We start from the raw sequence: 103,260 nt of genomic DNA on the forward strand, positions 1-103,260 counted from the left end.
CGTCGAGCGTGGCTTCATACTCGCGGAGATGCTGCTCCCACGCGGCCAGCCGGGCCTGGTCTCGCTGATGGGCGTCGGTCGCGCCGGCCAGCGCGGCCAGGTGTTGCTCGACCTCGGCGGCCCTGGCCAGGTGCGTGGCTTCGGACTCGACGAGCGATTGCCGTCGAGCGTCGAGCGCGAGTTCATGCTCGCGGAGATGCTGCTCCCACGCGGCCAGCCGCGTCTGTTCCCTCTGCTGCGCGTCGGTCGTTTCGGCCAGAACGCTGCGACCTTGCTCGATTTCGGCGACCTGCTGCTCGTGTGCCTCTTCGCGTGCGGCGATCACTTGTTGCCGATTGCCGAGGGCCTCCTCCCAGTTGGTCAACTGTTGGGCCCGTTCGGCGACGGCCTGCAGCCGCGAGTGCCATTCATTGGCGCTGTATTCGAGTTCGCGTTGACGGGTCGTCAGCGTCGCTTCGCGCGCTTCGAGTTCGGCCTGCCGCTGTTGCAGCGTGGTGTCCTGGGCGACGAACGCGGCCTGCTGTGCGGCCGAATACCACTCGGCCCGTTGCGTGTCGAGTTCGGCACGCAACGCTCCCAGCGTCTGGTCGCGTGCGGCAAGCGACTGGTCCCAGCCCTGCAGTTGTTCCTGCCGGGCACGCAGCTCCGCTTCCCAGCGGCCAAGACTTGCCGTCTGTTCTTGTTCGCGCTGGGCGAGTTGTGCTTCCCTTTCGGACGCCGATTGTTGGCGCGCGGCACATTGTTCCTGCTCGCTGTCCAGCCACGCAGCGCGACCGTTCAGCTCTTCGGCTCGTCCGTTCAGCGCTGCATCACGCCCGTTCAGCTCTGCATCGCGAGCCTGCAATTGCTCTGCCTGCTCGGCGAGCCGCTGCCGTGCGGCCGCTTGTTCGGCCTGTTCGTGCTCGAGCGATTCGCGCTGGGCTTGCAGGCTGCGGAGCAGCGCGCCGATTTCGAGTTGCCGCCCGGCGAGGTCCGCCTCTTGCGCGGCGAGCGCTTGTTCCTGATCGTGCAGCGATTGGGCCACTTCATCGGCCTGGGACATCTGCTCGACGGCCTGCCGGCATTGCTGTTCGAGCTCGTGTTGGCGCAACTCGAGGGCCACACGCCGCCGGTTCAGTTCGGCCTCGCTGGCGCTGAGCGCGTCGCTGCGATCGGCCAGCTCTTGCGACAGCGCCTGACGCTGGGCTTGAGCCTGTTCCCATTGCGTGCGGAATTCACTTTCTCGCCGGAACAGCTCTGCTTCGCGGGCCGCGAGGGCCACGGTTTGCTCATGAATTTGCCCGGCCAGCACGCGCTCGCGCTCGGCAATCTCGGCCCGCCGCGCCGCGAGTTGTTCGAGCAACTCGGGCGTCGCGTCCACGCGCGGCACTTCGGTCTGCTCGGCGGCTAGCTCGCGCAGATCGGTCTCGGCTTGGATCAGGCGCAACTGCAGGTCGTCGAATTGCTGCCGGGTGCGTCGCAAGGCGGCGATCGTCCGCCGCAGACGGCGGCGCCCCAGGCGAATGGCGCCCCGCAGGATCTCGATGCGATCGGCGTCGTTGTCCGTGGCGGCAGGCAGCGTGACGCTTGGCGGCCCTGCTGCGCTCAGGGATGCGGGCGCTTCGTTGCGCGACGTCGGCGCTGCGCAAGCCGACACGCCCGGTCGATCATCTTCCACAACTTGCAGTGCCACGGTCCCGAGGTCGAGCCGATCGCCCACCAGCAATCGCTCGCAAGTGAACCTTAGACCGTTCAACAACGCCGGCTCGGCCAGCGTGCGCACGACCGTGTGCATGGCGCCGCGCAAAACCAGGCAGTGGGCCGGGGCGATTTCCGGCTGGGCCAGCCGTACGCTGGCCGTGGTGCCCGAGCCCAGCACGTGACGTGCACCTTCGAGGCGGACGAATTCGCCATCGCGTGGGCCGCCGCAAATCTGCAGGACGAGCGTTCCCGGCGCGTGCCCGAGCAAGGGACCCCCGGCACCGACCAATTGCTGTACAACCATGGAAGTCAACCTGGAAGTCGAGGTGGGGTGATCGAGCGCGCAGGCAAGGCGCGCCGACACGGTGGGCAGGCAAGCTGTTTCGTGCACGGTAGATGCCGCTGCTGGCATATAGGTCGCCCCCTGGGCGGTGTCAAAAGATCAAGCGCCCCAGGCCGAATTCCCCGTAAGATTGATACCGCTGACCGGCCGCCACCCGCCAAGTGGCGACGAACCCGCTGCCTGGCACGTCGCAAAGGGGCGATCCGCCAGCGGATGGGGGCAGTACCGGCAGGGCACTCCGGATTCGTTACGCGAGGTGTTTGCGGGCATGCAATGGCGTCGCTGGCAGATCGGACGTGGGAAGCCAAGCGCCGAGCGCGAGTCGGGCGACGTCGCGGCCGTGCTGAGCTGCGATTGCGGAGCACGCTGGACTTGCCAGCGCGAACGACGGGGGCGGGTCGAGCGGTGTCCGCGCTGTGGCGTGGAGCAGTTCCTGCTGGCGGCGAGTCCGCTGCCGCCTGCCCTGCCTACTCGCAAACAAGCGGCCATCGATTGGGAGCCGCAGTCGCCTCATGCCGCCAAGGCAGAATCCCCTGGACGCGCCGAGCCATCGACGGGGCCTGCCTCGAAGCTGGCGCAGCAGCCTCAGGATCACGCACCTGCGCCGGCCGAGCGGCCCGATGCGGGACAATCGGATGCCGGTTCCAGGCGACCTATCGAAGAACATTGGGTCGAGGACGATGCCACGGCCCGCGCGCGCTGGTCTGTTTGGTCGGTTCGATTGATCGCCGCGGCGCTGGCGGTGCTCGTCGGTCTGACGGCCTGGCTGAGCTGGGAGGGGTATCGCCGCAGGACGGCCGCAGCCGTCTTGGAACAGGCCACAACGCGAGGCACTGCGGCGCTCGTCGAGGGGGATTATCTGCAGGCGGCCGCCGAACTCGAGCGCGCTGCCAAGGCTGCGGCAGCCCTGCCGGGCGACAGTGCTGCCGAGCGCCGGGCCACGCAGCTCTATCTCGAAGCCCAGGCCTGGTCGCGGCTCGCGGCGACCGATCTGGGTGATTTTTGGCTGTCGCGCGCTCAGCCCGACGCTGCGGCAAATCAGGCCGCCTGGCCGGACGAATTCCAGCGATTATTTGCCGGTCGCGTGGTCGTGTTCGATGCCTGGCTGCGACGCGAGTACGATCCCGACGCTGCCCAAAGGCTGGCAGCGCCCGCTGATCGGCCATTGTTGCAAATGGACTGGGCCACGTTGGGGCCCAGTGCGCGACTGCAAGTCACTCTCTCTGACGATCCTTGTTTCGCTGCTGTGCGACCGGGGCAGCCGCAACGGTTCATCTTCGCGGTCAAGCTGGCCGGGCTGCGGCGCAGGGAAGAGGTTTGGACCGCCGACACGGTGCCTGGGTCCGCTGTGCTCCTCACGCAGCCCGAGCCGCTTGTGCGCTGCGGGCTACCGCTCGACGAAGACTTGCGTGCGCAGCTTGCGGAACAATTCAAGCGCGAGGCGGGTTCATGAGCACTTGCCGGCCAACGAAGGTCCTGTTCGGCTGCGCGGTGGTCTTGGCGATGGCCGTCGCGAATGCGGCCGGTGAAACGCTCGACGTGACCGAATACGAGCCGCGGATGGAGCAACTGCAGGGCCTGCGCACCACCGTCGTCGGGCGTTTCGCCTCGATGGCCGGTAACCGCATCAAGCTGGTCGGGTCGGCAATCGATTTCCGCTTGAGCGAGACGGCCCGTCCCCCGCGGCCGGGTACGAAAAATGTCGAGCTTACCGGCGCGGCCGCGCGCGAAGGCGGGCGATGGGTGTTCGTCGTGGCCGTGGCCGAAGCAGTGCCGAGCGACGTCGAGCAATTCGACGAGCGCCGCCGGGCGATCGCCGAGCGCGATTTTGGCCAACTCTATGCTTTGAGCCGCTGGGCACGCACCCAGGCGCGGCGGTACGACGACGCCGAACTCCGCAGCCGTGCGGTCAGCGCCTTTCGCGAGGCTTTCGCTTGGGAAGAAACCGCCCTGATCGACCGCGGTGACGGCCAAGGTCTTCTGGAGCTTGCCGACCGCGGGCGCGAGCTGGGTCTCGATCAGGAGACAGTCTTGCGACTGACGCATCTTGCCTTATGGACCGAACGCCGACGGCTGGAAGCTGCGGCCAATTGGCCGGCGTTGGCCACCCTCGCGGAAACAACGTCTCAACGCCTGCCCGGAGCGGCCGATCGCAGCCTGCGGCTCGACCAGACGACTCGAGAACGCTACCTGGCTGACCCGCAGGCCGAGTTCTTGGCCCAGCCTGCCCTGCGGCCGGCCTTGGCCCGGGCTTTCTGGGCCGATCTCCAGGCAGCCGTGTTGCGGCATGCCGCGTCCAGCGGAACTGCGCCGGGCAAATTGGCCATGCAGGCGGCCGAACAGCTACCTGAGTTTCCCGAACTTGCCCGGGAATTCCACCTGGCCGATTTGCGGCAACAGGCCGCGACTGCGTCGGCGCTTACGCGGGGAAAAATGCTCGCGCTGGGCGAGGAATTCGAACGGCTTGGCGAAGCCGCCGATCACCGCCAGCTTGCCACGAATTGGCTGGCAGCGCAACGTGCCCACCTGCCGCAAGGCGATGCCGAAGCGCGGCTGGCGCTGGCCGACGACTATCGGCACCTGCTTGACGATGTGGAGACCGCGGCGGCCCTCTACCTCGAGGCGCTGGAGTTGGTACCGAGCCTGGAGGAGGCCGCTTCGCAATTGCGCAGTCTCGGCTACGAAAAGCTGGCCGGCGGCTGGCAGCGGACAGCCGAGTTGCGGGCAAGTCTCGTCGAGGCCGAGCGTCGCCGGCGTGTGGGGGGGATCGCCCCGGGCGACCTGGAGACGGCCGTGATTGCCCGCTTACGGCGGCCCGACCGAGTGGCCCGCACGGTCACCGCGGCGGCGGTGTTTGAGCAGTGGATCTACGACGGGCCGCCTGCGCTTTACGTGTACCTCCGCCGACTTCCTGGCGGCCGTGAAGCGGCAGTGGTCTCGATCACTGCGCCGGACGCGCCAGCATCCGGCGATTGAGTCCCGGCGGACGCGGACCGGGGGGTGCCAGCAGGCAATCCGCGAGCTAGCGGCAGTACTTGCCGGTGTAACCGGAAAAGTCTGCACAATCGTTTCGATCTTGACGATGATTCGTTAGCACCGGCACCCCCGCCGGGACGAGGCTGGTACGACTTCCTCTGAGCGCACGGAACAAGTGTCCGGGCGGGGGATGGCCTGGCCAAGGCGTGGGGAGCAGCCGCGAAGAGTTCTACGCAAACTCTTTTGCGGTTGTTGGTTGCGACGCGAAAGCGCGAAAACCGAGTTGGCCTTGACAAATCGGAGAATCGCGCGATCCGTCGGGCAGGGCGTGCGTACTATATTTTGTTTGCCGCTTATCCGGACGGCGGAGGCGAGCAAGGGCAAAGGGAATCGAGGCACAAGGAGAAGGGTTCGAGCCAGGCGTGTGCGAAGGGGGGATCACCTTCAGCCGCTTGAGACGTCGAATCTACTGAGGTGAGGCACACATGGCACGCAAAGACGCAATGCTGGCGATGCGCCAGATCCTGATTCGCAGGCGCGATGCCCTGCGCCAGGCCCTGGCGGGCGACTTGAGCCTGCTCAAGGAGCTCCGTAGTCAGACTTCCGGCGACATGGTCGACGCCGCGCTCGACTCGGCCCAAGACGAGATCAGCTCGCAATTGGCCGAAGTCGAAAGCCGCGAACTGGCCAACATCGAAAACGCCCTGGAGCGGATGCGCGCAGGCCAATATGGAACCTGCGAGGGCTGCGGCTGCAAGATTCCCGTGGCGCGGCTCAATGCCTTGCCCTACGCCACGTTGTGCATCAATTGCCAACGCGAATTCGAGCGTACCGGTGGCTCGGGCGGTCAGGACCACGATTGGGGCCGGATTCTCGACACCGGCGCCGATAACGACCTGACCATCAACGACATCGAGATCGACGTCCAGTAGTCATCCTTGGCCAAGTCCGGGCGCGTGGTGCTCGACGACCACGCGCCTCGGCAAGGCCGGGCGGACGCGCTCGCGGCCGGTCCATCAGGATTCGTCCCGACGCGGCGTGCGCTTCGTAGCCAGGGCTTTTTCGAGCCGGGCGCTTGCAATCCAAGGATGGGTCTCTAGCGTGGTATTTCAGGCGGCCGGCGCTCGTAAGGCGCTGTCGTGCCGGCTGAATTGCCTGCGGAGAATCTGCAAGGGACAACTTCTCATGGCGCGTGCCTCGACCTTTCTCGTTGCCACCGGGGGCACTTTGATCGGGCTCTGCCTTGGCCTGTTCCTGGCCCCGCTGATCGTTTCCACGGCCGGTGCCCAGATCACGTTTGCCGGCCTCGACGAGAATGACGATCCGCAACAACGGGCGCAGTTGTACGCGGCCCTCGAACGCGACAGCGCCCACTTGGCACAAGAGCAGCAGGTCCTCAAGCGCGTCGCCAAGCTGGTGGCCCCGACGGTTGTCCATATCGAGGCCCATAAGACCGACCGCCTGTCGCGCCGGCCGGGCGAGGCCGACATCGAAGAGGCCGGCTCGGGCGTGATGGTCAACTTCGATGAGAAGTTCTACGTGCTCACCAACCGGCACGTCGTCCGCGATACCTCGACCGGCCGGATCGACATCAACCTGGCCGACGGCCGTCAGCTCCATCCGCTGCGGGTCCTCGAAGATCCCGATACGGACGTGGCCGTGTTGCCCGTCGCCGGGAGCGATCTGGTGTCGGCCAAGTTGGGTGACAGCAACCAATTGGAAATCGGCGACTTCGTCCTGGCCGTGGGCAGCCCGTTTGGGCTGAGCCATTCGGTCACCTACGGCATCATCAGCGCCAAGGGGCGCCGCGACTTGGAACTGGGCGACGAAGGCGTACGGCTGCAAGACTTCCTGCAAACCGACGCGGCGATCAACCCGGGCAACAGCGGTGGACCGCTGATCAACTTGCGCGGCGAGGTGATCGGCATCAACACAGCCATCGCCAGCAATTCGGGCGGCAACGAGGGGATTGGCTTCAGCATTCCCATCAACATGGTCCACCGCGTGGCCGCGCAGCTCATCGAGCACGGTACCGTGGCCAAGGCCTTCCTCGGGGTCAATCTCGAGGCCAAGTTCAACGCCGAGATGGCGGCCCGGTTGGGCCTGCCGCGGCGCCAGGGCGCGCTGATCACCTCGATCACGGCCAACTCGCCAGCGGCCGAGGCGCACTTGCAGCCCGACGACGTGGTGCTCGCCTTCGACGGCGTGCGCGTCGAAGACGGCGATCACCTGATCAACATGGTGAATCTGTGCGAAGTCGGCCGTACAGTGCCGCTGGTGGTCTTCCGCCAAAAGCAGACGCTCACCGTCAATGTCACGGTCGGCAACCGACGGACGTTCTTGCCGGCGACCCCGTAAGACGCACGCTGCCGATCTCGGGTCCTGCCCGAGGAATCGGGACCCCATTCTCGGGGAGCACCTGCCCCAATTCGGGGTAAACGGTCATCATCCACGGCCGGCGACCGATCAGTCGGCCGTAGCGCGGCAGGCCTGCATGATTCCGGCGACAATCCGCTCCGCCACTTGGGCCGCGTCGCAACCGGTCACGGCCGTCACGCGCGGTCCCGCGGCTGGCGGAGATCGCCGGTCGAAAATCGAAGCTCCGCGGGCGACACTTCCGGCCGTCTCGATCTCGACGGGATAGGCAGCCGATTCGAACAGCTCCGACTCGAGCAGCGCAACCAGGGCCACGGCATCGTGCAACTGGATGCTCTCCATGCCCAATTCCTGGCGAAAGGCTCGAAAGGCGAATGGCAGCAACTTGGCCATGAGCGTTGCCACCCGGCTGGGGATCGCCGTGGATTTTTCCATCAGGTCCATGCCGAAGGTGACGTCGCCGGACACGTCGACCGGGACCACCGTACGCGTCATGGTCGATTTCAGCACCAACTGGGCCGCCGAGGGATCGCAATAGAAATTGAACTCGGCTGCCGGGGTCACGTTGCCGGGGCCGGACAAGGTTCCGCCGAGAATCACGATCTGGTGAATCATGTCGGCCAATTCCGGGTCGCGCTGCAGCGCCCGCGCAACGTTGGTCAGCGGCCCCATCGCGACGATGCTCACGTCGCCCGGTGCCGCGCGGATCTCGTCGCAAATCACCTTCTCGGAGCGATGCCGGTGGTGCAATTCGGCCACCTGGAAATGTGCATTGCCCAACCCGTCGCTGCCGTGGAGGTGCCGGGCGTCGGCCGGCGAGCCCAGGTCGGGTTCACTGGCGGCGCCGATCCGCGGCCAGCGGGGTGGGTCGATTTGCTCGATCAGCGCCTGCACGTTGCGCGTGGCCTGTTCGGCAGCCACATTGCCGGCAACAGCCGTGACCGCCACCACATCGAGCCGGGGGTCGCACAGCGCCATGGCCAAGGCCACGGCGTCATCAATGCCCGGATCCACGTCCAAAATGACTTTGCGAACCACGCGCGGCTCCATCCCATCGACCCGGCAGCACGTACATCTGCCTCTAACAGAATGATAGGGCGCGCCGCGCGGCGCCTCAAGCGCGGTCCTGGGGCTCTTCGCCCCGGCGTCAGCCGCACGCAGCCTTCGATCGTTGGCAGTGGGCGTTTAGAATGTCGCAGTGAGCAGGCAGCGAACTGCGCATTTCCCGGAGAAGCCAGGTGCTCGAAACCATCATCGGACGGATCGCCGGCGGTGAAGACCTCTCGGCCGAGGAGATGGGCTCGACGATCGAATTGATCATGCAGGGACAGTGCCAGGAACAAGAAATTGGCCTGTTTCTGACCGGGCTGCGGATGAAGGGAGAAGCGACCAGCGAAATCGCCGGCGCTGCCGCGGCTCTGCGGCGTTTCATGACGCCGATCCGCAGCACCCGGCCCGGGCTGCTGGACACATGCGGCACGGGCGGCGATGGGCTGGGGACCTTCAACATCAGCACGGCGGCTGCGCTCGTCGCCGCGGCCGCCGGCGTATCGGTCGCCAAGCATGGCAACCGCAGCGCCAGCGGACGGACCGGTTCGGCCGAGGTGCTGCGCGAATTGGGTGTGAACATCGAGGCCACGCTGCCGGTCGTCGAGGCGTCGCTCGACGCGCTGGGCATCTGCTTTTGCTTTGCCCCGCTCTATCACGGATCGATGCGGCACGTGGCCGAGGTCCGCCGCAAGCTCGGCTTTCCGACGATCTTCAACTTCCTGGGTCCGTTGGCCAACCCGGCCGGCGCTCCGTATCAACTCGTGGGCGTGGGCATGGGCGATTTTCGCCGGGCCGTGGCCGAGGCCCTGGCGATGCTCGGCACGCGCAGGGCCGCGGTGGTGCATGGCGAGGACGGCCTCGACGAGGTCTCCATCGGCGGACCGACGTTGGTCACGCGCGTCGGCGGCGTGCCCGAAGACATGGTCTGGACACCGGCCACCTTCGGTCTCGCGCAGGGCGAGCTTGCCCCCCTGCTCGTCGCCGGGCCGACCGAGAGCGCGGCGCTCATTCGCCGCGTCCTGGCGGGCGAACCGGGGGCTCCACGCGATATTGTCGTGGCCAATGCCGCCGCGGCGCTCTGGGTCGCCGAACAGGAAAGCGATCTGAGCACCGCGGCCGCGAGGGCCGTCGAAGCGATCGACCGCGGCGCCGCCCGCGATCTGCTCGCACGGCTGGGCGAATTCACGCATCGCCTGGCCAGCTAGCATGCTGCCGTGGGCCGGCGGGAATCCGCCTTGGTCGCAGGACTGCGGGGGGACTAGAATTTTCACCCACCCAGTGCGCAAGGCCGCGCGCTGTCCGATTTTGCCGCCAGGATGCCTGCATGGACGCCCCTCACAGCGCGACGGCCCGCGAGTCGCTGCTTGCGAGACCCTACGAAGCGCTGACGCGCTTCGTCGTCACGTATCCGTATTTCGTCCTGGCCGTGGCCCTGTTGTTGGGCGGGCTGTCCATCTACCTCACCTGCACTCGGCTCGCCTATCACACGAGCCGCCTCGATCTGATCAATCAGGACAGCGAGTTTTACAGCCTGTGGTTCGAATACATCCGCGAGTTTGGCGAGGACGACGACGCGGTGATCGTCGTCGAGGGCCCGAATCGCGACCGGGTCATCACCGCGCTGGACGAAATCAACGCCTTTCTCGCCCGCCACACGCAGTTGTTTCGCCAGGTGCTGCACGACGTCGACCTGGGCAAGATTCGGGCCAAGGGGTTGCACTACGTCTCGCCGTCCGACCTGCAAGGGATCGATCAGTTCTTGACCTCGATCGATCCGGTACTGGGCGGAGATTGGAATCGCTTGAGTCTCGTCCAGCGGGCGGGCGAATTGCAGGCCCGGCTGGCATATCTGCGAGGGCAGCCCGAATCACCCGCGTCGAAGGCGACGCTGCGCGAGATCGAGGAGCTGGCCGCGCGGCTCGAGGCGACACTCGCCGGGCGACCTTGGACCGGGTCGCCCTGGGGCGCCACCCCCGACTCGTTGGCCACGCTGAGCGAGCTGTCGCGTAATCACCTGTTGATGCAGGACGGACAGTTGGGCCTGATTCTGTTGCGCCTCGGCGAGACGGACGAGAACAACTTCGTTCCCGGCAACGAAGCCGTCGACACGCTGCGCGCGATGGCCACGGCCATCACGGCCCGGCACCCGGATATCAAGGTCGGCTTCACCGGGCTGCCGATCATGGAAAATGACGAGATGAAGGCCAGTCAGAATTCGATGACCTGGGCCAGCATCGTCTCGATGGGCGGCGTCTTGTGCTTGTTCATCGCCGGTTTCGGCGGTGTACGTCATGCCATCCTGGCCAACCTCGTGTTGTTGCTGGGCATGGCCTGGTCGTTCGGCTACGTCACGCTGTTCGTCGGCCACTTGAACATCCTGAGCGTCTCGTTCACGGTGACGCTGATCGGCATCGGGATCGACTACGGCGTGCATTTCGTCTCGCGGTATCTGCAGATCCGCGCGCAGCACGTGCCCTGCGCCGAGGCGCTCGTCGCAACCGGGCGCGCGATCAGCCCCGCGATTACCACCGGCGCGGTGACCACGGCGGCCGCGTTCTACTGTGCCGGTTTCACCTCGTTCGTGGGCATTGCCGAATTGGGCATCGTCGCCGGCGGCGGGATCTTGCTGTGTGCCGTGGCGATGCTGGTCGTGTTGCCGGCCGTGATCGTGATTTACGAGGGTAACTCGCGCAACTTCACGCCGCCGCAGCCGTTGGCGGTCAACTCCTGGATCAATATCCCGTTGGCGCGGCCGCGGACGACGCTGGGCCTGGCGCTCACTTGCACGGCCTTGATGTGCATCGGCATGCCTAAGCTGTGGTACGACAACAACCTGCTCAACATGCAGGCCGACGGCGTGGAAAGCGTCGAGCTCGAAAAGCGCTTGTTGAACGAGTGTCAACAGAGCTCGTGGTATGCCCTCTCGCTGGCCGACAGCCGCGCAGAACTGCTGGAGCGCAAGGAAAAGTTCCTGCAGTTGGCCTCGGTCGAGCGCACCGAAGATATCGTCACCCTGGTGCCCGAGGGCGACGCCGAAAGGTCGCCGGCGATTCGCCGCATCGGCGCGCGCTTGACCGAACTGCCCGAACGGCCGCCGCTCGTCGCGGTCGATCGTCCCGAGATGATCGGACAATTGCTGGGCGCGCTGCAACAGACGCTCGTCACCGTGGCTCCCGGCTCGCCTGCCCTGGGCCATCTGGAACAGGCCCGCGTCGAATTGCGGCGTTTGTCCCTGGCCGATTGCTACGCGCGCATCGCCCGGTATCAGCAACAGGCGGCCGGCGATCTCTTGAGCCGGTTGCATGCCCTCGCGTCGATGGCCGATCCCGAGCCGCCGAAATTCGAAGACCTGCCCGAGCCGTTGGTCAGCCGGTTCGTGGGCCATCATGGCCGCCACCTGTTGAAAATCTATGGCCGGGGCAATATCTGGGACGTCCATGCGCTCGAGCGATTCGTCCACGAGGTCCGCTCGGTCGATCCGCGCGTCACGGGCAATCCGCTCCAGGCTTACGAGGCGACGCACGAAATGCGCCGCAGCTTTGAACAGGCGGGCCTTTACGCCTCGCTGATCGTTGTGGTCGTGGTGTGGCTCGACTTCCGCAGCGTTTGGGCATCGCTGTTGGCGCTCACACCTTTGATCCTCGGCGTGGGACAGATGTTCGGCCTGATGGGCTGGCTCAACATTCCACTCAACCCGGCCAACCTGATCGCGCTGCCGCTGATCCTCGGGATCGGCATCGACTACGGCGTGCATATCGTGCACGAGTACCGCGAGCAGACGGGGCCTTACTCGATGTGCGCCAGTACGGCCGTGGCCCTGCTGGTCGACTCGCTCACCACGATCGTGGGGTTTGGCAGCATGATGATTGCCACACATCAGGGCCTGGTGAGCCTGGGACGGATTCTCACGATTGGCGTGACGTGTTGCTTGGTGACCAGCGTGCTGGTCTTGCCGGCGGGATTGCGGCTGTTGAGCCGGGGCAAGGGCACGGCAGCTCCGGAGCCGCCGGACGCGACTCCGCACGGGCCGGTCGCCAACGCGCGCGGCGAGCGGCGCCGCGTTGACCCGGCGCATCCGACCGCGGCGCCGCATGCTCCCCGTCCTGCGCCGGCCTGGGGTGAGAAAAAGTCGCCGCTGCGCTGACGGTCGCCGCCCCCCTCGTGCCGCGCTAGAATTGGGTGAGCTTAGCATCGTGTTCCCCAATTCCCCCCCGGGCGATAATGTCGGCCGACCCTTTCGAGATCGAAGTCTTCTTTGACGGCGGTTGCCCTTTGTGCCGCCGCGAGATCGACCTGCTGCGGTGCCGAGACCGGGGCCAGCGCATCCGGTTCACCGACCTCGAGACGCTCGATCCGGCAGCCGCGAATCTGGGCAAATCGTCCGCGGAACTTATGGCCCGGATGCATGCACGCCTGCCCGACGGCAGTTGGGTCGAAGGGGTCGAGGTCTTTCGCCGGATGTATTCCGCGGTGGGGTTCCGGCGGTTGGTCGCGCTCAGCCGGCTGCCGGTCGTGTCGCCCCTACTCGCCGCGGCCTATGCGGTTTTCGCGCGAAATCGCCTGCGCTTGACCGGCCGCTGCACCACCGCAAGCTGCAGCGCCGACGCCTCGCGGCGCCTGCACCCGGCACCGCCTTCCGGCCCTAGGGGGTGATGCGGTAAACTGGGTGAACATCGTTTCGCCCAGCAAACTCGCGCCTGCAGGATTCCATTTCCATGGCCAAACCGCATCGTGTGCTCAAGAAATCCAATAAGGGCTCTCGTCCCGCCAACAGCAAGGCTCGTCGACTGAAGCGTCGCGACTTGCGCACCTGAGCGCCGCACTATGGCGCGGCCAGGGATCGCGGAATCGTCACTTGGCGGCTCGCTCGGCTAGTTCCCGATCGATTGGAATCATTGCGCGCTGGAGGGAACATCGGTGACCGCACGCGACCTGTTGTTGGATCGCTCGGCGTATGACCTGAGCCGTGTCGTCGCGGGGATCGACGAGATTCGCCGCTACATCCCCCAACGCGACATGATGGAGCAGTTGACGGCCATCGTGCACATTGACGAGGAGCGCAAGTTGATCGTGGGCTACAAGGACGTGGGCCACGATGAGTTCTGGGTGGCCGGGCATTTCCCCGGCGCGGCGGTTATGCCGGGCGTCGTGATGTGCGAAGCGGCCGCCCAGTTGGCGTCCTACTTCTGCTCGCGCTTCAAGCTCATGGGAGGCAAGATCCTGGGGCTGGCCGGCCTGGACGAGGTACGGATTCGCGGGCCGGTACAACCTGGCGATCGCATGGTGATCGTGGCCGCGGCCGAACGCATCCGGCCGAACGTGTTGCTCGTCTGCCGGTTCCAGTGCTTTGTTGATGAACAGCTTGTCGCCGAGGGCGTGATTCGCGGGGCGGCGCTTCCCGACGAGATCGAGGATCGATTTCGCGCAGCCATGGGTGCCGACTAAAGCCGCGAGGCCGCAAACTCCATGCTCTTTCCGCTGCGCGACGAGAATCCCTCGAGCAGTACGCCCTATGTGACGTTTGGCCTGGTGGCCATAAACGCGCTGGTGCTGCTCTATGTTTCGTTGCAGCCGCAGGAAGCGCAACAGCGGATCGTCTACGAATACGGATTCGTTCCGGCGCGGATTTCGGCGCTGGAAGCGGACAAACCGATCGTCCTGCGTCCGCATCCGGCCGAGAACCTGCGGCGGCTGATGCGCCGGGAACAATTGATCGCTCCCCAACGACTCGACGTCAGCCGGGGCGACGTGTTGCTCTCACTGCTGACGTGCATGTTCCTGCACGGCGGCCTGGCGCACCTGGTCGGCAATATGTGGTTCTTGTGGATCTTCGGCAACAATATCGAAGACCGCCTGGGCCACGTGCTGTTTCTGCTCTTCTATCTCGCGGGCGGTCTGGCCGCGACCTTTTGCCATTGGGCAACGGGACCGGAAAGCGTGATGCCGGTGATCGGGGCCAGCGGCGCGGTGGCCGCGGTGCTCGGGGCCTACGCCGTGACGTATCCTTTTGCCCAGATCCGGACGCTCTTGTTCCTGGTCATCTTCTTCACGGTCATCGATCTGCCTGCGCTGGCGGTGCTCGGACTCTGGTTCTTGGGCCAATTGCTCGAGGCACGCCGCGCGCTGGGCATGGATCTGAACGGCGGCGTGGCCTGGTGGGCGCACGTCGGCGGTTTTGCGGCGGGGGCGCTGGCCATGGGGATCTTCAACTTCATCGCCGGGCCGGCCGAGCGTCATTCCTGGGACGCCTGGTCGAACGACGCTGACTATCGCTGAGCCGCGCTGGCACACGGAAAATTGCAGTCGATGGGTCGTCGTACGCTTCGCAAGATCAGTCCCGAACTGAACCTGGCGCCATACTTGCGCCGGCTCTCAGAGTTCGTGCCCCCGCGGCGCACGGCCGATGACGAGCCGGCCCTGGTGGTGCGGCAGCCCGCCTGGGACCAGGCCGCGCTCTTCGGGCGACTGGCCCCGTTGGAGATCGAGGTCGGCAGCGGCAAGGGGTTGTTCCTGCGGAACGCGGCGGCAGCCTGTCCGGATCACGATTTCCTCGGCGTCGAAATCGCCTATCGCTATGCCGAATACACGGCCGCCGGACTGGCGCGCGCCGGGCTGACGAATGCCCGCATTGTCGCGGGCGACGCCCAGCGGCTGTTCGCCGAGGCCTTGCCCGACGACCTGGCGGCCGCCGTACACGTCTATTTTCCCGATCCGTGGTGGAAAAAGCGGCACCGCAAACGCCGCGTGATGAACGAAGAATTCTTGAGGCAAATCGAACGTGTGCTCCGCCCGGGCGGCGAGCTGCACTTTTGGACCGACGTCGAGGAATATTTCGCGGTCACGCTGGCCCTGATCGGCGAAACGGTGCGTCTTGCAGGCCCGCTCGAAGTTCCTGAAAGCCCGGCCGTGCACGACCTCGATTACCGTACGCATTTCGAGCGGCGGATGCGGCAACACGGCCAGCCGATCTACCGCAGCCTGTTCCGCAAGGCGTCGGCCTGAAGGTGCCTGTTCCGCTAGGCCTTGGCCTGGCGGGCCCGCCGAAGCACCTCCGGTCCGCCAACCGCGGCGACCTGTCGCGGGTCCACCCCTCCTTGCTCCAGGGGCGCTATACTAAAGGCCTCCTTCCTTCTGGCGAGGTCGCGCGATGGACTCGATCGACTGGTTGCTCGGTAGCGGCATCCCCTACATCACCTATGCGGTGCCGGTATTCTTCCTGCTGATTCTGGTCGAAATCGTCTTCGGCTATCGCGAGCATCGCGAGCTGTACCGGTTGAACGATTCGATCAACGACCTGAGTTGCGGCATCATTCAGCAGATCATCGGTATCTTCACCAAGACGGCCTTCTTCGTCGGCTATCTTTGGCTCTATGAGCATTGTCGGTTGCTCGAGATTGCCGAGTGGCCGATTGCCGCCAAATGGGCCGCGGCCGTGGGATTGTTTCTCGGCGTCGATTTGGCCTATTACTGGTTCCACCGCATCGCCCACGAGATGAACGCGCCCTGGGCGACGCACGTCGTGCATCATCAAAGCGAAGAGTACAACTTGTCGGTCGCCCTGCGCCAGGGCACTTTTCAGGACGTATTCTCCTGGGCCTTCTACACGCCGCTGGTGATCATCGGCTTTCCGCCCCTATGGCTGTTGGCGATGAAGTCGTTCGACACGCTGTACCAGTTCTGGATTCACACCCGGGCCATCGGCCGCATGGGCCCCTTGGAATGGGTGTTCAACACCCCTTCGCATCACCGCGTGCACCATGCTCGCAATCCGAAATATCTCGACAAGAACTATGCCGGTACCCTGATCATCTGGGACCGGATGTTCGGGACCTTCGTGCCCGAGGAAGAAGAGCCCGTTTACGGACTGACCAAGCCGCTCAATAGTTGGAACCCGATCTGGGCCAACTTGCACATCTGGTACGAACTGTGTCGCGATGCCTGGCTGGCCCCGCACTGGCGCGACAAGTTGCGCATCTGGTTCATGCCGCCGGGCTGGCGCCCCGAAGGATTGCCCGAGAATCCCCCCGGCGCTTTTGTCACCCGCGAAACCGTGATCAAGTTCGACACGACGATCCCGCGCGGTTTGGCCGCCTATGTGACCGTGCAATTCACCGCGACGCTGTGCGTGGCGGTGGCGCTGATGGTCGTTGCGCCGCGCGGTGTGCTCTCGTTGGGCATGACTGTGGGACTGACGCTGTGGGTGCTGCTGGCGTTGGCCAATTGCGGGGCCATTTACGAACGCCGGCGCTGGGCCCTGGCTTCGGAACTCGCGCGGCTGGCCCTGGCGGCGGGGTTGTCGTTCGCCTGGGCCGTGGGCGCCGTCGATCCCCCAATGGGCGATCTGCCCGCTTGGTTGCTGGTGGCGGCGGGCACCTTCTTTGCCGCATCGATCGTCGTGTTCCTGTCGCAGACCCGGGAATTGACCGGCCGGGTGACCTACCGCGGCGGTCGCGCTCCTTGCGTGCTGCCGGCGCCCGAGCCGGGAGCGATCCGCGGGGCGCCCGCGCAATTCTTGCCGGACGCTAGCGGCAAAGAAGGCGTGCTGGCCTGAGCTGCAAGCAGGTCGCCCCGAGCGCCGGCGCGTGCGGCGATTTTACGTAAGTCGTCTGCGTGCAACGACTCGCCTGCCGGTGCGCTGCCCCAGGCCAGGAATGCGGCACGCCCCTGGCATGGTGTTTGCCAATCCGCGGTACGCACGGCCCTGCATTTGGCTGCCTGGAATCACTCCGGAGTGCCCCTGGGATGGAATTCTCTCCAATTACCGCGGCGACATTGATCGATCTCGGCGCCTCGCGCCCGCCCGAGCCGGGTGCGAGCACGGCGACGCTCGACACGGCGGTTGGCGCGCCGGCGGGGCCTCCCAGCAACACGAGCGACACGTTCCGGGAAATCCTCGGGCACTATGACATCACGCACATCACGCCGCGTGAGTTCACCGAGATGATTCAGAAGTTGCACGCGGCCGGCGTCATCGACGACGCGCAGTTCCGCGAGCTATCGCTGGTACGGCTCGATCTCGACGCGGCCGGCGTCGACCCCGAGGAACCGGTCGACCTGCTGGAACTGCATGCCGACCAGATGAACGAACAGCAACGCGAACTGAGCCGGCTGAACGAGCGCGCCAAGCGCAACCCGGGCGTGACGGTCGAAGCGACCCAGGCCCTGGCGACATTGCAGACGCGCATGGCCTGGCTGCAGAAATTTGCCCGCGTGCAAAGCGGCGTCGAACCGCAGGGGATCGATCTGGTCGCCTGAAGGACGGGCCGTAGGCTACCAGTTGCTTGGATCGACCTGCTGGGCCACGCCATCGTCGGCCAGGTCCGCGTCGACCATTTCCGGCGCCCAGGCGCCGCCGCCAGGGGCCTCGGCCGGGTCGATCTCGTAGGTGCGCGCGGCGCCCGTCGTAGTCGATTGCGCTTGGGCCAGGGAATACAGCTCCTGACCGCACGGCGTGGGGTAGTTGCCCGTGATGCAGGCCTGGCACAGTTGATCGCTGTCGAAGCCGATCGCCCGGGCAATCGATTCGACCGGCAGATAACGGAGCGAATCGGCGCCGAGCTGCCGCGCCATGCGAACCTGCGCCTCGGCGGTCAGCTTGCCGTCGGGCAGGAATTGCGGGGCGAACAACTCGCTGATCCGCGACATGTCGATGCCGTAAAAGCATGGTGCCACGATCGGCGGACACGCGACGCGGACGTGGATTTCGCGGGCGCGGCCCAGCGAACGGATGCGGTCGATCAACACCTTCATCGTCGTCGAGCGCACGATCGAGTCTTCGACCAGCAACACGCGCTTGCCCTCGAGCACCTCGCGCAGCGGCGTGTATTTCAACTGGGCCTTGCTCGTCCGGCTGCTCGAGCCTTCGATAAACGTCCGGCCCGTATAACGATTGCGAATCAGGCCTTCGAGCGAAGGTACCTTAAGCCGATAGGCCATCGCGTCGGCCGCGGCCTTGCTCGTGTCGGGCACCGGGACGACGATCGTATCGTCGTCGATCTGTACGTCTTCCAAATCGGCCAACTCTTCGCCGAGCGCCTTGCGCGAGAGATAGACCCCGCGGCCGTCCATCGTGCTGGCCACGTTGGCAAAGTAGATCCATTCAAAGAAGCAATGCGCCCGCCGGGGGCTCGCACAGTATTGCTCGACGGCGAAACGCCCGTCGCTGATGGTGATGCATTGGCCCGGCCGGAGCGAATGGATGCTTTCGGCGGCGAAGCCCAGATTCAACAGGGCGACGCTCTCGCTCGCGGCGGCGAACAGCGACCCCTCCTTGGCATAGCACAACGGCCGCAGCCCGAGCGGATCGCGCATCACGAGCATTTCGCCCACGGCGTTGATCAGCACCAGACAATAGGCCCCGTCGAACTGCGAGGAAAGTTCTTTGCAGACGTCGACCAGCGACGGGCGACGGTCGCCGACGTACTGGTGGCCGATCGCGTGCAGGATGATCTCGGTGTCGGTGTCGCGGGCCAGGAAGTTGTCGCCGTTGGCCAATAACTGCGACTTGAGCTGGCCGTAGTTGGCCAATTGGCCGTTAAAGGCGAAGCTGAACCACTTTTGCTTTTGCAGGTGGTGCCGTTCGAACGGCTGGGCGTAGCTCAAGTCTTCGGCGCCGCAGGTGGCGTAGCGCACGTGCCCGATGGCGGCCCGGCCGGCAAAACGCTCCATCAGGCTCTCGAACTTGGGCCGATGGTTCATGCGAAAGACCTCGCTGACGTTGCCGAGGTCTTTGTAGTGGGCGATCAACTGTCGCCGCTGCGGATTGTAGGTGCTCATCCCGGCCGAGAGCTGGCCGCGATTTTGGATGTCCAGCAACATCCGGGGGATCAGCCGGCTGATCTCCTCGGGACCTTGCGCCGGACACAACGGACTGGTCTCGCCGCCGGGAAGGTGATAGACGGCGACGATTCCACACTCGTGATGCAGTTCGCTCATCGTAAGCCGTCTGCCGTCCGCGGGGGCGTCCGAAATGCCCAGCGTTAAAGCGTCGTCCCACCGCGCGACCACGGACCCGGCCCGCGCGACGGCCTGCGCAACTACTCAAGGCCGGCCTGCTTATTTTAAGCGCGCGGGGCCTCGATCACAACCAAGCGAGTCACAGCGAGATTTGCACGGGGTTTGGTCTGCAATGCAGGACGCGGCCCCTGTGCAGGCAGAGTTGACCAACGTCGGAGAATCGGGCTGCCAGTGACGTCTTGCGCCACCCTCCCCTTGGTCCCCCGGGTCGAGCGGCGGTATTCTGAGGCGGAATTCCGTTCCCGCGTCTCGAGAAGTTTGCCGTGACTGCAAGTTTGCGCGCCGAGCTCGCTCGTACGGCCGACGTCATCGTCGTCAAGGTCGGCACGCGCGTACTGACCACCCCCCAGGGCATGTTGGACGAACAGCGCGTCGCCGCCCTGGCGGGTGAATTGAATGAACTCGTCGATGGCGGCCGCAAAGTGGCGCTGGTCAGTTCGGGCGCGGTAGGTGCCGGGATGGGGCAACTAGGGCTGGCGCGGCGCCCGCAATTGCTCCCCCAGCTTCAGGCGGTCGCCGCCGTGGGACAATGCTATCTCGTTCAAGCCTACGAGCGCAGTTTCCGCGCCCACGGGCGGCATGCGGCCCAAATCCTCCTGACGGCAGAGGACCTTGACGAGCGGACGCGCTATTTGAACGTGCGCAATACGCTGCATGCCCTGCTCGATTTTGGCGCGGTGCCGATCATCAACGAAAACGACACGGTGAGCGTCGAAGAGCTGCAGACGACGTTTGGAGACAATGACCGGCTCGCCGCGCTGGTGACCAACCTGCTGAGAGCGCCGTTGCTCGTGTTGCTCTCCGACGTCGAGGGCCTGTACGACGGCGACCCCGCGGAAGCAAGTTCGAAGGTCATTCCCACGGTCGCGACCGTCGATGACTCAATCTGGAACCTTGTGCGCGACCGGGTCACCGGGCTCAGCAAGGGAGGCATGGCCAGCAAGCTGCGCGCGGCGCGGATCTGCACCGCCGCGGGCGAAAACGTCATCATCGCCAGTGGTCGCCACCCTGGCGCTTTGGCACGGATTGCCCGCGGCGAGGAAGTCGGGACCCTGTTCACCGCTCAGGGCAACTCGATCGGTGCCCGGAAGCGCTGGATCGGGTTCACGGTCCAGCCGCGCGGCTACCTGGTGCTCGATGCCGGGGCGCGGCGCGCGATCGCGGAGCAAGGCCGCAGCTTGTTGGCCATCGGCGTGGTCGACGTGTCCGGCGAGTTCGCCAAGGGAGACGTCGTCGCGCTGCGCGACGGCGCCGGGCAGGAATTCGCTCGCGGGCTCAGCAACTACACGGCCGAGGAGCTGCGCCGCATCAAGGGCCTGCGCACCGAGCAGATCGCCGTTGCCTTGGGGCGCTGTCCGTACGAGGAAGTCGTCCACCGCGACAATCTCCTGGTAACAGGTTGATGGCTCCTGGTGACCGGTTGAGGGTCGTCACCGGGTGGTTTATTCCCGCTGAGAACGCGTGCTGCCGGCGAGACGGTTCATGATCCTGCCCCTGCCTTCGCCGCCTTGGTATCAGCCATTCGACGGGCGACCGTTCAAGCTGAGCCTGGCGACCCGGCCGCTCGAGCTGGTCGACTGGATCGAAATCGACACCGCCACGCCGGACCAACTGCGGCTGCGCCGCCAATTGCTCGAAACCGAACGCCAACGGTGTTTCGTCGCTTTGCCCGGTTCCGAAGAGCCTGCGCAGGAGCTGCTGGAAATGCTGGCGAAACACCTGGCCGAGTTGTTTCCCGGCTGGTTTACGCTCGTGGCGGATCGGCTGCACGATCATTTGACCGACACGGTTCACGACCTGGCCCGGGCCGACGAGCATCCGCTGGCGACGTCGGCGCGCCTCGTCGGCGAAGACCTGTGCCTGATGCGCCCCGATCCGGCGGGCTATCGGCTCGACGCGGCAGTCGTGTGTTTTCCGTCGCGCTGGCGCGTGTGGGAAAAGCTGGGCGCCACGCTGCGCGAGATCCACGCACCGGTGCCGTATTACGACCCGCAGGTCGCCGAGCCGTCGGATCGTTTGCTCGAGGCACTCAAGGTCGAAAAGCCCGTGTGGCGGCTGAACTGGAGTCTGCATGACAGCGACGTCTTGTTTCAGCCGACGGCGCACCCGCCGCTGAATCCCGCGCTGGGCCCTGACAATGCGCTGGCTTCGCTGTGGCTGCGCGTCGAGCGGCAGACCTTGCGGCGATTGCCACGAACGGGCTGGGTGCTGTTCACGATCCGCACCCATTTGCGCCGCCTCGACGAAGTGTGTACGACGGCCGACATTGCCGGACAGCTTGCGGCCACGCTTCGCGGACTGCCGCCGGAAACCCGGGCCTACAAGAGCTACGGGCCGATCCTGGCGCCGCTCCTGGCGGCGCTCGACCGCCGCTCGAAAGCCGGCGAAGATTCCTGAGCATCCCGGGGGACAACCTGATGCGCACGCAGTCGCTGGGCATCCTCGTGGTGGGCTTGCTGCTCACCGTCGCGACGACGGCCGGCGCGTATGCCGGCTGGCTCGGCCAGCGCAGCGACTACCTGGGTCACTTTCTCGCAGGCTGCGGCGGAACATTAGGCGTGGCAGTACTGGCGCTGCTGGCCATTTCCGGTGAGATCCAGCGCCGGGCCGGCGCCACGGTCGTGCTGTTGGCGGTGCTCGCCTGCGTCGCGTTAGGAGGTGTTTTCGAATCGACGTTGTATCGCCTGGCCAAGTTCGACGAGGTCGACTTTTGCAATCAAAGTCTCGGCGCGGTGGTCGCGGGCGCAATCGCTCAGGCCGTCGCGCGGCGCGGATTGCTGACGCGAATGGCCAGCGTCGTGCTGCTCGCGCTGGCCGCGGCGCTCTTGTTCGGAGGGTATCACTTTGCGTTTCTATGAACGCGTGGCGATCCTGACGCTGGCGCGGCTGGCGGGAATTCTGGCCTGCACCAACCTGTGGGTCACTGCGGCCCGGTCGACGATTCCCTTGGCGTTGGCGACTCAGTTGCTGAACTCCGAGGTACGACACGAGAAGCACCCGGGCCAGGACGACGTCTGTCTGTGGATGCTCGCGGATCGGCGAGTGCTGCACGTCGACCAAGAGGTCTTTGCCGCCGTCCCCCGCTGGGGAGATCGACTGGAAAAGCAGCCCTGGGAACGCGTCCTGAAGGCCGACGGACGGGTGATTCTGCTGGCCTGGTCCGCCGATTTTCGCGGCATGGGGCGCGTGATGCCCGTCGTGTTGGTGGTGATCGCCGCCTGGCTTGCCTGGGGTATTTCCGAGGCGGGCCGCGCAGCTTCCCCTGCGGCCGACTCGTCGCGGCCTCTGAATCGAGTACAATGACACTTCGCGCACGTTTCGTTTGCCCGAGGGCTCGGTCGCAGGGGACGTCGCGTCGGAGGCGGGTAATTCATGGAATCGGCGAGTACGACCCCGGCTGCCACGCCAGCATCCCAGGCGGCAGCATCCCAGGCGGCAGGGGCACAGGTGCCTGGCGCTGGCGGCCCCCAAACGCCCGCTGCCCCATCGGCGGCACCGCGGCGCCGCGCTCCGACGGGGCCCCGTCCACCGCGCGTCGCCTTGGGGCTGGGCATCGTGTGCGCTTTTTTGCCGCCGTTCATCTATGGCCTGATGATCGCTGCGAGTGTGTTGACGGTGCCTTGGTGGGCGGCCGTCACCATTTCGCTGGGTGCCGTGTTGTTGTTGGTCGCCACGATCCAGTGGTTCAACGTCTGGCGCGCCGCGTTGTTCGTGCTGGGCGCCGCACTGGCCGCGGCAACCTGGATGTACATCCTTTCGTGGAGCCAATTGCCGGCCTACAACGGTCCGTTGAAGGTTGGCGAGCCGTTCCCCGCGTTCTACGCTTTGCGGGCCAACGGTACGAAGCTGACGCAGGAGGTGCTCAAGGGGGGCGAGGGCAGTCACCTGATCGTGTTATTCCGCGGGCGGTGGTGCGCCTACTGCATGGCGCAGTTGGCCGATCTCGACGCCAGCCACCGCAGTTTTGACCTGCGACACGTGCACGTAATCGCCGCCTCGATCGAAGGCGGCGCGGAGACATTGCAGACGCAGGCCGATTTTCCGAACCTGGAAATCGTCAGCGACGCGGCTCGAAAACTCATCGATGCGACCGGCACGTTGCATCCCGGTGGGGCGCCCAACGGTAGCGACACCGCCGCGCCGACGATGGTGCTGATCGATCAGCAAGGCGTCGTGCGCTGGATCTTTCGGCCGACGCGCTACCTCGCGCGCCCGAGCAGCGAAGAAGTCTGCGCGGCGATCGACGAAGTTCTGCCCCAGGTGTGGTGAAGCGGCCGCAATGCGCAGCCGCGACGGCGCTGCTACGCTGGGCGACACGGCGCGGGACAACCGTGATCGGCCTCTAGCGGCCCGCGCACTTGACGCACCGGCCCTTGAGCAGCACCTCGGTGATCTGGTCAATCACGCGGGGCGCACGCTGTGGCTCGACCGACACGCTTGCCTTCTCCAGGCACTTCAATTCGCCGCACGTCGTGCAGAGAAAGTGCGGGTGCGTGTTTTCGTGTTGATGGCCGGCGCGGCGGAGTTCGAACCGCCAGAGGTGGTCGCCCAGCTCGGTCCGGCTAACCAGACCCGCCTCGGCCAGGTCGATCAAGTTGCGATAGACGGTCGTCTTGTCGTAGCCCTCGGGCACCAGGTGCTCGGCCAGTTCGGCATGCGTTTGCGGGCGGGCTGCGGCCTGCAGCCGGCGCAGCACGGCCAGCCGCCCATTGGTGCAGCGCAGTCCCGCCGCGCGGATCTCCGCTCGGAAATCGACCGCCTCGTCGCTACCACCGCGCTTCGCCATACAGGCGAATTTAGCCGAGAAACGCCCTGGCCACCATGTGCGGAGCTGCACGGGGCAACGGCTCAGGCCACCGGCGCTCAGACGCTTGGGCCACAAAGCAGCGACTGCCGGGCAAGGGACAAACGCCGGCTTACTTGCCGGTGACCCACTCGGCGCGAGCCGGCGAATTCGGGGCGTCGGCGAGTTCGAGCCGGAGCGGCGTGGTGCGCTGGCTGGCGTCGACCGCCAGGCAGACGATGTGCCGCCCGGCGGGCAAGTCGAGGTCGTTCTCGGTCGCCAAGGCCTGCTTGTTGCTGTCGAGCCAGAAGGTGATGCCCGTCGTGTCGCCGGCCAGCAGACGCACGGGCCCCGCGGTCGTCACTTCAATCTCGGCCCGCACGTAGGCCGTCGGCGGGCGCTCGGCGCGGACCCGCAGCGCCGGCAAATCTTCCACGGGCAGCGTGCCGTCGACGCGGCTGTAGACGGAACGCCAAACGAGATCAGGATGTGCCTGCGCGGCGAGGTCGCCGCTGGCATAGCGGATCATCTGCGCCATCGCGGGGGTGTTTTCGACCGCTTGCCAGCGCCGCGCGACGCGTGCCTTGTCGGCCGTATAGGGACCGACCTTGCCCAACTCGGACAGGAATCGAACCAGATCAACGAGCTCGGCACGGGTAAGAGTGTCGACCAGGCCGACGGGCATGATCGATCCGCCGGGGGTCTTTTCGTCGATCGATTCGAGCGGAATCACGACTTCCTTGTCCTCGGCGTCGCGCAGGATCAACTCGGTGTCGGTTTGCCGCGCCGGGACTCCCGAAAACACCTGCCCGTCGGTCGTGCTGACCACGAGCGAATGATAGTTCTCCTTGACGGCCTTTGTCGGCACCAGGATCGACTCGACCAGGTAATCGATCTGCGCGCTGCCGCCGATGCTCACCAGGTCCGGCCCGACACGGCCGCCCGCGCCGGCGATCGCGTGGCACTTCAGGCAGGCCGTCTCCTGACGGCGAAAGATCTGCTCACCCCGGGCCGCGTCACCTTGCGTCTTGACCACCTCGACCAGTTCGGCGAGTTGCTCGGGCGACAGCGCCACGGGGCCTGCGCCCAACCCTCCGGCCCGATTGAGCGCCTCGATCAGCTCGGGCAGCTCGCGACCGGCGCTGCGCACGACGCGCAAGGCCAGCTTGGCCGTGTCCGGGGGCAATTGTTGTTCGGTCAACGCGGCCAACAGGGCCTTGGTTCCCTCGTTGCGGCGCACGAACACATTCAACAAGGTCGCGAGGTCGACATTGCCTGCGGCCGATTGCAGCAGTTGCACGGCCAAGGTCGCCGCGCGGCCAGGATCGAGCGCGGCGATACCGACCACGGCGGCGGTCTGCACCTCGGCGGCACGCTGGCCATCGACCAGCGCGGCCAGCGCATCGACGCTGGCTTGCCCGCCGAGCGCGACGAGTCCTTCGATGGCCGCTTGACGCGAACTCGGCGGCAGTGCCGTATCGCCCGCCGCGACCAGTTCGGCCAGTTGCGAGCGCGCGGCCTCCAAACGCCATTGCCCGGCCAAACGCAGGGCCGCGGCTCGCAGTCCCTCGTCCGAGGTCGCAAACAGCGCCGTCAGGCCCGACAAATCACCGCTGGGCTGCAGTTGACGTTGGGCCGAAGCCTTCGACAGAGCCGCCAGCAACGGCAGCGCCTTGCCGGGCTCGCTGGCCGCCGACTTCAACACCAGGTCGAGCAAACGGCGCAACTGATCGGTGCCACCCTGCGTGCCGATCAGATCGAGCACGCTGGCCTGGCGCGCTTCGGAAACGGCGCCTCGCTCGAGCAAGCCGAGCAGCGGTTCGACGACCTCGGCCGTGGCCACGGCCGTGAGGGCGAATTCGAAGTGCGCCGGTTGTTCGGCGAGGTGCAGGCGGCCGGCCTGCAGTTCGGGCAGCCAGACGGGCGCCAGGTCGCGAGAAGTGGCCCACAAGGCATAGTCGAGGAACCGGTCCATCGGTGCGTCGAGCGCGTTCAAGGCCAGCTCGATGCTGCGCGGATCCGGCACGTGGGCCAGCGCGCGCACCGCCTCGAGCCGCACGCGAGGATGCTCGTCGCCAACGCGCGAGGCCAGCAGCTCCAGCGCGTCGGAGATGCGCGGGTGCCAGTAGCGCAGCACCCGGGTAGCCGCGGCGCGGACGCGCGGATCGCGGGCCGTCAGCAGCGATTGGAGCAAATCGGGCTCCACGACGTCGAGCGATTGATAAGTCCACAGAGCCTCGAGGCGGTGATGTTCGTAATCCTGCGTGGTCGGATCGAGTGCCGCAGACCAGGCCGCCAGTTCGGGTATGACGCTTACGCCGCGCTCCTTGAGCGTGCGCTTGGCGAAATGGCGCGTCCAACTCTCGGGGGCCTGGAGCATCGCCAGCAACTCCGGAGTGCTCGAGGCGGCGAAGTCGATGCGGGGCACCAAGGGCCGTCCCTTGGCCGTCACGCGCCAGATGCGCCCGTGAACGTGGTCGCGGCGCGGATCGCGAAAGTCGACCTCGCCGTGCTGGATGATCGGGTTGTACCAGTCGGCAATGTAGATCGCCCCGTCCGGACCCTGCTTGACGTCGACCGGGCGGAAGGCCACGTTCGTCGAGCGAATCAGCTCGGTTTGCTCGCGCGAGGCGTAGCCTGCGCCATCGTCCGAGACCACGAAGCGGCAGACACGGTTAGCGCGAAAATCGTTGGTAATCAGGCTGCCTTGCCAGTCGTCGGACAGATGCCGGCCGTCGACGATCTCCAAAGCACAGTGCTTCGGGCTGCCAGGATTCAGGCCCGGCAGAATGCGGACCGCGCCGGGCGCGGTGAAATAAGTCGCACCGGGCAACAGGTAGTTGATCCCTTCGCCCCCTGCCCCGTCGGTACCGAACGATTGTCCCCAGCGATCGAACGCGTGGCCCCAGGGATTTACCAGCCCGCGAATGAACACGCCCAGCTCGAGCGTTTCGGGCCGGAAATGCCAGACTCCGCCGCCGTTGAGCCGCCGGACGCCGTGGGGCGTCTCGATGTGGCTGTGAATGTAGATCGACTGGTTGAAGTACAGCATGCCGTCCGGGCCGAAGCGGAGCGTATGCAGGATGTGGTGCGTGTCCTCGGTGCCGAAGCCCGAGAGGACAACGCGCGAGCGATCGGCGCGTCCGTCGCCGTCGGTGTCGCTGAGATGCAGTAGATCGGTGCTGTTGGCCACATAGGCCCCGCCATCGCCGGGCTCAACTCCCGTGGGAATCAGCAGCCCCTCGGCAAACACCTGGGCTTGATCGGAGCGTCCGTCGTGGTCGCGGTCTTCGAGCACTACCACGCGATCGTGCGGGCGCGCACCGGGCAGGATGTGTGGATACGTTTCGCTGCTGGCGATCCAAAGCCGGCCGGCCGCGTCGAAGTTGATCTGAATCGGCTTAGCGATGATCGGATCGGCCGCGTACAGATTGATTTCGAACCCCTCGGGCAGCACGAGCGACGACTGTTCGATCGCCGGGTCGGGATCGGGAATGTCCTTGAGCTGATTCTGGGCGGCGGCCCGGTTGGCCAGCAGGCCGAAGACGATCAGACAAACAAGCGGCCGGCAACTCACTTCTTCACCTCCCGTGTCAGGCGGTAAACGTGCGGCGCGGGGCGCCGCAGCGCGGCAATCTGGGCCTCTTGGGCCGCAACCAAGGCATCGAACTCGGCGACTTCCTTGGCGTTCTGGCCTTGCTCGTGTTTGCGGAAACCGAACAGGTAAGTTTCGTTCTGTGGGCGCCAACGATTGAAGAACAGCTCGTTCTTCTCGCGGATCGCGGCCCGCAGGCGCTCGACGGCCATGAACTCCGGTCCGCTCGTCAACTCGACGCCCGCGGCCCAAGTGGCCGCGTCGGCCACGATCACCTCGCGATCGTCGATCGACAGGCGATAGCGGCCCACGGGCAGGCCGTCGATGGTGAGGGTGCGCGTCGGCGTGGCGAGCGCCGGGCAAGGGCTGCCCTCGGGCGGCGGCGGCGCCGGCAGCACCTCGTCCGACACGCGAAATTCCGCCAGATCGTTGCGCTGGACCTGCATCTCGACTTCGGTGCCCACGCTTTCGACGACCTGCGGCGCGTCGCCCCAATCGAGCGAGACACGCCAATCGAGCGGCGGCAATTCCAGGGCCGACTCGATGGCCTGGGAGCAGCGGTAATAGCCGACGGCGCTGAGATGAAGGCCGTTCTCGGTCAACCGGCAGCCCTGCCCCATGGGCAGGTGATGAAACAGGTCGATCCAGGCGGCGTGCCGCTCACGGGCCACGCCTTCGAGCAGCGCGACGTACTCCTCGAGCCGGGCGTTCTGCGGCGCAGGGTCGGGAAGCGGGCGCCCGACGTCCTCGAGCCTGATCGGCGATACGAGCACCAGGCGGACCTTGGAGCCGGCCAGCATGTCGAGCATCGACTTCAAGCCGGCCTCGAATTGTTCCAACCCCGCCGATCCGGCGTAGGCCTCATTCGCGCCGTAGGCGACGAAAATCACGGTCGGCTTGAGCGACTTGACCAGCTCGCGGAGCCGATTGAAACCTTCCTTCGCCGTGTCGAAGCCGGCGCGGGCGTCGGCCCAGACCGTGTCGCCGCTCCAACCGAGATTGCGAAACACGAAATTCCGATTCGGCCAGCGCAGCGTGAGCCGTGTCTCGTCATAGCCGTAGTACTGGGCTCGTTCGGCAAACGTGCTGCCGACCCAAAGTACGCGGTCATTGTTGACCAGCTCGAACCCCGCGGCGGCGGGCAACTGGGCGCAGGCCAGCACGCAGGCGGCGACGATCGCGAAAGGAGTCTTCATAGATGCGTCCAACTTGTACGGGCGAGGTACGAGATTCTTCGCCGGCGAATTTGCCCCGCAAACCCTCCACCAAGACTGTAATCGCCGCTGCAGCGGCGGTCGAGCGGCCGACGGGGGAGCGTCCCGGCGCACGACAGTCAGCCGGCCCGCGACAAATTGATCCAGGTTTCGGCCACGATCAGGTTGAGCACAAACCCGAGCCACGCGACGGTGTCCCAGGCCTCGACAAAGGGCACCGCCAGCGGCGGCGCCGTGAACAGGGCTAAGAGGATGCGAAACGTGGCAATTCCCAGCCCGATCGCGTAGGCCCGCAACATCCATTCGCGGTGGCTGCGAACGTCGCGCCGGCGGATGCACCGCCAGGCTTCTGCGAGCGCGATGATGAACAGCACGGCGCCCAGCGAAGTGCCTGCCGTGGCGGAGAAACCTCCGAACACCGGCAACACGATCACGAACACCAACGCGCTGCCGACGGCCAGCGCCGAGCCGAACAAGAAGATTCGCCCGCTCCAACGATGCAGCGCCAGCGAACGTCGGCGCAGGCTCGGCGAAAACTGCAGCGGCCCGGTGATGAGAAACAGCAGTCCGCCGGCCAGGTGCACGAGCGTGAGCCAGGGACGCCGGGCGTAGCGCACATTGAATTCGTCCAACGGCTCGACGCTGAGCGAAGTCCCCAGCAGCACCTCGACGACGAAGACACCGCGCAGGACGATGCTGAGCAGCGCGACCAGCGATAAGATCAGGACCAGGGCCGATCCCAACCGCGCGAGCCGTCGGAGCGAAGCCTGTGAGGTCATAGAGTTCGTGGCCGACGCCTGAGACCGAAGCCGCCGGGCGGGCATCGCAAGCCGTGTGGCGGTGACCAGCAAAACGACCCCGTGTGCCCCCCGGCCCGGTGTCACCTTTGGTAGCAAAACGGCCGGCAATTCGCTACGTTTGCTGGACACCTTTGCCGCACCCATCCAGGAAGTGACTATGCGCGGGCCTTGCCGTGGCGAATACGCCGGAATGTTTGCGATCTTGCTTTGCTTCAATGTCATGCCGCGGCCGACGGTGTGCGCGAAAGACCCGTTCGACGTGGCTGCCGCGCGGGCCGTGCTGGCCAAGCTCGATTTACGAAAACTCCAGTCCCCCGCAGGCGCCCAGGTCGAGGCGGCGACGCTAGGCGAGTTGCGCGCGACGGTGCCTTTGGATCTGCGCCGGACCTTCGACTTCTATCGCCGGGCACTGACCGAACAGGGCTGGAAAAAGGCGACCTTCGAAAACGCCGAGCGTGTCGACAAGGAATACGCCCTGCTGTTCATGCAGCGCGAGAGCTGCACGCTGACGCTGTCGGTCTATCCCGACTACGAAAACAAAGCGCGCAGCACGGTCAACGTGCAAAACGCCGGCCCTTTCGCCCCGCAACAGCTTCCACGGCCCAAAGGCACCGAGGTGTTCTACAGCCAGGGCAATACCGTGATGTTGTTGACTACGGCCAAGGTGCCCGAGATGGCCGAGCAATTGCGCGAGCTGTGGACGGCCGCCGGTTGGCGCGAATATGGCAACGGCGGCGCCGCGGCCGAGACGCCGGATTCGTTCCAGACCGATTTTTGTTGCGGCCCCGTCGCGTTGTCGTTGTATATCTCTGTCGCTCCGGCGCAGGGCAATAAGACCTCGATCCAGTACTCGACGCGGATCCTGCAGGCCGAATTGCCCTGGCCCGGCGACGTGGCCCTGGCCACGTTTTCCGACGGCATGGATCGGCTCGAGGCCACGAGCAAGCGCGCCGTCGACGACCTGGCCGCGTTCTATCGCGAGCAGCTCGCCGCTCTCGGCTGGCAACCCAACGCCGCGCTCGACAAGGTGGCCGAGGAATACGCCAACGTGGTGTTCAGTCGCGCGGACGAGGCCGATCGGCATCTGCTGCTGCACCTGGCCAAGGTGGACGAAGGTACCAAGATCGAGATCGAGCCGATCAACGATGCGACGCTGGCCAAGCTGACCAAACCCGACGAGCCGCCGGCGGAAGCCGAAATGCCGGCCGTGGAGCCCGCGCAGATCGTCGCCAGCGCGCGCAGCTTGCCGTTGCCGCCCGGCGCCAAACAGGTGAGCTTCGACGCCGAAGACGAGGAAATTCAATACGTCAGCTCGCTGTCCATTCCGGACCTGGCCGATTTCTACCGCGAGCGTCTCGTGGGCGACGACTGGAAAGAAGACCGCCGCTTTTCGGTCGTTCACGAGAACGCCGCGTCGTTCGAGTTCAAGGGGCCGCGCGAGGCCGAGATCAACTTCATGATGGTCAATACCGGCCTGGGCGAAGGCACGGTGGTGACGCTGTCGACCGAGGGGCTCTCGTACGACGCGCCGGAACAGCCCCTTGCGGCCGATGAGATGCCCGCCGACGAAATGCCCGCCGAAGAGACGACAGACACCCCCGCTGCACCGGAAGAGTTGGAACCCGAGGATATCGACGGTCTACCGATTCCCACGGAACTATCGCAATATGCGCAGGAAAGCTCGCAATTTCGCCGCGTGATCACGGCCACGACCGAGGCGCCCTTGGCGAAGCTCGTCGAGTTCTATCGTCGCCATCTGCCTGCCGCGGGTTGGAAGGAAGTGACCGGGCAGGCCCGCATTGCCGACGATATGGCGCAACTGGTGTTCAGCAAGCAGCAGGACTCGGTGGCGGTGAGCCTGACGGCGTCCGGGGAGGAGACGCAGATCGAGCTTGCCACCCGCTCGCCCGCCGCGGCCAAGAAGGCCGGTGTGCTGCCCAAGCCCGGCAAGGCGCGAGTTATCTTTGCGAATGCCGCGGAAGCGGACGCCAAGGTCGATTTCGGCGGCAGTCCGTTCCCGATCAAGGCGGGCATCGGCTTGGAAAAGCCCGACGGGCCTGCATTCGATGTCGGACCGGGCAATTACACGGTCAAGGTCACGCTGAAGGGCCAGCCGGTGATCACCGAGAAGATCACGCTGGGGGCGGACGAGACCTGGGGTGTACTGATCGGGGAGCAGGGGTTGCTGCCCCTGCGAATCTACTAATCGGCCTTGCCGCACGGTGCCGCCGCTAGTTCGCCTTACTCGCCGGCGCCGTTCTGCCTGGCCTTGGTCAGCAGCTGCTCGGCGCGGCGGAGGGCATCGCGATCACCCATTCGCTGGCAAAGGCTCATAAGACGCTCGAGCACCTGGACGGCCTCGGCGTGGCGACCGTTCGCGAGCAGCGCCTGGCCGAGCGTTTCTTCGATTACCGGCAGCGATTGCTGCGACCGCTGCGACGCGATTTCGGCCCAATGCAAGGCCTCCTCGGCCTCACCGGGTGACGGCGCGCCGGTCAGCAAGATACGGGCCAGCGCCTGCGCCGAATCGTAATAGCTGGGGCCGAACTCCTGGCTGCGCCGCAACGCGTCGATCGCCTTGAGACGATCGCCTCGATCGCGTTCCCAGCACCCCAGCACATACAGCGCCGTGGGATTTCCGGGCATCAGCTCGGCCGCGCGCGGCACGTGTAGATTCATCGCCTCGGGGTCCTGCATCTGCACGGCCAACATGGCCCGGTCGAATTGGGCCTGCGCATAACACGGCGCGGCGGCGAGGGCCTCGTCGAGCAACTGGCACATCGACTCAAAATGGTTTCGCAGCGCGGCCTCGCGCGCCGCGACCCAGCAGGTCAGCGGCGAATCGGGCAGGATGGCCTGCGCGCGGGCCAGCCGTTCGGCCGCCACGTCGGCCTGGCCAACGCTGATCGCGTCGATGGCCTGCTTCAGCAGCGCATAGGCCAGGCCATGCCGATCGGGATGCCCGAACTCATCGAGCGGCTGCAGATCGCCATTCGTGCTCGAACCGGCATAGATGGCCTCGCATCCGAGGTGCGTTTCGCAGATGGCGCTGGCCACCAGGTCCGAGTTGGCCGCTCCCAGGTATAGTCTCACGCTCGGATCGCGCAGCCGGGCCAGGATCGCGGCGGCGTCGAAGGCCAGCGGTTCGTTGCTGCCGATCACGATCGCGTCGTCGCGCACGGCGAGCACGTGGGGAAACACCTCGCAAAACGTGGCAAACGTGCGCCGCGTCGGCGCCCAGGAGCACATCAGCCCCCCGGGTTTTAGACGGGCGCGGCATTGGCGGAAGAACTCGACCGAATACAAATGGCCGCTGTAGGCGCTGCTGGGCCGCGTGGCGTCGGCTTCGATGATGTCGTAGCGCGCGGTTCCATCGGCGACGCCGTTGCGGCCGTCGACGATCTGGAGCTCGACGCGTTTATCGGCCAGGAACTGCCGCAGCTCCGGGTATCTTTCGCGCTCCGCCACGGCACGGACCAACTCGATCTCGGGCGCACAGATCTCGAACACGCGCAGCCGTTCGACCGAGGGTCGGCAGCCGGCACCCCAGGCCGTGGCGCCCGAGCCCAGCCCGATGACGGCGATCTCGCGCGGGTCGGGATGAATCACCGTGGGCAGCACTCCGAGCAACATGTGCCCGCCGTCGCCCAGGGGCCGGCGATAAGGCAGCTCGCTGTGCGATTTGCCGTTGACGAACATGGTCCAGGTGCGCGACGCCGACTCGAACCGCAGCGCGACAATGCCCGAGGCGTCTTCCGCGAACTGCGCCGGGTGCTGCCTGTCGATGCCATGCCAGCGTCGCCAGAGCCCGTCCTGACCGGGCAAGGCCCAAAAACCGATCAGCAGCGCCGTGGCGAGCAGGGCGAACACCTGGCGCGAGCGCTGGATTCGCAGGCCCAGGCCAGCAAACAAGACGCCCAACAGCGTCAGCAAACGCAAGGTGCCTGCCGTACCGCCGGCGTCGAGCGCGACGAGTCCGACGACGAGGCTGCCGGCCGTGCTGCCGGCGATATTGGCTGCCTGCAGCAGCCCGACGTTGCGGCCGCTGGTCTGTTCGTCATCTTGCACGGCCCGTTGCAAAATCGTGAACGACAAGCCCATCAAGAAGGTCGGTACGCCGAGTACGACGAGCGGCAGCACCACGTACAACCGCGCGAGTCGCTGCGCAAAGTCGGGCCCCGAGAGCATGGGATCAGGATTAAAGGGCTCGGTCGACGTCCAATATTGCACGTACCATTCAAGGCCTGCCGTGTGGGCAGGCAAGTAGACGACCGCGCAGATCAAGGCGACCGTGTAGAGCGCCAAGCAGCTTTGGCACAACAGAAACGCCTGCAGCGGGCGCTGGAGCCGCGGCGCATACAACGCTCCCGCGACACTGCCAGTCGACAGACCGATCAAGTAGATGCCCAGCACGGTTCCGAAGGTGAAAGCCGTGCTCTTGACGGCCGTATCGATCAACCGGAACCAGACGATCTCCAGTCCCAGGGCACAAAACCCGCTCGTGGCATAGAGCATGCACCACCAGGCCAGCGGCAAGCGTTCGATCACGCCGGCCGTGCAGGCAGTCCCTGCGGTTTCGTGCACTTGCGTCGCGCTTGTGGCTCTCGAGAACAGCGCGCCCAGGGCCAGGGCCGCGATGCCAGCCAGGAGGTTTAGCGCCATGCCCGCCGAAACGGCGCCCTGGATGCCCCAGAGCCGAATCAGCAGCCAGGGAGTGATGATGGCGCCCGCCGCGGCACCCAGGCCGTTGACGCCGTATAGCAGACCGATTTGCCGGGGGGCCGCCGTGGGGTCGGTCACCATGGCCCGTACCAAGAGCGGCAGCGACATCCCCATCAAGGTCGTCGGCGGCAACAGGGCCAGGAAATGGGCCAGCGCAATACTCCACGACGTCTCGTAGAGCCAGCCGGCGCGCAAGTACAGCACGTCGTAGTAGAGCCAGATGCTCGCGGCGGCGAAGGCGCCGATCCCCAACTCGACGAGGGCAAAGCCTTGGAGGGCGCGGCGGCGCGTGAGCCGTTCGCTGATCAGCCCGCCGGCCAGGCTGCCGATCCCCAGCCCGGCCATGAAGGCCGCCACGATCATCGCCACGCTATAGATGCCCACACCGCTGTGCAGGGCCAGGATTCGCTGCCAGACAAGCTGATAAACCAGGGCCGGCACGCCGCTGGTGAAGAAGACGAGCATCACCAGCCCCAAAGGCACCGCCGGTTCGCGCAAGGCAGCAGGCTTCGTCAGGGCGGGAACGGCCGGCATCCGCGGGTGATCTCGAGTCGCAAGGAGCGCAGCGGGTTAGAGTTCCCTTTCTTAGCCGGGGGCTGCAAATTGTCAAACTCGGGGCCACGGGCGGTCGTCTGGCCGGGCCGTGGAATTCCGCGCCACGGCGGCAGCAAATTTCCCCGCCGCGGCCAGTGCCGGCGAGACGAGCCGGGAGCGAATCGTCCCGGTTTACCTTTCGGACAAGGGCGTCGAGTCTAGTGCGCGGCCATTGCTGGCTCGTCGACACCCGCCAGCCGCTGGGACCGTTGGATCCGTGCGAACTCGCGCGGATTGACCGCCAAGGCGTCGCTGGCCGTCCAAAGTTCATCGCACACGTTCCGCCAGCTCGAAGCAAGGCCGTTCTCCAGCGCACGCTGACGAAGCGTGGCGCGCATTTCCGCATCGTCGCTCAACAGACGCATGGCCGAGGCCAGTTCGTTCGGGGCGTCGATATTCACCACCAGGCCCGAACCGAACGGCAGGATAATCTCTGGTGGCCCGCCGCGATCGGAAACGATGGCCGGCAGCCCCGAGGCCTGCGCCTCGAGCACGGCATTGCCAAACGTGTCGGTCGTGCTCGGAAACACGAACACGTCGCCCGAAGCGTAGGCCCGTGACAGCTCGGCGCCGTAGAGCGGGCCAAGGAAGTGGATCTGCTGCGAGGCGTACGTCGCGCTCAGCTCGCCCTGGGCAGGTCCATCGCCGACCAGCACCAGTTGCGCGTCGTGCCCGCCGGCGAGGTAGTCGCGGAACGACTGGCACAGCCGTTCGAGGTTCTTCTCCGGAGAAATGCGGCCGACGTACAGGAACTTCAGCCCTTCCCCGACTCCGTAGCGCGTCCAGAAACCCAAGTCGCGATGTTCAGGATTGAACACCCGGGTGTCGACTCCGCGCCGCAGCAAGCGCAGCTTGCCGCGCGGAAAGCCATGCTCGATCAGCCATTCCTGGTACCACCGGCTGGGGGCCAGCACGAGGTCCATCTGGCCAAAGAACCAGTGCATGTATTGCCAGGTGAACTTCTCCAACTGCTCGTCCTGCGTGAAGTGCTGAACGTATTGCGGGAAATCGCTGTGATATATGCCGACGATCCGCAGACCCAGTAACCGGCCCGCGGCCAGCGCCGTGAGTCCTAACGGGCCGGGCGTCGAGATGATCACCTCCGAGAACCGCTCGCGCTCGAAGTATTCGATCACTTCGAGAATCGGCGGAATCGCCAGCATCTGCTGGTCGTATTCGGGCACCGCAAAGGCCCGGCCCGGCAAGAAATTGTGCACGCGGATGTCCGTGTCCGGCTCGTCGGTCAGGCAGGTCAACACGGTCAGGTCGAGGTTCGCCTCCTGGGCGTGCTGCGCCACGGTCTGGATGGTGCGGGCCACGCCGTTCATGTCCTGGAACGTGTCGGTGACCCAGGCTTTCTTAGCGCTTTTGCGTTCCAGTGAGGCGGTCGCGGGGAAACTTCGCGCCACGGCCTGCAAGAAGCGCTCGTCTTTGTGCTGCGTGTGAAAGGCCGTGAGATAGGGGGCAATGCTCAGCGCGACGGGGGCCAGCGACGAGAGCGTCTGCAGGCTTTCCATCAGCCGGCCCTGCGCCAGGCAGGTGACAAATCGCTCGAGAAACGCGCAGCCCACCTGCTGGCTGATGCCGTTGGCCAGGTGGAAGATGCGTTGGTCGTCTGCGGCGTTGGGCGGCTGTTGCTGCAGTCCTTGCAACTGCAATTGCTTGGGACCGAACAACTCGGCGAACTCGTCGACCAGGACGCGTTCGATCTGGCTCAATTGTCCCGAGGCCGGCGCGCCGACAAACCAGCCGGCAAAGCTGCGCAGCTTGCTGCTGAAGGCAGAGCCTTGGATGTCCGCGGGCGGGCGCTCGAGCAGCTTGCGAAACAATTCGGCGATCAGCGTGTTCTGCCCCGTGCCGGTATCGAGGAAGCGCGCCTTGTAATAGCTGCTGGCGATTTGATAGAAGCTGTGCGCCAGCCGCAGGCTCGTGCCGGCCGTGCCGCCCATGCGGTGGTCGCCCCGGCGCAGGTGCTCGAGATACTCGGCGACGGTTGGCGCCGGCGGGGTGATGGTCCAGGCGCTGGCCGCGTAGACGCCGCTGTGATCGTCGCTGCCGGCCGTAAAGCTCTTGCGCCAGGGCTCGTTGCCGTGGGGCTCGATCTCGTAGCGATTGGCCAATTGGTCGAGATGTTCGGCCGTGAGACTCGAGAGAATGGCGTTGGAGATTTCGCAGGCCCGCCCGTCGCGCGTGCCGTTGATGCCTTCGAAGCGGTTGAACAACACGAGCAGACGCTCGAGGTGCTCGACCGATAGCCGGTTGTTGACCCGGAACAGCGGATGCGCGACCGAGTAGACGATGTCCTGCTCGATCACGTAGCGGCGAAAGTCGTAGATGTTTTCCCGGAGCGCTTCGATCACTTCGAACTGTTCGGGCGTGATGCCCAGCACAAGGCAGTGGATCTTGCAGCCGTCTTCGGGGAAGTAAGTGGTGACCTCAGTCGACAAGAACACATCAGGCAGATGGGCGATCGACTCGGCACCGGCGATGCAGTTGTGATCCGAGATGGTCACAAACTGCATCCCGCGTTCCTTGGCCCGGTAATACAGGTCGAGCGGCTCGACGAAACTTTCCGGCGCGCCGACGCGGCGCAGAATCCATTCGCTCGGACGGTCGGAATGCTTACTGTGCACATGCACGTCGCAGGTGGCGTCCATCACGTGTGTCACCTCGCAAATGAAGAAACATTCATCGAAGCCATACGCCCACTTCGATTCCGGGGCCGGATGCGAGAGACCGGGTAGCGCAGCTCGAGCAGCACCCGCTGGTCGCGGGGCCAGCGCCTAGCAAATCTGCCCTGGCCAGTTCGGCGTGAAGCGCGGCAGGAACTCGCCGCGATGCAAGAGCTGGTCAGGGAAAGCCGCCCGCAGCCGAACGGATGAAACGCTCGGTGGAAGGATCCGCTGCGGGGGTGGCCAAGACCTGGCGACACCATCAAGGCTCACACGCCATCCGTGGCACGAGGGATGACACGCAATCCGTACGCATTCTGCCCCAACGCTACGCATCGTAGCGGTCGAGCATGAGCGGATTGTCAGAATCAGGCTTTAATCCTGCGAACTCACGAGCGCTGCAGTTGCGTGGCTGAACGCTCGGTTACAGCTCGTCAGCCAGGGCTGTAAGCCAACTGGTCGTGCATCGTGTCGCGCTCGTGATACTCGTCCGCCGTGGGATCGTCGTCCGGTTCGGCGGCGAATTGCTTCCGGCCCGAGCTCGCCACCTCGTGGCGCGCGATGCGAATGCCGCTGGGTGCTTCCACGCCCAGCTTCACGCGGTTGCCTTTGACCTCCAGGACGGTGACCCGGATGTCGTTGTCGATAACGATCGTTTCTCCCTTGCGACGACTCAGGACCAGCATCGAGCGAGCCTCCATTCTTGCCGGGGTGCCCAGGGCCCGGGCCTGCCGTGAATTTGGCCAAGTGGGTTCTCTACGCGTACCAGACCGGGCAGGTTCATGAACCAATCTGAACCCAATCACAAAAATCCGGGAACTTGCCAGCAGCGCCAGCGGCCCGGCGGGCGTCGTTGGGAGGGCGCGGGCCGCACCACTTCAGGGGGAGCATGCGTGCCCCACGACGGTTGTCCTAAGTGCCAAGCTTGACACGCCTTGTGATGCGTTCAACAATGCCGCACAACGCTCAGTTACGCGGTTTTGCTCGGCCTGGCTGTCAATAAACAGCCCAAGATCGCGACAATTTGCCGCTTACTTCGAAGGGACGATTGGCATGTGCAACGTGCTTGGGGGCCGTCGACTCGCCATGTTCTCGTTGGCGCTCGCTGTGCCGGTGTTGCTGGCGCCCGCGCGCGCCGCTGAGCATCTGCCCACGGGAAAATTTTCCGGATTTCAACTCCGCGATTACCGGGGCAAAGAATTCACGGCTGAACAGTTCCGCGACCAGAAGGTGCTCGTGCTCGTGTTCCTGGGCACCGAGTGCCCGTTGGCCAAGCTCTATGCCCCGCGGCTGGCGGCTTTGAACAAAGAGTATGCCCCGCGCGGTGTCGCTTTTGTCGGCATCAGCTCGAACCAGCAGGATTCGGTGACCGAGCTGGGCGCATTTGCTCGGCAGCAAGGCATCGAGTTTCCGATTCTCAAGGATCTCAATAACGTGCTGGCCGATACGTTGGGCGCCCAACGCACCCCGGAAGCGTTCGTGCTCGACGCCGAGCGCAACGTGCGCTACCGCGGCCGGATTGACGATCAATATGGCTTCAGCACCGAGGGACGCATCGGCTATCAGCGCAAGGAGCCGTCGCGCCGCGACCTCGCACAGGCGATCGATGAGCTGCTCGACGGCAAAGAAGTCAGCGTTGCGTCGACCGAGGCGCCGGGCTGCTTGATCGGCCGCGTCCGCGCGCCGCAGGCAGGCAGCTCCGTCACGTACAGCAACAAGATCGCCGCGATCTTCAATCAGAACTGCGTCTTTTGCCATCGCCCCGGCCAGATCGGTCCGTTCTCGTTGACGTCGTACGAAGACGCCGCGGGCTGGGCCGAGATGATCGGCGAAGTGGTCGAAATGCGGCGGATGCCTCCCTGGCACGCCGATCCGGCCGTCGGCCACTGGTCGAACGACGCCCGGCTTAGCGATGAAGATCGCGAGGCCGTGCTGACCTGGGTCAAGAACGGTGCGCCGGCCGGCGATCTGAACGAGGTGCCGGCCCCGCCGCAGTTCACCGAGGGCTGGCAGATCTCCGAGCCGGACCAGGTGATCTGGATGGACGACGAGCCCTACACCGTGCCGGCCGAAGGCGTGGTCGATTACCAACGCTTTTTGATCGACCCGGGCTGGACCGAGGACAAATGGATCGCCGAGATCGAACCGCGCGTCGGCAATCCGTCGGTCGTGCACCACATCGTGATCTACCTGGTGCCGCCGAAGAACCGGGGAGTCAAAGGTGCCGCCGGCCGGCTGCGCAACGACTGGCTCGCGGCCTATGCCCCCGGTTTGCGTCAGGAACGGCTGCCCGAGGGCTATGCCCGATTTTGTCCGGCCGGCTCGCAATTGATCTTCGAGATGCACTACACGCCCAACGGCATCGAGCAGCAGGACCGCAGCTACCTGGGGATCAAGTTCGCCGACCCGAAACAGGTGCGCAAGGAAGTGGCCGTCAAGAACGCCGGCAATTTCACCTTCGAGATTCCGCCGGGCGACCCGAACTACCAGGTCGAGTCGACGTTTACCTTCCGCGAGGATTCCGAGCTCGTCTCGGTGTCGCCGCATATGCACGTCCGCGGCAAGGACTTCTTCTACGAGCTGGTCTATCCCGACGGGAAACGGGAACCGATCCTCAACGTGCCGCTGTACGACTTCGGCTGGCAGACGACCTATATGTTCCCGCAGCCGAAACTCGTGCCCAAGGGCACCGAAATGCACTGCGTGGCGCATTTCGACAACTCGCCAGAAAACCTCAACAATCCCGACCCCACAGCCAAGGTGCGTTGGGGTGAGCAGACGTTCGAAGAGATGATGTTCGGCTGGTTCGAGATGGCCCCGGCCGATCAGGACCTGACCAAGCCGGCCCCGCCGCCGATTTCGCGGGTCAAGCAGTTCGAGAAGCTCGCCGCGGCCGGTGCCTTGAAGGTCGACGATCAACTGCTGCAGGTAGCCGCCCGTTGCCTGGTCGACGAAGAGAACTTCAAGTTCGGCGCCTTCTACCTGGCCGATTTCGTGCCGCAGCTCGACCGCGTCTGCATTACCTACGTCGAAGACGGCAAGCTCCGTGCCCGAGTCGTCGAGGAATTGGGCGACCTGAAAACCACGCTCCGCAGCCGCGGCACGGTGGTCGACGCCAAGGGCCAGGCCCTGGCCGACTGCCTGGCGTCGCAAGACGTGACGGTGTTCAACGACTTGAGCCAGGCGGCCGGCTCGGTCATGCAGCGGATGTCGAGCAAGGGCATGTCATCGAGCATGCACGTGCCCGTCGTGCTCGACGGCGTTCCGTGCACGGTCAATTTCTGGAGCACCGAGCCGGCCGCGTTCCCGGCGGCCGCGGTCAGCTTCCTGAGCGAGTTTGCCCGAGCGATCGAAAAGGCGAACACGGAGCCGGCGAACAAGTAATCCCCGGCTACGCGGACGATTGCCCGATCAACCCGGGGCGGCGATTTCCACGAAGTCGCCGCCCCGGTTGTTTTACCAGCCGGCGTGGCGTATTACGCTTCTGATCAGGCTCGGAAGCTTGCGCCGGCGGCAAGGTTCAATCGCCCGACCCCATAATCCGCGGCAACGCGAGGCTGCAGCGCCATCAATCGTTCTGCCCCGGTTCCTGCGCTAAGAGTTAGAAGCAAGGTAATGAATCGCGTCACATTCTGCTTCGGTAGCTGTATCGCCATAATTGCGATTTGTGGCGTTGGAGCTGCGTCCTTCGCTTCACGCTTTCAGACCGGCACCCAATTGCCGGTCCAGTCGAGCGATCTCCAGAAAGAGCATGTTCAGGCCGAAAGGACATGCTGGGATGCCGAATCAGTGCTCAAGGTCCTGCGGGCACCGAATGCCTTGGAACGTCAGCAAGCCGAGGAGTCGGCTCAATTTGAATACGATCAGCTCGTAGCTGGCCTCATTAAGGTCATTAACGACCAACGGGATCAAGACTTTGACAAGGATCTTTATTTGCGAGCAGTGGCATTGCTTAACGGTCTTGGTGCATCCGCCGCGATTCCTGCTCTCGTTGCCAATGTGGATGTACCGGTGGGGTCTCCATTGGCCACGCGGCTAGATCCGCTTGCGCATTATGCGTGTGCGAGGTCACTCGTCACGTTCAGGGACCTGGCGGCGGATGAAATTGTGTTCTACCTCTGCAATACCCAGGATCCGGTTTATTGCGGCGTGCACGTTTGTAACCGAGTCGCTCGTGCCCAGCCGATATCAGATAAGGCGATTCAGTTGCTGGCATTTGTTCTGACAGAGATTGACGGAAAGGATGAGGCCATTGCACGCCTGGAGCAAGTCCCCGAAACGCCAAATGTGAACCGCGTGTTGGACGATTTGCGGCGTGGGATAGTGTGGACCGACTTGTGATTGGAGGCTGTCCCTGCCGAGAAGGCAGAAAGGGTGCCGGGAATGCTCCGTAGAAAACCCGCCGGCGACGCAGAAAAGGTGACGCAGAAAAGGTGTCAGGAATGCTCCGTAGAAAACCCCGCTGCGTCTGAGAATCATCACGTTCAGCGTGATCGCTCGCAGGCAGAGTTCGCGGCATTGGGAACGATAGCGTCGCGCCCGCAGCGCCGAACCCAGCAGCCGCTTGAGCATACTGTCGACGGTCTCGACCTGCCAGCGTTGCGTGTAGCGCGTGAGATATAACCAGCGTGCCATCCGCCTGCGCCAGAAACCGCTCGGCGGCTTCGCGGTCGGCCGGCCGATCTTCGCGGGAATGAACGTGTTCACGCCGCACTCCTCGCGGGCATACTCATGCACATGCTCGGCATCGTAGCCGGCATCGGCCACGAGTGTGGTGATCGCGACGCGCGACAGGGCGTCGTCGAGCGCGGCGTGGAAGTGCGGCACGTCGGGCGCCGGTCCAAGGCCCGGCACGACGGCGAGGATCAAGTGGCTGCAGCAATCGCAGAGCAGGCCCGCCTTGGGAAACCGCCGATAGGTCGTGTTTTGCCAGGTTTTTCCGCCTTTCGCCCGGCGGCGCACGAAGTAGTCGCTCGCATGATGCGACTCCCAGCCAGTGCCGTCGAGCGCGGCAAGGTGACTGCGCTTGCCCAACTTGCGCTGCTGCCGCGCTTGTCCGAGCGACGCCTCGAGCAACCGTCGCACCGGTCGGATCGACAACAACCGCTCGGCTGCTTTTTGAAACGTCGTGAAGTGCGGGATCGCATGCAACTCGATTGTCGCCGCCAGCTCGGTGCAGTCGCCCAGCAGCGCCGCCAGCTTGCGATAGTCGAGCTGCAAGAACTCCTTGAGCACGAGGCAAGCAAAGAGTTGCGGTTGGGTGAACTTCTTGGGACTAGAGCGATGCGCGTAGGGCGCGAGCGCCGCGCGGCCGATCCGATAGGCCACCGCCAGCACCCGCTTCGGACTCTTGGAAGTCGTACTCATCCAAGCGTGCTACGCACGCCGAGCCGCTAGCGGATGAAGCTATCGGCGGGTTTTCTACGGAGCATGTCAGGAACCTTTTCTGGCGCCGTCGTACTGGCCAATGTGCCGGCGAAGCGTTGTGGTTCGCGCGTGGGCGCGGTTCTGCCCGCGATTTTGAGCGCCGGTCGCCGTGCACTGAATAAAGAGCAGGTTGGGCGAAGTTGCCAGCTCAGCTCGTCGTCGAGCGGCGCTCACTGCTTCCGCATCTCTCTCGTCGCTTGTTTGGCATCGAAGGCGTCTGCGTCGAAGGGGCCGCGCCAGGCCAGGTAATCCTTGTGCTCCTTGTGCTTGGGGTTCGCCAGGGCCGCGAGGTAGTGCTCGAAGCCGTACGGTCCGCCCACGTCTTCGGGCGGACAGGTACGGTCTCCTTCCAAGCAGATCGGGTACTTGACCTTCTTGTCGGCAGGCGGGAAACCCTCGAAGAGGATCTCGTGCACCCAACCGTCGCCGAAGTCGTACTCGTAGATCCAGCGGGCGCGCTTACCGGATTTCGGTACCAGTTGGCTCAGCTTGACCTGCGTGTAATCCTGCCAGTCGAAGTCGGCGGCAAACTCCTCCGGCGGCGGCGGGCCGTATTCTTTCCCGTCGATCGTGAAGCGGTGCAGGTGGTAGTTCCACCAGCCGAATGCGGCCTGGATGTAGTCATGCAGCATGCCGAGCGTGCAATCGGGCACCTGAATCCGTCGCCAGACGGCCGGCCTGGTTACGAGGAGCGTGACTCGAAATTGAAAGATGCCGGATGACCTGGTCGCCGTCATCCGAGGCAGGTCTTGACCGCCGACCTCGTCGCCAACGGAGTCCAACAGCTCGAAGGCCTTTTTCTGCACTGCGGCCAATTGCTTTTTCTCCGGCCCGCATGCGACGAAGACAGCCTGGTCCAGCTCGGCGTGCAGTCGATGGAGTTCCTTGCGGGTGAAGGCGACGACTTGCGGGCCCGCCGGCAGCGTCTCGAGCCGCGTCTTGATCCGCGCGGGCAGCCGCGTGGCGTGAATCAAGGCCGAGCGCTGTTTGTCCGTCAGCTTGATCGGGTACGCGCCGGCTGGCTTCGCGGTTTTCTTGGCCGCCGGCTTGAATTCCAAGGAAACCATCCCCGGATTCTTACCTCGCAAGGTGTCTTGCAGTGCTTGATACAACACCTGCCCCGCCTCGGCCATGCCGGAGACGGTTTTGCCGGGCTTAGTCTGCTTGCGACGCATGGAAGAAGTCCTGTTTTCTGGCCGCGTCTAGTTCTCCAAGGATTCTACCTGGTTGCGTTCAAGTCAGACATAGAGCTGCAAATAGGGTTCTGTTCGCCAGCTTCATCGTATAAAGCAGCGACGGACAAGAGCGCGAGCGTGCTCAAGGACTCGGGGAGCTGGCCCGGCACGCACGCAACCGCCGGCTTTGCCCGTTGGGTGGCGGTGGGGCATACTGCTGATGCGTTTGGATCGTGGCCAGAACGATCTATTCGTCCCACCACGTGAGTCCGCCGCGACGACGGGCCACCGTCCATCCAATCGGGACCGGCGTTGGTTTGCTCGCCCGCGATGATCCCAGAGCGTGAGCGTTTGCATGAGCACCGCGTCACTCGATCCAACGACGACGGCCGCGCGAAGTGGAATGGGGTCCGGAGATTCCATCCCGACCGATGCTCGGCAGGCCAGCGCCGGCGACCGGTTGTATCGGATCGTCTGGCGGTGGCACTTCTATGCCGGCATGATCGTCGCGCCCGTGTTGATCGTGGTGGCTGCCACCGGATCGCTCTACATCTTCAAAGACGAGCTGGAAGCAGTGCTTCACCCGGGCGTTACCCGCGTGGACCCGACGGGCGAGCGGGTGTCCTACGAGCAGCAGTTGGCTGCCGCTCGTGCCGCGGTGCCTGCGAACTATCGCATCGGCCTCGTCCAAGTCTTCACCGATCCCGGCAGGGCCACGGTCCTGGCCATGGCGGGCGACAAGTTTCAATTCGGGTACGTCGATCCCTACCGCGGGCATTACCTGGGCTCGATCGAGCAGGGAGGCTTTTTCGACATCGTGCTCCAGCTGCACCGGCAACTGTTCCTGGGCACCACGGGCCGGATCGTCGTCGAGCTGACCACCTGCTGGACCATCGTCCTGGCGGTGACGGGGATTTATTTGTGGTGGCCGCGAAAGGCGAGCCAGGTGTGGGGCGTGTGGCTCCCGCGATTGCGGCGGAATCCGTACGTCGTGCTGCGAGACCTGCACGCCGTGAGCGGCATCTACCTGGCCCTGATCGCGATCGTGATCTCGCTGACTGGCCTGACTTACACCTTGATCTGGGGCAGCGCACCTCAGTATGCAGCGCAGCGCACCGATGCCTACGAGATGTTCTCGAAGCCGATGCTGTCCCAATGCGCGCCCGAGGCCCAAGACCTGCCGATCGACCGTTTCATCGAGATCGCGCAACAGCGCATGCCCGGCAATAACTTGACCGTCTGGTTTCCGCGCGCACCGAACGCCGTGTACCTGGTCACGGCCAACAACGAGCGCGGCCCGCAGGTCAACCGGATGTTGTTCATCGATCGCGCGTCGGGTGAGGTCTTGGATGACCGCCACAACAGTGAGACCAAGTTCATGTACCAGTTTGGGACGTGGAGCTTCGCGCTGCACGTCGGCACAATCTGGGGGATGCCTTCGAAGGTCTTGTGGTTTGTCACCTGCGTGATCTTGATGGTCTCGCCTGTCACCGGAGTCTGGATGTGGTGGTTGCGCCGTCCCCAGGGCCAAATGGGTCTGCCACGTCGCGTCGATTCCCGGCGCCCACGGTGGCTCGTCGGCACGATCGCAGCGACCAGTCTGCTGTTGCCGGTACTAGGTCTCTCGGTGGTGGCCTTGCTCCTAGGAGAGCAGCTCGTGGCGCGATTTCGAAAGCCATAAAGTGGCCCCGACCGATTAGCAGCCGAGTCAAGAAGCCCGGTCAATTCGCTTCTTCAAGACGTCTTCGCCGGGCGTACGCGGCGCTTTGAGCGAACCGTTGTCCGTGCGAGACGAACCGGCTAACTGGCCTTCAAGTCGTGCGCCGCATGGGCCCGTAGTTGCCAACAGGTCAAATCGCCCGGACGCCGGTCTTTGCCCGTTTGGCGGCGGCGGTGCATACTGCTGGTGCGTTCGCACGGTTGTATCCAGGTTGTTCTTGCCTGCCGCTGCTCGCTGATGACTTCGTCCCGTCAAGCCGCGGCAATTGTCGCCCTGCTGTGTGTCCTGACGGTGGCGGTCTACTACCGCGTAGCGGGACATGAATTCGTCGGTTGGGACGACCCGACCTACGTCCGCGACAATCCGCGGATTCAACAGGGCCTGACGCTGGCGACCATCGGCTGGGCCTTCACGACCGGGTACGCCGGCAACTGGCATCCGCTGACGTGGCTGAGCCACACGGTCGACTGGTCGTTGTTCGGCAATTGGGCACCCGGCCATCACCTGGTGAACGCGGCCCTGCACCTGGTCAACTCGTTGGTGTTGTTCTATGCGCTGTGGTCGCTGCAAGCAGCGGGGCAACCGCGCGAGCCGGCCAGCAAGGGGCGTGGCGAGGCCGCGGCGGCCGTTTCGCCCTGGCCCGCCGGACTGGTCGCCGCGCTGTTTGCCGTGCACCCCTTGCACGTGGAGAGTGTCGCTTGGGTTTCGGAACGCAAGGACACGCTCAGCACGTTGTTCTGGCTGTTGGCCATGTTGGCCTATACCGGTTACGTGCTGCGTCCCGGGCTGGGGCGTTATGCGCTGGTGGCGCTGGCGTTGACGCTGGGGCTGTTGAGCAAACCGATGGTGGTCACGTTGCCGGCCGTCTTGCTGCTGCTCGACTTCTGGCCCCTGGCACGGGACAAGGCTCGCGGCGGGCGTCGCGGCGTGCCGGCGGCGGCCTGGCCGCAATTGGCACGTGAGAAATTGCCGCTCTTGGCACTGGTCGTGATCTCGGCGCTGGCGACCTTGTGGGCCCAAAGCGCGGCGCAGGCCGTGGCCGCGACCGAGCAGGTATCGCTGCTGATGCGGCTGGGCAATGCGTGCCTCAGCTATCTCGCCTACCTCAAGTTTTGCATCTGGCCGGCGGGCCTCGCGTATTTCTATCCGATCGATCAAGCCTCCTGGCAAAGTGCCGGGCAGATGATGCTGGCGGCCGCGGCCGCGCTGTTGTTGGCCGTGATCACGGCCGCGGCCGTGTTCGGGCGGCGCAGGTGCCCCTACTTTTTCGTCGGCTGGTTGTGGTATCTGGGCACGTTGGTGCCGGTCATTGGCTTCGTGCAGGTGGGTTCCCAGGCGATGGCCGATCGCTACACGTATATCCCCTTGATCGGCGTGTTTATCGCGGTGGCTTATGGGCTGGCCGATCTGTTAGCGGCCCGTCCGAACCTGCGCAACCTCGGGGTGGCCGCGGCCGTGGGCTGGGTCTTGGTGCTCAGCGTGCTCGCCTGGCGACAGGTCGGTGTTTGGGCCAACGACGAACGGTTGTTTTCGCACGCGCTGTCCGTGACCGAGCGGAACTACTCGGCCATGAGCAACCTGGCCCAGGTACGGATCAATCAGCAGCGCAAGGACGAGGCCTTGGAACTGCTTCGGCAGGCGCTGGCGATCAACCCGCATTCGGCGCTCATCCATCACCGCCTGGCCATCGCGCTGGGTGAACCGCCGCTCAATCAGTGGGCGGCGGCCAAGGCCGAGTTTGCCCGGGCCATCGAACTGGCGCCGGGCCAGATGGAGAGCCGCCTGGGACTGGCCAAGATCTTGACGATCTTGGGCGAGTTCGAGCCTGCTCTTCGCGAATACGAACTGGTGTCGCAATCGCCCGCACATCGCGCCCAGGCCGAAGCGGAATTGGCCGCGCTGCGGCGACGCATGCAAGTCGCCGCGCAGCTTCTGGCGCAGGCCAAGGCGGCACTTGCCGCGGCCCCGAACGATCCGCAGGCACATTGCCTGCTTGGTCGAGCGTTGCTCACGGCACGGCGCATCGACGAGGCCGATGCGGCATTCCGCGCGGCGCTGAGCCGCGATCCGAAATCGGTGCCCGCCTTCTTGGGTCTGGCCGAGGTGGCCAAGGCGCGAATGCAGCCGTCGGAGGTGATTGCCAACTATCGACGGGCCCTGGAGCTGGCCCCCGGCGAGCCGACGATCACGAATCAACTGGCCTGGCTGTTGGCGACCACGAAGGACGAGTCGCTGCGTCGCGGTCCAGAGGCCCTGACGCTGGCCCAGCAGCTTTGCGCAGGCGCGGGCGGACAGCAGCCCGAGTATCTCGACACGCTGGCCGCCGCCTATGCTGCGGCCGGCGATTTCTCGGCGGCGATCGCCACGATCGACCGGGCGATCGAGCTGGCCACGGCCGCAGGGCATCCGCCGGCGCTGGTCCGGCAGATGCAGACACATCGTCAGTGCTACGTCAATCGCCAGGTGTACGTCGAGTGACAACGCCGATGACGCACACCAAGGCCGCGCACAGTTTGCCCGAGACGAGCCTTTCGTCGGCGACGGCGCCGAGCATACCGGTGTCCGCCTGGTTGGTTGCCTTGGTCCTGGGCTTGCTGACGTTCGTGCTCTATCTGCCGACGCGACACTACGCGTTCGTCACGCTCGACGACCCCTACTACGTCTACGCCAACCCGCACGTTGCTATTGGCTGGACCTCGGACAGCTTGCGCTGGGCGCTGACCGAACCCGTGGCCGCCAACTGGCACCCGCTGACAATGCTGTCGCACATGCTCGACAGCGAGCTCTACGGCGTGGCCAATCCTCCCGCCGGGCATCATCTGACGAATGCCGCGCTGCATGCCGTCAATGCGTCGCTGCTGCTGGTGGCCCTGTTGATGCTGGGCAGCCGGGCGTGGGTGGCGACCGTCGTGGCGGCGGGCTTTGCTTGGCATCCGCTGCGCGTCGAAAGCGTGGCTTGGATCTCCGAGCGCAAGGACCTGCTCGCCGGTATGTTCTGGATCGCGACGCTGGCAGCATACGCCTGGTACGTACGGCGCCCTGGCTGGGGGCGCTACCTGGCCGTCGTCGCCGGGATGGTGCTTGGGCTGTTGAGCAAGCCGATGGTGGTGACACTGCCGTTTGTGTTGCTGCTGCTCGATGTCTGGCCGCTCGGGCGAATGCGCTGGGACGACGTGTTCGACCGCCAAGGGCGGCTGCGCTTCGCGCACAGGGTGCTTGAGAAACTGCCCCTGTTCGCCCTGGCCGCGGCGGGCAGCGTGGTGACGTTTCTCGTGCAACGGTCGCAGGGTGCGGTCGAAGGACTCGACGCGTTTCCGCTGCCGCGCCGCGTGGCGCAGGCCGTGATCGCATATGCCGAGTACCTGGCCATGATGATTCGGCCCGAGGACCTGGCCATCCCCTACCCTACGCCTCAGGCGCTGAACACGGGCGAGTTGGCGCTGTGTGCGGGCGTCGTCGTGCTGATCACCTTGCTGGTCTTGTGGCTGCGCAATCGGCTGCCTTGGCTGTCCGTCGGCTGGCTGTGGTACCTGGGTACCCTGGTACCGGTGATCGGACTGGTCCAAGTGGGTACGCAGTCGATGGCCGATCGCTACACGTACTTGCCGATGATCGGTGTCTTGTGGGCCCTGGCCGAGACGCTCGACCGCAGCATCGCCGGGCGGCGGGGCTTGCGCGTCCTGGCGTCGGTTTGCCTGCTGGCAATGGGCGCGAGCTACTACATCGCCAGCCGCGAGCAGATGACGTACTGGAGCTCGCCGCAGACCTTGTTTGCCCGGGCCTTGTCGGTGACTCGGGACAATGGGGCCGCTCACCTGGGGATGGCGAACGAGCTGGCAGCCGTCGGTGATTTCCGCGCGGCACTTCCCCACTACGAGCGCGGCACCCAGTTGGAGCCGCGCCGTGCCGTCGGCTTCTTCAACTACGGCGTCTCGCTGTGGGAGCGTCGGGAAGCACTCGACCGCGCCGTCGAGCTGTTCAATCGGGCGCAGAAGCTCGGCTACCCCCACGAGCCCATCGACGCGTTGATGGGGGCCGCGTTGGTGGCCCAGGGGCGCGACGAAGCCGCCGCGCCGCGGCTGGCACTGGCCTTGCAAAGCCCCGAGACCGCGCAGTTCCCGGTCGCCGTGGCGGCGACGGGCGTCATGCTCGCAAGAGGGGGCAAGCTGAATGAGGCGATCGCCCTGTACGAAGACTTCCTGCGCGCGAAGTACGATCTGGTGATTGCCGATCGCCTGGCTTGGATTCGGGCGACGAGCACCGACGACACTTTGCGCAACGGCGCCGCCGCGCTGGCCCTGGTTGCCCGTGGCGAAGAAGCACCCGAAGCGGGTAACCCTGAACACCTGGCAGTGCGCGCCGCGGCGCTGGCCGAAAACGGCGAATTGGTCCCGGCGATCGACGTCGCGACCGAGGCGCTGCGCCGCGCGCGGCAGCTCGACGAAGCACAAGCGGCGCCGCGCTGGAAGCACCTGATCGAGCGGCTGCGCGGACAACTCGAGCGCTACGGCAATCGCCAGCCGATGCGGGAATCGCCCGCGCAATGGAGCTTATAGGCGGCCCGCTGTCCTATGAAATACTCGTTGCGCACGCTGGTACTGGTCGTTACGGTCGTGGCCGTGCTGTTGGCGGTGGTCGGGCTGCGCATCAACCAGGAAATGCGCAGAGCACGGCACGAGGCGGCCGTTGCTGACGCCCTGACCACGGCGGGGGCCATCGTGTTGACGCAACGCGCCGGTTGGTCGCTGTTGCGATATGACCAGATCGTCATGGTCGATGTCGGCGATCTGAACTCCGAGCCGTCGCTTGGCAGTTCGGTATGGATGCGGAATGCAATCGCCTTCGGCGATGACGACGTCCGGTTGCTGGCCGACTGCCGGGGGACCGAAATTGTGCGGCTGCGAAACTCGCAAATCACCGACCAGGCCGTAAAGATCCTGGTTCGGCTCCCCGCGCTGATCGAGATCGACTTGGATTCGACCGCCGTGACCGACGCGTGTGTGGACGATCTGGCGCGATTGCCGTTGGGCTGCCGGTTCGTGGGCCTCGGGGCAACGCGCGTTACGGCCGAAGGCCGCGCGCGGTTGCGCCGCTTGCGTCCCGATCTGGAAGTGTTGCCCCGGCCGTAGGGCCCCGGGCTTGTACCGGCGGCGCCGCCCCGGTCGCTCAGCGGCGCGCTTAATCGTCGTGCAGATGCCGCACGATGGACCCTTCGACCATGTAGATGACGTCTTCGGCGATATTCGTGGCCATATCGCCCAGCCGCTCGAGGTGCTTCGTGACCGAGTGCAGCTTCATCAGCGTTTCGGTCTGGTCGGGAGAATCGAGCATCCGCGCCTTGAGCAGGCTGTTGATCGAGCGCCGCAGGGCATCGACTTCGTCGTCGTCGGCGCGGACCTCTTGGGCCAGGTTCACATCCTGGCTGACCAGCGCATCGAGACTGCGGCTGACCATCGATTGCGACCGCGCGGCCAGCTCGCGCATGTCGGTCGGAATCTCGACGGGATCGTGGCGGGCCAGATAAATCACGCGCTTGGCGATGTTCGCCGCCAGGTCGCCCATGCGCTCCAGATCGTTGTTGATCTTGAGGATGGCGACGACGAACCGCAGATCGGCCGCGACGGGCTGGTAGAGCGCCAGCGTCTTGAGGCACTCTTCCTCGACGTCGACCTCCATGTGGTCGATCTCGTCATCGGCATCGATGACGTCCTGGGCCAGTTCGGGGTCGCGCTTCATGATGGCCGTGATCGCCCGGGCGATCGCGCGCTCGACCAACGCACCGACGGAGAGGATCTTTTCCTTGAGGACCTCGATCTGACGTTGCAGGTGTTGCGACATGCCAGTCTTTCCAGCCCGGGGATCGAAAACGGCAAATGGATTCTAGGGCCCGGTGTGAAACCGGTTCCTCCCCAACCTGCTTATGCCTGGATTTGCCCTGGGGGTCAAGAGAAGTGCCGCCGCGCGGGGCTCAACCGAAGCGGCCGGTGATGTAGGCTTCGGTCTGCTTCTGCTGCGGATTGGTGAAGATCTGCTTCGTCGGGCCAAACTCGACGATGCGCCCCTGGTAGAAGAACGCCGTGTCGTCCGAAACCCGCGCGGCCTGCTGCAAATTGTGCGTTACCAGGATGATCGTGTAGCTGCTGCGCAGGTTCGTGATCAGGTCCTCGATCTTGGCCGTGCCGACGGGATCGATCGCCGAACAGGGTTCGTCCATCAGCAGCACCTCGGGCTCGACGGCCACGGCCCGGGCAATGCAGAGACGCTGCTGTTGTCCGCCCGAGAGCGCGGTGCCGTGCTGGTGCAGCTTGCGATTGACTTCGTCCCAGAGGGCCGCCTGCCGCAGCGCGCGCTCGACGCGATCGGTCAGCTCGCTCTTGGGCATGCGCTGGTGCAGCCGCAGGCCATAGGCCACGTTGTCGAAGACCGACATGGGAAACGGCGTCGGCTTCTGAAAAATCATGCCCACGCGCTTGCGCAGCTCGAGCACGTTGGTCGATTGGTCGAGCAGGTTCTTGCCGTCGAGCAGCACTTCGCCGTCGGCCCGCTGCTCGCGGTAAAGCTGGTAGATGCGGTTGTAGACGCGCAAATGCGTCGACTTGCCGCAGCCCGAGGGTCCGATGACCGCCGTGACCCGGTTGGCGGCGATATCGATGTTGTTGTCGAACAGCGCCTGGTGATTGCCATAGTGGAAATTCAACCGCCGCACGGAAATCTTCGGCGGTCCGGTCTCCACGGGGGCATCGCCGGGCAGATTGCGGGCGCGGCGGATCAGTTCGCTGTCTTCGGCCAACATGGTCAATGTCTCGGCTGCAGAAAGTAGCGCGCGACGATGTTCAAACACAATACGGCCGCGGTGATCAACAGCGATGCTCCCCAGGCCATTTGCTGCCAGTCCGGAAAGGGGCTCATCGCGCGATTGTAGATGGTCACCGTCAGGTTTGCAGTCGGACCGCCCAGACCGGTCGGCCAGGCGGAATTGTTCAGCGCGGTAAACAGCAGCGGGGCCGTCTCGCCGCTCACCCGGGCCACGGCCAGGATGATGCCCGTGAGCAGCCCCCCCTTGGCGGCGCGAAACACGATGTCGAGCGTCGTCTTCCACCGCGGTGCGCCCAACGCCAGCGCCGATTCGCGCAGGGCGTCAGGCACCAGCCGGAGCATGTCGTCGGTCGTGCGGGCAATAATCGGCAGCATGATAATGGCCAAGGCTGCAGCGCCCGCAGAGGCCGAAAACTGCTTCATCGGCACGACCAACAGCGTGTAGACGAACACGCCGACGAGAATCGAGGGGGTGCCCATCAGCACATCGCAGGCAAAGCGCACGTACGTGCCCCACCGATTGTGGCGGGCAAACTCGGCCAGGAACACGCCGGCCATCACCCCCAGCGGCACGCCCGTCAGCGTTGCCAGGGCCGTGATGAGCATGGATCCCAGGATGGCATTCCCCATGCCACCGCCTTCGAGCGGGGGGGCGGTTTTCATGGTGAAAAACGCGAGTCCGAACGCGCCGACGCCGCGCCAGAGCACCGTGTAGAGAATCGACGCCAGAAACACCAGCCCGACGATCGCCGCCGCGCTCGACAAGACTTTGACGGCGAAATCGACCCCCTGACGCTGCGCCACGCTGCGCGGTTGGCTCATCGGGCACCTCCCGCCTGACGCAAACCGCGCAGCCAGAGCTGCGCGAGCACCTGGAACACGAGAGTGATGACGAACAGGATCAGGCCCAGCTCGATGAGCACGCTCTGGTGCAGCGAAAACCGCTCCGACTCGGCAAACTCGTTGGCCAACGTCGAGGCGATCGTGTTCCCGGCGTCGAACAGCGAGGCCGACAACTTGTGGTTGCTGCCGATCACGAACGTCACGGCCATCGTTTCGCCAATGGCCCGGCCAAGTCCCAGGAACATCCCGCCCGCGATACCGAGCATGCCGTAGCGCAGGCTGACTTGTGAAGTGACTTCCCAGGTCGTCGCCCCCAGGCCGTAGGCCGATTCCTTCATCACCGGCGGGACGATCCTGAGTACGTCGCGACTGACCGCACAGATGAACGGCAGCACCATCAATGCCAGGATGATCCCGCTGGTGAGGATGCCCAGTCCATGCTTGGGGCCGCTGAAGAGCGGGGTCCAGCCGAACAATTGGTTCAAACCGGGCTGTACATATTCGGCCATCCAGGGAACGAAAACGAAAAAGCCCCACATGCCGAAAATGATGCTGGGGATGGCCGCCAACAGCTCGAGCGCGCCGCCGACAACGCGACTCACGCCTGGCGGCGCGACTTCGACCAGAAAGATGGCCGTCACCAGTCCCAGGGGCGCCGCCAACAGCATCGCGATGGCCGTCGAGGCCAGCGTGCCGTAAATGCTGCTCAAGGCGCCAAATTCTTTATTCACCGGGTCCCAGTCCTGGGAGACGAGAAACGCGGGGCCAAAGTGCGCGATGGCCGGCCAGGCATAGTAGGCCAGCAGCATGAGCATCCCGAGCATCAGCAGCAGAATCAACGCGCCGGAGACGATGGCCAACACTCGGAAAATGAAGTCGCCCGGAGTGTGCGACGTCTCGCCTCGGTTCATGGCCGCGCCTCCGCGGTCGCGGTGCTGGCCGGCGCTGCGGCAGCCTGAGGCATCGCCGCGGGCCAAACTCCGCGCCACGAAGCCCGCACCAGGTCTGCGACGTTTTCGGGCAGCGGGGCATAGTCGAGTTCGCGCGCCAGGTCTGCGCCATGGGCATAGCACCAGTCGAAAAACGCCAGCATGGCCTGGATGCGCTCAGGCTTGTGGCCCTGACGCTGCATGACGATGAACGATGCGCCGGTGATCGGCCAGGTTTGATCGCCCGGCTGGTTGACGAGGATCAGATAGTAGTCCTGGGCGCTGGCCCAATCGGCATGATCGGCCGCCGCTTGAAACGATTCGAGGCTCGGCTGCACGAACTGGCCCGCGGCGTTTTCGAGCTGGGTGGTCGTGAGCCGGGCCAGCTTGGCATAGGCAAACTCGACATACCCGATCGCACCCTGGATGCGGCTGACATACGTGGCGACGCCTTGGTTGCCTTTGCCGGCAATGCCGACGGGCCAGTCGACGCCCTTGCCGGCACCGACGCGCGATTTCCATTTAGCCGAGGCCGCGGCCAGATAGTTCGTGAAGATCCAAGTCGTGCCGCTGGGGTCGGAACGGTAAACCACGGTCACGTCGCGGCTCGGCAACTTGAGGCCGGGGTTCAGTTCGACCAACCGCGGATCGTCCCAGCGGCGGATTTCCCCCAGCAGCAGATCGATGAAGACCTCGGCGTTCAAACACAGCTGGCCGGGAGCAATTCCGTCGAGATTCACCACCGGAACGACGCCGCCCACGACCATCGGAAACTGCAGCAGGTCGGCCTCGGCGAGCTCCTTGGGCTTGAGCGGGGCATCCGACGCGCCGAAGTCGACGGTCCGCGCCTTGGCCTGCGCGATGCCGCCGCCAGAGCCGATCGGTTGGTAGTTGACAGTCACCGGGTTCAGTTCGGCGAACTGGCCGGCCCACTTCGTGTAGATGGGCTCGGGAAAAGTAGCGCCAGCACCGCTCAGTTGGATCGAGGCTTGATCCGCCGTCTGGTTCGAGCCTGCCGCCGTCGGCTCGCACCCTGCCAGGCAGCAGCAAACCAGCGCCAGCCAGCAGGCGGCCCACGCTGAAATGAGTTTGCCGTCCGGCGGTCGCATCGTAAGATCTTGATTTTAAATGGGTTGCGATTTCCAGCTGATCGCGAGCCGTATGGTAGCGATTGATTGTTAGGTTCGTGTTAACGACCGGCTCCCCTGCGGCGAATGTACGCGGCGCTCACGTCGGCAGCCGAATCACAAAGGTGCTGCCCGTACCGGGTTGGCTCTCGACGGTCACCCGGCCGTGGTGTGCGTTGACAATGTGTTTGACGATCGAAAGTCCTAGTCCCGTACCGCCCAGCTTGCGGCTCCGGGCCTTATCGACGCGATAGAAGCGCTCCCAAAGGCGAGGCAGGTGATCGGCCTCGATGCCGCAGCCGCGGTCGGCCACGGCGATGGTGACTTCGCCGTTCCGTTGGTCGGCGCGAATCTGGACCTCGCTCGTCGGGTCGCTGTACTTGATCGCATTGTCGAGCAGATTGACGACGGCCTGCTCGAGCAGTGGTGCGTTCGCCAGCGCCGTCAAGTCGTCGGGACATTGCAGCTTGACCTCGATCGAGCGCTCCGACGCCTTGGTGGCGCAGACGAGCATGGCCGATTCGAGGATCGGCCGTAGCGGGGTCTCGCCGCGGACAATATCTTCGGCCCCCTGTTCGATCTTGGACAAGGACAACAAGTCTTCGATGATCGCGTTGAGACGATCGGCCTGGCGGGCGACGATTTCCAAGAACCGTACCGCGTCTTCCCGGTTGTCGATCGCGCCGTCGAGCAGGGTTTCGACAAACCCTTTGATTGAGGTGATCGGCGTGCGCAATTCGTGCGAGACATTGGCCACGAAATCGCGGCGCAGATTCTCCAGCTTGCGCAGTTGCGTCACGTCATTCAGGACGATGACCGCGCCCACGGCCCCGTTGGCCGCATCGCGCAGAGCTGTACCATGCGCCTGCAGCACGCGTCCTTCTTCGCCGGGCAGTACGACGTCGGTCTCAAGCGGTCGGCGCCCTTGCAAGGCCTCGGCGACGAATTGCCGCAATTCGGCGCTGCGTACGACCTCCTGCAGGCTGCGGCCGGGGCTCTCCCGCAAGTCGCACGACAGCAGCTCCGCCGCGGCGCGATTGAGCGTGATGAGGCGCTGCGCCGGATCGACGGCCAGCACGCCTTCGACCATGCTGGCCAGCATGGCTTGTTGTTCGTGCCCTTGGCGCGAGATCGTGCGAATGCGGTCCTCGAGCTGCGCGGCCATTTGATTGAGCGCCTCGGCGACGTCGGCCAATTCGGCCGTTTGCGGCACGAGCAGTTTGTAATTCAATTCCCCGCGCGCAAATCGCTCGGCACCGCGGCGAATCTCTTCGAGTGGTTGTGCGAATCGCCGGGTGAGATACCAGCACAACGAGGCCGCCAGCAGCAGAATGCCCAGGCCCGCGCCCGCGATGCGCAGTTGCATGTCGCGCACTCCCTGTAGGATGCGCTGCAGCGAGAGACTCGTCCGGACCACGGCGACGGGTTGACCGTCGCGCGTGATGGGAACGGCGCAGTACAGCAGCCGTTCACCTACGGTGGCGCTGAGCCGCGTGGCGGTCCCCTCGCCGGAACCCATGGCCCGTTTGAATTCGGGGCGGTCGGCGTGGTTGGCCATCGTCCGCGGGTCTTGCTGCGTATCGCAGAGCACATCGCCGTTGGGCAAGATCAGCGTGACCCGCGACCGCGTGGCGTCGGCAAACGCCTGGCATGCGGCCTGCAGCCCCGCGCGGTTGTCCGCGGAGAAGCCGGGTGCGAGCTGAGCCCGCAACAACAGGCACTGCGTGTGCAGCTGATTGTTCACCTCGGCCAGGTGAAACTGGTAGAAGCTGTTCGACGCGAACCAGCCTGCCGCCAGCAGCGAGCCGATGGTGACCAGCAGAAACGAGATGAAAAACTGCCAGATCAGCCGTCGGCGTCGCATGCCCTACTCGCGAAAGCGATATCCGACACCGCGGACCGTCTCGATCGTGCGGCCGAAGTCGCCAAGTTTCTTGCGGAGCCCCACGATCTGCACGTCTACCGAACGCTCCGTGACAGGGTAGTCGTTGCCCTTGACGGCGTCGACAATCTGGGACCGCGTAAAGACCCAACCTGGCCGTTGTGCCAGGAAATGCAACAGGCGAAACTCCGACAAGGTCAGTGCGACCGGTTTGCCGGCCAGAATCACCTCGTGCCGGCCCGGGTGGATCGTCAGGCTGCCCGTGCGAATGACCTTGTCGTCGTCTTCGTTCTCGAGCCGCTGGCTGCGCCGGAGCACCGCCTTGATGCGCGCCATGAGCACCCTGGGGCTGAACGGCTTGGTGATGTAGTCGTCGGCGCCCAGTTCCAGCCCGGTCACGACGTCTGCCTCTTCGCCCTTAGCCGTGAGCATGACGATAGGGATGTTCTTGGTCCGCTCGTCGGACTTGAGCATCCGGCACAGCTCCAGCCCGTCGACCCGCGGCAGCAGCAGGTCGAGGATGACCAGGTCCGGCATCTCGGAGCGAACACGTTTCGTGGCATCCTCGCCCGTGTTGAGGCAAGTGACCCGATAGCCTTCCTTGGTGAGGTTGAAGTTCACCAGTTCCAGCAGGTCTTCCTCATCGTCAACGACCAGGATGTGTTCTTTCGTCATGACGGCAGTCTTCACAGAGGTCTCCTTTTCTCGCCTTGGCCCTCCGTGGTAGCAGTGCTGTGTTTGGTTTGTGTTAGTCTTGCATGCGGATTGCCTTTCGCGAAACGGCCGGCGCGCCCCGCGGCTCATGCGGGCAGACCGCCCGACAAGGAACACCGCCGCGCCTCCCCCTTACCGGGCGGGATCGGCGAGCTGGAGCAGCTCGGGCACGTCGAATTCGGCCAGCAAGCCAAAACAAAACAGCTCGGGAAACAGGTCAACGCTCCAGTTGTTCTCGATCACCTGGTGCAGGCTGCCCAGGGCATCCTGGGTAGAGACCTGGGCAAAGCGGTCCGGTGCGCAGGCGGCAGCAACCTGTGCGATCAGGCTTGTACGTGGTCCCTGCGCGACAAGAGCAGGCGCCCGATCGCCGGAGCGGGCCCAGCTTGCCACGGCCGCCAGTTGACTGGCCTGCACGCCCAGGGGTCGCTCGCCCACGCCCGCCACGAGCATCGCGTACAGGAAATCGCGCTGGCTGATCTTCGATTCGCCGAAGTAGAACGGGTCGACGGCGACGACGCGCTGCTTCTCGGAAAGCAGCCGTGCGATCTCCGCGGCGCCAGTCGTTCGCCCGCCGTCGGCGATGAGCAGGGTCGTCCCCTGTACCTCGGCCGGCTTGAACTCGACGACGGGCACGGACCAGTCGCCGATCTTAAGACGCTGGCCAAGGATGGTGATTGTTTCGCCGTTGGTGTGCCAGGCCTCTTCCACTTGGCAAGTTTCCTCGCGGTACCGCGCGAGCTCGCGGAGCCGCTGCCGGCGCTGGTTGGCCGTGCCGGCGGCATTTGTCCGCGGCAGACCCGCGGCCAGTTGCCGGGCCAGCGTGTGAAAGTCCAGATTCTCTTCGGGCAACTCGACTTCCAGCTCTGCCGCTGCTTTGACTTCGGCCTCGCATTCGATCTCAGTGGAGCTGCCGGGTGCGTTGGGGAAGAAGGCATCGAGCAACAAGCGATAGAGCTGCTGCCGGTTGTCGAGCAGAAAGTTGTGAGTGCCGGGATCGTCGTTGACGTGCCAGCGCAACTGTTGCGGCTGGCCATACAGCGCGAAAATGGGTTGGGTCGCATCGAGCAACGGCTGCAGGGCATGATCGGCACGAAAGCAACAGTCGTCCTTCGAATTGAAGGTCAACAGCGTCGGCCGCGGTGCCCGCAAGGCCGTCAGGTGCGTGTAGTCGGCCACCGCTGCCATGTCGCTGGGGGTCTGCTCCGTGTCGCCGAGGTCGGAGACAAACTGCGCGCGGGTCAGAAAGCTCGAATAGCCGGCGACCGGATTGGCCGCCGTGACGCGTTCGTCGAGCGAACTCAAGAAGATGGTTTGCCAGCCGCCCCCGGAGAGACCGGCCATGCCGACGCGCGATGGGTCGGCCTGCGGATGCGCGAGCAATACGTCGAGTCCGCGCTGCATCGCCAGGTAAAAGACGCTCACGGCGCTGGTGCCGCATAGGTCGAGTTGATTGGCCCGGTAATGCAGCCAGTTGTCGCCCCGCAACTGCCCCATGCCCAGCCATTCCACGTTCATGGCGAGCATGCCGCGACGGGCCTGGTTGATGCAGCGCATCTGTTTATAGGGCGCCGACTTGCCTTGCGAGTCGTGGCCGTTGACGTTGAGCACCACCGGCACGCGTCCTGAGAGGTGATCCGGTACGTAGAGTAGCGCCGGAATCCACAACCCGGGCAAGGCTGCGTACCGCAGTTTTTGAATCGTGTAGCCGGGCCCGCCGGGGATCGTCTCGAGCCATTCGACCTGCAAGGGCGCAGCGCGCCAGTCCCGAGCGGCACCGCGGAAAATCACCTGGTCGAGCATCGCCGTGCGCACGCGCTGGGCCTCGGCTTCCCATTCGGCAAGCGTTGCACAGCGCGGCAGCCGCGCCACACGGGCCGTGCAGAACGCCTGCACCTCGGCCAACGGCTGATCGGGGGCCAGAATCGGCCGCGAAAGCGCCGCAGCGATCGCCGGATCGTCGGCGCGAATCGCGGTCGTACCAACCTGTGCAGCGAACAGACCGAGCGTAATCACCGCGCTCGTCAGGCACGTGTGGCGGGAGGAATCGCAGCGGATCATGACGCCGCCTTCACCAGGCTGCCCAGCAACTTTGCGAGGATATTGTCCTGGGGATAGGGGTGCCCGCGATGCTGCCGGAACGCCTCGGCCAAGGCAAAGCCAGCTTCCTGTCCGCGGGCTTCGCTCCAGCGCCGCTGCGATTCGAGATATTCGTCGACGCCGTGCTGCGCCTGCAACCAGGCCCGCTGGCTGTCGTGGCAGGCCAGCATCCGCTGTTTTGTCTCGAAGGTGTTGGAGATGTCGACGTAGAAGTGCGGCCGGACCGGCTGGCCCCAGGTGTCGACGCCTTCGATGGGATCGACGTAATAGAGATAGGGAATTCGCTCGGTCGCCGGCGCGGGGTCCCATTTGCGCGTGGCATAGTTCGGGCAACTGGCGTTGAAGCAGGCGTCGCGCACGAGCCGGCTGGTCGCTTCGTGATCGTCCATGTAATCGACCGGCGGCGCCGTGATGACGACGTCGGGACGTACGCCCCGGATCACCTCCGTCACGCGACGTTTCGATTCGTTGTCGATCACGATGCTCAGATCGCGAAAGTCGAGACACATATATCCGGCGTTGATCAGCTCGGCCGAGGTGAGTGCCTCGCGGCGGCGAATCGTCGAGATTTCCGCCGGACTCTTGTCGCGGCTGCCGCAATCGCCGGCCGTCATCGTCGCGATGACCAGCGTGTGGCCTTGTGCGGCGAGGTGTGCGAGCGTGCCAGCGCACTGAAACTCGACGTCATCCGGGTGCGCATGAATGGCCAGGATGCACAACCGTCGTTTGCCGGCGTGGGCCGAATCGTCGGTCACGAGCTAAGCTCCTTCACGACAGGCTGTTCGCATGTCGCACAACGTCTGCGGCGCCTCGAGCCGATAGCTTTCTGGGCCGCGTTTTGCCATACTCTTTGATTCGCCGCCCTGGCCCCCCGCTCGGCTGGGCCCCAGTATCGATCCCCCCTGTGACCATGGCAAGCACCGCGACTGCGACCCACGCCCCGACTGCCCGCATTGTGCCGGGCACCGCCCTGCCCTGCTACGTATTCGAATCCGACCAGGATCTGGCCCGCTACGTGGCCCAGATGATGGCCGCGGTCATTCGCGAGCGCAACAGCGTCGGACAATTGGCGGTGTTCGGTCTACCGACCGGTTCGACGCCCTTGGGCGTCTACCGGCAGTTGGTCCGCATGCATCGCGACGAGGGGCTCGACCTGGCGGGCGTCGTCACCTTTAACCTCGACGAGTACTTCGGCACACCGCCCGACCAGTTGCAGAGTTACCACCGTTGGATGCACGACAATTTTTTCCGGCACGTCAATATCCGGCCGGAGAACATTCACATTCCCGACGGCATGGTGTCTCAGGACGAGGTTGAAGAGCACTGCCGGCGCTATGAAGAGGCGATCGTCCGCGCCGGCGGGATCGATCTGCAGCTCTTGGGAATCGGCCGTAACGGCCACATCGGTTTCAACGAGCCGTTCAGCGTTCGTGGCAGCCGCACGCGGCTCGCCCGGCTCGACCCGATCACGCGCAAAGACGCCGCGAGCGATTTTTTCAGCGAGGACAACGTCCCGGCGACGGCCATCACGATGGGGATCGGCACGATCTTCGAGGCCCGCAAGGTGGTGCTCATCGCGCTGGGCGAGCATAAAGCGCAGATCGTGCAACAAGCGGCCGAATTGCCGCTTTCGGATCGCGTGCCTGCGAGCTACCTGCGCGAGCATCCCGACGCCATGTTCCTGCTCGATCGGGCAGCCAGCGGCGCGCTGACGGGCGTGGCCACCCCGTGGCTGGCCGGCAACGTCAACTGGACCGACGAGTGGATCAAGAAGGCCGTGCTCTGGCTGGCCGACCGCGTGGGCAAGGCGCTGTTGAAGCTCGACGACAACGATTTCCGTGAGCACAACCTGCACCAGTTGTTGCGTCACCACGGCCCGGCGCAAAAGCTCGCGCATCGCGTGTTTCGCTGGATGATGGATTCGATCGAATATCACCCGGCTGGCCGCGAGCCCAAGCGGGTCATCTGTTTCAGTCCGCACCCCGACGACGACGTGATCAGCATGGGCGGGTGCCTGATCCGGCTGGTCGACGACGGCCACGAAGTGCACGTGGCCTACATGACCAGCGGCAACATCGCCGTGTTCGACCACGACGCCCGCCGTGTGGCCGACCTGGTCACCGAGTACAACCGCATCTTCGGCATCGATCACGAGCGTTCGCAGGAAGTCGAGTCGCGCGTCACCGCGGCACTCGACAGCAAGCGCCCTGGCGAACCCGATTGCGAACACGTGCTCAAGATCAAGGCGCTGATCCGCTGGAGCGAGGCCAAGGCCGGCGCCGTCGTCTGTGGCTGCCGCGAAGAAAACCTGCACTTCCTCGATTTGCCGTTTTATCGTACTGGCACGATCGCCAAGAATCCGGTGGGCGCCGAAGACGTACGGATCATTCGCGAGCTGATTGAACGCGTCGATCCGGACCAGGTGTACGTGGCGGGTGACCTGTCGGACCCGCACGGGACACATCGCGTGTGCGCCGAGGCCATCTTTCTGGCGCTCAGCGAAATCGAGGCCCAGCGCGGTGCGCGGCCCGAGGTCTTGCTGTATCGCGGTGCCTGGCAGGAATGGCCCGCCGACAAGATCGAGCTTGCTTTGCCGCTGAGTCCGAAGGACGTCGAGCGCAAGAAGCACGCCATCTTTCGCCACGAATCGCAAAAAGACTCGGCGCTGTTTCCAGGGCCCGACGATCCGCGCGAATTCTGGCAACGGGCCGTCGACCGCAACCGCCATACGGCCGACGTCTACAATCGGCTGGGCTTGCCGGAGTATTTCGCGATGGAAGGGTTCGTACGCTGGAACGGTCTGCCGCTCTGACCGCCCGGTCGATGCCGTGGCGGACCACGCCGCAAGGAGTTCGTAGCATGATGAGCGACGCGACAGCAGGTGGTTCGAGTGCTCCGACCGACGCCGCGCCCCCGCGCTGGCGGCCGCTCGATCGCGTCGAACGCCGCATCATGGGCGTGCTCATCGAAAAGGCCAAGACTACGCCCGACAGCTATCCGCTGTCGCTCAACGCGCTGGTCACGGGCTGCAATCAGAAGAATAACCGGCACCCGGTGACCAACTACGATGCCGACTCGCTCGAGCCCGCGCTCGAGCGATTACGGGCATCCGGGGCGATCGTGCTGGTCCAGGGCGACGGGCGTGTCTCGAAGTATCGCCACCTGGGCTACGAGTGGTTCGGCGTCAGCAAATTCGAGTTGGCCGTATTGGCCGAACTGCTGCTCCGTGGCCCGCAAACCGAGGGCGAGCTGCGCGGCCGGGCCGATCGCATGGACTCGATTCCCGATCTGGCCGCGCTGCGCCCCGTCGTGCAGGCGCTGAAAGACAAGAAGCTGATCATCGGCCTCTCGCCCGAGGGGCGCGGACACATTCTGACCCACAACTGCTATCCGCCCGAGGAACTCGAAAAGGTCCGTCGCGAAGCGCTGGCGCATGCCCCGGCGCCTGCGGCGGAATCGGCCGAACCGCCAGCGGTCCGCGTTGCCCCGCCCGCGCCGCCTGCAGGGGTCCGCATTTCAGCGCCGGCGCCGCCCCCGGTGCGGCAAAGTCCCGCCGAGGTCGAGCTGTTGCAGGCGGCGATTCGGGAGCTGCAATCGCACGTGGCCGAGCTGCGCACCGAGCTGGGTCAGGTGACGGCGCTGGCCGAGCGCACGGCCGACGAATTGCGTCAGGTCCGTGACGCACTTGGCGCGTAACGAGCGTCTCGGAATCGGCTTCGTGTGAACCTGCTCTGCCATGCGCGGCTGCGGTAGCCTTTTCGGCCGGCGACGGCACGCCAGCAGCGGCGCCGTTCTACAGTGCGGCCGATTGATCCACCGTGCACGTCTGCTCGCAGATGATGCGCCCGATCTCATGGATCAGGAGTCGATTTCCCGCGTCATTGAGATGGCAGTTGTCGTTAAGCAACTCGCTGCCAGGAAGCCTGCGAGGGGAGACCTGTTCAACGATCTGGTGTCCATCAACCAGGCAGATGCCTGCTTCGCGCGCGACGCGGTTGGCGATGTCGTTGATGCGGCGGTTGGCGCGATCGGGCCGTGGGCTTTCCACAAACACCTGCTCGATCAACTCATGGCCGATCCGCAAGTCGCCCGCGGCAATTCGGCGAAGGCCGAGTTCATGCTTGACAAGGAGGTCCGTCGGGCGTTGTTGCAACCAGGCCTCGAGAGCGTTGGTCGACATTCCCTTGACCTGGCTTAGCTCGAACCGGCTACCGTGGACGTATGGGGGCAACAGCACGTTGTACGCCAACGTGGAAAAGATCAGGCGTCGTCTGGCGCGTTGGCACAGCCGGGCAATCTCGCGCAAATGCTCCTCGAATTCACGATAGCGCTGCTGCTTCTCTGCTTCGGAATACGTCTTCTGCTGTGCAAAAAAGTTTTGCGTGCCGGGGTGGACCGCTGGATTGTGCTGCCGTTGCACCCTGTCGGCCACGTACCAGGCGGCCTGCACGACGCGCGAATGACGCACGACGCCACGCAAACCAAAGGGCGGCACCGAGTAACAGCGCGGGTCGGAAAAGCTGGTGAACGTGTTGTGCCCGCAATAGACCACGACGATGTCCGCATCAAGCTCGAGGGCTTCGCGAGCGGCGAGGACCACCCGATCAGAACCGCAGCCGAGCAGACCAAAATTAAGCACTTCGACGGGTTTGCCGGTGGTCCGCCGAATCTGTTCCGCAAGGTCTTCGGCAGTGCCCAACAAGTACACGCTCGATGCGCCGAGCAAGGCCACCCGCGTCGTGCCCGGCGGCTTGATGGCCGGCAGCCGTTGCGGCACGCAAAACGGCGACGGCACAAAGCGCGTTTCGTCGGTAAAGAAGTCGGAGGTCTCGATATACCCTGCGCTCGAGCGCTCGAATACCGGCCGATTCAAATCGTGCGGGTTAAAGCGAAAGCCGCAGATCCGCAACGCCGATTCGCCCCCCACCGCCAACACCGCAACGGGGGTGAGCGCAAACAAGACAAATCTTGCGCGGCTAACTCTGCGACCGGTCATGCCCTGGTGACCCGCAGTGCAGTGCATCAAGTTCTTGCGCAGTCCGCCGTGACGCTGCGGCGGACGAACGAGGTAATTGTAGGGCGAAGGAAATGCCCCTGCCAACTAATTCGCCACAAGCGTCGGTTCGTACACGCTCGCATCAAAATTGGCGAACGGGCTGCGGCCGGGCTCACAGTCGCCAAAGCTGATGCCGAGCGCCCGCGCGGCCAACACGGCCGAATCCTGGGGATCGACTCGGCTCAACCTGCAAACGGCGTCGCGAATCGGCACGCTGCCGATCCGCGGCGGCACGAAACAAATCATTTCGCCGAAGCGGCGATGATGAATCAGACGCACGGCATGCACGCCGAATTGCGTGGCCAACACGCGGTCGAACGTCGTCGGGGGGCCGCCGCGCTGCAAATGGCCCAGCACCACGCAGCGCGTCTCGCGGCCGATGCGCCGCGTGATCTCGCGGGCAACAATCTCACCCACGCCGCCCAGTCGGGCCTGTCCTGCACCGTTGCCTTCCGAGGTGACGAGGCTCCCGTCGGGCAGGTTGGCACCTTCGGCGACGCTGAGCAGCGTGAACCGCTTGCCCTTTTTCTCGCGATCGAGAATCTTTTGGCACACGTAATCGAACGTCCAGGGGATCTCCGGGATCAAGATCACGTCGGCACCGCCCGCCACGCCCGAGTGCAGCGCAATCCAGCCGGCGTGGCGGCCCATGACCTCGAGCACCATCACGCGCTCGTGCGAGGCCGCGGTGGTGTGCATTCGATCGAGCGCGTCGGTGGCGCAGGCCACGGCGCTGTCGAAGCCGAATGTATAGGCCGTGCACAGCAGGTCGTTGTCGATCGTCTTGGGCACGCCGACCACGGGGATGCCGGCGTTGTTGAGTTGCTCGGCAATGCCAAGTGACCCGTCGCCGCCGATGCAAACCAGGCCGGCCAGCGCCAATTGATCGACCGTCAGGGCTACGGCGCGGACCAGCTCAGGATCGAGCTCCTGGCGGTCGTCGACCCCACTGCGGGTGGTGAAACGCCCACGGTTGGTCGAACCGAGAATCGTCCCGCCCTGGTTGAGAATGCCGCTGGTGTTGCGCTCATTGAGCGGGATATACGTGACCGGGTCGACCAGTCCCTCGTAGCCCTTCAAGAAGCCCACCACCTCGTAGCCCAATTGGATGGCGCTTTTCACGGTTCCCCGGATGACTGCGTTCAGTCCGGGGCAGTCGCCGCCGCTGGTGAGGATGCCGATCCGCTTCATGGAGACTTTCCTTGCCAAGGAGTTGACCTCGACTGATGCGCGCCGAGTCGGAGCTGACGTGCCGTTTGCGTCACGGCATGTCACACGACATGCCGCCGGCGGCCCGCAAATACGCATGCATCGCGTATTCCATCACCATTCGATCGGCGCTAAACCGCCAGCCAAGCGTCCGCATGGCATGTTTCATCCGCGCGATCCACGCGACGGGGATGCCGTCTCGGTCGCGGTCGTAATAGAGTGGCAAGACTTGTTGCTCGAGCACGTCGTAGAGATCGTCGCTGTCGCGCGAGTCCTGAATGTCGATGGCGACGTGCGTTTGCCCCTTGCCAATGGCAAAGCCGTTGAGGCCGTCGTAGGCCTCGGCCCACCAGCCGTCGAGCACCGACAGATTCAAGCCACCGTTGAGCACGACCTTCTGCCCGCTCGTGCCCGATGCTTCGAGCGGCCGGCGCGGAGTATTGAGCCAGACGTCAACACCCTGGACGAGATGCCGGCCGACGTTGATGTCGTAGTCTTCGACGAAGACGAACTTGCCGATGAACCGCGGATCGGTCGTCAGTTGGGCGATTTCCCAAAGCAACTGCTTTCCGGGCTCGTCGTGGGGATGTGCCTTGCCGGCGTAGACGAACTGCACCGGACGCTGCGTGCTATTGACCAGCGCCGCCAGGCGGTCGAGCTCGGTCGCCAGCAGCGTGGCACGCTTGTACGTGGCAAACCGCCGGCCGAAACCGACCAGCAGCGTGTCGGGCGAAAGCGCGGCCCGGGCCGCCTCGACTTGTTCGATCGATTGGCCGCGGCGGCTGGCCGTACGGGCACTGCGGCGCCGCACGAAATCGATCAGCCGCAGTTTGAGCACCTGGTGCGTTTCCCAGATTTCTCCGTCGGGAATCGCGTCGATGCCCGCCCAAGTCTCCGCCTGGCCGCAATAGCGATGCCATTTCGTCCCGAGGTGCCGGTCGAACAACTGATGCATCTGCGGGGCCAGCCAGGAGTGGATGTGCACGCCGTTGGTGATGTGGCCGATCGGTACCGTTTCAAGATCGCGTTGCGGCCACAGCACCTGCCACATCCGGCGGCTGACGCGGCCGTGTTCGGCCGAAACGCCGTTGGCTCGCCGCGACATCTTCAGGGCCAGCACCGTCATGCAGAACGGCTCTTGCGGGTTGTCAGAATCGACCCGGCCCAGACGCATCAATTCGTCGTGCGACAAGCCCAGCGAATCGCGCAACGGGCCTAGGTGTTCTTCGATATCTCCCGCCGAGAATCGATCGTGTCCGGCCGGCACCGGCGTGTGCGTGGTGAAGGTCGTGAGTTGTGCCACTTCGCGCGCGGCATCTTCAAAGCTCAATCCCGACTCGCACATCCGGTCGTGCGTCAGTTCGAGCGTGGCAAACGCGCTGTGGCCTTCATTCAGGTGCAACACGCCGGGGCGGATGCCCAGGGCAGTCAGCGCCTTGACGCCGCCAACGCCCAGCAGCAGCTCCTGGCGCAGCCGGCAGCGATGATCGCCGCCGTACAGCCGGGCCGTGACCTCGCGGTCTTCCATCCGGTTGCCTTCGATATCCGAATCGAGCAGCAGCAGCCGGCAGCGTCCCGCGCGCACCTCCCATACCCGCGCCAGCAGGCTGTGCCCGCGCGTGGCGATCGAGATCGTCAGCGGTTCGCCCGTGGCGGTTCTCGCCGGCGTGATCGGCAGCAGCCCGACTTCGACGTCGAGATACTCTTCCTGCTGCCAGCCGTCGCGGTTGAGCCGCTGATTAAAGTAACCCTGGTCGTAAAACAGACCCACCGCCACCAGCGGCACACCCAGATCCGAGGCGCTTTTCAGATGGTCGCCGGCCAGCACGCCCAGGCCGCCCGAATAGATCGGCAGCGACTCGTGCAGGCCGAACTCGGCCGAGAAATAAGCCACGGGCTTGGCCCGTAGCATGCCGACGTGGGTGTCGGCCCAGGTACCCGTTGTGTGCAGGTACTCGTTGAGCCTGCGATAAGCGTAATGAATGCGGCTATGGAGCACGAGTTCGTTGGCGCGTTGTTCCAGGCGCTGGGCCGAGAACTCGGACAGCAGCGCGACCGGATTGTGATCCAACTGGCGCCAGCGAACGGGTTCGAGGTCGCGAAAGATGGCCATAACCTCGGGGTGCCAGGTCCACCAAAGGTTCTGGGCCAAGGTCCAAAGCCGGCCGTACGTCGTCGATTGATCGACGACTTCCCCCGCGGGTGGACCATGGAGCGTGCGAGGCTCGTGAGGTGTGTGGAGTGGTTCAAGATGATTCGTGACGCGCGGGCGCGGCGGCGCAGTCAGTCGTCGTTGCATGTTCTTCCCGGACGGCAGAAAGGCAGGCGACCGCAGCGTGGCCGCCGTGGAGGGGGGAGCGAATTTGCCGCGCAACCGGGCAACCTTGCCCTGTGGCGCGGCAATTCGCCAGCCTTTTCGCCATGAAAAGACCTGCACACGCCGGGGTGCAACCGGCATGCCGCGGTAGCATGAAAGTGGATTAAGGTGGTGCCAAACCGCACGCCCTTAATCGGCCGCGTACCCTTTTTACTGCCGCTTCACTCCGCGGCCCGGGATCTGCGCCGGTTGCAACCGGCCTTCGAGATTGGCGTTCAACTCGGGCGCTGCTGCCGGCTCTGCCGGCGATTCGCTCGACGGCTCTTTACGCAATAGCATGCCGACGATGAACCAGCCGTCATCCACGCTCTTGACGAACGCGCCCGACGGACCCAGATAACGCCGCACCACTTGATAGTCGGGCAGCTTGCTGGCGTCGATTTCGGCCTCGCGCGGCGGAGCGTTCGGCTCTGCATCCGGGGCCAGCAGGGCATTGAGGATCCGGCCCATGCCGGTTTCCGACTCGGGCATCTTGCCGGCCTTGAGCAGTTCGTAGTTGGCCCGCATCTCCTCGTCAGTCCTGGAGAAGACCAGCGCACACCCTCCGTCGGCATGCACCGCGCCCATCTGCGAATAGACCTGTTGGAAGTCGGGTGTTTCGCTGAGCAGCCGTTGGTCGTCTTCGAACTTGGCCAGCACTTTCTCGATCACATCGACGTGGGTGCCCATGAACATGTGACCATGCGCCACGCAGATGGCCGAGTTGGGCAGTGCGAAGTCCTCTTCGGCGTTTTCGCCTTCGGCCATCTCTTCTTCGGCGCCCAGGTCCGCGCCTTCGATTTCCAGTTCGAGTTCGACCGGCGGGGGCACGTCTTCTTCCGGCACGATCTCCCAGATCGTTTGGTCGCGGAACTTGCGTTCCTTGGCCGTCGGATCGGGCCGCATCGACTTGGCGATGGTTTCGGCCAGGGCGTCGGTTTCGCCTTCCTTGATCTCGACGGCAATCACGCGACGCTGGCTCGAGACCGTGACCGGCAGGCGGTAATCCGAAATGATCGACACCCGGCTGCCCAACCGGGCGACGATATCGTGGCGGATATCGACCATTGGGCCGTTTTCGTCCGTCTTGATGCTTTCCAACACGTCTTCGAAGACGCCCTTTTCACCTTCGCCGAACAGCTCGTCGAACATCGTGCTGAACCGCTCGAAGGCGTTCTGGATATCGACGTGCAACGTGGCATAGCTGGCCACGTCGAGCGGAACCCACTTTTGCGGACTCAGTTCGCGTTCGTTGGGCAGGACGGCCATCCGCATGGCCAGCTCGTACGGCTTCGGGGCGTAGACCTTCGTGCGGTGCAGAATTTCGTAGCCCTGCGTGGCCAGATTGACGAAGCCGCCGGCACCGCGGACCGCGGTGAAACCCTGGTTCTTCAGCACCTTGATGATGTCGGTGCTCTTTTGCTTCCGTTCGGGGCGGCCGGCGCGAACGCCGTCGGCGAAACCGAACGGCTCGACGAACCAGCGGACGTGAGGTGCCACTTCGCCCGCTTCCGAGGCACAGGCCTGGTTGACGTGCTGATAGGCTTCGACCGTGCTCAGCGTGTCCTTGGCACCGCCGTCGAGGCGGCCGAGGATGCCCTGGACGACGGCCAGATTGTCGGCGGCGACGAACAGCTCGCCGGCCAGCGAATAGGCCGACTGGCGCTCGTGATCGTCGCCTTCCTGTTTCGGGAAGTCGAGTACGACGATCTGATGATCGCCCACCTTGCGTTCGCTGCGCTTGGCGCCTTGCTCTTCCAGACGCTTGACCAGGTCATCGAGGAACTGGCGGCCGGCGTCGACATTGCCGGTCACATCGGCCAAGAGCGCGACGGCTGGTTGCCCCTGGCCGCTATAGATCATGGCCAGCGCGACTTCGCCGCGGGGCAAGTCTTTGAGATCGCCCCAATGCACACCGAGCTTGGTGTGCGACTTGGTCCACTTGGCTTCGAGCTGCGCTTGCAGATCGTCGACGAACGGCTTCATCACCGGGTCGTTGATCAGCTCGGCCAGCTGAGTTTCGCTCCATTTCTGGGAGAGAGTCTCCCAGTTGCCCACCGACAGGTAGCCGACCGTCGTCTTCGGAAGCAGCTCCTGGCTGGGAGGAGCGGCAGCGGCCGTGCCCGCAAGAGTTACCCAACCGGCACACACAACCGCCAACATGAAGGGACGAAGCACCACAATTCCTCCTGAATGAGTCCGCGTCCTGCTCAGGCGCATCCTCATCGTCGGGCCGTACGAGCGCGGAAGTTTAGCGATTGCATGCGCGCCAGCCGAATCTACGCGGCATGCGCAAAAATCCCGCGGCGCCTGCTGAACTTTATCTGCAGTCACCCACCGCTAGCAACCGCCGCGCGGGGCTCCGTGCAGCTGCCGGGAGCCACCCCACCGAGAAGGGGCCGCACCGGCGGGTCTCCAAAACCGGTCTCTGGCCTGACTTTCGGTCGACCGCGCGCGACTCGACGGAGATAATGGGCGTCGATGAAGAGTTTTTCACGTGAGAGCCTGGTGCATGACGCGGTTCACGGCTATCTGTCGTTTACGGCCAGCACCGATCTGCCGGCCGGCGAGACGGCCGAAGAAGTGCTGATCGACCATCCCTGGGTCCAGCGCCTCCGGCAGATTCACCAGTTACAGACAGCCTGGTGGGTGTTCCCCACGGCCGAGCACACGCGGTTCCAGCACGTCCTGGGGGCCATGCACCTGGCCAGCCGCGCGACGGCCAGCCTGTACGACAGCTTGCGCGAGGTCTGCCCCGATTGTCCGAGCCGGGGATACGTCGAGTGCCTGCTCCGCCTGGCGGCCCTGCTGCACGACGTCGGGCACGGCCCTTTCGGCCATTTTTTCGACACGCATTTCCTGGCGCGGTATGGCATCACCCACGAGACGATCGGCGCCCGGATCATCGTCGACGAGCTGGGCGAGCTGATCCGCGGCGTGCGCCGCACGCCGCAAGCGCAACTTGCCGCGGACGAAGAACTGGATGCCCGCCAGGTTGCCTGTTTGATGACTCGGCCCTCGGCCGATGCCGCCGCCGCAGAGGCTCCGCGCTGGCTGCGACTGCTCCGGAGTCTCTTCTCGGGCCTGTATACGGTCGACAATCTCGATTTCGTGCTCCGCGACGCTTACATGTCGGGCTACAGCGTGCGGGCGTTCGACCTGGAACGGCTGCTGCACTACAGCTTCTTCACGGACGAAGGCCTTGCGATTCACGAGCGCGGACTGTCGTCGCTGGTGCGGTTTCTCGGCGTGCGGGCCGAATTGTTCCGCACGGTGTATTTTCATCGCACGGTGAGGGCCATCGATCTGGGCCTGGCCGACCTGTTTGCCGCCAGCGGCGAGCATCTGTTCCTGGGCAACCCGTTGACGCACCTGGCCGAGTTTCAGCGGCTGACCGAATGGTCGCTGTTGATCGACGTGGGCCGCTGGCGGCAGGCAGACGACCTCGTCTTGCGCGAGCTGGGACGCCAGTGGCAGGATCTGCTGACGCGGCGACTGCGGTGGAAGACGGCTTGCGAACGGACCATCTTTTTCGATCCGCAGCAGTCCGAGCATGCCAGCCTGTTCAGTCGCGATGAGTATGTCGAGCAAGCTGTGCGGCGACTGTTACCGTCGGCGCTGGCCGACCTGCCGTTGCGAGTGGACTTGGCACGGCATGTCCATCGCCCCGGAACGCGCGGGCCCGCCGCCGGTCAGAATTACCTGTACGAGGCGACCACGGGACGAGCCCGGCCGCTGAACGATCACGAGATCTTTCGCCGGCTGCCGATGAGTTGGCGAATTTGCCGGATTTACGCCGAGTCGAATGCCCACGATCGCGAGTTGGCCGCCGCGCTCGATGCCCTGGTCGCCGGGGGCGACAGCGACGATGCGACGAATATGTAACTCGTGCTGTTCGGCCGGCACATTGGTCGGCAGCGAGCGGGCCCTTCGCACGTAAGCTGCGGCCGAGGTTGTCGCCGGGCACTCCCCTGGCCTGATTGAAGCAGCGCGGTTTACCACGATTCGAAGGCCGACGGGTAATGGATCCGGTGTCGATACTTCTTCGGATCGAGTTTGCGCCGGCGATAGGACTCGCCGAGCGCGTCGTAGATGCCGCCCGTGCCGGGGGGGCCCGTATAACGGAAGTCATCGAGCCGGTTGCCGATGTACGCCACGTCGCCGCCGGGGAGATAGCCGGGCGCGCGAGTAACGCTGCTGTAGGCCACGTACACTTCGTCGCGCTCGAAATCGTAGCGAATCACGCGCGGGTCATAACGCAAAGTCGACTGCGGCCGCAGTTGCGCGTAACAGGGGGTGACCCAAGCCAACGACAATGCCAGCGCCGTGGCAGCGCAGAACGCTGCCCGGATAGGACCCAAAAGCATGCCGCTTCTCCCTCGTCGCGCGTTCCGCGGCGAGAAGAGACACAAGCCGCCTGGCGGCCCGATCGCTTCCTTGCGGGACGGCGAAAGAACTGTTCCGGTGTGCAAGACGCTCGCGACAACCAACGCACGTCAAACGTGCGGCGCTCTCCCGTGTCGCGGAGCAGGCCAGACCTTACCAGAGCGCACAAGCTTTCGCTACGAAATGGCGAAATGTTTTACTTGCCGATTCGGGCCGCGCTGGAGCAATCTGTGCAGGCGGCTTAGAATCGAGTTTTCGCGGTCAACGCTCCCTACCTTTGGCGGGAACCATCGCTGGACATGTCCTTGGACCAATATCAAAACCCTCTCAACGAGCGTTATGCCTCGTCGGCGATGAGCGCCCTTTGGAGCCCGCGCCGTAAGTTCACCACCTGGCGCCGCTGCTGGGTGGCGCTGGCCGAAGCCGAGGCCGAGCTGGGGTTGCCGATCAGCGCCGCGCAGCTCGAGCAGTTGCGGAGGCACGTCGACACGGTCGACTTCGACGCGGCCGAGCGCTACGAGCGGAAATTGCGTCACGACGTGATGGCGCACGTGCACGCCTATGGCGACGACTGTCCCGAGGCCCGCGGCGTGATTCACTGGGGCGCGACGAGCTGCTACGTCACCGACAACACCGATCTGATCCTGATCCGCGAATCGCTCGGCCTGGTGCGGCGGCGCCTCGTCCAGGTCATCGACCGTCTGGCGCAGTTTGCCGCGGAGCAGCGCGGGCTCGCTTGCCTAGGCTTCACGCACTTTCAGCCGGCCCAGCCCACGACCGTCGGTAAACGGGCCTGCTTGTGGGCGTATGACCTGGTGCAAGACCTCGTGGAAGTCGAACACCGGCTGGAGCAGCTACGGCTGCGGGGCGTGAAGGGCACGACAGGCACACAGGCCAGCTTTCTGGAGCTGTTCGGCGGCGATCACGCCAAAGTCCGCGAGCTCGAACGCCGTGTCGCCGCGAAGCTCGGTTTTGCCGACGCGTACCCCGTCACTGGCCAGACCTACTCGCGCAAGGTCGATACGCAGATCATCAACACGCTATCCGGCATCGCCCAAAGCGCGCACAAGGCTGCGACCGATTTGCGCTTGCTGCAGGGCCGCAAGGAGCTCGAGGAACCGTTCGAAAAGCACCAGATCGGCTCGTCGGCCATGGCTTACAAGCGCAACCCGATGCGCGCCGAGCGGATCTGTGCGTTGGCGCGGTTCGTGATGAGCCTCGATGCGAGCGCCGCGGCCACGGCTGCCACGCAATGGCTGGAACGCACCCTCGACGACAGCGCCAACCGGCGGCTGACGTTGCCGCAGGCCTTTCTGGGGATCGACGCGTTGCTGTTGCTGTATGCCAATGTGTCGGACGATTTGGTCGTGTACCCACGCGTGATCGCCCGAAACCTGGCGGCCGAGTTGCCCTTCATGGCCACGGAGAACGTGCTCATGGCGGCGGTTGCGCGGGGCGGCGACCGCCAGGATCTGCACGAGCGAATCCGCCAGCACAGCCTCGAAGCAGGCCGGGTGGTTAAGGAGCACGGCGGCGAAAACGATTTGATCGCGCGGCTGCAGGGCGATGCCGCCTTCGCCGGCATCGACTGGAATCAAGCGCTCGACCCGGCGCGCTTTGTCGGCCGCGCGCCGCAGCAGGTCGATGAGTTTATCGCCGAGGAAATCGCGCCGATCCGGAAGCGCTATGCCGACGATTTGGCCGCCGGCGAAGATGCGGAAATCCGCGTCTGAAGCGTGGTGCGCGATTCGACCCGGTGTCAAATCCGGTCCAACCGCCGCGATGGCCGTGCGGGCCGGCTGCAGTCGGCACAGATGCCGCTGATGATCAAGCGATGCCCGAGCACGCGGAAGTTATGCTCGCGAGCCACGGCGTCGCGGAGCGGCTTGATCTCGTCGCTGGAAAACTCGATCAACTTGTCGCACTTTTGGCAGTGCAGGTGATCGTGCTGCGGATAGCCGTAGTCGTGCTCGTAGACGGCGCGGCCGCCGAGGGTCATTTTCCGCAACAGGCCCGCCTCGACCAACTGGGTCAGCGTGCGGTAGACGGTCGGGCGGCTGACCCGATGTCCGGGCACGTTGCGGTTCAGCAATTCGAGGAGGTTGTCGGCGTCGAAGTGCTCGTGATTGCGAAACACCTCTTCGACGATCGTGCGCCGCTCTTGCGTCACGCGCTTACCACGGCTTTGCAGGAACTCCTGAAACCGCTCCAGCGGCGTCAGCGAGACGTGCACCTCGCCGAGCGAAAAGCGGCCGGGCTCCGCGTGCGGGGTTTCGATTACTTGAGTCATGCCGAAGCTCGGCGCCCAGCCGGGACGCACGTCAGTACCAGGTCTACACGGCCCCGCGAGCGAGCCCTTCCCTGCGTATCTATCGTAAGGCAATGCGCAGGCGAAACAAGACGCTTTGGAGTCGGGGCCAGGCCCGTGCGACCTGGTTTCGCCCCGGTTATGAGGAGTTGCACGCCGCGGCGAGGCGCAACCACCGCCGCGGCGCCGCATCCCGGTCTCGCGGCCGGCCGACCATGAGATCAGGCAATCTCGTCGAGCAACCGCGAGACGGCGACGTCGAGCTTGTGATCGTTGGCATAGGTGCCGTTAGCGATCTGCGCCTTGATGGCCGCGACGCGATCGGCGCGGATATCGGGCAGGTCGCGCACGGCATCGACCAACCGGCCGACGTCCGAGAGTTGTAATTCGTCGCTCGGCGAGCTCGAAACCGAGGGCGCAGCGGGAGCCGTGTTTCGCAACGCGTGCGGAGCACTGACCGACTGCGGGCCGTGAACGTGCGATGGGCCGTAGATCTGCATTTCTTCCTCCCCAGGGCCGGGCTCGCGTGACAAGGAATCCATCGACAACGGTTCCTCGATGACGAGCTTTGGGCCGAGTGCTTGGTGGTGACCGGAACGAACGCCGGGTGGACGGGTCGTGATCGTCGTTCGCGCGAGCACCTTGGCGGCTTGTCTCAACGGCTGGCCCGACAGGGCACTGGAGATGTTCGCCGTTGAAACCTCTTCGCCGCAGGCACGCCTCGCCACGAGGGCTGACGACCGTTAGGCCTGACACACGACTTGCCGGCGCCGCGCTCCCTGTCAATCGCAGATCGACCTTGCGGGCACGGAAAGGATCGCACCCGTTTCATCGACCAGGGACGCAACGCGGCTGAAAAAAACCTCCTCGATCGTAGCTTTATGGGTTGCAGGGAACGAACCGCGATGACGTGGCGCGACGACGTTGTCCCGTGTCGGCGCGCGTGGACAAATTGCGACGCCACGACGGGGAAAACCGGCCGATTCGCGCGAAGCGCGCCGGGCGATTCAGGCGGTTGCGTCGAGCCAACACGTGCGACCGCCACCGACTCCTTTCTTCGCGTTGGCGCGATGGACAATTCGCGCGACGCGATCGACTCCTGGCCTGTTGCGCGGGGTCGTGCCGGCCGTGGCCGGTTACGATCCGCGGAGGCGCTGTAACTGTCATACGTGGCCCAGCCGCGACCGGTTCGCGGCAAGGTGGCCCTACGGCCCGCGCCACCCGCCTCGGGGGCCGTCGGGGCCGGGCGGATTGTAGGCCTGCCCCTGGAAAACCAACAAGGGCAGGCAGTCGGACCCGGGGGCCCGGCGGCTTGGGGAACCCTGAGAATTGGCCAGGCTTGCTGGCAGGCCTGGCGCGGTCTGCTGCCATTGCCACCGCCGGCTGCGAAACTTTGCGGCCTGGCGGCGGTTTAGAATGTGTGGCGTGTCTCGAGATCAGGCCTGTTACCCTCCTGCGAGGAGCCCGCAATGGCGTTCATCCGCACCCTTTCTGCCATGATCGTGCTGGCCTGGCTGGGGGCCCCTGCCCTGGCCGATGAGCCGGGCGACGGCGCGCCACCCCAGAATCCACCGGCGCAGCCGGGCGAGGATCCGGCCGCGCTGTTCGCCGAAATGGACACCAATCAAGACGGTTTCGTTTCGCGCGACGAGATTCCCGAGGCCAAGCGGCGGTTGTTTCGCCGCCTGATGACGCAAGGCGACAAGGACGGCGACGAACGCTTGAGTAAGGACGAATTTGTCGCCGGGCTCGAATCGAACCGGCCCGATCGCCCCTTGCCCGACGCCCAGGCCATGCGCGAGCGGCGCCGCCAGGCCGGTGGGCCCCCGGGTGAAGGACAACCGGGGCGCCCCGATCCCGGTCAGCTATTCACATTGGCCGACGCCAACGGCGACGGAGTCGTGACCGAAGACGAACTGCCCGAAGAGCGTCGTGGAATGTTTGCCATGTTGGTGCAGCGCGGCGACCGCGACGGCGACGGCGCGATGAGCCGCGACGAGTTCCTGACGGCGATGCGCGAACTGCGGCCCGGTGGCCCGCCGTCGGGCGACGGTCCGCCGGGACGTCCGGATGGCCCTTCGGGCGATCCCTTGGGCCGCCGGTTGATGGAGGCCCTCGATAGCGACGGCGACCACGCGCTGTCATCGTCGGAGCTTGCCGCCGCCGGCGAAGCGCTGAAGAAGCTCGATCTGGATGGCGATGGAGCAGTCAGCGAACAGGAGCTGCACGGACCGCCAGGCAGACCCGGCCGCCCGGGCGCGGGCGACGGTCCCCCGGGGATCGAGCAGCTCGTGGCGCGGATCATGCAAACCGATAGCGATGGCGACGGCCTGATCTCGGAGAGCGAGTGCCCGCCGCGGCTGCAGCAGGCCTTTGGCCGGCTCGACGCCAACGGCGACGGAGGACTTGACGAAACCGAACTGAAGAACGGTGCCCAGGCGATTGCCCGCTTCATGCAAAAGAAGGGCAAGGACGCCAAGCCGCCGGTCAAGAAGAAAAAGAAGCCGGCCGGCGACACGTCAAATTGAGGTGAAAACGACCGGCCGACCGCGGTCCACTTGCCTGCCCTGCGCGCGAGTGGGCCGTCGGAATTGAATCCCGAAAAACGAGCATCTTGCTCCTACCGCCGACGCTCTTGGCGTGGCGGATTTCCCCGTCCGCGCGGCGCCACAACCCACACCGCCGCGCGGCGGTTTTTTTTTGCGCATCGGACGGCGCTGCTGCCGCTTCCGGCAACCGGCCGCCGTTCGGGTTGCGCGAACCTGAACATCTTTACCGTGTCGAACGTATCAGTCACGTAGAGGGAGTGTGGAGCAGCGATCGGATCGGCAGCCGGGCACGGCCCCAACGCGGGCCCGGGGAGTGGCCGCTCAACGGATCGGGCTCGCCTTCTGCAGAGACGCAGGCCACCACGGAACACGTAAGAGGGGGCCGGACCCATGACGTCCGATCGCAACCGACTGAACTCGCCCACCGATCAAGCCGGTGCGGATGAGCCCGTCTTGCTCGATCAAGAGCATCCCTTTGCCGAGTTCGCCCGCTGGCTCGAGGCACAACTCGTGGCGCTCGAGCTGCGGTACGCCGATCAAATGACTGCCCGCTCGGTTGCCCGGGCCGCTCGTAGCGATCGGCATAGCCGCTTCAAATCACGGTAACGCACGAGGATTGCGTTCGTCCGCTCAGCGCAACAACCAGTCGGCAATGGCGTCGACTCCTGCCCCGGCGGCGAGCTGATCTGCGCTGCCGGCAGCCTCAAACGCGGCCCGGACCTCGGGCAAGTCACGGCCCTGCGGTTCACCGCCGATCCAAAGCTCGTGCGGCGCCGCCAGCGACAAAAGTCCCGGCAGATCGCCGTACTTGACTGCCCCGGGCAGAAACTGGGGTTGATCGATCGACGTCAGCGCGGCAAATCGAAAGCCTTCCGTATCGATCGCCGCGCGGCGAATCTGATCGCCAGAGATGGCCCGGGCCAGCGCCGCATAGGGCGCGGCACCTGCGACGGCCACCAGGTCGATCGTCGCCTCGGGATGCACCTGCCGCGCGCTAGCCACGAGGGTCAAGATGTCGTGCGCGCGTTGGACCACCAACGGGTCGTTATAGCCGAACGTATAGCCGGCGAATCCAGGCTGTCCATTCTTCTGCCGATCCACCAGCCGCGCGACGGCGAGCGGTTGGCCGTCGGCCGAGAACTCGCCTTGGCCGATCAGGTCGACGCCGACCACCGCGCTTCCGCCCGCGATCAGCCGGGTGACCGCCGGCAGCGGTTTGCCGTCGTCGGCAAACAGGCCGGCCTTGCCACGCTCGCTCAGCCAGAACACGAAGCGCTCGCGGTTCCAGTCCTTGGCTGCCAGGGCGATCACCGGTAGCGCGGCACCGTTGCGCTGGTTACGCACCAGGAAGCGATGCAGGTCTGCTCCTTCGTAAGCGTCGGTGCCGAGCGGTTCCAGGTGCACGTCGGAGGGCGCCGGCAGCGGCCCAACGATCGCATGATAGGCCCCGCCCACGACATCTCGGTACCGGGCCAGCGACTCGGCGTCGCGTGGAATCGATTGCCGAAGCTGCTTGTCCGCGGCCTCGGCCATCTGCCGCACGAGCATCCGCTCGAAGGCCGCACCCGCGGGAGGCTTCGGATGCGCTTCATCCCAGACGTGCATTTCGGGGATCGACAGCGGCTGAAAATCCTCCTCGACGATCGGGTCTTCAAACCCCAGGTTCAAATGCTTGTTGAACCAGGAATACATCACCGCCCGGCTGACATAGTTGTAATTGTGCGGGAAGTGCAGCAGCGGTTTCGCCATCACCCGGTCGGGCACACCGAGCACCGCGTACAGCTTTTGCAACTCGGGCAGTCCCTTGGTGGCGATCTCCTTGGTCCAGTCGTCGGCCGCGACCATGCCCAAGGGGCGCGGCGCCGTCAGCGCGGCGATCTCGACGTTGCCGGTACGCACGCGCAGGTAGTCGGCGTTTTCGCAGGTGCAGCCGCCTTGCATGGCGGTTGAGACCATCACCGCCGGAAAGGCCGCTGTGGGGCGATCGTCGATCGCGCAGAGCATAAAGGTTTGCGTGCCGCCGCCGCTGGCGCCCGTCACGCCGATCCGCGTGGCGTCAACGTCCTCGAGCGACGTGAGAAAATCGAGCGCACGCAGCGAATCGTAAGTCTGCAGGCCCATGATCGATTGCAAGCGCAATTCGGCCTGCGGGCTGAAAAAGCCCCAATCGGTGGCCGAGTTCATGCTTTCGCGCGGGCCGGCGCGATGATCGAGTTGCGTGCTGTCGGCATAGCCGATCATGTCGTAATGAAAGACGACACAACCCATCCGCGCCAGCTGCACGCAACGGGCCTGCAACGGATACCGGCCGGCCAATTCGAACCGTTCGGCGCCGTTGACCAGGTCCTGGCGGATTTGCTTTTCGCCGGCGTCGTAAAAGCGCCCATTGGCCCAGTGTCCATGCGGGCACAACACGCCGGGGCGCCGCCCGGTCTTGTGCTTGGGCCGATAGAGATTGCCTGTCACGAAGAAGCCGGGGAGGCTTTCGAAGAAGACCTTTTCAACGGTGTATTCGGGGCGGTCGACGCGCCCGTGAATCGTGGCCCGCAGCGGCGTCGGCTCGGGCAGCGGCCACAACCCTTGCGAGACGAGCAACTGCCGGCGGAGCTCGACGGCGCGTTTCGACCAGGCCTCGGCCGATTCGGGCGGCGCGAAGGGGAAATAGCCGTTGAGCGTCACGAGCGGCTGCAAGCGCCGATCATCGGGCACCTGGCCCTCGGGCAGCACCCGCGGCGGCGCGGCCAGGCACGCCGGCACCAGCGACCCATATGCCAGCATAAGCAGCGCGCAACGAACAACTCGAGCGAACGCGGATCGTGACATGGAAACCTCGGGGAGCAGCATGGCCGCCGTGTGCGGGTCAACGCGGTGCCGAATTGGATGCGGGCAGATTGCGGCACAGTTTAGTCGGCAGCCCGCCGGTTCGCGAGTTAGGCCATTGCCGATTTAAGAAACCTCGCCACCAGCGACGGGGCCGATATCAACACCCCGAACAAGTAAGAGACGATCAGCGAGAAATAGACACCTTCTGGACACCAATCGGCGCGCGTCGCCACCATCCAGCCGAACATGGCCAGGAACGCAAACACCGTAGGCACGGTAATCATCATCGCGGCGGCGTCACGGCGAGCGGCAAACACGATCGGCAAGCCCACGGCCACCGGCAAGACGACGAAGCCAATCTGCACACCGCTAGGCAAGCCGGTCAAGCGGACGACGCCCAACCACACGGCACCGCAGGTCGTCGCGATCAACATGGATGCCAGGGAATACTGCCACCTGCGCGGGCCTTCGACGGACACTCGACGGCAGTGCCACCAGCGCAACCGCAATTCTACGGCCTTCTGCCGAACCAGCCGGGCCAAGTCCCAACACGCCGCGGCGATCAGCGCCGCCAAGGCGAATCTTTGCAGTCCGAGCCTCAGGGATTGATTCTCTGCGTGCGGCAAACCTATGGCTATGGCGGTGCCGGAGGCCATAAGCAAAGCAATTCGGATCACCAGCGCGGCATCGACCAGTCGCCCGACGATTAAGGCGGCGGCCAGCATTCCTGCCACGATCGCCGGGATGGGGAAGCTGCTGTGGGTGTACATCACGACAAACAGGGGCAACACCACGCCGGCAAGATGCACGCTCACGGCGTCTCCCGGCGATCGTCGCCTGGATGCCCAAGCGACGATCAACACCATCAGCGAGCACCACACGTAAACCGGCCAGGTGGCCGTGAAGAATTCTTTTTGCAACAGGAGCATGCCGAGGATCAGCGCGCCGGGCGCGATGGCCAGCAAGTACGCCAAGCTGAACAGCCGCTGCGTGAAGGCCGAGCGCCGGGTTGGATCCGATCGCCCGGCATCCTGCGCCATGAAGGCCGTGAATTCGCTCAAATCCCAGCCGTCGGTCCTGTCCTGCATGACGTCACGCCGCGCTGCGGCAGAGATTGCTCGATGGGAAAGGAACGCCCGTCCCCAAGTATGACCGAACCGCAAGCATGCGAGCAAAGCTTGGCGCCGCAATGAAAACAAGCCCAGGGCGGCACGCCCTGGGCTTGGTTCATGTCGGAAGCGGCCTTGCAAAGACCTCGGGTTCAGGTGCCGAGCCGAGTATTGATTCCTGCCACCATTTCCTCTCCGGCTGGGCTGGGGTCCCTTACAGCGATCCACAGTTCTTCGCAAAAACCGCACCGTCGCCCAGGCCGCTCGCATTCTCGACGCCTGCGCCGTTGACTTACGGGAATACGGCCGATACTTCGATGCTGCCGCAGTTGAGCTTCGCTCAGCCGCGGACCGCACCCGCCCTAACAGATGCTCAAAGGGCGTTCGCAACCAACGTCGAGATGGATGCCGTAGCGGACCGCCAGCCCTCGCTGTTGGGCTTCATGGCCGTCGCCGGAGCAACCACCTTGGCCAGCTTCGTGCCAGGCGTTGGCGAGGCGCTGGACATCGCGACACTGGTCTCACCCAAGTCAACCTCGGGTCAGCGGTCAGTAGCCTTGGCTAGCCTGGCGCTCAATATCGTTACGGGCGGAACAGCGCCAAACGCCGGGGGAGCGGCAGGACGGATTCACGGCAATGCACTGACGTCGCCTCGGATGGCATTTCTCTATCGGCTTGAAGACCTCGAGGGTAATCTGCTCAAGTGGGGTGTGACATAGGACATGGCCAAGAGGTATTCGCAGAGCTTCCTGGAAGGTAGGGCAATGAAAGAAGTTGCGAGTGGGTCACGTCGCGATATGATTCGCATGGAGCGAGGGTTGGTTGAGACTCAGCCCGGACCGTTGAACCTTGAGCGTTGGGCTGGTTCACGATTGGGAGGGCAGCCATGATTTCGCTTGGCTCGCACTTTCGCGGTCCGGAGCTCGATGGTTCGCGCATCGAAGCTTTGTTGCGTGCGACGGGACGGTCGATCTCCAAAGAGCGCGGTCCGTGGGTAGGCACGGACGACTTTGGCCCCTGCGATCCGCAACCGAAATCTGGGGTGTATTTCGAGAAGGGCTCAACCCCGGCAATCAACGTCGTCTTCTACGTGCCCGGCTCACTCGGCGATTTCGATATCCCGAAGATCGAGGCGAGTCGCTTCTCACGCAAACAGAAATTGCTGTTGGTAGCGGTACCGGTGCCGAAAGCAGAGGTGGAATCGGGCGGATCGGTCGAGTTTGTGATCGGCGCGCTGCAGGAAGCCAATCGCATCGCGGCGGAGACGTTCGCCAAAAAGGGGACCGAACCGTTCGATTTGGAGAAGGCAGAGGCGATCGTCGAGAAGGTCAAGCAGACGCTGGTGCATCAGGGGTTCTGATCGACCGACTCGACCGCACCCTCGGCTGTTCACACGTCGGGCAGAAACTGCTCCACCGCGTCCATCGCGCCTAGCCGATCTTGGCCAGGACGCCGGTGAGGACGCAGAAGAAGGTGGCAGGAACGGTGGACTCGGCTGCATCGTAGCCATACCGAGCGAGTGCTGACCCAGGGCCGCTCCTGGCTGCTTGACGATCCACAGGATCCGGTGGCCGTTAGTCGTAAGTTCGGTACCTCGGCGACGAGCGAGGCCCGGGTCTATTCTTCGTTCGGCAAGAAGTTCCAGGCGTTCGACTACGACAACTCGGGCAATCTGACCGCGACGCCGGCGGTCAACACGTTCGGCACCGGCCTCGCCAGCACGTTCGCCTTTGCCGGGCGGCAACTCGACGCCGGCGCGGGGGGCAAAAGAACGCTGACCGCCAGCCGCGGGCGCGCGAGACAGTTCAGGCACGGCCCGTGGCCGGCAAGAGCATGTAGAGAATTGCCGTCGACAAGAACAAAGCCCAGGGCGGATGGCCCTGGGCTGTTCTGATGATCGGAAGCGGCCTTGCAAAGACCTCCCGTTCAGGTGCCGAACTCGGGGCGGCGGCGGGCGAGCTGGTTTTGCAGCCGCTGGACGATCGAGCTGTGCATCTGGCTGACGCGGCTTTCCGAGAGATCGAGCGTCGCGCCGATCTCTTTCATCGTCAGCTCTTCGTAATAGTAGAGGATGATGATCAGCCGCTCGTTGCGGTTCAGGCCCTTGGTGACCAGACGCATCAGGTCGGCCTTTTGGATCCGGCGCGTCGGGTCCTCGCCCTTCTTGTCCTCGAGAATGTCGATTTCGCGGACGTCTTTGTAGCTGTCGGTCTCGTACCACTTCTTGTTCAGGCTGATGAGGTTCACCGCGTTGGCGTCGAGAATCATCTTCTCGAGCTCTTCGACGGAGATGCTCATGTACTCGGCCAATTCGGCCTCGGTGGGCGAACGGCCGCACTTGGCCTCGAGCGACTTCGTGGCTTCGTTCAGCTTGCTGGCCTTCGAGCGGACCAGCCGCGGGACCCAGTCCATGGTCCGCAACTCGTCGAGCATCGCCCCGCGAATGCGCGGCACGCAATAGGTCTCGAATTTGACGCCGCGCGACAGGTCGAACGAGTCGATGGCGTCCATCAGGCCGAACACGCCGGCCGAGATCAAGTCGTCGAGCTCAACACCCTCGGGCAGCCGGGCCCAGATCCGCTCGCCGTTGTACTTGACGAGCGGCAGGTATTGCTCGACGAGCCGATTCCGCAACTCCTGATTATCAGGATCAGCTTTGAAAGCGACCCAAAGCTGCGCAATATCATCAGGAGCGACGGTAGTTGCCATGCTTTCCTCCGTGATGCGACGTGGGGCTCTTCATGAGCCGCGCTCGTGCCGGACGGCGTCTCAGGCGACGCGCCCGGCAGGTTGGTTATGCGTAATTCAGCGCTGGACAGGCGGCCACCGGTTCACGGTGCGCTGTGTCAAGCGGGGCGTTGTTCAGGACGTGACTGGCCGGTTTCCGTGGGTTGGATTTGTGCTTGCACGATGGCGCGGACGGAATCGTTGACGGCCATTTCCGCGACGCTGCCCAGCAGGAATCCCGCCGTGGCGGCAATCGTCATGGCCAGCGCGGCCGTCGCACAGGTTGCCTCGACACCGCTGCCCATGAGTGCGGCGCGAAACACGACGGTCGCAAATGCCAACGAACCGAGGATGCCTGCGTAGCTGCGTCCCAAGATTGTCCGCGGTGCACCGAGGCAGAGTTAAAGTTGACCCGATCGGAAGAGTTTGACAGACACGTGCAGAACAACTGCGGTCGGTACCATCGACCAGATCGAGGCCGGGAGTTGAGCGGAAATCGGCGACGAAAATCCAACCGCGCGCCAGCAGACCGCCGCCTGCGACGCTGCGCGCGACAAGCGGCGGGACGCTGCCCGGGGCCGCGTCGCCGTCAAGTCGGGGATGGTTCGAGCGTGGAGACATCGATAGGGCCAGGGCTCAGGCTGCCGCGGTGAAGTCGAGGAGCGATCCAGACGCCGCGGCATCGCGCTGCGCAAGCAGCGCTTCGGCAAGTTCCTGCGTGATCCGGTCCAGGGCCATGGCCGCGACGCCCGACGCATCGTCCCGTGTAAACAGCGCCGCGCCGCGGTTGATCGCCGGGAGATGTCCGGCCAGCGCAACGGGCTCCCCGAGAAATCGGCGGCAAGCGCGCGAGAGCCGTTCGTGCACGTCGGCGGCCATGAGCGGATCGGTGGCCTGATTGACCAGCAGCCGGATCGAGCTCAACGCGTGGCCGGCCATCAGGACCTTGATAGCGGCGTACGCGTCCATCACGGCCACCGGATCGGGCGTGGTCGTCAACAACACCCGGTCGGCGGCCTGCCAGAGCCGCCGCGCGGGGCGCGTCATCGCTGCGCCGACGTCCAGCACGATGAAATCGGCATGTGCGCCGAGCGCTTCGAATTGCAGCAGCAGGCGATGGAGTGCCGCGGGCGTTGCGTCGCAAGGCTCGCCCAGGGCCCACACGCCAGGCAGAACCTGGATGCCCGCAGGTCCGCGGAGCAACACTTCGTGCACCGTTCTGCGACCGGCCAGGACGTCAGCGATCGAATAGACCGGCTGGAGCTGGCAGAGCTGAGCGGCGTCGCCGCCGAACAGATCGCAGTCGGCCAGGACGGCGCGCTGGCCCGATTGGGCGAGTGTGATGGCCAGGTTGACGGCGACGGTCGAGGTGCCGACTCCCCCCTTCCCCGCTGCGACGGCGACGACGCGTGGCCGCGCGACGCCGCTCGGCGTCGCGACCTGCGCCCGCGCGTCGGACGCGTGGTCGACCAATTTGCGAAGCAGCTCGGCCTGGTCGTTCATGTGGGAACCGTCTCAGAATGCGGAGGGCAGTTCTCGACCGCTCAGTGCGTCGAGGTGGCAGGAGGTTCGAGACCCAAGATCGCGTGCGCCAACCGCTGGGCGTTGGCGGGGGCGATGTCGTCAGGCACGTTCTGGCCGTCGGTCAAGTAACTGAGTGGCAGCCGGCAACTGCGCAGCAGCGGCAGTAGGTTGCCCAGCCCTGCCGCTTCGTCGAGCTTGGTCAAGACCATCGCCGTCGTGCCGACCAGCGCGAATTCTTCGGCCGTGCGTTTCAAGCTGCTCGTGCCCGCCACGCTCGACATTACGAGATGCACCTCGTCGGCTCGCGCCTCGGCCAGAAACGCCTTGAGCTCTTGGAGCTTGACCTCGTCGCGGGGGCTGCGGCCGGCGGTGTCGATGAGCACCAGTTCCTGGTCGGCAAGTTGCGCCAGGGCCGTGCGCATCTCGCGCGGCGTCGAAACCACGTGCATCGGCAAGTCGATGATGTCCGCGTAGGTGCGCAACTGCTCGACCGCCGCGATGCGGTAGGTGTCGACGGTGATCAGGCCTACGCGGCGCTTATGGCGCAGCCGGAAATTGGCGGCCAGCTTGGCGATGGTCGTCGTTTTGCCGACGCCGGTCGGACCCACCAGGGCGACCACGCGGCGCGCGTCGCCGGGACACTGGATCGGCCCGGCCACGGCGATCTCTTGTTCGACGCTCGCGGCGATGCGCGCCAGCAGGGCATCGTGATCGGCCAATTCGGCCGGCGGGGCCTCGGCCTGCGCGCGGCGCACCAACTCGCGGGCCAGGTCCTCGTTCACGTCGGCGTCGATCAGCTCGGTGTAGAGCTGGAACAGCTCCGGCGGCAGTTCATGCTGATGGTGCTGCGACGAGCGGCGACAGAGGTCTTCGACCATCGATTGCAGCTCGCCGATCTGTCCCTTGATCTCGTCGCGAAACGACGAGCGCGCCGCATCCCGCGGTGGCAGCCGGGTCAGGTCGAAGCCGGCGTCGGCCGAGGTGGCCAGCGTGGCGCCGTTCCACCGTGCCGGCAACCGGCTGGGGACATTGACATGCGCCGACGCCGTGACCTCGAACTCCCGGCGGTTGCCGAGCAGCCCGAACATCCGCGCCGTACGGACTTCGCGCGTGTGGAGGACAGCCGCTTCCGGGCCCAGCTCGCGACGCACCAGCGTCAACGCGGCTTGCAGTGATTCGGCTCGAAACGATTTCACATCCATGTTTCGCGTTTCCGTGCGGAGTGTGCGCGCGTGACTACCCGACTGCCTCGGCCACCATGCCGAGCGACTCAATCTGCGTATCGCGGGTCACTTCGTTGTAGCTCAGCACCACCAGGTACGGCAGGTGCGCGGCGGTGATCTGCTTCAGACCGGCGCGAATCTGTGGGCTCACCAACAACACCGGCGGATGCCCCGTCCGCGAGAGCTTTTCGATCTCGCGGGCGATGGCCGCGCAGACGCCTTCGACCTGCTGCGGGGCCAGCTTGACGAACAACCCTCGCTCGTTGTGATCGAAACCCGCGCGGATGCGGTCTTCGAGCGCCGGGTCGATCGTGACGACGAACAATTTGTGCTCGGCGTTGCGGTAGCGGCCGCAGATCACGCGGGCCAGCCGGTGCCGGGCATACTCGGTGAGCAGGATCGGGTCCTTGGTGCGCGGGGCGTAATCGCCCAGCGTTTCGAGGATCGTCGGCAAATGGCGAATCGGCACTTGCTCGCGGAGCAACATCTGCAGGACCTGTTGCACGTCCGCCAACTTCATCTGGCCGGGGATCAACTCGTCGACCACGGCCGGCGTGCTGGCCTTGACCTGGTCGATCAGGTGCTTCGTGGCGTCGCGCGTGAGCAGCTCGTCGCCGTGCCGGCGGACGACCTCGGTGAGGTGCGTGGCCAGCACGGCGGCCGGATCGACGACCGTATAGCCGAGCATCTCGGCCTGCTCGCGCGCGCCCGAATCGACCCACACGGCCGGCGTGCCGAAGGCTGGGTCCTTGGTCGGAATGCCGGCGATCCTGCCCTGCGTCATGCCGGAGTCGATCGCCAGGTACATGCCGGGCATGGCCGTGCCCTCGGCGACCGACATGTCGGCGATCTTGATGCGATAGGTGTTCTGATCGAGCCGCATGTTGTCGCGGATGCGCACCTTGGGCAGGATCAGGCCCATTTCGGCCGCGACCGATTGGCGAACGCGTTGAATCCGCTCGAGCAAGTCGCCGCCGCGCTTCGGATCGGCCAGCCGGATCAGCCCGACGCCGATCTCCATCTCCATGGGATCGACGGTCAGGTAATCCTCGATTTTCTCCTCAGGCTTCTTGGCGGTTTCGGCCACCTTGGCAGCCTGCGTTTGCGCCTCGACCACCGCCTGCTGATGCTGCTTACGGCGCGTGGCGACGGCCAGCCCGACACAACTGCCGCCGATCGTCAATAGCGGCAGTGTCGGCAGTTGGGTAAAGACCAGCAGCCCCAAGAAGGCCCCGGTGACGAACAGGGCCTGTGGCCGTGCGAGGAGCTGGCCGAGGAACTCTCGCGGCAAGTTCACTTCGCTGCTGCTGCGGGTCACGAGCAAACCGGCAGCCAACGAGATCAAGAAGGCCGGAACCTGGCTGACCAGCCCGTCGCCGATCGTCAGCCGAGTAAACAGGCTGATCGCCTCGGCAAAGCTCATGCCATCTTCGATCACGCCGATGTACAGGCCGCCGACGATGTTGATCAGGATGATGATGATACCGGCGATGGCATCGCCGCGGACGAATTTGCTGGCACCGTCCATGGCCCCGAAGAAGTCGGCCTGGTGCGTGATTTCCTGGCGGCGGCGCTGGGCCTCCCGCTCGTCAATGATGCCAGCATTCAAGTCGGCGTCGATCGCCATTTGGCGGCCGGGCATCCCGTCCAAGGCGAACCGCGCGGCGACTTCGCTGATACGCGTGGCACCCTTGGTGATCACCACAAACTGGATCACGATGATGATCGCAAAGATGATCAGGCCCACGATCACGCGGTCGCCGGCCACGAATTCGCCGAAGCTGCGCACGACTTCGCCGGCTGCCAGCATGCCGTGGGTTTCGGCACGCGTCAGGATCAACCGCGTCGTGGCCACGTTCAGCACGAGCCGCCCCAGCGTGGTGGCCAGCAGCAACGACGGAAAAATGCTGAACTCCAGCGGCGTCTTCACGTAGATCGTGGTGAGCAACATGATCACGGCGACGCTGATGTTCGCCGACAGCAGCACGTCCATCAGCGCCGGCGGCAACGGGAGCACGATGACCAGCACGCTGGTAATGATGCCCACCGGCAGCACGAGATCGCGCAGCCGCGTGGCAGGCGTCAGAGCACTTTCTGACACGGCCGATCCGGACGCCATCAAATCGCTCCAACGAGACGAATCGCGATCGTGCAACGAATGTGCGGGGCCTGTTCAGGGGCCCGGGATGAGGGCGAGGACGGTAACGCATACGCAGCGACAAAGTCTAGATCGCTTTGGCATTGCATAACTTCTCGTGGCACGTCACTTTGCCGCCACGCGATTGGCGACGGATTCCGTGCCCACGCACCGCGCTGCCGCTTCGCCGGCAGGAACGCCCGCCACGCGGCAAAATTTCCCGCCGTGGCCTCGCTCAAGTCGGAAGACCGCCAGGGCGATAAGTACGTTGCCTTGCGCAGCTTCCGTGCCCGCAGTGCTGGCACCAGCTTGCTGCCTTCCGCTGGCTCCAAGCGCTCGAGAGGATTCGCCGATGCAAGTTCGTCATCGTTGCCTGGTACTGGCGCTCTGTGGATTCCTGGCCGGCTGTGGCCAAAGCGACACGCCGCTGGCCGAATCGCAGCCGGCTGCCGCGCCGGCGACCGCCACGGCCGTGCATGGCCCCGTGACGACGAACATGCAGTTCGTCGAGGGCTACTGGCGCGGCTTCAAGCTGGCCGAACAAACGGGCAAGCCCATGCTCGTGTTCTTCACGGCCTCGTGGTGCACCTACTGCCATCAGATGGCCGCCGAAGTGTTCACTCAGCCCGGAATCATCGAGATTTCGGAGCGCTTCGTTTGCGTGCGGGTCGACGCCGATGCCGAGCCCACGATCTGCCAGCAGTTCCGCGTCCAAGGATTTCCGACCGTGCAATTTCTTTCGCCGCGCGGCGTGCCGCTGAACCGCGTGACCGGCAAGCAGCCGGCCGCCAGCTTTGCCATGGAGATGCAGACCGCGCTGCAAGCCACGGCCCGCCGCGAGCAATATCGCCGCGACGCGTTGACTCGCTAGCACGATGCGCTCAGCAGCTCAATCCCTGCTGATGAGGTAGCGACTGGACACCACAGGGGCGCTTCCTTGTTCGCCGCTGAAACCGCTAGGTTCGGCGGTGGTCTGGCGTAGGGCTTCATGAGGCGGAAGCTGTGATCGAGGCAAACAGGAAGCAGTACCGGACCGATCCCGGTTATGCGCAGGCCGAGGTGCGCGAATGGGCGCCTCGGTTCTGGCTGGGCTGCGACTACCTCGGCCTGTGGAAATTGTTCGCGCGGAATCGCTTTCGCATCGGCCTCCGGCAATGGCCCGCGGCGCTGGCTGACCTCTACATCACCAGTGTCCACCCAGTGTTGCGCGGGTTGCAAAACCTGGCCCTGGCCCGCAAGGTCCAGGCCACGGAGATCACGCCGCCCCCGCTGTTTATCCTGGGGCATTGGCGCTGCGGCACGACGCTCTTGCACGAGCTGCTGATCCTCGACGCGCGGCACACGTTTCCGACGACCTATCAGTGCTTGTGCCCACACCATTTCCTGCTGACCGAGGGTCTGGCCCGACGGCTGCTGGGATTCTTGCTGCCGTCCAAACGGCCGATGGACAACATGCCGATGGGCTGGGACCGTCCGCAGGAGGACGAGTTCGCCCTGGCCAACCTTGGCCTGCCGTCGCCGTACCTGACGATTGCCTTTCCCAACCATGGACCGGCGTTTCCCGAATACCTCGATCTGCGCGAGGTGTCGCCGGCCGACCGCGAGCATTGGAAGCGCGTCTTTGTGCAGTTGCTGCGCGAGGTGACGTATCGCCGTCCGGGGCGGCTCGTCTTGAAGTCGCCCACGCACACCTGCCGGGTCGACACGCTATTGGAACTGTTTCCCGACGCGAAATTCGTCTATCTGACGCGCAATCCCTACACCGTCTTCGCATCGACCGTGCACCTCTGGAGATCGCTCTACCTGGCCCATGGCTTCCAGACGCCCGATTACCGGGGCCTGGAAGAGCAAGTGCTGGCGACCTTCGTGCATCTGCATGAGCGGTTCGAAGCGACGCGCCACTTGATCCCGCCGGAGAACTTGTTCGCGCTGCGCTACGAGGACCTGGTGGCCGATCCGGTAGGGCAGCTACGACGGCTCTACGACCAATTCGACCTGCGCGCGTTTGACCAGGTGGAGCCCAAGCTGCGCGGCTACCTGCAGCACAGCTCCGGCTATCGACCGAATCGCTACCAGCCGTTACCGGCGGGCATCGAACGCCAGATCACGCGCCGTTGGAGCAGCTATCTCGCGCAACACGGCTATCAGAGGAGCCACGCGCTGGCCTAAGCGGCCTGCGCCCCGGGCGGCTTGGGCATCGGCTTGCCCTTGAGCTGGTAGACGTAGGCCAACAGCTCCGCGACGGCGGCGTACATTTCGCGCGGGATCGGATGGTTGACGTCGACGTCGCGGAAGAGCGCCTGTGCCAGGGGCTTCTTCTCGACGATCGGAATACCGTGTTCGAGCGCTAACAATCGAATTCGCTGCGCCATCAGCCCTGCCCCCTTGGCCACGACGATGGGCGCAAGCATTTTCTCGGCGTCGTATTGGATGGCCACTGCGAGTTCGGTGGGGTTCGTGACCACCACGTCGGCCTTCGGCACGGCCGTTTTCAGGCGGTTGAGCACCAACTGCCGTTGGATCGCCCGGCGGCGGGCGATGATCTGCGGATCGCCCTGGAGGTTCTTCATCTCCTCGCGGACCTCCTGCGTGGTCATGCGCAGATCCTGTTCCTGCTTCCACCATTGAAAGCCGTAATCGAGGATCGCCAGGACCAGCAGCGCCACGGCGATCTTGATCGCGACGGACAGCAGCATCTGCGACAGGAACCCCGCGATCTCCAGGGGCGGCAGCGCAGCGAGTCCCAACAGCGCGTCGCGCTCGTTGTAGAGGCACACGCCGCCGACGGCACCCACGATCACAATCTTGACCAGGCCCATGCCCAGCCGGACGACGCTCGTCAAGGAGAACAGCCGCTGAAAGCCGCGGAGCGGGTCGAGATGCGACGGGTTCAAAGCCAGTTTTTCGGGCAGGAAGTGGAAACCGACTTGCAAGAGCGTAGGCATCGTGGCGAAGACCAGCAGCGCACCCAGCAGCGGCATCACCGCCGTGGCCACGCCCATGGCAACTCGGGCCAGTTGATGGGTGATCGTAGCGCCGTCGGTCGTCAGCATCGGCGTTTCGCCCAAGAACTCCCGGAAAAGTTGCGCATGATACTCGCCGAGGCCGGGGCCGATCCAGGACAGGGTCATCAATCCGGCCAGCAGCAATACGGCCGCGCTGAGATCGGCGCTGCGCGCGACCTGGCCCTGCTCTTGCGCCTGTTGGCGGCGATAGGGTGTCGCTTCCTGGGACTTGTCGCCGTCTTGCTCGGCCATCGCCGCGGCGCCCCTTTACGACACGACCGGGGGGGCCGCGTGCGGCACCGCCGTCGCGGGCGAGAGAATCAGGTCCATCAGCGAATCGAGCTGATCTTCGAACGCCCAGCTTATGCCGCCGACGGTCAACAGCAACATGCCCAGCGTGACCAAGGCGTTGAGGCCGAAGCCCAGGGCGAGGATGTTCAATTGCGGCAGCGCCCGACCGATCAGCCCCAGCGCGATCGTCGCGGCCAACTGCGTCGCCATCAGCGGAGCGCTGGTTTGCATGCCCAGCCCAAAGCTGACCGACACCAGCTCGATGAACGCCTCGCCGGGCTGAGGGGACATCTGGAGCGTACCCGGCGGGAATGCGGCAAACGTTGACAGCAACCCCGCCAGCAACAGGCGATCGCCGCCGATCAACAAGAACACGGCCAGCGTGAGCAGGAACAAGAGTTGCGAAAACACCGGGACCGAGGTGTCGAAACCCGGGTTGAAGATTTCGGCCAGCGAGATGCCGCTCATCTGGGCAATGATCTGGCCGGCGATTTGCAGCCCGCCGAAGAGCGCCAGCACGCCCAGCCCCAGCGAGATGCCGACGATCATTTCCGAAGCCAGGGCCAGACTGAATTCAAGCAGATTGGCAAACTCGGGCGTGTCGGCGGCCAATTGCGTCGGCGTGACGAGCATCGCCAGCGCCACGGCCAACAGCGCGCGGATCTGCGGCGGAACGTCGGCGGCGCCGAACAACGGCCCAATCACGACCATGGAGCTGACGCGCGTCAACACCAGCGCGAAGACGATCAACTGCTCGGGATGAAGCTGCGTGAGCCATTGCATGGCAGGCCGGCGCCGGTCGCTAGAGCAGGTTCGGGATATCGCTGATCAGGTCGTGCACGTATTCCTGCATGCGTCCGATGACCCAGGGCAGCGCCAGCACGCACACGACGGCCATCGCGATCAGCTTGGGGATGAACGAAACCGTCTGCTCTTGGACCTGCGTCAGGGCCTGCAGCAAGCCGATGCCCAGGCCCACGACGAGGCCCGTCACCAGCACGGGCGCGCTGACCAGCAACGAAATCTGCAGGGCCTCGCGCACGAGATCGACGACATCTTGGGGCGACATGGCGACAAGTCTCCGGCGCGGCGGCGCGCGGCGCCGCCGGGGCGCTAGGTGAAGGGTTCGAAAGTTTCCAGCAACATGCCCACGACCAGGTGCCAGCCGTCGACCAGCACGAACAGCAGCAACTTGAAGGGCAGCGATACCAGCACCGGCGGCAGCATCATCATGCCCATGGCAATCAGCACGCTGGCGATCACCAGGTCGAGGATGATAAACGGCAGGTAGATTTGGAATCCGATCAAGAACGACGTCTTCAACTCGCTGAGCATGAAGGCCGGCAACAGCGCCTCCAACGGCACGTCTTCATACGTCTCCGGCGTGGATTCATTGGGCAGGTATTCGAGAAACAACCACACGTCCTCGTGGTTGCCGGTCCGCTCGATTTGCAGGCTCATGAAGCGCCGCACCGGCGCGACGCCAGCGTCCCAGGCCTGCTCCAGCGAGATCTCCTGATTGGTGTAAGGCACGATCGCGTCGTGATACACCTGCTTCCAGACAGGGCTCATGATAGCCAGCGTCATGAACATCGCGATCGAGGTGAGCACCTGTCCCGGCGGCAGTTGCTGGGTACCGAGCGCCTGCCGCAAGATACCGAGCACGCAAATAATGCGCACGAAACAGGTCGTCATCACTAGCATTGCCGGGGCGAGACTGATGACCGTCAACAGCAACATCACCTGTAATGTCGAGCTCAGCCCTTGCGGCGTGGTCCACGTCTGCGGATTGCTGAGCCACGAAGGCGGAGTGCTCGTCAGTGCGGCGGGCTGGTTGGCCGGCTCCTGAGCGCCGGCGGTGCCCCACATCACCAGCACCGCCAGCACGGCGCTGGCCAGGGCCAGCAATCGGCGCGCGTGGCTGCGTCGCCAGCGCGTCCAGGCCGCGCGACTCCGGCGATCGAGTTGGGGACGCCAGTTGATCATCGACTTTTGACTGCGGTCGCGGGCGCGCGTTCGTTGGCCAGGTCGACCAGGCTCGATGCCCGACCGACAAAGCCGTCGCCATCGCTTTCGCGCGAAAGTTGCGTCAGCACCGAGCGAAACGCCGCGGCGCTGCTGTGGGGATGCGATTGCCGACACAGGCCCGAGAGCCGATCGACTTCGCCGGGATCGGTGATTTCCGTCAGGGTTTCGACGCCGAGTTGCGACACGGCCAGCAACAGCAGCTTGTTGCCGCAACGCACGAGGTGCGCATGCTGCCGGGCACTGAGCGGCGCGCGGCCGAGCGTTTCCAGCACTTCGGCGGGCAGCGGCGTCATCGACTTGGGCAAGCCGCGCCGCAGAAAGACGGCCAGCAAGAAGAACAGCCCCAGCACCATGGCCAGGCTGGCGGCGACGGTCACGATCGGCAAGCTGCCCGGCTGTTGCGAGCTGCGGCTTCGTCCGGGCTTCGTCGTCGATGTATCGCCGCGGCGGGCGAGCGGGATCGCGGCCGGTGCATCCGGCCGCGGCGACGCCTCGGGCGCCGGAGGCCTGGCCGCGGGGGCCGGTGCCGCCGGTGCCGCTGGTTCTTCGTGCGCCGCCTGGCGCACGGGCGTAGCACGCCGCTGAGCAGTGCGAGGAACCGTCGTACGCGTCACCGCTTGGCGCGTCGTCGTCGGGTTGTTCGCCGGCGCGGACGGTGCCGCGTCACCCTGCGCCCGCCAGGGGTCGTTCGCAGTCTGCGCAAACGCGGTCGTGGCGATTGCCAGAATCGCTAACAGCCAGGCGATTTGCAGGAGGGCCAGGCGCATCCGTGCGCGACTCGCGAAGGAACCAGGTTGACCGTATTCGGGGCTAGCCGGCGCGGGCCATTTCGCCGGCGACAAGTTCGGCCACGCGGACGCAGAAATTGTCGTTGAGCACCAGCACTTCCCCCCGGGCGATCAGCCGCCCGTTGACATAGATGTCGACCGGGTCGCCGGCCAGCTTGTCGAGGGGGACCACCGCTCCTTTGCGCAGCTTGAGCACGTCCTGCAGATGCATGTGCGTGCGGCCCAATTCGATCTTGAGATCGAGTTCGACGTCGCGGATCAGATCAAGCGTCGCCTGTTCTTCCGTAGGCGAGGCGCCGGCGAACTCTTCGAACTTGAACGAACGAACGCCGTCCGGCAGGGCTTGCTTCGTGCCAGAATCGATCGAAGCCAACGCGTCCTGGGCTTGCTTCAGCAGCAGCTCGACATCTTGCGGCGCGACGCCCGAATCGTCGGCCGCCACCGCGGCAGCGGTCGGCGCTTGCGCGGCGGGGCGCTTCGCAGGTCCGGTGTTTTTCTGGAGTAGGGCCTCGATATCGGCCTGGCCCAACAGCTTGGCCGGATCTTCCTCGTTCGACTTGGCCGCGGGCGGTTTGCCCGTTTGGCCGAGCAGGGCTTCGATGTCTTGCTGGCCCAGTTGCGCCGCGGCTGCGCTCGCGGGCGGTTCGCCGGGGGGCGCGGCAGGCTTGGCCGTTCGGGGAGGTCCCGATTGCGCCTGCTGCAAGAGCCGTTCGATTTCGTCCTGTCCGATGCGCTGTGAATCGTCGGTCATACGACCCGCATCCCTGCCTGAGCCGCACTGGCGCGGCGCCGGACAGGTGATCGCTCGACTGCGGAGCGAGAACTGTCGGAAACGCGCTAGCGAGACGTCACTGCTCGAGGAAGGTAAACTCGCTGACGACGATCGCCGTCAGCAAGGGCTTACCGAGAAGGTCGTTACTTTTCTTCAAAACCCGGCGTTTGATCAACCCCAACCCGGGATCGGCCATGTCGTCCGCATCGCTGTTGCGGATGGTAGCAATGATTTGATCGCGCAAGCGATGCTGGTTCTGCGTGTACAGCGCCGAGAACTCGGCGTGGTCGCCGGCCCGCAAGGTGCCGTACAGGTGGAAGTCCATGTACTGGGTCGTGTTCGAGATCGGCTGAAACGTCTGCAGATGAAACGAGCCGAGATCGTACTCGACGATAGCGTCCGGATCGCTCGGCAGGGCGGGCGCGGCGTGAGCGTCGCCGTGCCCGTCACCGTGTCCACCGCCATGAGCGTCGGCCTCTGCGGCCCCATGCGAGGCTTCCGCTTCGGCCTCTTCTCCATCTTCGGCAGCGGCGGCGACGGCCAGATTCGGCACGCACAAGTAACCGATGGCCGTTTCTCCTCCGGCGACCGCCAGCATGAACACCAAACCAATCACCAGGCCCATCAGGCCCGACTTCTTGGGGGCCGCCGCGACGGGGAGCGGTTCGGGGGCTGGAGCGGCTTCGGCGTTTGACATCGATGCACTGCTAGCTGAATGGCCGGCGGATCGATCGAGAACACAGCGGGTGCGCGGCAAGGCCCGAGCGAGTTGCGGCGACTACCGGCCGCTCAGCAAACGTACTTCAATTTCGGCCCCAGAGCCCGCTGTGCCGGTCGTAGCGCGCGGGTCGGCCGCGGGGGCCTGGTCCGGTTGTGACGACAGCGACGACAAGACAATCTCGGGGCGAATCCGCACTGCCGCGATCCGCCGGGCCATGAGCGCTTCGGTCACGTGCCGTGTGCGGCGCTGGGCCAGGGCGAGCGCGTGGTCGACCTGCGCCGGGGTTGAGCCCGCCGTGTCGACCGTCGTGCGTAGCTCGACCGGTTCGCTGCCGGTTTCCACGTGTGCGGCAAAGCGGTCGAGTTCGGCCAAGGCCGGCGCCGCCAATGTGGTCGAGCTGGCGGCGAAGCCGACGCGGACCCCTGCCTGAGCGGGCCCGCTGAGATCGATCGGCGCGCTAGGCGTCGCGCCGGCGGTGTTGCGTTTGAGCAGCGTCTGGCGGCGCGACCGCGCGGCCCAGGCGGCGCGGCGCCGTGCCGCGCGGGGCGATGGCCCCGTGGAGAACCAGCCCCCCGCCTCCTCGCCGAACTGATTGCGCATCGCGCCCAGCAGCGAGCTGTAACGGTCCGGCTCGCGCAGCTCGCTCATGCCGACGAGCATGATGAAGCACGTCAAGAGTAACGTGACCAGGTCGGCATACGTCATCAGCCAGGCCGGTTGCGTCACCACCGGGGGGTGATCGTCGAGCAACGGATCGACCGGGCCGCGCCGCATCAGGCTGCCCTCCGGATGCGCAGACTGGTCGCCGCCGGAGGCTCGGGCAGGAAGGCGCACAGCCGCTGTTCGATAACTCGTGGATGCTCGCCCGCGTGCAGCGCCAGGACACCGCGGAGGATCAATTCCCGGGCCAGTTGTTCTTGGCGATGCACGTGCGTCAGTTTCTCCGCGAGCGGCAGCGCCAGGCAATTGGCCACGAGCGTGCCGTAGAGCGTCGTCATCAGGGCGACCGCCATGCCGGGACCGACGGCCGTGGGATCAGACATTTTGCCGAGCATGATAATCAGGCCCAGCAAGGTGCCCACCAAGCCAAAGGCCGGCGTCATGCGGCCGATTTGTTCGAGCATGCTGCGCGTGGCGAGTTGCTGCCGCCCGGCCGTTTCGCATTCGGTACGCACGATGTCTTCGAGGACTTCGGTCGGAGTACCGTCGATGGCCAGGCGGACGCCGAGCTGCAGTGTGGGATGATCGTCGTCGAGCAGCCGCTCTTCGAGCTGGAGCAAGCCTTCGCGCCGCGCGCTCTCCGCAAGACGCACAATCCGCTCGGCGAGGGCCTCGAGATCGGGGGGCCGCGGTCGAAAGGCGGGGCCGACCGCGGCGCGCCAGCCGCGCAACTGCCGCAAGGGGTGCGCAATCAGCAGCGCCCCCGCCGTCCCGCCGCACACGACCAGCAACGACGAAGTGTGGAAGAATGACAGCGGCGAAGCGCCGGCCATGACGACCGCATACAATAGGCAGCCCGCGGCGACAATCAGCCCGGCAAGGGTAGCCAGATCCATGGCGTTTCCCGCTGGCTAGGGGTGCGCCGCTGCCGCGTCCTGGCTGACCAGCGACGGCAACAGGTACTTGGCCCGCTGATACTCGAGCGCCCGTGACACGACCTCATCCATCGATTCGCGGACGATCAACCGGTCGCCGCCCGTGAGCGTGACAAACGTGTCGGGCCGCGATTCGACGTAACGAATCAGCTCGGCATTGAGCACAAAGGCCTCGCCGTCGAGCCGGGTGAGCTTGATCATGACCATGTCTCCGCGCGCAACGGGCGGCGGCGCCGGCTCGAATCGCCGGCGCCGCGCGTCCGCTTTGCGCTGTTGTTGGTTTACCGTCGCAGGTTGAGCAGTTCGTCGAGCAACTGTTGTGCTGCCGTAATGATCCGGGTGTTGCCTCGGTATTGGGTCGAGGCCAGGATCAGGTCGATCAGGTTGGCGCCAATATCGGTGTTCGAAAGCTCTACGGCGCCCGCGACCAGGGTGCCAATGCCTTGGGTACCGGGGTCGCCTTCGACCGGCAGACCTGAGTTAACGCCTTCGGCATAGAGGTTTTCGCCGCGCTGCTCCAAGCCGGCCGGGTTGGCGAATCGGACCAGGCGGATTTGACCGAGATCGCGCGAGGCGCCGTTGGAGAACACGCCGCGGATCAGGCCGTCTTCGCCGATGATATAGCTCGAGAGCGTGCCCGGCGCCGAACCGTCCTGCCGGGCCGCGGCCAGCGAGCTCTTTTGCGCGGCGAGCCCCGACAGAGAGCTGAAGTCGAGATCGAACTCCATGGGGGACACGCTGGACACGTTGCGCCGCTCGATCGACACGGTGTTCTCCGTGACGTTCGTGACGTTGCCTTCGCCGTCGAAGCTGATCAGCCCGGTGCCGACGGCAATGCCGACGCCCGAGGCGGGATCGTTATCCGGCGAATCGGCGAACCAGCGATAGGTGGTCGAGGTGCTGTTGCGACTCTCCAGGGCCACGGTCACGCGGACGTTCAGCGGAATGCCCAACGAGTCGTAGACGACGAAGTCCGCGGCGGTCGTTTCGCCGACAGCCTGTTGCACGACGCCAAAGCCCAGGTTGACCTGCCGCTGGTTGGTTGCCGTGGTCAGGCTGAAACTCGACAAGGAGACATCCACCGCATTGTCGCGGCCGTTGTTGCTCGTGAGCGTGATCCGGCCGCCCACGACGTCGCCGCCGACGTTGAAGCTCGAACTGTCGCCGGGGATCGGGTTAATCGAGTCTGGCCCCGGTGGAATCTGGATGCCGAGCGACTGTTCCATGAAGTTCATGAGGTCGAGGACCGACGTCGTGGCGGTGACGTCGAGCGTTTTCGACTCGAGCGTACGGCCGCCCTTCTTGCCGGAAAAATCGAGTGTGCCCACTTCGAAGGCGTGACTGTAGGTGTCGCCGTCGCGGACCAGCACGTCGGTCAACAACGTGGCGGCCGTCACGCGCGGACCGTCGAGATCGACCTCGTGGTTGAGCGTGAGCAGCTCGTCGTCGCTGTAGTTGTCGATGAATTCTTCGCCGAAATTGAGCTCCTTGACCTCGAGAAATCGTGAATTGTCGTTCGCCAGGTTCCGGTACAGCTTGATGCCGTCGAAGTCGCCGCCCGAGGGGTCCGGCGGAAAGCCCGTTAGCCGCAGGCGCCCGTTCGAGACGACGACCGGCACCGTGGGGCCCGACGGACGGCTCTCGGGCTGGCCCGTCTTGAAATAGGTGATGCGGTAGCTGTAGTTGCCGTCGAGCACGTCGGTGTCGAGCTGCGGCTGCGCCACGAGCCCCGCGTCGTTCAGGTTGTCGTTGTAGACGACAGCGCCGCCCACGGGCAGGGTACCGATGCGGTAATAGGTGGGCGGCGGATCGCTCAACGCGGCGCTGGCCTGGACGGCGGTGCGATAGATGCGCCGGTTGGCGTAGTCGGTGTCGTCGGGGATCGCGCCGAGGTCGACCTCGCGGCCGCCCGCGTTGGTGACCTGGACGACCACGTCGTCCGAGGGCGTGCTCTCGTTGCCGAAGGCATCGACGTATACGACCTTGTATCGGTAATAACCCTGCGCCAGCGCAGTGGCGTTCGCGATGCCTTCGGTCGCCGTGAACGTGTCGGGCGCCTGTTCGGCAACGGCGATATCCGGGTTGTCGGTCGTGGCCGGGGCGAGCGTCGAACCGTCGCCCAGGATCGCGGTTTGCAGTACCTGGGCCGTTGTGGCCAGATCGCCGTTGGGAATCAGCGTGCCTTCCAGCACGACGTTCTGCGTGGCCTGGGCCACGGCGGCCGCACCCAGCGGAATCGTCAGGGGTACCAGTTCGGTGGGCACGATGTTGAAGTCTTCGTCGACCCCGTGGCCGAGCAACCGGCGGCCGGTTGAAGTCACCAATTCGTTGGCCGAGTTGGTCTTCAAGATGCCGTTGCGCGTGTACTCGCGTGCGCCGTTCGCCTCGACGATGAAGAACCCATCGCCTTGAATGGCCAGGTCCGATGGCGTCGAGCTGATCTCGATCGTGCCTTGCGTGAAGTCGGGCGTGATTTCGGCCACCTGCACGCCGAGGCCGACCTGCCGAGGGTTCGTACCGCCGCTCGTGTCGGTCGGGCCCGAGCCCAGGCTGCGTGTCTGCAGCAACTGGTTGGCGAACACGGCTTCCGACGACTTGAAGCCGACCGTGTTCGAGTTGGCGATATTGTTGCCGACGACGTCGATCGTCGTCTCGGCGGCCGTGAGGCCCGTAAGTGCCGTGTTGAGTGCGGATGACAGACCCATGGGGTCCCCCTCTCTTTCCTGCGAGATTCCAGCGGTATTTGAAACGAATTCGGGCTTGTGGGTTTCCTGGGCGCGGCGCTACGTACGTTCAGCCGACAAGGGTCGGCGATTAGTCCCCGGCCGGGACGACCTCGCGGACGTTGGCCAGCGGCACGCTCGCGTCGCCGATGTGCAGCACTGCCTTGCCGTTGTCCATCGACACACGCTCGACGAGGCCGGTGACGTTCTTCCCGTCGGTGGCCAGCCCGGTGATCTTCTTCGAGATCAAGGTGCCGGCGTTCGACAGTTGTTGACCGAGTAGCACGGAATCAAGCGTGGACGACATCTTGTCGGTCGCGCCGATTTCGCGAATCTGGCTGATCTGCGCCAGTATGTCCGAGTTCTCCAGCGGGTTGAGCGGGTCCTGGTTTTGCAGTTCCGCAATCATCAGCTTCAGGAACTCGTCGAGATCCAAGCCGCGCAGCGGATCGTTCTGCGATTTCTTGCTCGTCGATGAAGAGCCGACGCTCGAAACGGGATCAGTGGCCATGGGATGTTTCCTGCTGGGGCCTGCATGTGTTTCAAATGATGACGTTCAGTCGTCCATTGCTGCCGAGCGCGCGGGCCGGGGCCGGCGTTTCGACGTCGCCCGCCGGCGCTGCCGCAGAGGCGTTGCTCCGCACGCGCGCCTGTCGGGGTGTGCGGTCCTGGTCGAACGGCTGGCGCGGTGAGCCATCGTGCGAATTCGTCCGGACATCGACGTCGAAGCGCTCGATACGGATTTGCTGTTCGGCGAGCCGCTCGCGCAGCACCGGCAGTTGATCGATCAACGCGTGCTGGGCCGCGGCGGTTTCCGCTTCGACCCGGGCCGTCATCACCCCACTGCGCACCGCCACTTCGATCCGCATTGAACCGAGATCGGGTGGGCTCAGCCGCAGGCGGACGACGCCGCCGTCGGGCCAAAGCTGTTGAAACGCCTTGGAAACCCGCTGGACGAATCGCACGCGATCGACCGGCACGGTATTGCCGCCTTCGTTGCCGTTGACCTGTCGAGCGGCGTTCTGTGTCGCTCCGCCGAGCCTTTGGGCGGCCGTCAGGGCGTCTGGCACGCGCGATGGCGCGCCGATGTTCGTGGTCTTGCTCGCGTCGACCGCTGGCGCCGCCGGGTTGTCTTGCTGCGCAGCCGGTACGTCGGACAGCGCGAGCTCGACCTCGGGGGCCAATGCGAGCGTCCCTTCGGTGGCCGTCGCGACGGCCGCATTGGCCTGGGCCGTAGTGTTCGGGGCAGTGCTTGTCGCCGCGTCGGCTGCGACCAGATCTTTCTTGCTCGCGGTGTTTGTGTTGGCCCGCGCGGTGCGCGATTCGCCCTGCCGCACGTTGGGCGTTTCGGTGGAGTCGGTGGTCGCTTGGGGCTT

General features: G+C 65.1%; 82 protein-coding genes. 34 read left to right on the forward strand and 48 right to left on the reverse strand.

What is annotated here, in order from left to right:
• On the reverse strand, nt 1–1,984 hold a 1,984-nt coding region (locus K1X74_14965; GenBank protein ID MBX7167629.1), incomplete at its 3' end, for a hypothetical protein.
• A 307-nt stretch (nt 1,985–2,291) separates the two neighbouring features.
• On the opposite strand from K1X74_14965, the gene K1X74_14970 reads away from it, so the two are divergent.
• The 4 genes from K1X74_14970 (at nt 2,292) to K1X74_14985 (ending at nt 7,357) form a co-directional block, all read left to right on the forward strand.
• Nucleotides 2,292–3,476 (forward strand): hypothetical protein, encoded by a 1,185-nt coding sequence (locus tag K1X74_14970; protein MBX7167630.1) that lies wholly within the window; start codon nt 2,292–2,294, stop codon nt 3,474–3,476.
• A complete protein-coding gene (locus tag K1X74_14975; protein MBX7167631.1) occupies nt 3,473–4,999 on the forward strand; it encodes a hypothetical protein in 1,527 nt (508 codons plus the stop codon). The genes K1X74_14970 and K1X74_14975 overlap by 4 nt, the downstream gene beginning before the upstream one ends.
• A gap of 485 nt (nt 5,000–5,484) precedes the next feature.
• The gene (locus K1X74_14980) at nt 5,485–5,931 is read left to right on the forward strand and encodes a TraR/DksA family transcriptional regulator (GenBank protein ID MBX7167632.1); all 447 of its coding nucleotides are present in this window, start codon (nt 5,485–5,487) and stop codon (nt 5,929–5,931) included.
• A gap of 253 nt (nt 5,932–6,184) precedes the next feature.
• A complete protein-coding gene (locus K1X74_14985) occupies nt 6,185–7,357 on the forward strand; it encodes a trypsin-like peptidase domain-containing protein (protein MBX7167633.1) in 1,173 nt (390 codons plus the stop codon).
• A gap of 108 nt (nt 7,358–7,465) precedes the next feature.
• Here the strand turns inward: K1X74_14985 and K1X74_14990 are convergent, their stop codons facing one another.
• A complete protein-coding gene (locus tag K1X74_14990; protein MBX7167634.1) occupies nt 7,466–8,413 on the reverse strand; it encodes a nucleoside hydrolase in 948 nt (315 codons plus the stop codon).
• 200 nt (nt 8,414–8,613) lie between these two features.
• On the opposite strand from K1X74_14990, the gene trpD reads away from it, so the two are divergent.
• From trpD to K1X74_15030, 8 genes are all read left to right on the forward strand, one after another.
• Nucleotides 8,614–9,630 (forward strand): anthranilate phosphoribosyltransferase, encoded by a 1,017-nt coding sequence (trpD, locus tag K1X74_14995; protein MBX7167635.1) that lies wholly within the window; start codon nt 8,614–8,616, stop codon nt 9,628–9,630.
• 119 nt (nt 9,631–9,749) lie between these two features.
• On the forward strand, nt 9,750–12,569 hold the full coding sequence (locus tag K1X74_15000) for an MMPL family transporter (GenBank protein ID MBX7167636.1): 2,820 nt from the start codon (nt 9,750–9,752) through the stop codon (nt 12,567–12,569).
• Nucleotides 12,570–12,646: 77 nt separating this feature from the next.
• On the forward strand, nt 12,647–13,078 hold the full coding sequence (locus K1X74_15005; GenBank protein ID MBX7167637.1) for a DUF393 domain-containing protein: 432 nt from the start codon (nt 12,647–12,649) through the stop codon (nt 13,076–13,078).
• 264 nt (nt 13,079–13,342) lie between these two features.
• The gene (locus K1X74_15010) at nt 13,343–13,870 is read left to right on the forward strand and encodes a beta-hydroxyacyl-ACP dehydratase (protein ID MBX7167638.1); all 528 of its coding nucleotides are present in this window, start codon (nt 13,343–13,345) and stop codon (nt 13,868–13,870) included.
• 21 nt (nt 13,871–13,891) lie between these two features.
• Nucleotides 13,892–14,701, forward strand: coding sequence for a rhomboid family intramembrane serine protease (locus K1X74_15015; protein MBX7167639.1), 810 nt, complete (start codon nt 13,892–13,894; stop codon nt 14,699–14,701).
• Between the two features lie 30 nt (nt 14,702–14,731).
• On the forward strand, nt 14,732–15,427 hold the full coding sequence (trmB, locus tag K1X74_15020; GenBank protein ID MBX7167640.1) for a tRNA (guanosine(46)-N7)-methyltransferase TrmB: 696 nt from the start codon (nt 14,732–14,734) through the stop codon (nt 15,425–15,427).
• 145 nt (nt 15,428–15,572) lie between these two features.
• Complete coding sequence (locus K1X74_15025; protein ID MBX7167641.1) at nt 15,573–16,976, forward strand: sterol desaturase family protein; 1,404 nt, start codon at nt 15,573–15,575, stop codon at nt 16,974–16,976.
• A 191-nt stretch (nt 16,977–17,167) separates the two neighbouring features.
• The gene (locus tag K1X74_15030; GenBank protein MBX7167642.1) at nt 17,168–17,680 is read left to right on the forward strand and encodes a hypothetical protein; all 513 of its coding nucleotides are present in this window, start codon (nt 17,168–17,170) and stop codon (nt 17,678–17,680) included.
• Nucleotides 17,681–17,695: 15 nt separating this feature from the next.
• Here K1X74_15030 and K1X74_15035 read toward each other — a convergent pair whose 3' ends face one another.
• Nucleotides 17,696–19,360 carry an amidophosphoribosyltransferase gene (locus tag K1X74_15035; protein ID MBX7167643.1) on the reverse strand — a complete coding sequence of 555 codons (1,665 nt, stop codon included), beginning with the start codon at nt 19,358–19,360 and terminating at the stop codon, nt 17,696–17,698.
• A gap of 344 nt (nt 19,361–19,704) precedes the next feature.
• On the opposite strand from K1X74_15035, the gene proB reads away from it, so the two are divergent.
• The 5 genes from proB (at nt 19,705) to K1X74_15060 (ending at nt 23,710) form a co-directional block, all read left to right on the forward strand.
• Entirely contained in the window at nt 19,705–20,844 is a 1,140-nt protein-coding gene (gene proB, locus K1X74_15040; GenBank protein ID MBX7167644.1) for a glutamate 5-kinase, read from the forward strand.
• A 79-nt stretch (nt 20,845–20,923) separates the two neighbouring features.
• Nucleotides 20,924–21,838 carry a DUF3445 domain-containing protein gene (locus K1X74_15045; GenBank protein ID MBX7167645.1) on the forward strand — a complete coding sequence of 305 codons (915 nt, stop codon included), beginning with the start codon at nt 20,924–20,926 and terminating at the stop codon, nt 21,836–21,838.
• Nucleotides 21,839–21,858: 20 nt separating this feature from the next.
• Nucleotides 21,859–22,299 (forward strand): hypothetical protein, encoded by a 441-nt coding sequence (locus K1X74_15050; protein MBX7167646.1) that lies wholly within the window; start codon nt 21,859–21,861, stop codon nt 22,297–22,299.
• On the forward strand, nt 22,286–22,744 hold the full coding sequence (locus K1X74_15055) for a hypothetical protein (GenBank protein ID MBX7167647.1): 459 nt from the start codon (nt 22,286–22,288) through the stop codon (nt 22,742–22,744). The genes K1X74_15050 and K1X74_15055 overlap by 14 nt, the downstream gene beginning before the upstream one ends.
• Before the next feature lie 252 nt (nt 22,745–22,996).
• A complete protein-coding gene (locus tag K1X74_15060) occupies nt 22,997–23,710 on the forward strand; it encodes a peroxiredoxin family protein (GenBank protein MBX7167648.1) in 714 nt (237 codons plus the stop codon).
• Between the two features lie 73 nt (nt 23,711–23,783).
• On the opposite strand, the gene K1X74_15065 is transcribed toward K1X74_15060, so the two are convergent.
• From K1X74_15065 to K1X74_15080, 4 genes are all read right to left on the reverse strand, one after another.
• Nucleotides 23,784–24,227, reverse strand: coding sequence for a transcriptional repressor (locus K1X74_15065; GenBank protein ID MBX7167649.1), 444 nt, complete (start codon nt 24,225–24,227; stop codon nt 23,784–23,786).
• A 130-nt stretch (nt 24,228–24,357) separates the two neighbouring features.
• Complete coding sequence (locus K1X74_15070; protein ID MBX7167650.1) at nt 24,358–27,681, reverse strand: HEAT repeat domain-containing protein; 3,324 nt, start codon at nt 27,679–27,681, stop codon at nt 24,358–24,360.
• A gap of 116 nt (nt 27,682–27,797) precedes the next feature.
• Nucleotides 27,798–29,015, reverse strand: a complete 1,218-nt coding sequence (locus K1X74_15075; GenBank protein ID MBX7167651.1) for an SGNH/GDSL hydrolase family protein — start codon at nt 29,013–29,015, stop codon at nt 27,798–27,800.
• Nucleotides 29,016–29,152: 137 nt separating this feature from the next.
• Complete coding sequence (locus K1X74_15080) at nt 29,153–29,812, reverse strand: DUF2306 domain-containing protein (protein MBX7167652.1); 660 nt, start codon at nt 29,810–29,812, stop codon at nt 29,153–29,155.
• Between the two features lie 211 nt (nt 29,813–30,023).
• Here K1X74_15080 and K1X74_15085 point away from each other — a divergent pair, with 211 nt between their 5' ends.
• Nucleotides 30,024–32,039, forward strand: coding sequence for a hypothetical protein (locus K1X74_15085; GenBank protein MBX7167653.1), 2,016 nt, complete (start codon nt 30,024–30,026; stop codon nt 32,037–32,039).
• Nucleotides 32,040–32,074: 35 nt separating this feature from the next.
• On the opposite strand, the gene K1X74_15090 is transcribed toward K1X74_15085, so the two are convergent.
• From K1X74_15090 to K1X74_15100, 3 genes are all read right to left on the reverse strand, one after another.
• Nucleotides 32,075–35,089, reverse strand: coding sequence for a fused MFS/spermidine synthase (locus tag K1X74_15090; protein ID MBX7167654.1), 3,015 nt, complete (start codon nt 35,087–35,089; stop codon nt 32,075–32,077).
• A gap of 218 nt (nt 35,090–35,307) precedes the next feature.
• Nucleotides 35,308–37,806 (reverse strand): glycosyltransferase, encoded by a 2,499-nt coding sequence (locus tag K1X74_15095; protein MBX7167655.1) that lies wholly within the window; start codon nt 37,804–37,806, stop codon nt 35,308–35,310.
• Nucleotides 37,807–38,255: 449 nt separating this feature from the next.
• Nucleotides 38,256–38,507, reverse strand: coding sequence for a carbon storage regulator (locus K1X74_15100; GenBank protein MBX7167656.1), 252 nt, complete (start codon nt 38,505–38,507; stop codon nt 38,256–38,258).
• Nucleotides 38,508–38,874: 367 nt separating this feature from the next.
• Here K1X74_15100 and K1X74_15105 point away from each other — a divergent pair, with 367 nt between their 5' ends.
• Nucleotides 38,875–41,205, forward strand: coding sequence for a redoxin domain-containing protein (locus K1X74_15105; GenBank protein ID MBX7167657.1), 2,331 nt, complete (start codon nt 38,875–38,877; stop codon nt 41,203–41,205).
• An 804-nt stretch (nt 41,206–42,009) separates the two neighbouring features.
• On the opposite strand, the gene K1X74_15110 is transcribed toward K1X74_15105, so the two are convergent.
• Complete coding sequence (locus K1X74_15110; protein MBX7167658.1) at nt 42,010–43,188, reverse strand: transposase; 1,179 nt, start codon at nt 43,186–43,188, stop codon at nt 42,010–42,012.
• Nucleotides 43,189–43,418: 230 nt separating this feature from the next.
• A complete protein-coding gene (locus K1X74_15115) occupies nt 43,419–44,423 on the reverse strand; it encodes a plasmid pRiA4b ORF-3 family protein (protein ID MBX7167659.1) in 1,005 nt (334 codons plus the stop codon).
• A gap of 355 nt (nt 44,424–44,778) precedes the next feature.
• On the opposite strand from K1X74_15115, the gene K1X74_15120 reads away from it, so the two are divergent.
• The 4 genes from K1X74_15120 to K1X74_15135 all read left to right on the forward strand — a co-directional run bounded on the left by K1X74_15120 (nt 44,779) and on the right by K1X74_15135 (nt 51,272).
• Entirely contained in the window at nt 44,779–46,104 is a 1,326-nt protein-coding gene (locus tag K1X74_15120; GenBank protein ID MBX7167660.1) for a PepSY domain-containing protein, read from the forward strand.
• Between the two features lie 276 nt (nt 46,105–46,380).
• Nucleotides 46,381–48,621 carry a hypothetical protein gene (locus K1X74_15125; GenBank protein ID MBX7167661.1) on the forward strand — a complete coding sequence of 747 codons (2,241 nt, stop codon included), beginning with the start codon at nt 46,381–46,383 and terminating at the stop codon, nt 48,619–48,621.
• 80 nt (nt 48,622–48,701) lie between these two features.
• The gene (locus K1X74_15130; protein MBX7167662.1) at nt 48,702–50,699 is read left to right on the forward strand and encodes a hypothetical protein; all 1,998 of its coding nucleotides are present in this window, start codon (nt 48,702–48,704) and stop codon (nt 50,697–50,699) included.
• A gap of 15 nt (nt 50,700–50,714) precedes the next feature.
• A complete protein-coding gene (locus tag K1X74_15135; GenBank protein MBX7167663.1) occupies nt 50,715–51,272 on the forward strand; it encodes a hypothetical protein in 558 nt (185 codons plus the stop codon).
• A 49-nt stretch (nt 51,273–51,321) separates the two neighbouring features.
• On the opposite strand, the gene phoU is transcribed toward K1X74_15135, so the two are convergent.
• From phoU to K1X74_15180, 9 genes are all read right to left on the reverse strand, one after another.
• Entirely contained in the window at nt 51,322–51,981 is a 660-nt protein-coding gene (gene phoU / locus K1X74_15140; protein MBX7167664.1) for a phosphate signaling complex protein PhoU, read from the reverse strand.
• A 130-nt stretch (nt 51,982–52,111) separates the two neighbouring features.
• Nucleotides 52,112–52,936 (reverse strand): phosphate ABC transporter ATP-binding protein PstB, encoded by an 825-nt coding sequence (pstB, locus tag K1X74_15145; GenBank protein ID MBX7167665.1) that lies wholly within the window; start codon nt 52,934–52,936, stop codon nt 52,112–52,114.
• A 2-nt stretch (nt 52,937–52,938) separates the two neighbouring features.
• Nucleotides 52,939–53,781, reverse strand: coding sequence for a phosphate ABC transporter permease PstA (pstA, locus tag K1X74_15150; protein MBX7167666.1), 843 nt, complete (start codon nt 53,779–53,781; stop codon nt 52,939–52,941).
• Nucleotides 53,778–54,713 (reverse strand): phosphate ABC transporter permease subunit PstC, encoded by a 936-nt coding sequence (pstC, locus tag K1X74_15155; protein ID MBX7167667.1) that lies wholly within the window; start codon nt 54,711–54,713, stop codon nt 53,778–53,780. The genes pstA and pstC overlap by 4 nt, the downstream gene beginning before the upstream one ends.
• Complete coding sequence (gene pstS, locus K1X74_15160) at nt 54,710–55,840, reverse strand: phosphate ABC transporter substrate-binding protein PstS (GenBank protein ID MBX7167668.1); 1,131 nt, start codon at nt 55,838–55,840, stop codon at nt 54,710–54,712. The genes pstC and pstS overlap by 4 nt, the downstream gene beginning before the upstream one ends.
• 118 nt (nt 55,841–55,958) lie before the next feature.
• Complete coding sequence (locus K1X74_15165) at nt 55,959–57,722, reverse strand: PAS domain-containing protein (GenBank protein MBX7167669.1); 1,764 nt, start codon at nt 57,720–57,722, stop codon at nt 55,959–55,961.
• Nucleotides 57,723–57,725: 3 nt separating this feature from the next.
• Nucleotides 57,726–58,430 (reverse strand): response regulator transcription factor, encoded by a 705-nt coding sequence (locus K1X74_15170; protein MBX7167670.1) that lies wholly within the window; start codon nt 58,428–58,430, stop codon nt 57,726–57,728.
• Between the two features lie 156 nt (nt 58,431–58,586).
• Nucleotides 58,587–60,515: an acetylxylan esterase gene (locus K1X74_15175; GenBank protein ID MBX7167671.1), complete on the reverse strand. Its 1,929-nt coding sequence runs from the start codon at nt 60,513–60,515 to the stop codon at nt 58,587–58,589.
• Nucleotides 60,512–61,309: a PIG-L family deacetylase gene (locus K1X74_15180; GenBank protein MBX7167672.1), complete on the reverse strand. Its 798-nt coding sequence runs from the start codon at nt 61,307–61,309 to the stop codon at nt 60,512–60,514. The genes K1X74_15175 and K1X74_15180 overlap by 4 nt, the downstream gene beginning before the upstream one ends.
• Before the next feature lie 155 nt (nt 61,310–61,464).
• On the opposite strand from K1X74_15180, the gene nagB reads away from it, so the two are divergent.
• Nucleotides 61,465–63,366 (forward strand): glucosamine-6-phosphate deaminase, encoded by a 1,902-nt coding sequence (gene nagB, locus K1X74_15185; protein MBX7167673.1) that lies wholly within the window; start codon nt 61,465–61,467, stop codon nt 63,364–63,366.
• A gap of 47 nt (nt 63,367–63,413) precedes the next feature.
• A complete protein-coding gene (locus K1X74_15190) occupies nt 63,414–64,250 on the forward strand; it encodes a YceH family protein (GenBank protein MBX7167674.1) in 837 nt (278 codons plus the stop codon).
• A gap of 97 nt (nt 64,251–64,347) precedes the next feature.
• Here the strand turns inward: K1X74_15190 and K1X74_15195 are convergent, their stop codons facing one another.
• The 4 genes from K1X74_15195 to K1X74_15210 all read right to left on the reverse strand — a co-directional run bounded on the left by K1X74_15195 (nt 64,348) and on the right by K1X74_15210 (nt 71,353).
• Nucleotides 64,348–65,514 carry an SGNH/GDSL hydrolase family protein gene (locus K1X74_15195; protein MBX7167675.1) on the reverse strand — a complete coding sequence of 389 codons (1,167 nt, stop codon included), beginning with the start codon at nt 65,512–65,514 and terminating at the stop codon, nt 64,348–64,350.
• Nucleotides 65,515–65,655: 141 nt separating this feature from the next.
• The gene (locus K1X74_15200; protein ID MBX7167676.1) at nt 65,656–66,801 is read right to left on the reverse strand and encodes an ATP-dependent 6-phosphofructokinase; all 1,146 of its coding nucleotides are present in this window, start codon (nt 66,799–66,801) and stop codon (nt 65,656–65,658) included.
• 70 nt (nt 66,802–66,871) lie between these two features.
• Nucleotides 66,872–69,118, reverse strand: coding sequence for an alpha-glucan family phosphorylase (glgP, locus tag K1X74_15205; GenBank protein ID MBX7167677.1), 2,247 nt, complete (start codon nt 69,116–69,118; stop codon nt 66,872–66,874).
• A gap of 228 nt (nt 69,119–69,346) precedes the next feature.
• Nucleotides 69,347–71,353: a hypothetical protein gene (locus tag K1X74_15210; GenBank protein ID MBX7167678.1), complete on the reverse strand. Its 2,007-nt coding sequence runs from the start codon at nt 71,351–71,353 to the stop codon at nt 69,347–69,349.
• A gap of 303 nt (nt 71,354–71,656) precedes the next feature.
• Here K1X74_15210 and K1X74_15215 point away from each other — a divergent pair, with 303 nt between their 5' ends.
• A complete protein-coding gene (locus K1X74_15215) occupies nt 71,657–73,060 on the forward strand; it encodes an HD domain-containing protein (protein MBX7167679.1) in 1,404 nt (467 codons plus the stop codon).
• A 110-nt stretch (nt 73,061–73,170) separates the two neighbouring features.
• On the opposite strand, the gene K1X74_15220 is transcribed toward K1X74_15215, so the two are convergent.
• Nucleotides 73,171–73,542: a hypothetical protein gene (locus tag K1X74_15220; protein ID MBX7167680.1), complete on the reverse strand. Its 372-nt coding sequence runs from the start codon at nt 73,540–73,542 to the stop codon at nt 73,171–73,173.
• Nucleotides 73,543–73,860: 318 nt separating this feature from the next.
• Here K1X74_15220 and purB point away from each other — a divergent pair, with 318 nt between their 5' ends.
• The gene (gene purB / locus K1X74_15225) at nt 73,861–75,294 is read left to right on the forward strand and encodes an adenylosuccinate lyase (GenBank protein ID MBX7167681.1); all 1,434 of its coding nucleotides are present in this window, start codon (nt 73,861–73,863) and stop codon (nt 75,292–75,294) included.
• Nucleotides 75,295–75,320: 26 nt separating this feature from the next.
• Here purB and K1X74_15230 read toward each other — a convergent pair whose 3' ends face one another.
• Together K1X74_15230 and K1X74_15235 are read right to left on the reverse strand one after the other, a co-directional pair.
• Entirely contained in the window at nt 75,321–75,851 is a 531-nt protein-coding gene (locus K1X74_15230; protein ID MBX7167682.1) for a transcriptional repressor, read from the reverse strand.
• Nucleotides 75,852–76,090: 239 nt separating this feature from the next.
• On the reverse strand, nt 76,091–76,369 hold the full coding sequence (locus K1X74_15235) for a flagellar biosynthesis anti-sigma factor FlgM (GenBank protein MBX7167683.1): 279 nt from the start codon (nt 76,367–76,369) through the stop codon (nt 76,091–76,093).
• 969 nt (nt 76,370–77,338) lie between these two features.
• Here K1X74_15235 and K1X74_15240 point away from each other — a divergent pair.
• Nucleotides 77,339–78,397 (forward strand): EF-hand domain-containing protein, encoded by a 1,059-nt coding sequence (locus K1X74_15240; GenBank protein MBX7167684.1) that lies wholly within the window; start codon nt 77,339–77,341, stop codon nt 78,395–78,397.
• Nucleotides 78,398–78,808: 411 nt separating this feature from the next.
• Nucleotides 78,809–79,024, forward strand: a complete 216-nt coding sequence (locus K1X74_15245; GenBank protein ID MBX7167685.1) for a hypothetical protein — start codon at nt 78,809–78,811, stop codon at nt 79,022–79,024.
• Between the two features lie 24 nt (nt 79,025–79,048).
• Here K1X74_15245 and K1X74_15250 read toward each other — a convergent pair whose 3' ends face one another.
• Both K1X74_15250 and K1X74_15255 read right to left on the reverse strand, forming a co-directional pair.
• Nucleotides 79,049–81,196, reverse strand: coding sequence for an acetylxylan esterase (locus K1X74_15250; protein ID MBX7167686.1), 2,148 nt, complete (start codon nt 81,194–81,196; stop codon nt 79,049–79,051).
• A gap of 152 nt (nt 81,197–81,348) precedes the next feature.
• On the reverse strand, nt 81,349–82,329 hold the full coding sequence (locus K1X74_15255) for a hypothetical protein (GenBank protein ID MBX7167687.1): 981 nt from the start codon (nt 82,327–82,329) through the stop codon (nt 81,349–81,351).
• 77 nt (nt 82,330–82,406) lie between these two features.
• On the opposite strand from K1X74_15255, the gene K1X74_15260 reads away from it, so the two are divergent.
• The 3 genes from K1X74_15260 to K1X74_15270 all read left to right on the forward strand — a co-directional run bounded on the left by K1X74_15260 (nt 82,407) and on the right by K1X74_15270 (nt 84,244).
• The gene (locus K1X74_15260; protein ID MBX7167688.1) at nt 82,407–83,069 is read left to right on the forward strand and encodes a hypothetical protein; all 663 of its coding nucleotides are present in this window, start codon (nt 82,407–82,409) and stop codon (nt 83,067–83,069) included.
• Between the two features lie 137 nt (nt 83,070–83,206).
• The gene (locus K1X74_15265; protein ID MBX7167689.1) at nt 83,207–83,710 is read left to right on the forward strand and encodes a hypothetical protein; all 504 of its coding nucleotides are present in this window, start codon (nt 83,207–83,209) and stop codon (nt 83,708–83,710) included.
• 159 nt (nt 83,711–83,869) lie between these two features.
• Entirely contained in the window at nt 83,870–84,244 is a 375-nt protein-coding gene (locus K1X74_15270) for a hypothetical protein (GenBank protein MBX7167690.1), read from the forward strand.
• Nucleotides 84,245–84,276: 32 nt separating this feature from the next.
• Here the strand turns inward: K1X74_15270 and K1X74_15275 are convergent, their stop codons facing one another.
• The 5 genes from K1X74_15275 to flhA all read right to left on the reverse strand — a co-directional run bounded on the left by K1X74_15275 (nt 84,277) and on the right by flhA (nt 89,943).
• Nucleotides 84,277–85,059, reverse strand: a complete 783-nt coding sequence (locus tag K1X74_15275; GenBank protein MBX7167691.1) for a FliA/WhiG family RNA polymerase sigma factor — start codon at nt 85,057–85,059, stop codon at nt 84,277–84,279.
• Between the two features lie 137 nt (nt 85,060–85,196).
• Nucleotides 85,197–85,451, reverse strand: a complete 255-nt coding sequence (locus K1X74_15280; protein ID MBX7167692.1) for a hypothetical protein — start codon at nt 85,449–85,451, stop codon at nt 85,197–85,199.
• Nucleotides 85,452–85,713: 262 nt separating this feature from the next.
• Nucleotides 85,714–86,580: a P-loop NTPase gene (locus tag K1X74_15285; GenBank protein ID MBX7167693.1), complete on the reverse strand. Its 867-nt coding sequence runs from the start codon at nt 86,578–86,580 to the stop codon at nt 85,714–85,716.
• Between the two features lie 41 nt (nt 86,581–86,621).
• Entirely contained in the window at nt 86,622–87,803 is a 1,182-nt protein-coding gene (gene flhF, locus K1X74_15290) for a flagellar biosynthesis protein FlhF (protein ID MBX7167694.1), read from the reverse strand.
• 34 nt (nt 87,804–87,837) lie between these two features.
• Complete coding sequence (flhA, locus tag K1X74_15295) at nt 87,838–89,943, reverse strand: flagellar biosynthesis protein FlhA (GenBank protein ID MBX7167695.1); 2,106 nt, start codon at nt 89,941–89,943, stop codon at nt 87,838–87,840.
• Between the two features lie 370 nt (nt 89,944–90,313).
• Here flhA and K1X74_15300 point away from each other — a divergent pair, with 370 nt between their 5' ends.
• Together K1X74_15300 and K1X74_15305 are read left to right on the forward strand one after the other, a co-directional pair.
• The gene (locus K1X74_15300) at nt 90,314–90,832 is read left to right on the forward strand and encodes a thioredoxin family protein (GenBank protein ID MBX7167696.1); all 519 of its coding nucleotides are present in this window, start codon (nt 90,314–90,316) and stop codon (nt 90,830–90,832) included.
• A 131-nt stretch (nt 90,833–90,963) separates the two neighbouring features.
• On the forward strand, nt 90,964–92,130 hold the full coding sequence (locus K1X74_15305; protein MBX7167697.1) for a sulfotransferase: 1,167 nt from the start codon (nt 90,964–90,966) through the stop codon (nt 92,128–92,130).
• Here the strand turns inward: K1X74_15305 and K1X74_15310 are convergent.
• The 13 genes from K1X74_15310 to K1X74_15370 all read right to left on the reverse strand — a co-directional run.
• Nucleotides 92,127–93,218, reverse strand: a complete 1,092-nt coding sequence (locus K1X74_15310; protein MBX7167698.1) for an EscU/YscU/HrcU family type III secretion system export apparatus switch protein — start codon at nt 93,216–93,218, stop codon at nt 92,127–92,129. The genes K1X74_15305 and K1X74_15310 overlap by 4 nt on opposite strands.
• A gap of 15 nt (nt 93,219–93,233) precedes the next feature.
• Nucleotides 93,234–94,040, reverse strand: coding sequence for a flagellar biosynthetic protein FliR (locus tag K1X74_15315; protein ID MBX7167699.1), 807 nt, complete (start codon nt 94,038–94,040; stop codon nt 93,234–93,236).
• 19 nt (nt 94,041–94,059) lie between these two features.
• Complete coding sequence (gene fliQ, locus K1X74_15320; GenBank protein ID MBX7167700.1) at nt 94,060–94,326, reverse strand: flagellar biosynthesis protein FliQ; 267 nt, start codon at nt 94,324–94,326, stop codon at nt 94,060–94,062.
• 44 nt (nt 94,327–94,370) lie between these two features.
• Nucleotides 94,371–95,243, reverse strand: coding sequence for a flagellar type III secretion system pore protein FliP (gene fliP / locus K1X74_15325; GenBank protein MBX7167701.1), 873 nt, complete (start codon nt 95,241–95,243; stop codon nt 94,371–94,373).
• Nucleotides 95,240–96,052, reverse strand: a complete 813-nt coding sequence (locus tag K1X74_15330; GenBank protein ID MBX7167702.1) for a flagellar biosynthetic protein FliO — start codon at nt 96,050–96,052, stop codon at nt 95,240–95,242. Before K1X74_15330 ends, fliP begins: the two co-directional genes overlap by 4 nt.
• A 43-nt stretch (nt 96,053–96,095) precedes the next feature.
• Nucleotides 96,096–96,824 carry a flagellar motor switch protein FliN gene (fliN, locus tag K1X74_15335; GenBank protein MBX7167703.1) on the reverse strand — a complete coding sequence of 243 codons (729 nt, stop codon included), beginning with the start codon at nt 96,822–96,824 and terminating at the stop codon, nt 96,096–96,098.
• 97 nt (nt 96,825–96,921) lie between these two features.
• The gene (locus K1X74_15340; GenBank protein ID MBX7167704.1) at nt 96,922–97,542 is read right to left on the reverse strand and encodes a hypothetical protein; all 621 of its coding nucleotides are present in this window, start codon (nt 97,540–97,542) and stop codon (nt 96,922–96,924) included.
• An 81-nt stretch (nt 97,543–97,623) separates the two neighbouring features.
• Nucleotides 97,624–98,340 (reverse strand): flagellar motor protein MotB, encoded by a 717-nt coding sequence (locus K1X74_15345; protein MBX7167705.1) that lies wholly within the window; start codon nt 98,338–98,340, stop codon nt 97,624–97,626.
• Nucleotides 98,340–99,122 carry a MotA/TolQ/ExbB proton channel family protein gene (locus tag K1X74_15350; GenBank protein ID MBX7167706.1) on the reverse strand — a complete coding sequence of 261 codons (783 nt, stop codon included), beginning with the start codon at nt 99,120–99,122 and terminating at the stop codon, nt 98,340–98,342. Before K1X74_15350 ends, K1X74_15345 begins: the two co-directional genes overlap by 1 nt.
• Nucleotides 99,123–99,137: 15 nt before the next feature.
• Nucleotides 99,138–99,362 carry a flagellar FlbD family protein gene (locus K1X74_15355; protein ID MBX7167707.1) on the reverse strand — a complete coding sequence of 75 codons (225 nt, stop codon included), beginning with the start codon at nt 99,360–99,362 and terminating at the stop codon, nt 99,138–99,140.
• 80 nt (nt 99,363–99,442) lie between these two features.
• On the reverse strand, nt 99,443–101,866 hold the full coding sequence (locus K1X74_15360) for a flagellar hook-basal body complex protein (GenBank protein ID MBX7167708.1): 2,424 nt from the start codon (nt 101,864–101,866) through the stop codon (nt 99,443–99,445).
• A 109-nt stretch (nt 101,867–101,975) separates the two neighbouring features.
• Nucleotides 101,976–102,395 (reverse strand): flagellar biosynthesis protein FlgD, encoded by a 420-nt coding sequence (locus K1X74_15365; protein MBX7167709.1) that lies wholly within the window; start codon nt 102,393–102,395, stop codon nt 101,976–101,978.
• Between the two features lie 31 nt (nt 102,396–102,426).
• Nucleotides 102,427–103,260: flagellar hook-length control protein FliK (locus tag K1X74_15370; protein MBX7167710.1), on the reverse strand; the 834-nt coding region annotated here is incomplete at its 5' end.

The sequence above is a fragment of the Pirellulales bacterium genome (genome assembly GCA_019694435.1).
Classification (GTDB): domain Bacteria; phylum Planctomycetota; class Planctomycetia; order Pirellulales; family JAEUIK01; genus JAIBBZ01.

Bases quoted from the DNA above. Each gene is read 5' to 3' on its own strand.
- K1X74_14970 (MBX7167630.1), top strand. From the start codon at position 2,292: ATGCAATGGCGTCGCTGGCAGATCGGACGTGGGAAGCCAAGCGCCGAG.
- K1X74_14975 (MBX7167631.1), top strand. From the start codon at position 3,473: ATGAGCACTTGCCGGCCAACGAAGGTCCTGTTCGGCTGCGCGGTGGTC.
- K1X74_14980 (MBX7167632.1), top strand. From the start codon at position 5,485: ATGGCACGCAAAGACGCAATGCTGGCGATGCGCCAGATCCTGATTCGC.
- K1X74_14985 (MBX7167633.1), top strand. From the start codon at position 6,185: ATGGCGCGTGCCTCGACCTTTCTCGTTGCCACCGGGGGCACTTTGATC.
- K1X74_15000 (MBX7167636.1), top strand. From the start codon at position 9,750: ATGGACGCCCCTCACAGCGCGACGGCCCGCGAGTCGCTGCTTGCGAGA.
- K1X74_15005 (MBX7167637.1), top strand. From the start codon at position 12,647: ATGTCGGCCGACCCTTTCGAGATCGAAGTCTTCTTTGACGGCGGTTGC.
- K1X74_15015 (MBX7167639.1), top strand. From the start codon at position 13,892: ATGCTCTTTCCGCTGCGCGACGAGAATCCCTCGAGCAGTACGCCCTAT.
- trmB (MBX7167640.1), top strand. From the start codon at position 14,732: ATGGGTCGTCGTACGCTTCGCAAGATCAGTCCCGAACTGAACCTGGCG.
- K1X74_15025 (MBX7167641.1), top strand. From the start codon at position 15,573: ATGGACTCGATCGACTGGTTGCTCGGTAGCGGCATCCCCTACATCACC.
- K1X74_15030 (MBX7167642.1), top strand. From the start codon at position 17,168: ATGGAATTCTCTCCAATTACCGCGGCGACATTGATCGATCTCGGCGCC.
- K1X74_15035 (MBX7167643.1), bottom strand. From the start codon at position 19,360: ATGAGCGAACTGCATCACGAGTGTGGAATCGTCGCCGTCTATCACCTT.
- K1X74_15045 (MBX7167645.1), top strand. From the start codon at position 20,924: ATGATCCTGCCCCTGCCTTCGCCGCCTTGGTATCAGCCATTCGACGGG.
- K1X74_15050 (MBX7167646.1), top strand. From the start codon at position 21,859: ATGCGCACGCAGTCGCTGGGCATCCTCGTGGTGGGCTTGCTGCTCACC.
- K1X74_15065 (MBX7167649.1), bottom strand. From the start codon at position 24,227: ATGGCGAAGCGCGGTGGTAGCGACGAGGCGGTCGATTTCCGAGCGGAG.
- K1X74_15075 (MBX7167651.1), bottom strand. From the start codon at position 29,015: ATGAAGACTCCTTTCGCGATCGTCGCCGCCTGCGTGCTGGCCTGCGCC.
- K1X74_15080 (MBX7167652.1), bottom strand. From the start codon at position 29,812: ATGACCTCACAGGCTTCGCTCCGACGGCTCGCGCGGTTGGGATCGGCC.
- K1X74_15085 (MBX7167653.1), top strand. From the start codon at position 30,024: ATGTTTGCGATCTTGCTTTGCTTCAATGTCATGCCGCGGCCGACGGTG.
- K1X74_15090 (MBX7167654.1), bottom strand. From the start codon at position 35,089: ATGCCGGCCGTTCCCGCCCTGACGAAGCCTGCTGCCTTGCGCGAACCG.
- K1X74_15095 (MBX7167655.1), bottom strand. From the start codon at position 37,806: ATGGACGCCACCTGCGACGTGCATGTGCACAGTAAGCATTCCGACCGT.
- K1X74_15100 (MBX7167656.1), bottom strand. From the start codon at position 38,507: ATGCTGGTCCTGAGTCGTCGCAAGGGAGAAACGATCGTTATCGACAAC.
- K1X74_15105 (MBX7167657.1), top strand. From the start codon at position 38,875: ATGTGCAACGTGCTTGGGGGCCGTCGACTCGCCATGTTCTCGTTGGCG.
- K1X74_15110 (MBX7167658.1), bottom strand. From the start codon at position 43,188: ATGAGTACGACTTCCAAGAGTCCGAAGCGGGTGCTGGCGGTGGCCTAT.
- K1X74_15115 (MBX7167659.1), bottom strand. From the start codon at position 44,423: ATGCGTCGCAAGCAGACTAAGCCCGGCAAAACCGTCTCCGGCATGGCC.
- K1X74_15120 (MBX7167660.1), top strand. From the start codon at position 44,779: ATGAGCACCGCGTCACTCGATCCAACGACGACGGCCGCGCGAAGTGGA.
- K1X74_15125 (MBX7167661.1), top strand. From the start codon at position 46,381: ATGACTTCGTCCCGTCAAGCCGCGGCAATTGTCGCCCTGCTGTGTGTC.
- K1X74_15135 (MBX7167663.1), top strand. From the start codon at position 50,715: ATGAAATACTCGTTGCGCACGCTGGTACTGGTCGTTACGGTCGTGGCC.
- phoU (MBX7167664.1), bottom strand. From the start codon at position 51,981: ATGTCGCAACACCTGCAACGTCAGATCGAGGTCCTCAAGGAAAAGATC.
- pstB (MBX7167665.1), bottom strand. From the start codon at position 52,936: ATGTTGGCCGAAGACAGCGAACTGATCCGCCGCGCCCGCAATCTGCCC.
- pstA (MBX7167666.1), bottom strand. From the start codon at position 53,781: ATGAGCCAACCGCGCAGCGTGGCGCAGCGTCAGGGGGTCGATTTCGCC.
- pstC (MBX7167667.1), bottom strand. From the start codon at position 54,713: ATGAACCGAGGCGAGACGTCGCACACTCCGGGCGACTTCATTTTCCGA.
- pstS (MBX7167668.1), bottom strand. From the start codon at position 55,840: ATGCGACCGCCGGACGGCAAACTCATTTCAGCGTGGGCCGCCTGCTGG.
- K1X74_15165 (MBX7167669.1), bottom strand. From the start codon at position 57,722: ATGCGACGCCGACGGCTGATCTGGCAGTTTTTCATCTCGTTTCTGCTG.
- K1X74_15175 (MBX7167671.1), bottom strand. From the start codon at position 60,515: ATGATCCGCTGCGATTCCTCCCGCCACACGTGCCTGACGAGCGCGGTG.
- nagB (MBX7167673.1), top strand. From the start codon at position 61,465: ATGGCAAGCACCGCGACTGCGACCCACGCCCCGACTGCCCGCATTGTG.
- K1X74_15190 (MBX7167674.1), top strand. From the start codon at position 63,414: ATGATGAGCGACGCGACAGCAGGTGGTTCGAGTGCTCCGACCGACGCC.
- K1X74_15200 (MBX7167676.1), bottom strand. From the start codon at position 66,801: ATGAAGCGGATCGGCATCCTCACCAGCGGCGGCGACTGCCCCGGACTG.
- glgP (MBX7167677.1), bottom strand. From the start codon at position 69,118: ATGCAACGACGACTGACTGCGCCGCCGCGCCCGCGCGTCACGAATCAT.
- K1X74_15215 (MBX7167679.1), top strand. From the start codon at position 71,657: ATGAAGAGTTTTTCACGTGAGAGCCTGGTGCATGACGCGGTTCACGGC.
- K1X74_15220 (MBX7167680.1), bottom strand. From the start codon at position 73,542: ATGCTTTTGGGTCCTATCCGGGCAGCGTTCTGCGCTGCCACGGCGCTG.
- purB (MBX7167681.1), top strand. From the start codon at position 73,861: ATGTCCTTGGACCAATATCAAAACCCTCTCAACGAGCGTTATGCCTCG.
- K1X74_15230 (MBX7167682.1), bottom strand. From the start codon at position 75,851: ATGACTCAAGTAATCGAAACCCCGCACGCGGAGCCCGGCCGCTTTTCG.
- K1X74_15235 (MBX7167683.1), bottom strand. From the start codon at position 76,369: ATGCAGATCTACGGCCCATCGCACGTTCACGGCCCGCAGTCGGTCAGT.
- K1X74_15240 (MBX7167684.1), top strand. From the start codon at position 77,339: ATGGCGTTCATCCGCACCCTTTCTGCCATGATCGTGCTGGCCTGGCTG.
- K1X74_15245 (MBX7167685.1), top strand. From the start codon at position 78,809: ATGACGTCCGATCGCAACCGACTGAACTCGCCCACCGATCAAGCCGGT.
- K1X74_15250 (MBX7167686.1), bottom strand. From the start codon at position 81,196: ATGCTGGCATATGGGTCGCTGGTGCCGGCGTGCCTGGCCGCGCCGCCG.
- K1X74_15255 (MBX7167687.1), bottom strand. From the start codon at position 82,329: ATGCAGGACAGGACCGACGGCTGGGATTTGAGCGAATTCACGGCCTTC.
- K1X74_15260 (MBX7167688.1), top strand. From the start codon at position 82,407: ATGCGAGCAAAGCTTGGCGCCGCAATGAAAACAAGCCCAGGGCGGCAC.
- K1X74_15275 (MBX7167691.1), bottom strand. From the start codon at position 85,059: ATGGCAACTACCGTCGCTCCTGATGATATTGCGCAGCTTTGGGTCGCT.
- K1X74_15285 (MBX7167693.1), bottom strand. From the start codon at position 86,580: ATGAACGACCAGGCCGAGCTGCTTCGCAAATTGGTCGACCACGCGTCC.
- flhF (MBX7167694.1), bottom strand. From the start codon at position 87,803: ATGGATGTGAAATCGTTTCGAGCCGAATCACTGCAAGCCGCGTTGACG.
- flhA (MBX7167695.1), bottom strand. From the start codon at position 89,943: ATGGCGTCCGGATCGGCCGTGTCAGAAAGTGCTCTGACGCCTGCCACG.
- K1X74_15300 (MBX7167696.1), top strand. From the start codon at position 90,314: ATGCAAGTTCGTCATCGTTGCCTGGTACTGGCGCTCTGTGGATTCCTG.
- K1X74_15310 (MBX7167698.1), bottom strand. From the start codon at position 93,218: ATGGCCGAGCAAGACGGCGACAAGTCCCAGGAAGCGACACCCTATCGC.
- K1X74_15315 (MBX7167699.1), bottom strand. From the start codon at position 94,040: ATGCAATGGCTCACGCAGCTTCATCCCGAGCAGTTGATCGTCTTCGCG.
- fliQ (MBX7167700.1), bottom strand. From the start codon at position 94,326: ATGTCGCCCCAAGATGTCGTCGATCTCGTGCGCGAGGCCCTGCAGATT.
- fliP (MBX7167701.1), bottom strand. From the start codon at position 95,243: ATGATCAACTGGCGTCCCCAACTCGATCGCCGGAGTCGCGCGGCCTGG.
- K1X74_15330 (MBX7167702.1), bottom strand. From the start codon at position 96,052: ATGCGCCTGGCCCTCCTGCAAATCGCCTGGCTGTTAGCGATTCTGGCA.
- fliN (MBX7167703.1), bottom strand. From the start codon at position 96,824: ATGACCGACGATTCACAGCGCATCGGACAGGACGAAATCGAACGGCTC.
- K1X74_15340 (MBX7167704.1), bottom strand. From the start codon at position 97,542: ATGTCAAACGCCGAAGCCGCTCCAGCCCCCGAACCGCTCCCCGTCGCG.
- K1X74_15345 (MBX7167705.1), bottom strand. From the start codon at position 98,340: ATGCGGCGCGGCCCGGTCGATCCGTTGCTCGACGATCACCCCCCGGTG.
- K1X74_15350 (MBX7167706.1), bottom strand. From the start codon at position 99,122: ATGGATCTGGCTACCCTTGCCGGGCTGATTGTCGCCGCGGGCTGCCTA.
- K1X74_15355 (MBX7167707.1), bottom strand. From the start codon at position 99,362: ATGATCAAGCTCACCCGGCTCGACGGCGAGGCCTTTGTGCTCAATGCC.
- K1X74_15360 (MBX7167708.1), bottom strand. From the start codon at position 101,866: ATGGGTCTGTCATCCGCACTCAACACGGCACTTACGGGCCTCACGGCC.
- K1X74_15365 (MBX7167709.1), bottom strand. From the start codon at position 102,395: ATGGCCACTGATCCCGTTTCGAGCGTCGGCTCTTCATCGACGAGCAAG.